Raw genomic sequence first — 115,343 nt, 5'->3', positions numbered from 1 at the left:
CCCGCTGTTTAGGAAGATCGGCATTACCGAGGGCAGCGTGCAAGAACGCGGAACGGTGCTGCTGGAGCAGATACCCGCGAAACACTTCGGTAAGCCACGGAAGATAGCGGCGCGTGAGCTTCCTCGCTTTGGGCGACGCATCCTACATCACCGGCATCGACGTGGCTGTCGATGGCAGACGCCCACAGCCCTGAGTCCAACAAGCCCCGATGGGCTCGAAGAGCCCCCGTGAGAGTCATCCGTCGTCCTCTACACCAGTTGCAGTGCAACGCTCGGATACTCACAATGAGCAGAAGAAGAGAATGAGAAAAATCGTCAAGGCAGCCGCCGTACAGATCAGCCCCGTGTTGTACAGCCGAGAGGGGACAGTCGAGAAGATCACCAAAAAGATTCGCGAATTGGGCAAGAAGGGGGTGCGTTTCGCCACGTTTCCCGAGACCATCATTCCCTACTACCCGTATTTCTCGTTCGTCCAGCCGCCCTTCACGCTTGCCAAGGAGCATCAGAGGCTGCTTGAGCAATCCCTTACGGTACCCTCTGCGGAGACGCATGCGATCGGCGATGCCGCCAAGGACGCCCAAATGGTCGTTTCCGTCGGCGCCAACGAGCGGGACGGAGGATCGATCTATAACACTCAGCTCCTGTTCGATGCGGACGGCACGCTGATCCAGCGTCGCCGCAAGATCACCCCCACCTATCATGAGCGGATGGTCTGGGGCCAGGGCGACGGTGCCGGCCTTCGCGCCGTAGACAGCGCCGTCGGCCGGATCGGCCAGCTTGCGTGCTGGGAACATTATCTCCCGCTGGCAAGATACGCCTTGATTGCCGATGGCGAGCAGATCCACTCCGCGATGTACCCCGGCTCGATCTTCGGCCCTCTTTTCTCCCAGCAAACGGAGGTGAGCACCCGACAGCATGCCCTTGAATCGGCCTGCTTCGTCGTCAGCGCAACCGCATGGCTCAACGCCGACCAACAAGCCCAAATTGCCAACGACACGGGCGCTGCTATCGCTCCGATTTCGGGCGGTTGCTTCACCGCTATCGTTGCCCCCGATGGTCAATTGATAGGCGAGCCCCTGAAGGAAGGTGAAGGAGAGGTGATTGCCGATCTCGACTTTATCGAAATCGACGGGCGCAAGAGAGTGATGGATGCAAGCGGTCACTACAGTCGCCCTGAACTGATCAGCCTCCTGATCGACCGGACACCTTCTTCGCACGTCCATGAACGGATTGTTCCTCCCAGGAGCGTGGCGGCTACCGGCCTTCACCGCGAGGACCGTGCTGCGGACGCCTCTTGAGAGGTTTTGGTCCTCCCCGCCCGAGCCGGAGATGGCGCATCCCCGCTTCGACCCGAACGGCCGAAGGTAATCGCCCGAGAGTCACGTGCGCAAAGAGAAAGAGCTAGTTTGCAGCAGGGCCATGCGGGCCGCTCGGCATGATCCAGACCGATTCTCTATTGGAGAAATGACCAGCTGCGGAGCCTCGCCAATGACCTTCAGCCTACAGCGCACCTGGTCACTGCAGCGGCAAGTTCGCTTCAGGTGTTCGAACAGTTACGCTGACCGCCGCATCGCCCATCCTTGCAGCGCCCCGCCTCGAGATCTGGATGTTGCCTCGATGAGGATCCGCTCATATCGGGAGACCACATCGTCAGCTCGAGACGGCTCGTCATGGCAGGTCTTTCCGAGTGGCGCCCAACGGCGGTTGGATCAGATCCAGGCGATCCTCGCCGGGGAAGCTGGCGGCTGAAGGTGAACGCGCACTCAAGCTACGGTGATCTCCATGCAAGGGCATCCAGCATCCTGCGCAACACGAGCGCCCATTCGGGTTAGGAATTTCATGGAGGACGATAAAACCAGATTGCTCGCCAAGAAGGTGCCCACGCTTGCGGCTCAACGATCCGGACCCAGCCTCCAGACGCGATGAAGATTCATAACTGCCGCCGCACGGTGCTCCGGAAGGCGCCGGTACGCTCTCAGTAAACAACCGCAGTTTCAGGGCGCAGTATCCAGGCCTATGCTGGCCGGATGGAGCAATCAGTACTTTTCAGGTGCCCGCGCACAGGCATGAACGTGCAGCAACTGCTGACGGGACTGGAGCAGATCGGTCCCGATACTCATCTGCTGGTCCTTTGTCCGGCATGCTCCTCGGTCCATTTCGTGAATGCCTCCACCGGCAAGCTGCTCGGCGCCGCAGTGCGGTGAGGGCGGTCGACGGGTGACATCCGGCATGCTCACTCCGGTTTGGGTGCGCATCCTTTTCCCGGTGTAGTTCGCGTATCGTCCCTGGAAAATCCAGCGCCTTGGAGGGGTGATGCTTGCTGCCGCTGCAGCGTCGCAGTCGACCTGCTGCCGGCGCTCCTCGTCAAGCTTCGCCAGCATCGGAGATGACGCTCACGGCTGGCACGGTGCGGGGCAGCCGCAGCGTGCGTTGAAGATTGCGGCTGGCCGGCGAATGTTTGCCCAGCTTAGCATCGTATTTCTCGGCCACCACCAGAAGCCGCTTTCGCGTGAACGGGTCGGCCTTATCGGCCAGATCGCGGGCCCGCTGTGCAAAGCTCCTGGAGAACGCGACATCCATGATGTGCCCTCACCCAACGCTACCAGGATTGCGCTTAAGTACATCGACGGCTGCGACGTCGAGGCGGGCGAGCAGAGTGGGCCTATCGCAGAATATTCTGCGACGAGCCTATAGCAGCCGATCTGGCGCAAGTAAGCTCGCCGTCGGCAGGGGCAATTCACATGTCAGTCCTCCATCGGATCCGGAAGCGATGCCCGGAGTGCGGGGGGACCGATGAATCTCCTGGCTGGCGAGGACGGGCACAACGAGCGCTACGTCTGCAGCCGTACAGTTCCCCTGAGCCCTCCTGACAAGTGAGTGGTCGCACCGGGCCAGCAGAAACGTTTCAACGGCGTGGGCTGGACTCGACGCGCGGCACGCGAACGGTTGTAAGTCAAATCGCACGCTGGTGATGCATGCCGGAAATCGGTGAGGCGCAGGTGTATTTGGTCGCGCGCATGAGCTGGTGCGCTTCATATGAGGCGCATCACCCCCACAGGGAATAACGCCGGTGCGTCCGCGGGGGTCGTTCGCGACGTCGGGGGCACAAGGGCGCCATCTAGATTGCGCCTGCGCCTCTTTTTGGATCGGTAATTTTGTCGATTTCAAGTAAGGGTGCACGCACCGTCCGCGAAATCGCTCGTCTGTCGGCGACCTGGCTGTCCAGAGGGACCAGAGGCTACAAGAGGTCTGGCGCTGGTCTTTAGGAATCCGCCGCTTCTTTCTTTCGATACGCCAGACTGCGACCAGAATGTCCCCGCGGTTGAAGCGGCATGCGGTCTCAGCCCTTTTGTGGTGCGTCATCGCAGGGCGATTCATCCGTTTCGACCGAACATCCAGATCACGCGCGTGCAAGCGCGGGCGGTGTGCAGTCGCAGAGAGAAGGAAGCTGGAGTATGCAGATTAGCGGCGAGCGCTGGGGAGAACCGAGCTCAAGTCGGAATGAAGCTGAGGTGGACGCGCAGCCGAGTCCAAGCGAACCTCAGCAGACCAGAAGGATAACAATTCAACTTTCTGAGTGCATTCTCCAGCGACTCCAAGCCGCGACTGACCGCCCTGGTATGGGCAAGAGCGTAGTCGTCGAGGCGGCTCTTGAGCGCTTCCTGGATCCGGCGCCGCCTACAGAGGGTCTTGTTTACGAGGCGATCGAGCGAACGAATGAGCAGGTGCTCAGTCTGCGGACGGACATCGCGATGATCGCGGAAATAGTGGCTCTCCATGCGCGATACCACCTCACGCTGACGCCGCCGATGCCGCCATCCAAGCAAGACGAGGCGTGCGTACTCGGGCTCGAGCGCTTCAAGGCGTTTGCCGAGCAGGTCGATCGTCGCGTACGGTTTGGCCGACCCCTGCTGCAGGAGGCAATTGATCGCTCGGGAAATTCCAGCCGATCCGGGTCTGAAATGGGCATTGGAGCGTCACGCGCCCTTCCACGAGCGCCAGTTGAAGAAGAACCCCACTGTGTGGCCGTGGTAGGTGAAAACTCAGAAGCGTGTGCTGTCGCCGAGGAGGGCGGCAGCAATATCAACTTTCGACAGCTGCCAAACGCCTTGTGTTAAAGCCAGTGGCCGCGTTCCGAGCAACACGCGAAGCGATGCCGCGGGGCTGATATCAGGCGAGAGGCCGGTTAGCCGGCGTTGGAGCTGGCGGATCATCTCTTGCGTGTTCCTTCCCTTTGCCGCGGGATATTATCTTTCCTACCTGTTTCGGATGATCAACACGCTCATTTGTGGCCGCCTCGCCTCGGAATTTGAGCTTGGTACGGCCGATTTGGGGCTGTTGGGCTCGATCTACTTTCTGGTCGTTACCGGCAGCCAGATTCCGATGGGCATGCTCTTGGATCGCTTCGGTCCGCGCCGAGTCCAGGGTGCGCTCTTGCTGCTAGCTGCCGCGGGCGCTGCGCTTTTCGGATTATCGAGTGGATTTCTGTCGCTTCTGATTGCTCGGGCGATGATAGCATTCGGCACCGCAGCTTCCCTCATGTCTGGCCTGAAAACAGTCGTGCTCTGGTTTCCGAGAGAGCGCGTGGCGCTCATCAACGGCTGTATGATCATGCTGGGTGCACTGGGCGCGGTAACGGCAACCGCACCAGCCGAGGCATTGCTTAACTGGATAGGCTGGCGCAGTCTATTTGAGCTGCTTGCCGCATCCAGTGCCTCCGCGGCCGCTTCGATCTATTTTTTGGTTCCAGAGCATGAGGCAACTGCGAAGATCCCTCCAGGGACAGTCAGCCTGAAGACCGTCTATACGGATGGGCGGTTCTGGAGAATTGCGCCGATTTCTTCAACATGTATCGGGTCCGCGTGGGCCCTGCAGTCCTTGTGGGCAGCGTCCTGGCTGAGCGATGTGGAAGGGTTGGATCGAACAAGCCTTGTCACACAATTGCTCGTTATGACGATAGCCCTAAGCATTGGCGCATTGCTGCTCGGCGTGGTCGCCGATTCGCTGCGCCGGCATGGCAAGAACATTGAAACGTTGCTCGCAATTATAGCTGCTGTGTTCATTGCAGCCGAACTCGCGCTGATATTGCATCCGCCATTCCCGTCGATACCGTCGTGGATCATTGTGGCGGTGGTCGGATCAGCAATCGTCCTCAGCTACGCGATCATCGGAGATTACTTCCCGGCCCAACTGATCGCGCGCGCAAACGGCGTGCTCAACGTTCTGCATTTCGGGTGGGCTTTCCTCGTTCAGTACGGGACGGGGCTAATTCTCGAGCAATGGCCGGTAAAGAACGGACACTACCCCTCAATCGCGTATCAGACGGCGTTCAGTATCAATGTTGTGCTGCAGCTGGTCGCCCTGGTCTGGTTCATCGCCCCTTGGCTCAAAGAGTTGAATTGGAAGTCTGAAATCGTCGTCAAGCGCAAGTCGACGGGCCAAAGCAGGTCAGTTCACGTCATGATCCCAAGCGCCGAAATGGTTATCCTGGAAACCGATCAAGATGTGGAGTGGTGAACTCGGCCTTCTGCCTGACTTCCCGCCTCGTCGGTCTACAGGCGCGTCAATAACGCCCGGCCGGCTGATTGCCTGAGAAGCTCCAAACAGCTGGTCGGATATGCGACATGCGTCGCAAGGTCGACAGGAATGATACGAAAAATGCGTAATATCAATGAGTGCTGGCTGGCATGCGACTTGCTGTTGTTGTCTCCGCAGAGCCAGGTAAAGCGAATTTGAGCAATGACCAGTGTGACTGAGAGCGCAAGTCAAGTCGGTGCGGAGAAGGTGCTGAGAGTCGGTTCGCCGGCTCCCTCCATCAAAGTTGAGGACTGGCTACGTGGCCAGCCCGTTACAAAGTTCGAACCTGGGAAAGTATACATCATCGAGTTTTGCGCGACGTGGTGCGGACCATGTATCGCCTCGATGCTGAATTTGGTGATCCTGCAAAGCAAATACAGGAGCAACGGAGTTGAGGTGGTGGGCATCGCGGCTCACGAACAAGCTTCGACGGCAGATGAAGCGCGAGCCAGCTTGGACGCTTGGTTGACGAAGAGCTTGCCAACTCTGAACTTCGCGATCGCATTCGACTACTCCGGCGAAATGAACAAGCTTTGGATGGATCCCAGCTTTTCTGTCGGGATTCCCTCGTCATTCGTGGTCGATCGTGACGGCCGCTTCGCCTTTATCGGCCATCCGACGCAACTCGATAACGCGTTGCCCAAAATTCTGAACGGCTCCTGGGCATTGAGCGACGAAGCCAAAGCCCTGGATGCGGAGAGGATAACCACGGGTCGACGCAGAAAGCGCGAACTATCGCAGAAGCGAGCGCTGGTGGAGCCGATCTTTGCCAGACTTGAAGCCGCCATGAATAGTAAGGATTGGGCGGCAGCCCTTTCAGGGGTTGAGGAGGCGCTCGCTGCGATGCCGGACGATGTCACCTTCCGTGGGCTTCATGCGGAATTGTTGCTTCACAAGATACGCGACATGCGGACCGGCCTGGCGGTATTGCGCCAATTGGTTCGCGATGCGATCGACAAGAAATCCGTGGTTTGGATGAGCGTGGCCATCCGCCAACTTTTCGATCCCGCGAAAGACTACTCCGGTTTCCCACATGCCGAGCGTTTTGCCATGGGCAGGGACCTCTCCGAACACATCCTGGCGGCGAATCCGCCCCAAGGAAGCGAGGGCGCGAAGTTTCTCTCGTACGGGGCGGTCGCTCAGTACTATTACGAGACCGGTAACAGGGATCGCGCGATCGAATTGGTCGAGGTGGCGCTGAAATGGCTGGATGCAGCGCCTGCCTCGGATGTAGCGAAACGGGATCTCGTGCAGTGCTCCCTCCAGGCCTTGGCGAGCTACAGGAGTGAGAAGCTCTGTAATGAGGAGTGTTGTTCGACACCGCAAAACACATCTCCCGAAAAGCCGCAACCGGGATCGCCAAGGGAGGCAGCGTGAGCAATGCTGCTGGCCATGTCTTCTCGGCCCTTGTGGTTTTGCGATCGAAGTTGATGCCATTGGGAATGTCGGGGCATTCACCTGAAGTGAGGGTAGGACGAGTGAGGGGTGAACGCAGGCGAGCCGCACCGCCACAAGTTCTTTACGGTGAATGTTTCTTCAACGTACGTCCCGATCCGGCGCGATAGCGGCGCGAATGCCCGTCCAGGTGAAGAGTGGTCGCCGCCTGCTAAAGGTGGCGTCTTATAAGATGCTGGTGGCATCTTCGAACAACCAAAAAAGATTGAAATGGGTGGTGACGCTGATGCATTCCAACTCTCAAGGAAGCTTTCTCAAGTTTTTACCGCTGGTTTCAGAAGGAATTCAGCACTTCGTTTCGCGTTGGCTGCAAACCCATTCGGGAGAGGCGGCAAACCGTGGCAACGGACGGGGTTGTTTAAAACGGTCAGTGCCCTGTCGCCGCGCTAAGGGAACACTGAGCGAAGCCGGGCCTTCATTGTCACCCCTCTTTGGTACCACGGCGGCGGGTCGAGCGTGATGCACAATCACCGCCAGCGCCGCTCTGTCAAAGCCGCCGCCCTGTTCCAGCCATCTGGCCCCTGGTACAAGGTTCTTTATATCCAGGTACTCATCGCGATCCTGATTGGCGTTCTCGTTGGCTGGTTGTGGCCTGCTGTGGGGACGAACAGCTGGGTCAAAGCGCTTGGTGACGGATTCATCAAGCTGATCAAAATGGTGATCGCGCCGATCATCTTCTGCACTGTTGTGTCCGGAATTGCGCATGTTCAGGATGCCCGAAAGGTCGGCCGAGTCGGCGTCAAGGCGCTGCTTTACTTCGAGATCGTGTCGACCTTCGCGCTGATCCTGGGTCTCGTGATGGGCAATCTCGTTCAGGCCGGCCATGGGCTCGCTCCCAGGGCTGATGCCGCGGCGGTAGCCAACTACGTCAAAAGAGCGGAGGGGCAGAACGCGGTCGATTTCCTCCTCAATATTATTCCGGATAGCGTAGTTGGCGCTCTGGCCCGAGGCGACGTGCTACAGGTGCTGCTGTTTGCCATCCTATTCGGGTTCTCGCTGATGGCGCTTGGCGAGCGGGGTGAGCGGATGCGCAGTCTGGTCGACGATGCTGCACACGCGGTGTTTGGTGTCATTAGGATCGTAATGAAGGCAGCGCCAATCGGGGCGTTCGGCGCCATGGCCTACACTATCGGCGAATTCGGACCATCCGCGCTCGGTAAACTCATCGGCTTGGTTGCGCTGTTCTACGTGACAGCCGGGCTCTTCGTGATCATTGTGCTTGGCCTGGTCGCGCGCTTGGTCGGTTTTTCTATTCTAAAGTTCATCGTCTACATCAAGGATGAACTACTGATCGTGCTCGGAACGTCGTCGTCCGAAAGCGCGCTGCCGCAGTTGATGGAAAAACTCGAACGGCTGGGCTGTTCCAAGCCGGTCGTCGGTCTGGTGGTGCCGACAGGATACTCTTTCAATTTGGATGGGACCAACATTTACATGACGCTGGCGACCTTGTTCATCGCGCAGGCGCTCGGGGTCGATCTCGACTTCGGCCAGCAGCTCACGATACTCGTTGTGGCGATGCTCACCTCGAAGGGCGCAAGTGGTGTTACCGGTGCCGGGTTCGTCACCCTGGCCGCAACGTTGACCGTGGTCAGTCCTGACCTCGTCCCGGGCATCGCGATCGTATTCTCGATCGACAAGTTCATGAGCGAGGTGCGCGCACTTACCAACATCATCGGGAACGGTATTGCCGCGGTGTTTGTGTCGTGGTGGGAAGGTGAACTCGACCATGTCTCGCTACACGCGCAGCTCAAGTAGATCTGCGATCTCAGCTCGCCCATTGCGGACTAGAAATCACTCTTGAATGCCTGCATTCTGCGTTGGCAAGCCTCGTGCAGTACTGGGCCAGCCGGATTCCAGGGGGAATGGTGCAGGGTCATTACGATCACGGTGGTGCACCAGACCAGCGTCGGCATTAGTGCCTGCGGCAGCCCGCCGGCTGATGTGGTTCATTATCCCGGGTTTGAGCTTCCTCAAAAAGCGGGAGCTCAATCGTGCCCACGCGAGGGAGCGACAGTGGTTCAGGAGAAGCAACGGGGCCTGAGCAAACACGGCGACCGGGAGAGGCGTAAAAATAGTAAGCTCCGGATCATTGGTCATTGCTGATTTCTCGCCTCGCCGTCGAGGGGTCGGCGCGTCAAGCCGGCGCTCGTTTCAAATGTTCCTTTCTCTACGCTAGACTACGAACGGCATATTCCCTTTGTTGCGGTAACACACGATCTATCTTTTATTTGCCTTCAGATGAGGGCGCCGAAGCGGCCTCAGCAGCTTGGGGCAAATCGTGGCGATCCATTCTTTTGATTCAGAAGCGAACTTGCGCGGAGCGCGTATGCTGCGTACCGCGTTGGGGCCCGCCATCGCAGGGTTTTTGGAAGATCCGGCAATCGTCGAGGTGATGCTCAATCCCGATGGCCGACTGTGGATCGACCGACTGTCGAGCGGCCTTACGGATACTGGCAAGAACATATCCCTCCCTGACGGAGAGCGAATCATCCGCGTGGTGGCTCACTACGTAGGTGCCGAGGTTCATCCCGGGAGCCCACGGATTTCTGCCGAGCTGCCCGAGACGGGGGAGCGCTTTGAGGGCCTGCTGCCGCCGGTTGTTGCTGCGCCAACATTTGCGATCCGAAAGCCGGCGGTCGCCGTGTTCAGCCTCGAGGATTACGTCGCAGTGGGTGTCATGACGCCGGATCAGGCCGGTGGATTGAGGGATGCAGTTTGCGCACGCAAGAACATTCTGGTCGCCGGCGGCACCTCGACCGGCAAGACGACGCTGACCAATGCCCTTCTCGCCGAGGTGGCTAAAACGACTGACCGTGTCGTTCTCATCGAAGATACGCGCGAGCTTCAGTGCTTGGCGCCAAATCTCGTGGCGCTCCGCACGAAGGACGGCTTGATCTCGCTGTCCGACCTGGTCCGTTCGTCGCTTCGTCTGCGCCCCGATCGAATTCCCATTGGTGAGGTGCGCGGAGCCGAGGCGCTCGATTTGCTCAAGGCCTGGAGCACAGGACATCCGGGCGGAATCGGCACGATCCATGCCGGAACGGCGCTCGGGGCGCTACGCCGACTCGAGCAGCTGGTCCAGGAAGCTGTCGTCACAGTCCCCCGGCCGCTTATCGCCGAAACAATCAACGTGATCGCGGTGCTCAGCGGCCGCGGCGCCGAACGCCGCTTGAGCGAGCTCGCCCGCGTCACGGGCTTAGGAGCATCAGGTCATTACAGCCTTTCTGCAATTGGAGACCGGTCATGACGATGCCTTCATCTCTCCGCCGTGCCAGCATTGCTCCCACGGCAATTGTGACCCTTTGGCTGAGCAGTATCCCGGCTTGCGCCGCTGGCTCAAATATGCCGTGGGAGCAACCGCTCAACCAGATTTTGCAATCGGTCGAGGGTCCCGTCGCCAAGATTATCGCGGTCATCATCATCATCGTGACCGGGCTCTCGCTCGCATTTGGCGACACGTCTGGTGGCTTTCGTCGCCTGGTTCAGATCGTGTTCGGTCTGTCCATCGCCTTTGCGGCGTCAAGCTTCTTTCTGTCTTTCTTTTCCTTCGGCGGCGGCGTGGTGATCTAATGGAGGAGCCTGTCGCAGGCTTTATCGCGCCCGTGCATCGTGCGCTCACCGAGCCTATCCTGATGGGCGGTGCGCCGCGCGCCGTGGCGATCGCCAACGGAACGTTAGCGGCGGCGCTCGGTCTTGGGCTGCGCCTGTGGGTGGCCGGCCTTCTCCTCTGGTTCGTCGGCCACATGGCCGCCATCTGGGCCGCAAAACGCGATCCCGATTTCGTGGAAGTCGTGCGCCGGCACGTCCGTATTCCAAGCCACCTCAGGTCCTAGAGTTGCCTATGATGAACCTTGCCGAATATCGCGGTTCAAACACGCGCCTTGCCGACTTCCTTCCTTGGGCGGCCCTGGTCGATGAGGGCATCATTCTCAACAAGGATGGATCCTTTCAGCGAACGGCCCGGTTCAGAGGGCCGGATCTCGACAGCTCAGTGCCTGCCGAGCTTGTTGCTGTCGCAGGCCGCCTCAACAATGCGCTCCGTCGCCTCGGATCGGGGTGGGCCGTCTTTGTCGAGGCGCAGCGGCATTCGGCAGGACGTTATCCGCCGGATACATTCCCGGACGTCGCCTCGGCGCTGGTGGATGCGGAGCGGAAAGCGCAATTCGAGGAGGCCGGCAGCCACTATGAATCGAGCTACTATCTGACTTTCCTCTATCTGCCTCCGGCAGAGAGTGCGGCCGTGGCGGAGCGCCTACTGTACGAGGGCAGCCATCGCGCTGCGGGAGCGGATGCGCGCGAGGTGCTTGCCGGCTTTGTCGACCGGACCGGCCGCGTCCTGCAGCTCGTCGAGGGTTTCATGCCGGAATGTGGCTGGCTCGATGACGAGCAAACGCTGACCTACCTGCATTCGACGGTCTCGACCAGACGGCATCGCGTGCGCGTGCCAGAAATTCCGATGTATCTGGACGCGTTGCTTGCCGATCAACCCCTGACAGGAGGTATCGAGCCCATGCTAGGCGAGGCGCATCTGCGCGTTCTGACGCTCGTGGGCTTTCCGACCGCGACCACGCCCGGAATTCTCGACGAGCTGAACCGGCTGGCATTCCCGTATCGCTGGTCGACGCGGGCGATCATGCTCGACAAGACAGATGCCACAAAGCTCCTCACCAGGATCAGGCGGCAATGGTTTGCCAAGCGCAAGTCGATCGCGGCGATCCTGAAGGAGGTGATGACGAACGAGGCCTCCGCGCTTCTGGATACCGATGCGCACAACAAGGCGATGGACGCCGATAGTGCGCTCCAGGAATTGGGCTCGGATCAGATCGCAGAGGTCTTCGTCACGGCAACGATCACGGTCTGGGACGGGGATCCTCGCGCAGCCGACGAAAAGCTCCGCCTCGCCGAAAAGGTCGTCCAGGGCCGCGACTTCACCTGCATGGCCGAGACGGTCAATGCCGTCGAAGCCTGGCTCGGCAGCCTGCCGGGACAAACTTACGCAAACGTCCGCCAGCCGCCGGTCTCGACCCTGAATCTCGCCCATATGATTCCGCTGTCCGCGGTATGGGCCGGAGAGGTAAGGGATCATCACCTTAAGGCGCCCCCATTGTTCTTCGCTAAGACTGAAGGTTCCACGCCATTTCGGTTTTCTCTGCACGTCGGCGATGTCGGCCACACCCTGGTCATCGGACCGACGGGCGCCGGTAAGTCGGTGCTGCTGGCGCTCATGGCGCTGCAGTTCCGTCGCTATGGCGAGGCGCAGATCTTTGCATTCGACTTCGGCGGCTCGATCCGCGCATCGGCCATCGCCACGGGGGGCGACTGGCATGATCTCGGCGGCGCGCTGGAATCGTCAGAATTCGTCGCGCTCCAGCCGCTTGCACGCATCGACGATGTCGGCGAGCGAGGCTGGGCATCCGACTGGATCGCATCGATCCTGACGCGCGAGCGGATCGAAGTCACCCCTGAGACCAAGGATCATGTCTGGTCGGCGTTGACCTCACTCGCCTCGGCGCCAGTTACGGAGCGGACGCTGACTGGGTTCTCCGTTCTTCTGCAGTCCAACGCTCTCAAGCGCGCGCTGCAGCCCTACTGCCTCGGCGGGCCATACGCCCTGTTGCTGGACGGCGAATATGAACGGCTGGGTGAAGCCTCCGTCCAGGTGTTCGAGACCGACGGATTGATCGGGACCTCTGTCGCGCCCGCAGTTCTGGCCTATCTGTTTCACCGGATCGAGGACCGCTTTGACGGCCGTCCGACACTGCTCATCATCGACGAAGGCTGGCTTGCGCTCGATGACGCCGATTTTGCCGGCAAGCTCCGCGAATGGCTCAAAACCCTTCGCAAAAAGAACGCCTCGGTCGTGTTTGCGACCCAATCGCTTGCCGATATCGATGGCTCCAAAATCGCGCCTGCCATTATCGAGAGCTGCCCGACCCGCATCCTGTTGCCAAACGATCGCGCCATCGAGCCGCAGATCATGGCGATTTACCGTCGCTTTGGGCTGAACGACCGGCAGATCGAGATCCTCGCCCGCGCCACTCCGAAGCGGGACTACTACTGCCAGTCGCGCCGCGGCAACCGCGTGTTCGAGCTCGGACTTGGCGAAATCGCGCTCGCCTTCGCGGCCGCCTCGTCCAAAGCCGACCAGGCTTTGATTGATCGGGTGCTTGCCGAGCACGGAAGGGACGAGTTCGTCACCGGCTGGCTCAAGGCGCGCGACCTCGGCTGGGCCTGCAATCTCATTCCGCAGCTCGCCAAACAAGGAGCGCTCTGATGAGCTGTATCCGCCCGCTTCTGGCAGCAAGTATCATCGCCATGACCATGATCCAAGCGCCCCGCGAAGCGAAGGCGCAGTGGATCGTGTTCGATCCCAACAACTACGTTCAGAATGTGCTCACGGCCGCGCGTGAGCTGCAGCAGATCAACAACCAGATCACTTCGCTCCAGAACGAAGCGCAGATGCTGATCAACCAGGCGAAGAACCTGGCGAGCCTGCCTTATTCATCGTTGCAACAGCTTGAGCAATCGATTCAGCGCACCCAGCAGCTACTCTCGCAGGCGCAGCGGATTGCCTACGACGTCCAGCAGATCGATCGCGCGTTTTCCACCACCTATGCGCCGGCATCCGCGAGCATGTCCGATGGGCTCCTGGTCGCAAATGCCCAAACACGCTGGCAGAACTCAGTTGCCGGGCTGCAGGACGCCATGAGGGTCCAAGCGAGCGTTGTCGGCAATCTCGACGCCAACCGCACTCAGATGTCCGCCCTCGTGACGGCGAGCCAGGGCGCAGCGGGTGCGCTCCAGGCAAGTCAGGCCGGCAACCAGCTCCTTGCGCTCGAGGCCCAGCAGCTTGCGGACCTCACGGCGACTGTTGCCGCGCAAGGTCGTGCGCAGACGCTCGAATCTGCCCAGCGGGCTGCAGCGCAGGAGCAGGGTAGGGAGCAGCTGCGACGCTTTCTCAGCCCGGGCCAAAACTATCAATCGACAAATGTGCAGATGTTCCACTGATCATGAAAATACGATTTGAACGACTACCTGTCGCGGCAGCAGCTGGTCTTGCTGTCCTGTTGGTTGCCACCTGCGCCATTCGCCTGCGCACCGACGAGAGCGCGACCCAGTCTTCCGTCTCTCTGGCCTCAAAACCGGATGTGACCGCAGCTAAGCTCGAGCAATGCCGTACCGTCACCTACGAGCAGAAGGACGCTCTGCTCGAATGCCAGAAGATCTGGGCTGAGCAGCGCAGTCAGTTCTTAGGCGGAAGCAGGTCAATTGATGGTTCGGATAGCCGGACCGGCGCGGCGCCATTCTCCTCTCCAGTCCCGCGTAAGGACGAAAGTCGCCTCCCGTCCGGCTTTTTCTCCCTTCCAAGCCAAAGCGAGTGAGCCATGGGTGGTACGGGCGTTATCGACCAGTTTCTGGAAACCTTTACCCGCTACATCGATTCGGGATTCGGTCTCGTCGGCGGCGAAGTTGGATATGTCGCCACAACGCTGGCTGCAATCGACATCACCCTGGCTGGCCTGTTCTGGTCGTTCGGAATAGACGAGGACATCATCGCCCGGCTGGTCAAGAAAACCTTGTTTGTCGGCGTCTTTGCTTACCTGATTGGCAATTGGAATAACCTCGCCCGGATGGTCTTCGAAAGTTTTGCGGGGCTAGGCCTGAAAGCCTCAGGGACAAGCCTTTCGTCAGCAGATTTCCTTAGGCCGGGCCGCATTGCGCAGGTTGGCCTTGATGCAGGCCGGCCGATCCTGGACTCCATCTCTGGGCTGATGGGCTATGTCAGCTTCTTTGAGAATTTCGTGCAAATCGTGGTCCTGCTGTTTGCTTGGATCGTGGTGCTGCTCGCGTTCTTTATCCTGGCGATCCAGCTGTTCGTCACCCTCATCGAATTCAAGCTGACGACACTTGCCGGGTTCGTCCTGATCCCCTTCGGCCTGTTCGGCAAGACCGCTTTTGCGGCCGAACGGGTGCTGGGCAATGTCATCTCATCGGGGGTCAAGATTCTGGTCCTTGCCGTCATCGTGGGCATCGGATCGACCTTGTTCTCGCAGTTCACGGGCGGCTTTGGCGGCAACCGGCCGACCATCGAGAATGCGATGGCACTTGTCCTGGGCGCGCTCGCCCTCTTGGGCCTTGGCATCTTCGGCCCCGGTATCGCCAATGGCATCGTCTCCGGAGGTCCGCAGCTTGGCGCAGGCACCGCCGTCGGCACAGGCCTCGCTGCCGGTGGGGTGATCGCGGCAGGAGCTGGCGTCGCCGCCGGCGCTGCAGGTCTTGCCGCCGGCGCGATTGCGGGCTCGCTGCGCGGTGGAAGCGCGATTGCAAGTGGCGCGATGAACATGTTGCGGACGCGAAGCTCCGGCGTCGAGGCGAGCGCGCCAGGCGCGGCAAGTCCCTTGCGTTCGCTCGCAGCCGGACTTGGGCGAGGGACCGGTCCTGTCGGTCAGGAGGAGGGGGGCTCCTCGGCCGCGCCCGACAGTCCGCCAGCCTGGGTTCGGCGTATGAAGCGGGCGCAGACCATCCAGCATGGAGCATCAGCGGCCACGCACGCGGTTCGGTCAGGCGATCACGGCGGGAGTGGCGCATCGGTCGACCTCTCACAAGACAATCGCTGAGTTCGCTGTCTCTCCAAAATCCATTTCCAACCATGCCTTGAGGTCAGACAAATGTTCAAACGATCGGCCGTTCACTATGGCCGCACGCCGGAGCCGGTCACGCCCTATCAACGCGCAGCTCAAGTCTGGGATGACCGCATTGGTGCAGCACGAGTCCAGGCCAAGAACTGGCGGCTCATGGCATTCGGCTGCCTGTTCCTCTCCGCCGGTTTTGCCGGAGCTCTGGTCTGGCAATCAGCCCATGGCACGATCACGCCCTGGGTGGTTGAGGTCGATCAATTGGGTGAAGCGAAAGCAGTTGCCCCTGCAAATGCTGCCTATCAGCCGACGGACCCTCAAATAGCGTTTCACCTGGCGCGCTTCATCGAGCACGTCCGCGGCCTGCCGATGGACGCGATTGTCCTCCGCGAGAGCTGGCTGCGTGCCTACGACTTCACGACCGATCGCGGCGCCGCCGCACTCAACGACTATGCCCGCAACAACGACCCCTTCGCCAAGCTCGGAAAGACGCAAATCGCGATCGAGGTCTCGAGCGTCATCCGAGCCTCGCCTGAGAGCTTTCGCCTCGCCTGGATCGAGCGCCGCTACGACAACGGCCAACTTGCCGCAACGGAACGGTGGACTGCGATCCTTACCATCGTCGTGGAGATGCCTCGCGACCTGGATCGCCTACGCAAAAATCCCCTTGGCATCTACGTCACCGCGATCAACTGGTCAAAGGAGCTCGGCTAACATGCCGTCAGGTCTCGTTGTTGTGTCACGAAAAGTGCGGCCGTGCTTGCCTCTGGCTCTTCTGGTCTGTGTCTCGACGCTCGGCGGCTGCACGACCTTCCGGCCGCCCCAAATCAGCTACGACAACGAGCTCCCGCCGGCACCGGACTTGCCGGCGCCTGCCGATGATCGCCCGCGATCGCTGCATGTGCCGCCGGCCTGGAAGGCTGCACGAGGCGGCAAGAGCGCGGAGGCCAAGGAGCCTGTCGAGCGCATCGAAACCGCAAATGACGCTGCACGCGTGCAGCCTCGCAAAGCCGGCTACTACAATGCGGTGCAAGTGTTTTCCTATAGTCCGGGCGCGCTCTACCAGATCTATGCCGCGCCGGGGCAAATTACGGACATTGCCCTCGAGCCCGGTGAGCAGCTGATCGGCTCAGGACCGGTCGCCGCAGGCGATACGGTCCGCTGGGTGGTGGGCGACACCGAGAGTGGCAACGGCGATGCCCGCCGCGTTCACATCATGGTCAAGCCAACCCGTCCCTCGATCGAGACCAACCTCGTCGTCAATACTGATCGCCGTACTTACCTGATCGAACTTCGCGCTAAAGAAAAGCCCTATATGCCCTCGGTCGCCTGGTTCTATCCGGCGGATCGTGCTGGGCGAAATCGAGCTTTGCCGCCGGCACCCTTTATTCCGGACCTGCCGGCGCGCCGGTATCGCTACGCCATCGAGGGCGACAGCCCGCCTTGGCGTCCCGTCAACGCTTATGATGACGGCCGAAAAACCTACATTGAATTCTCCCCCGGCGTCAGTCAGGGCGAGATGCCGCCGCTCTTCGTGATCGGGCTCGACGGCAAAACCGAGATCGTCAACTACCGCGCTTACGGAAATGTGCTGATTGTTGACCGGCTGTTCGCGGCCGCGGAACTGAGGCTGGGCGAGGAGCACCAGCAGAAGGTCAGGATCGTGCGAACCGACGGGAGGTCGCTTTGAACGATACTGACCAGGCCATCGATACACCAAAGGAAGCGCCTCGAGGCAAGCCGCCGGAAGAGATCGCCGAAACCCTGCGGCTCCGGCCGGATCGGCCAAAAGTCGCGCGCCTCTCGCGGAAAGTCCTTATGGGCGGCAGCGCCTTTGTGCTCGCGCTGATCACTGGCGCGGTGCTCTGGGCGCTGCACGAGAAACGGTCACGTACTTCGGCGCCCGAGGAGCTTTACGCGACCGACCACCACAATGTCGCCGATCAGCTCGCGACCTTACCAAAGGATTACACCGAGATCCCGAAGGACGTGCCGCGCTTGGGGCCGCCTTTGCCCGGCGATCTCGGCCGGCCGATCGTCGCAGCACAGGGATCTTCGACGTCCAGCTCGCTCGGTATCGATGCCGAACAGCAGCGTGTCAACCAGGAGAGCGAGGCGGCACGGACCAGCAAGGTATTTGCCAGCACCAATTTCCGGCCACAAGCCCCTGCCACTTCATCGAGCGAAACCCGTTCAAGCGCCGCGCCATCATCCGACGAAGCATTTGCTCAGAATGGCCAAGACCGAAAGCTTGCGTTCGTCAGTGCAACGGTCGATCGTCGGACGACAAGCTCCGATCGCCTTGTGAGGCCGGCTTCGCCTTTTGTCGTTCAGGCCGGAACGGTCATTCCGGCCGCTCTCATCACAGGAATCCGCTCCGACCTGCCTGGCCAGATCACGGCGCAAGTCACAGAATCGGTGTACGATTCTCCTACCGGGCGAGCTCGCCTTATCCCCCAGGGAGCAAGGCTGATCGGGAGCTACGATAGCCAGGTCGCATTTGGGCAGTCGCGCGTGCTCCTGGTCTGGACGCGCCTTATCATGCCGAATGGGAGGTCGATTGTTTTGGAACGGCAGCCCGGTGCAGATGCGGCAGGGTACTCTGGTCTTGAGGACGAGGTCGACAATCATTGGAAGGAGCTGTTGGGGGCGGCCGCTCTTTCGACGCTGCTTTCCGTCGGCACGGAGGTGAATTCCGGGGCGGATAACGGCAATACCAACAACGATCTCCTTGCCGCCCTCCGCCGTGGAGCTGGGGATTCGATCAATCAAACAGGCCAGCAGGTGGTCCGCCGCAATCTCAACATACAGCCGACTTTGACGATCCGTCCGGGATTTCCGGTACGGGTGATCGTCAACCGTGACCTGGTGCTCGAACCGTATAGAGGGTAAGGACGATGGCAAAGCTTAAGCTCGGAGCTATCGAAGACGACAAGCCGGTCAAGATTGCGCATGAACTGCCCGCGAGCGTGCATAGGGATCTCGTGGCATATGCCGAGATTCTTGCACAGGAGACCGCTCAGCCGATCGGAGAACCGGCCAAGCTTATCGCGCCCATGCTGGCCCGGTTCATGGCGGCCGATAGGAGCTTTCGGAAAGCGCGCCGCGCGCGTCAGCGACCGATCGAAGGCGAGGAATAGCCCTCGGAGAGTAACTTCAGGAATTCCTGCAGGGCCGGGTTCGCATTGTCGGCGCGCCAATAGGCAGGAAACTCGAATCGGCTCGCACCCGCGCCATCGCGCAGCTCTCGGTAGACAAGGTCCGCCAAATTTGCACCTATGTCGGACTCGAGCACGAGGCTTATTCCTGTGTTCATGCTGATCAGGCTTTTGATGATGCCGCGACTGACGTCGTGGCACTCGATTTTTGGGCGGGCCTCAGGCGAAACGAGCTTGGAAACCAGAATATATTCGAGCTCCTTTCCGGGGTCGTAGTGGCTGAGCAGCACCATCTCTGCCGCGCAGGTCGGTCCAGTAGACAGTCTCGTCCGAACTGAGAGGATGGTCATGAGGCAAGGCAACGAGAACACGCTCGCTCCACAGAGACATGGCTTTAGTGCCCAAAAAGGGCAAGCGCCCCGTGACGATCAGGAGATCAAGCGCTCCGTTGCGGAGTGCCGCTGCTAAACGTGTTCTTGCTCGTTCAACCGTCGCAAGCGCGATCTGCGGGAACCGCTCTTTGAACTCAAGTAAGGAGGCTTGCAGATTGCCGGCCGAAACCGATGTGCAGAAACCGACGCTCAGACGGCCGGTTTCGCTGTTGTGAACGGATCGCGCGGTTGCGATGAGTGCGTCGAATTCCTCCAGGATGGTCCTGGCCAACCGAAGGACGTCGCAGCTGGGCCGCGTTGGGCGCACACCTTCGCTGAAGCGCTCGAAAATTGGAAGGCCCAAGTGGTGCTCAAACTCGCCATTGTCCGGCTGAGGCTCAATTGTTGGGACCTCAGCAACTCGGCGGACGAACGCTCTCGCAATCGGCCGCAGCCACGGCCGATCTCAGGTGTTTCAGTTCGAGCGCTTTACTGACTCGAAGTGACCGTCGTGTTCGCGTGGCTTGTGCATCGCAAGTCTTGAGAGAGAAGAGCGGCCTTCCACACCAATCTGCAGCGATGCTGCGATTCGGTTTGCTTCCAGAACCTAGGCAGCCGCTTGAAGCGCCGGTCCCGAGATGTGCCCCGCCTTGCGGATGCGGTCCAACGCATCGGGCGAGACCTCCAGGTACCCGGCAACCGCCGTGGTGTTTCCGAGAGGGCGAGCTTTTCCCACTCTGCGAAGGGGCCATCCGGCCCGGCGAAGAATGCGCTCCATGCGGGCGTCGGTCACAGTGACGATTTCGATCAATTCAATGGAAAGACCGAATTCAATGATGCCCGCAAACAGCTCGTAACTGGCAGCAGCAAGTCCGCCGCTCGCTTTCGGCGCATCCGCGGGAACATCCGGCGCGAATCGGCTGCTCTCCCAGATCCGATCGCTTCGTGGCGCCGGCTGCCCGTCCAGCCGGATCGGGAAGGTGTCCCTCAGCATGTTTGGACGGGTCGAAGGCAAAAGCCGGACGCAACCTTGAATACGTCCGGCTCCGAGCGGTTCAGTAGATGCACGGGTCGAAGGACGTCAAACTCGTCGACTTCCATGTCGCCGCTGACCTACACGCCAATCCAGGCGCTGCTTGAAAACGCGGTAGCGCAGCCGGTGCATCTCGGCGAGATCGTGGACGAATTCCCCGTAGGACTCCGGCGTGGTGAGCTGCATCGCTTTTACGAAACGAGCTGACACCGAGCTTCGCACGGGCGTTGTCCAGGTGAAATCCCGCGGTTCGCTCTGCGATGCCGAGAATGATCCCGATCTCCCCAGCCGATTTACCGCGCGCGGACCATTCGAGACACTGGTACTCGCGAGGAGACAGCACCACGCCGCCGACCATGCGATCAATCGTCCAGAAGCGTTTTGCATGCTCATGGGAAAACGTTGCGATTAATCGCAGACTCTGGGCGTGCGCGACAAGCGCGCGCTCGAAACCACTTCGACGCTCGTCACTTGCAAAGCTCTGCGCGGCGACTGCGCCCTTGTCATCGTGGATAGGAAATGTACACCCGCAGCGAATCCCAAAGTTTCGGCTTCTTCGAACAAAGCGCGTTCGGACTCCGACCGATTTCGCGCTTCAAATCCAAGCCCCATCTCAAGGCTTAGGCTGGCGCATTGCCCGACGTACCACCGGATCGACGGATTCGTAGCCGCGCTGCAGATAGATGGCGGTCCAGGAGGGGATATGTCGAGATCAGGTTGGGAGCACTGCCCGGCTCACGGGGAAGAGCGAAATATGCGAAGCGCGACAGTTTGAGCGCAGCGGCGACCTCAGCCATACTCTGCTGAGCTGCGTCTCGATGCGTGCTTTCGGTCAATCGTTCAGCAAAGCTTTGAAAAACCCGTTCCATCTTCGATGAACCCGCGGGCCTCCCTCGCAAGCGCTACTCGTGTTAGCGAATCGAGCATCGTTGCGAATGAGGCAAAACAACGAAGAAGTCGATCCAGTCCCGCGTAGATCAATCCTGATCACGAGTGCCTGGTGTGGCTGCCAGGGCCGCATCAGGTCTTGCCACCCTGTGGTAACATCCCAGCCAACTCGGCGCTCTTCGATCGTCTGTTCGAAATCCTGCAAGCAGGCGGGGAAGATCGCCGGATTATTGCGCTATTTGGCTTCTCGCCTCGCAGGTTTGTACCGCTCTTCCGATTACAACGAGCTGCTCGCCAAGGAGATTGCAAATGAAGGTCGGTGTTCCCAAGGAAATCAAGACGCACGAATACCGCGTCGGCCTAACGCCTGGGGCCGTCCGCGAATACGTTGCAGCTGGCCACAGCGCATTGGTCGAGAACAACTCCGGCGCCGGGATTGGCGCGACAGATGATGACTACCGCAAAGCTGGCGCGACGATTGCGACCTCTGCTCGCGAGGTATTCGCGTCGAGCGAAATGATCGTGAAAGTCAAGGAGCCACAGCGCTCCGAATGGACGCAGCTTCGAGAAAACCAGATCCTCTTCACCTATCTGCATTTGGCTCCGGATCCGGAGCAGGCGAAGGGCCTCATGAAATCTGGCTGCACCGCAATTGCCTATGAAACTGTGACCGACGCGCACGGTGGCCTTCCACTACTTGCCCCTATGAGCGAGGTTGCGGGAAGACTTGCGATTGAAGCCGCGGGTGCGGCGCTGAAGCGGTACGCGGGCGGACGGGGACTGCTGATTGGCGGGGTACCGGGCGTGCCACCCGCTCGCATTGTGGTGATCGGCGGGGGCGTTGTCGGCACTCACGCTGCACGGATGGCGGCAGGCTTGGGCGCTGAGGTCACGATCCTCGACCGTTCGATTCCCAGGCTTCGCGAACTGGATGAGCTGTTCGAAGGGCGAGTACGTACCAGATTCTCGACGATCGACGCCGTTGAAGAAGAGGTATTTGCGGCGGATGTTGTCATTGGTGCCGTCCTCGTTCCTGGCGCGAGCGCGCCGAAACTGGTCAGCCGCGGTATGTTGAGTTCGATGCGCAAAGGCTCCGTGATCGTGGACGTAGCGATCGATCAGGGCGGATGTTTCGAGACATCGCGGGCAACGACACATGCCGATCCAACCTATGAGGTGGATGGCGTTATCCACTATTGTGTCGCAAACATGCCGGGAGCTGTGCCGCTCACCTCAAGCCAGGCACTCAACAACGCTACGCTGCCTTTTGGTTTGGCTCTCGCCAGTAAAGGATTTGCAGCTGTGCTCGAAAATCCGCATCTCCGCGCAGGCCTGAACGTCTACCGGGGCCGGTTAACCTATAAGGCTGTCGCCGAGAGCCTTGGTCTTCCCTTCTCGCCGATCGAACAGGCTGCGGCCTGATCCTAGAGGTCCCCTACGGGACATTTCGTCGCAGACTTGGGCCGCTCATCAGAGTGGCCCTTTTTGTGTGCCGAGTATGAGCGACAGCTTGGAGGTGGAAGTCCTTTACCCAACTTGATTGACGGCGAAGGCTTAGCCAAGCGCAAGCGCGTCAACGTGCCCGGGGTCCTTGAATGCGGGTGTGATGGAAGGGACGACAGCTAGTGCTTGCGCCGCGCTCCCGACCAACAACTAGAGCTCACTCGCGGCGCGGTCGGGAACATCATCCTTCCAGCGTACCGATCCAAACGGACGCTCCAGCATACGACGGATACGCACGGGCTCAGGCCCGATATGGAAAGCCATGGCCTTCTCATCTAATGCACGTTCCGACTGGGTCCAGCGGTTGCGTTGGCGCAAATAATCGAGCCATGTCGGGCAGTGATAGCGCTCGGTCCACAGCTCGGGGTCGGCGATATCACGCGCAATTGACCAACCATAGGCCCCGTTGCGTTGCCGGTAGAGCTGCACATCCTGCATGACGTTATGGAAGGCTCGGGCATTCTCCAGGGCCACCCGATATTCGAGCTCAACCACCAGTGGGCCGCTCCGGTAGGAGCGGGAGCCGCACCTTAGGATCGGCAAGCATCTCGGCGCCCTCCCCGCGCTCGGTGATGGCCGGCATGCGCAGCCAGCACCCAAGCAGCGGCAAGAGCAGCATCAGTCCGGCAGAGACGAGCAGCGTGATGTCGACACCGACGGCATCGGCTAGGCGACCCCAGCCCCAACTGCCAACTGCGAGGCCGCCAGAGAACGCAGCCTGCCAAGCCGCAACGGAGCGGCCCGCAACCCAGCGCGGGGCGGAGAGCTGCACGCCAATGTTGAACAGCGTCCACACGATGGTCCATACGGCACCCGCTAAAACCAGAGCTGCGGCTGTCAAGACCGAATTGTGACTGAGCGCGACCGCCGCAATTGCGCCGCTCATCGACAGTGTGCAGGCACGAACCGCAGCCTCGCGGATCTTTATCGCCGCGACCTTCGTCGAGAGCTTCTGCACGAATTCCTCATAGATGCCTGCCTGTGCGTAGAGGCGGTTGGGACGCAGGTCTGGCCCATGTTGCGGTATTTGGAGACGATGGCGCCTTCGATGGCGACATCGATATCGGATCGTCGAACACCACGAAAGGCGCCTTACCGCCGAGCTCGAGGCCGAGCTTCTTCAGGCCGACGGAGGCCGACGGTAGAGGATCTTGCCGACCTCGGTCGAGCCGGTGAAGCCGACAAAGCGCACGCGCGCTCGCACAAATCCTCGCCGATCGGTCGCGAATCTCCGGTGATGACGTTGAAGACGCCCTTGGGCACGCCGGCCTTCTCAGCGAGGGCTGCGAGCGCGAGCGCCGAGTGCGGCGTCTCGCTGGTTGGCTTCAGCACCATGGTGCAGCCTGCGGCGAGCGCCGGCCATACTTTGCGGGTGATCATCGAGTTGCGGAAGTTCCACGGCGTGATGGCGCCGCAGACGCCAATCGGTGGCTTGATCGCAAGCAGCCTTGCATCCGGGCGCGGCGAGGGAATCGTTTCGCCATAGATGCGGCGCGCCTCTTCGGTTAGAACTCGACATAGGCGCCATCGATATCGACTTCGCCTAGCGCCTCGGAGAGCGGCTTGCCCTGCTCGGAAGTCAAGATTAGCGCGAGATCCTCGCGATTGGCGACGATCAATTCGTACCATTGCACAGGATGTTGGAACGTTGCTTGGCTGTGAGCTTAGCCCATGCAGGCAGCGCTCGTTCAGCAGCCTCCACGGCTCTCGTGCAGCCGTCGGCCGAGAGCTGCGGCTTGGCGAGCTCAATGGCGAGGTGAGCCGACTCAGGCGCCATCAATATAGCAGGCCTCCCGCAGAAGTGACGGATCCTTCAGACGATAGCGCAGGTTAGACGAGTCTTGTGTGGCTTGCGCGGCGGTCGGCGTCATAGCGTTGCTCCTGCGGCTTCCAAATCCGGGCAATCAGCTGTTCACCGATTGAGAAAAAAGGCCGCGCGAGATACCGCGCGGCCAAGTCAGGGAGGAAACGCCCCGAAGGGCACTGAATAGGAGCTCAGCAAGTAAATGAACTCACTGGCAACTCCAAGCTCGCACGAAACGTCGTCAAATCGTGCAAGCGGACATCGGATACTCATTTACCCGAGAGGATTGGCGGCGTTCGTTGCAATATCTTGCAGTTTTTGTGCGAAAATTTCGCTAGGTTCGGAGCAACTGCTATCTTGAAGCGTTTCTCGCGAGAATATTCGAAGTTGCGTACTGTTCATTGAGGCCCTCGAACACTCGCTCGGTGTACGCGTCCGTACCTCGATAGCTCGGTTTCAGGATTTAGGAAATCAATCTAAATGAGTCAGCGCTCGTCAACGAGCGGCAGAGAAACATTGAGCTCGGCGATTTAGCGGGACAGCTGCGGGTCGCGACAGTGCGAACCAGCATCGGGGGCGTCCGAACAAGTCATTTGAGGGGCAAAATGCGCAAAGTCGCGATCGGAATTCGTTGGACACGCGTCGCGGATTCCGCGTTGGGCGACGCGAACAGCTGGCACTGCCGGGGGATTTAGGGGTCATTGTCACAGGCGCAATCTGCACTGTCCCCATGCTCTACGGGAGCGTGGCGCAACGTGAGTCGACTGCCAGCAACGAATTCAAAGATCATGTCGTATTGTTGTCACAAACCTTCTTGGAATCCGGGCAAATTGCAACCGAATTCGAGCAAGCGCAGTGAAGAATAGATCAAGAAGCATACCGATAATTGAGAGCGCCAGCTCGCAGCATCCAGTCGTGGTGAGGGATTCGGGACCGATTTGCGCGACGATGATCCCATGAAGGAGGCGACCTTCCTGCGGGTCTGTCATCAATCTCTATGCAACACGCTTCCAGAACGTGGTCTCGGCCCAACGAAACCTTGGCTTCAACGAGAATTAAGGATTCCAAGGCAAGTTACGAATGGCCGTGCGCGCAGTTGAGCATCGGGTGAGCGAGCTCAATCAGCCTCAGCGCGCGATATTGATGCTGAAGATGCGCCGCCATGAGAATGAGTTCATGTTGAGCGGTGAGGACAGCCATCGCGATGAAAATCGTCAAAAAGAGTCTCTCCGGGGCTGAAATTCCATCACGGAGGTGGTTCCTCGGCACTGGCGTGGCGGAGCAAGAGCATCATAACTATCCTCAGTGAGGAGGACACGGCCGCGACGTCTCAGGCAATCAACGAACAACGGAAACTGTGGTGAAGTTCATAGTCCTGGCATCAGCTAGTAGTTCATTTGAAAGTTTCAGCGTGCTTCCTTGTGCTACCATTCTTTGCGCCTTGCGGAGTCGCCAATGCAACGACCATTGCGCTTTTGCGTGCTGTTCTTGAGGAGGTTTGCGAGGGTCTGCCTCGCAGCGAAACCGGCACTCGGGCCCATGTCGCTTCCAAGATCTTGGACGCCGCCAAAAGAGGTGAGATCACCGCGGACCGCCTTAGGCAGGTCGGCATGGAAGCTCTTCGCTCTGCGCCAACAATGTGGCGGTAGGTGCGGACAACACTGTAGTGCTCATGTGAATTTCCAGGTCACGGTGTTGAAGATCCTTAGGAGCTACCCGGACGGGTTCGCATCAATGCCGGACCTCAAGCGAGACATGGCCATCTTGGCCACGAGCGGTCCCGATTGGGCGGCGCGCGCCAAGAGAATGGGCGCCCGCGTGCCCGAGCTCGACCTTTTTTCGCAACGACTCGTCGAGCGTGTGAATGGAGGGTGGCGCATCACGGACAAGGGACGTGCGATGCTCGAACTGATGGAGTCGCGCCCTCGCACGCCCCAAGTCCAGCCAGAAGACACGAGAGCTAGCTTCGCCAGTGCCGGCGCGATCCCATTCTAATCGAACTACGTCGGCGCGAGCCTGAACGACTGGGGCGGCGCCGGTCCTCTAAGAGCCGAACGTGCGCGCCGCACTCTTAGACCGGACTATCTAGGTGATCAAGGCCGCGCCCGACGATCGGTTGCCGAAGGAGAATTTTCGATGCCGTTGTGGGCTTCGAACTTTTATTGGAGAGCTGGAACGAGAAGTGCTGATATCTCAGCATATATCAGGGAAAGGTGCTGTTGCTTCGATCAAGTCCAAGATCCCGCGATGCGCAGTGCGCCATTCATGTATGGACCTCGATTTTCGGCGCCTGAGCCGTTGGCTGGGGCCACGGCGCAGGCGCGGCCAAGTGGGACGGAGTGCCTGCGAGTCTCGCCGCCTCGCAACGGCAACAGATGCCGCTCGGCATAAAGCGATCGATGGCCGACACGCTTGGTTCGCATTGACTCACGTCAATTCGCTCCCGCCTCGTTCTTGAAACATCTCTCTTAGGGGATCGTCCGTGAACAACGCCTAAGGTGCTGATCAGGAATCGGTTTTACGGACGTTGGCCCGTTTCGGATTGCAGGCTTTGATAGGTTTGAGCATCGGAAGCCTGCAATTTGCAGTTTGAGATTCCGTCGAATCGCAAAGCCTGATTCGATGGCCGTAGCGGAGGAGCCTATGCGACCAAAAAGGCGATCTGATTCGTGCCAGGCTCGATCAGATCATCAACATGAAGCACGAGCTGGCGCAGCTCGCCGGCAAGGTCGACTGGGATTGGATCGATGCGCAGATTGCACCGCTGTACAGCGACAAGGGCCGCCCTGAGATCGAGACCCGCTTCGTGGTTGGGCTGCTGCTGCTCAAGCACATTTATGGCCTCTCCAACGAAGGCGTGTGCGATCGCTGGGTGGCGCAAGCGCTTTGGTGACAAGTTCGAGCCTCTGGTGGCCGACAGCCTGAGGGTGGCGCACGACGCCGGGTCACTGCGCAGGCGCGATCTCAAGCGGGTCACCGTGGATACCACGGTGCAGCCAAAGCCGTCACCTTCCCGACCGACGGCAAGCTGCTGCATGCAGCCATCGAAGGGCTCAACCGGCTGGTCCGCAGAGTAACTGCTGGCTAACGAGGCCGGCGCAACCAACCTGGACTGTCACGATCTCCGCCGGTGGATGGTCCGTCGGATCTGATTGACCAGATAAGTGCCCCAAATGATCATCATGTCGCCGACACGTTCCGTGCGCTTGCTCTCAAGGAACGTTGACCGGCGGCATGGCCGCAGTCGGGCGCAACACGAAGCGTTCTTGCTGCTGCCCGCGCGCCGCCAAGATGATTGCAAAAACCACGAGGAAAATCAGAGACCCACGCATGACCAAAAACTACTTCAGAGCCCATATCGCAATTATGAACCCCTCACATCCGGACAAACGGCACGCCTCGCGGGCAGGATATCGCGCCGCTCTTCAGGTGCCGTTTGCTGAGCCGAAAGCAATAGCGATCATTCGTGCCGCAACGCGGCCGAGTGCGGTGCTCAAAAAATGCATTTTCGAGGGCGGACGGCACTCGGTACGCGCGACGGACGGGGTGAGGTGCAAGGTATCGCGCGCTCCGGCATCCACGTCGATTGCTGGTATCCAATTTACGATGCGGCGGGCCATGAGGTTGATCATGCCTCGGCGGCCCATTGGCCTACTGTGCTGCGCAAGCCGCACAGCAGCGTGCTGCCGGTCAAGAGCTTTCTGATTACTGACGCTGATTATGTTAGGTTCTGACTGAAATCGGCATCAAGATACCAGTTCCCGACCTCATCAAGGAAAGGTGGAACGGGCGGAGCTTCCTCTTCTTCGGCTGTCGCTTCAATGATCGGCTCTTGCTATTTATGCGCGGCGCACCAAACGCTCGGCTGACGTCCATTACGCGATCGTCGATCCGCAAGCACTCTCGCGCAACGAACTCTGCTTTCTGGTCGAGCAACACCTGAGACTGATCGCGATATGGCTCCCGCAAGCATAGAGATGTTGAGCGCCAAGTAGCGGCGCAAAGTGGGCTGCTCGCCGCGGTCCGCTAGTAGGAAGAGGTCGCATCGCAAACGACCGGTGCGGGTTTGGGATTTCACGCGAGCTCGATCAGAACCCAACGGCCGTCTCCGTCACGATTGCGACGCCTGTCGCATTTGCGACGTGTGAACTGTCGCTGACGCGTGCACAACTGTGCGGATCACGTCTAGCTAACTCATTCACAGGGCGGGAATGCCATCGCCATCCGAGATGGCACGCGAGTTGCTAATTCTCGTTCTGTGGCCGCTCAGGCTGGTCGCCATGGGCACACTTGGTAGAGAATTGAATATGAACGCTGTTGCCGGACGCGGAAAACATGTCAAAGATGCTGAGCATAGCGGCGGGATGCGGGTCATCGCCGATTATAAGGGTTCCCGGAGCTCTTCGAAGAATGGCAAAGGGAGCTATGGGTCACAGGCTGCCCCAGGGCGATCTGTCGTTCGAAATCTGGGACAAAGTTAGGACTCATCCCTGCAATAGCGAAGAAGCTCATCATCATTACGCTCGCATCCATGTCGCGGTCGCGCCGGCTTGCAATATTCAAGGCAACTACTGCAATCGCAAGTACGACTGCGCCAATGAATCGCGTCCGGATGTTGGTAGTGACAAGCTCACTCCTGAGCAGGCGGCGGGAAAGCTGCTCGCGGTAGCCACCAGAATTCCACAGCTGACTGTGCTCGGTATCGCCGGCCCCGGCCATGCCTTGGCCAATCCGAAAACGACCTATCATGCCACAGATCTCCGCGCCCGAGCACGGCACAGCATTTGGGCTCAAAGGCCAGCGAGGCCCGACAGCGCAGGCACCTCTGCTCGCGTCTCCGTGCGCCCTGCAGGTTCGCCAGGGGGCGGTGCATGAACATGATCGTTTGCGACAGTGATGTGGTCCAGCTAAGCGGGCCGCCTGCGTTCAGCTTCGGCGAAAAGGTGCGGGCCAGCAGCACCATCCGCAATGACGGCACCTTTCGCGGCAAGGCGATCGGCGACATTCTGGCCAAGAAGGACGACGTGGGTTATTTCGTTTCCATCGGCACGTTCCTGCAGAAATTCTATATCTACGGTGTCGAATTTCTTGAAAGTGGCTACCGCGTCGGCATGGGGCGCAAAGAGGTCGAACCGATCGACGAGGGCGTAGATGATCTGCCATTGCCGGAAGTGGCTGTGTCATGACAGAGCCGCGCGTTCCAAAATATCGATCGGGCCAGCGCGTGAAAACCGCAGTCAATCTCATCAATGACGAGTCAGTTGCCACCGCGCCGCCTGATGGGATCCTAGTCGGCGCCGGTGCTATCGGCGAGATCGTCCGGGTCGCGATGCATACCGAAGCGAGCGTGCCGATTTATCTTGTAGATTTTGGTGAGCGGCTGGTCGTTGGTTGCCTTGAAGAAGAGATCACAGTCCTTTGAGGGGATGTTCTCGCAGTGAGAGTGTCGAGAGAGGTACCGGTCGGGCTGATCCCGCATCCGAACGAGCTAGATCGCAAGCGGATCGAACGTGCTTTGATCTCGCGCAAGCACTACCGCTATGTCTCGCCGAGTGTGACGCCGGTAAAGGCTGGCTATCTCATTGGGAGTCCCTGCTGCTCGCGCAATATCGACAACGCTGGCGGTCAGATCGATGTCGCGCTATTTCATTACGATGCCGTGAGCGGGATCTGGAAACTGTTCTTCAAGAATCATGCGCGAGGAAGCTGGAAATTTTACAGCATTTTCCACCGGCTTGCGTCGGCGATCGACGAATTGAACACGGATCCCGAGCGGCTGTTCTGGCAGTGATGCCTCATTGGCAACAGTCATAAGGAGTCAAAATGGCGCTCGCCACAGAACAATTGATCGAAATCGAACGCCTGCTTGCGACAGCTAACACAGACATTAGCGCCGTTGCTGACCTAAGGCGCCGCTTTCCGCAGCTCACCTTGGTTCGATGTGATGCGTCGGATGTGACGCAGCAGCCATTCCGGCGTCTTGCGCAGTTTGACCTGCATCTCATCGATGGATCGGACCACTGCATGCAGATTACGGCCGATCGGGCGCGAGCGACTGGATTGGTGCTGGCTAGAAGGCATGTTGGGCGGTGATCGGCACTGGACCCGCAGAGAATCGCCTGGATGACGCGGAGGCGGTGAATGCAATTCCGCTCTCGGATCCTGATATCATTGTTGCCGACTCTCTGCCGTCGAAGCACTATTTTATTCGCAGCGAATTTCTAGTCGGTCGACGACTGAGACGCTCGAACCAGCTTTCGCGGTCTATGTTGGCCGCAAGTATAGCGTTGCGGTTCCAAGCGCACGATTGGGCTCCTGCTTGGCCTGAAGGCGCTCGGTATCGAGCGGAGCAAGAGGTAATCGCCTCCTCGTATTCGTTTCTCAAGCCGTCCATGCCATCAATCTCGCGGACGCACGGGCGGAGTTTGCCGACATCGACTGTTGGTCCGAAACGAGCTCACGGCAATGCCGAAGAACGTATGAGGCCTAACACACGGGCGATTATCGCCGCCGACCCGAACGGGCCACCCGGCACCAATGCAGGTGCGAAGTTCAAGTCGCGGCGCGGGTCCACCCAAAGGGGACTAAACTGAACACGTCACAATCGAGCAGCCCACCGGTCTCTAAACCTGGCAAAAAAACGGGAACGGTATGAATCCGCAGATCATCATTCACGTCCGCTTCGCCCCGAATGGCAGGGTGATCCAGATCAGCGAGCGCCCGGCGAGGCTCACGCCCGACCAATGGTTCGATGTTCTCAAGGCCCGAGCCGACTCTGCCTATCACTCACTGTCCGGTGGTCGTGGCGTTTTTCGGCTGACCCGGGCCGCAGTTGATACCTTCAAGCAAGAAGCTGTGACGCTGGCATGAGCGAAGAGATCACCGATCTCGTGGCTAGCCACGAGATTGAGGTGTTCGCAGGCTGTCCAGCCGATGCGATCGAGCGGGTGGCGCCAGGGCGTACAGTCTGTCGCAGATCGAAGACATCGGCGAGGGCCTGCCGGTTACAATTCATGTGATCCTTTCGGCAATGACTATTTCGATTATGTCAATCGTTGCTGGCACGACGGAGTCTGGCTTAAGATCGGTTACTGCGCGTTGTTCTCCCCGGATCGGTCATGATTCAGATACAACGGCACGGTACGACCTTGGAGGTCGACAGTGGGTTTTACATCGGGGCCCCCGTAATGGACGCGCGCTTAGATCGGTTGCACTTCACGCTGTAGTTGACAATTGGGTTCGAGTGTCCGGGGGTCCGTATAGTCGCGATCCGTCGGCTTTGCGAAACACCCACGTGCCGGCGGTCTCGTTCCTCCGATAACCGATCGACAGGCCTCGTCCGATTGATACCAAGACGGGCGTTTTGCTCACCGGCTTGTCCAGCCGCGCACTGCGGCTTTCGAGCGTCTTGTCCCTGATGCGCCTGACCATCGCCGATGCCTCAGCTTCATTCCGAAAGTGTCCAGCCGGAGTCCAGTGGACAAGGATGTATACGGGACTGATACTGACGGACGCCAGCGCACTCGAATCCTTGAGACCGCCGGCAATTTGAAGATCTCTATAATAGGGCGTCGTGTCCTTCTCTCAGCTGAACAAGAACAAGCTTCGCTCAGAAGCATGCCTTGGCCGCGGGAGGAGCCGATGGGAGGGAAACAAAAGCTCGCTAGCGTTTCTTTCCTGCGGAGCCTTTAGCGCCGTCTGCTTTTCGAAAGCTGTACAAGAAGACGCCGCTGTTAGGTGAATCATCCCTTTCACGTCGTGATACGCGAGAAACCGACAAGTCTGAGTTGGCAGCTGAATTAGACGGTTGCGTCTTACAAGGGATATTTTCCCAAAATTACCCAGATGCTGAGTTCGGGCGCCGCGACCAATGCGACCTCATCTGGAATAATCACGATCGAGGCAGGGCCGCGCCTCATAAGGTCCGAAGCAGGACAGTTCCAGTCATCTCCAAAATGCTGAGCGAAAAACACCGCGTATCCACGGACGACCGCTGGGATAAAGTTCTATCGCTCCGATCTAATCGGCAAAGGCTGCCGCAGAGCCGGAATGATCTCGTGGGATTGCTCATGCCCTGCATCGGAAGAGAAAAGTGAAGCGGGTTATGGCATGAGCTACACCGACGCAGCCTTTTTCTGGTGGACCCTCTGGAAGAATAACTACGAATTCTTCGCAGCAGATGGCTGGACGCCCGATGATCAGTTCGGCCTTTCGGTTGCAGACGGCGAACACCGCGAGGACCATTCTCGGATCCTATTATCTGTTCGAGGCATCGAATGTTCTTGATGACCTGAGCGAGCCCAAAGACATCTGTCCGTCAAGAACATCTGCTTGTTGGAAGCCTGCTCATGCCAATGCAAGCAAATACGCCTATAGCCGCCTCTTCCCAGTCGCGCCGGCTTTCACGGAAACCGGAGTGCTTGCCCTTGAGGGGCAGCGCCGCGATGCATGATCGACGAGCGCGTCGATGGACCTGCATTCTGGCTCATTGTTCCGAGCAATTCCTGTTATCGGAGCAGGAGTGCGATTGGTTGATTTGTCCCTGGCTCATGTGGGTAGTCGCAAGGCGGTCATGATCACGTGCAAACATTTCAGCACGCAATTTGCAATCGAGCGCGCCCGCTATGCGGCCGCGCGTGGCGCAAGCCTTCTGATGCTGATGCCGCCCTACCACGGCGTGAGCCTCAACGCAGACGCGCCCTCGATGCTCGATCGTTTCGGCCGTATCGCAGATGCGGCCAAGATTTCGATCCTGGTCCTGAATGCGCTGCTCAGTGGCGTGACGTTAACAATGTCGTTTCTGGTGCGCCTTGCCCGGGAGATGCCGCGCTTTAGCTATTTCAATATCGAGGTGCCGTTTGCCGCGGCGAAGCCGCGGACGTTGAGTGACGCCGGAGGAGAGACAATCCTAGGCACCTTCGACGGAGAGGAAGCCATTACAATGATGCCATATCTCGATGCTGGTGCGAGCGGGACGATACCGGGCGCGCTGCTTCCTGATCTATTGCGTCCAGTGATCGATCATCGCACGACGGGACGCAGGCGGGAAGCCGCCCTGCCTGTCGTTAATCGGTTTCGAGAACCGCCAGTGTGGCCTGCGCGCCGCCACGGGCGCGACGTGAAATAGCTGAAGGAAACTCGCCCCGCACTAGCTCGCCCGCGAGGTCAATCCAATGGCGCTCCATTGGTGACGCTAAGCCGCCCACATGTCCGCTCCCGAAAGAACTACGTTCAATCAGCTGCCAGGGATCAAGAGAGGTGCGGTACCGACAAATTTACCTCCACAAACAGTGCCGTGAGGAAAAGAGCTTTAGCGGCTTATTGGAATTAGGGGAGGCGACACAAGCCGACCGGGCGCGCACAAGGCTGGAACCGGTGGTTGGCTGTCCCCGATAAGGTTTGAGCCTTTCAACTCGTCAGTGCGCGCATTGTCGGCTGAAGACGTACATTCGTAGAGGTGCTAGGGAGGAGGTTTTAGAGATGACCGGGACGCTCAATGGGACTACTTCGCATGCTTTGAGGAGGCGGTCGCGCTCGAGAGTCCGCAATGCAGCCATGGAAATCGACAAAATCGATGCTCGTCTTCTTGATCTCGTTCAACGCAACAATCGCCTAAGCAGTGAAGAACTCGGCGCGAAGTTGCCCTATCTGCATCCGGAGTTCAGCGCCGACTAAAGCGCCTACGAAAAGAGGGCGTGATAGAATCAGACGTCTCAATCATTTCGCCAAGGGCGATCGGCCGAAACGTGACTATGCTGGTCCTCATTTTCTTTGAGCGCGATCGCGCCGACATCATTGATCGCTTTAAGCGGGGGATCCGCACTATGACGGAGGTGATGAGCGGATTTTACGTCACGGGCCAAGCTGATTTCATCCTGTTGGTGACTGCAAATAATATGGAAGAGTACGAGCATTTCACCCGACGCTTGATAAATGAAAATCCAGATATAAAGCGCCTCGAGACTGTAGTTGTTCTGGACCGAGTCAAAGCCGGTTTCATTTTACCAATGGGATCGTTGGCATCCTGGTGACCAATCTCGCCGTGACCCTTAACGCCCTCATCTTGGATCAAGCATAATCGCTTTCCGCGCGGTGAGAGCCGTAACGACGATCTCGCACTCTCGGCCAGCGTCCATGCGGTCCGATTAAAATGAGGCCGCGTTCCAGCAATTCCATCTGGATCGGCGCATGCTCCTGAACAGCAATGACCGAGGCTAACACTATGAGGTCGGCGCTTGTTGTGCGGTTTTGGACTGCCGAACAAGTCAGGTCAGGTTCAAGACGCCTTGCGCGATTTTTCCGGGTATAAGCAGAAGCTTTATTCAGCAAGGCGCTGATACGGGGATTGCTGCAAGCACTCGTTAAGGGCGAGCGTCCACGCTGGCCCGCAAGAGCGAACTCTCCTTTTGAACCCGAACGGGCTCGAATGGCGCGCTACTCATCGGTTGATAGGAAGATTGATACAAATCGCGCTCCCAAAGGCGGCATTGGCAGTTCGATCACGTCCCAGAATACGCCGGCAGCGACACGGGCAAAGCTCTAACTGACGCGGGCGTCGGCGGCGTCGAGGAGCCAAAAACGGGGATGGGATAGACGATCGGAATATCGGCTGAGTGAGGACGGGTACCCCAACTGTCGACGTCGCTCCGGCTCAGCACCTCTATTAACTTCCTGGAAGAGTGCGGCACCTGTGAAGATATGGACGACTCGTGCGAACCGTCGACTGCAATGGCATTTGCGATCTGATTCGCAAGTTCAAAGCCGCAGGAGATGTAAATCGCGATATTCGGTGAGGGGATGGTAATGTATGCCGCAAGCAGCATTTCAAGAGACACTCCGAACCATGCCAACTCTGGCGTCGTGCAGCTCGGCGATCTGCTCTGCAGACGAGAAGGAGGCGCATGGGCCGAGAAGCGCTTGTGAGTGCCGCTCTGTTGAGCTCTCTTTCCTTCTCGTCCATGCATCGTTTTCTCCGTTTCTGAGGTTCAAATGACGCGTTCTAATGATTCTCTCAAACTGCGCGAGCATCCAGAGATATCAGTCGGCGAGTCCTTGACTTACCAAAACCGGAGTCGGGCCCCCTGTCTCCCTCCTGTGCAAACCATACGGAGACCAAGCCGACTTGGAGGCAAGCGAAAGTTGGGTTGTCGCCAGATCAGAGCCCGACATTTGTGCGGTACCGGCATTCATAATGAGGATCCGCGGCATCAGCGACCTCGGGGCAAGGTTATTAGACGGAAAGGCGCCGACAATGATCAACTCGCAGCTGCCGTATTCGCATAGACGCGGTGAGCCCTGGGGCTTTTCGCGGCTCTCAGCGGCCACGCCTGCGGAGTAAAGGAAATGCCAAACCCGATCGAAATCTTCAGTCGCCGTCGTTGTGCTGGCTTGATCGTGTAAGCCCCTTCAGCGCGAAATGCTGGATCTTGCCCAACGCCGTTCGTGGCAATTCTTCCGTGAAAATAATTTCGCGCGGTACCTTAAAGCGGGCGAGCTGCGAGCCTGCATGCGCCGTTAGTGCTTCCGCGTCAAGGCGAACCCCCGGCCGCCTGATCACATAAGCGATCGGCACCTCATCCCAGCGCGGATCGGGTCGACCGACAACGGCGCAGTCTGCGACATCGGGATGCTCCATGAGCGCGCGCTCTACTTCCGCCGGGTAGATATTTTCTCCACCGGAAATGATCAGGTTCCTTTTGCGATCCTGAACCCAAAAGTATCCATCGGCATCGCGGCGGCCGATGTCTCCGGTGAGATACCAGCCGTTGTGCAAAGGCTCGCGCGTTGCTTGTTGAGCGCCCCAATACCCGCTGAAGACATTGGGGCCCCGTACGGCGATCTCGCCCGGGCTGCCTGCCTGCAACCCGTTGCCGGTATCATCGAGAATAGCCGCTTCGCAGCATAGGCCGGGCAAGCCGCTCGAGCCCTTACGCGTAAGATCGCCGCCGAGCCTCGTATACACAGCAATAGGGCAGGTCTCGGTCGAACCGTAAACCTGCAGCACTGGCACCCCACGCGCGACAAAGCGTTCGATAAGGTGCTGCGGGACCATGGTTGAACCGGTGCAAACTGCCTTCAGTGAGGAGAGGTCCGTCGTCCGCCACTGAGGATGGTCGGTTAGGAATTGCATCGTGGTAGGCACCAACGCTGCCAGCGTAGGTCTGTCGCGTTCGATCGCAGCAAGCGTCGCCTCGGGCGTAAATCGCGTGTGAATGGTGACGGTCGCGCCGTGATGCAACGCCGGCGTGGTCTGGATATTCAGGCCGCCAACGTGAAACAGCGGCAAGACTGTCAGGACATGATCGGTCGAGCCGAGGTTATGCATGTGCTGACTCATAATTCCATTCCACAGCAACGCTTCTTGACGCAGCACAGCGCCTTTCGGCCGCCCTGTGGTACCCGAAGTATAGACAATCAGAAGCGGGCAAGACAGGTCCGTGTGCTGATTGCGATCGTCGCCTCGGCTCTGGTCTACCAGGCAGTCCCACTTACTTCCGCCGAGAGGCGAAAAGTCCAACCCGGCAACAAAGGTATCGGGCAATTGCCCCGCCAGAGCTGCTAGCAGCGCATCAAAGGCCTGTTCTAGAACTAGCACTTTTGGACGGGCGTCGGAGAGGATGAACAACTGTTCCGCGACCGTAAGCCGCCAATTTAATGGAACGAGCATTGCGCCGAGTCGCGCGCAGGCATAGAGCAGGGCCAGGTAGTCGGGCCGGTTGAGGCCAAGGATCGCGACGCGGTCGCCTCTCTCGATGCCGAGCTGGTGTTTTAGAGCACGAGCGATCTGCTCGATCCTTTGAATGAAGGCGGCGTAGCTTAGAGTGCCCCCGTCGAAGTGGATCGCGGGTTTGTCGGGAGTAAACGAGGCGTTACGCTCAATCAGTGTGCAAAGATCCACCTTTGTCCCCTTTTCGCTCAGGTTCGCTACGTACTTGCAAAACTGTTTGAACCCCTGACCTCCTGAGTCGTTCGGAAGCTCTCGATCGCGATCAGATCGCATCGGATGGCCTTCAGGCACGCGAGCGGTCAAGCGATCTCAGTCCGAAGCATACGGTCTTGACGACGTCATCAGCCCGGGCCCGATGTAAACCTCTTAAAGCGTAAAGGCGGAGGCGCTTCGTCACGGGCTCCGTTTTGTCCGACAGCGCTGGCGTGCATCTGCGCGTAGTGATAAGCGCACCATGACGTTATCTTCTTCAGGTTTCCGACTTACAGGCTCACCGCACATATAGGGAGATCTGGAATCTTCATCTTTGAATGGCTCGGCATTGACCTTCAGTGTGGTCGACCAACACAACGTTCTTGGCACCGTCGGGTTTTTTCATCGTGCTGCCCCGAATGCAAAGCAATCTTCGAGATTGTCGCGCCGGTATAGTGAGGACACGGCGCGGTTGCCATGTTTGGCCACAGGAACGCCGGCCCCGGCGACGATGAAAGAGGCGCATGTCGACACGTTGACTGAGCCCGAAGCGTCACCGCCCGTACCAACGATGTCGACAGGATCGGGGGGCGCACTGACCCGGAGCATTTTGCTCCTCATGGCCGAGGCTGCGCCGGTGACTTCTTCTACGGTTTCGCCACGTACCCGCATCCCAATTAATAATCCCCCGATCTGGGAGGATGTCGCCTGGCCCGACATCGTGATTTCAAAAGCTGTTGCGGTCTCCTCGCGAGTCAGCGTGGCACCTGTAGCAACTTTGCTGATGATCGATTTGAGGGCGTTCATTGCTCTACACGTGCTTAGTTGTTCCAATTGGCCAGTCGCGCGTGCGAGCGCGACCTCAATCCGCTAGTCGAGGCATGCGGTGTCAGCTTGAACGTCAGTTCGCTCTGCAATGCTACAACCTGACGCTGCGTAAGAATCAAGTTATCCATGACGTTCACCTGCAAAGGAGTTAGTGTTCTTTGCTCGAGATCAGATCAGACGATTGGACGGCAAGACGGGTGGGTAGTTCCATAGCCTAGCATGGCGGGCGACTTCTTCTGCAACCAGCCCGTCGTAGAATCATTGACCGCGATCGGTATGATGGCTTGCATGTCTCCTCCTAAAGATTGTTATCATTGGCGATGAATGGACCAACAATCCATCGGTAGGGAGCACCTTAGATCTAGTGTGACGGACGCGTCCGTTGGTGGATCAGAGTAAGTAGGGCAGCCCGCGCTTGCATGAATCGCGAACTCCAGATGTCGATGGCTTCGACCCGCAGGAGCCTCGCAATTAGCTACGCAATGCTAGAAGTAACGAGCAGATCATCTCGAGTGTTACGCACTTTGCGTAGTCCCCACGCGAGGTTCGATGCGCGGCCAATCAGGCCTATGCGACCCAGCTCCACCTGCTTCGACGCAACGCCGTTGTCCCAATCGACAACGTGGTCACCGAATTCAACGCACCACCCGGGTTGATCTATTTGACCAATGTCGCGAATTCGAGTTCTGCCGCGGAATGCGGGCGACACGAATCTGGCTCATGCCGGGGACAGGATGATCCGTCGATTTGGACTCCAGTTAGAGAGTAGAATCCACTGACACGGACGTTCGAATCCTGCCGGCTACATTCGGAATACGCCATAATGGGGCGCTTCGATGGGAGCATTCAGCGAAGCGCTCATGGCGATCGCGAGTGCACTTCGGGTATCGACTGGATCAAGAATTCCGTCGTCCCAGATTTCGGAGGTTGCATAGTAGGCGCTGGATCGTTCCCGATACTCGTCGAGAAGGGGACCTCGAATGGCTGCCAGCTCCTGCTCTGCGAGTCGCCCACCATCACGGGCCAGTTGTCTGGTCTTAACATGGGTCAGCACACCTGCCGCTTGCTCGGCGCCCATCGCAGAGATCTGAGACTGCGGCCAGGTGAAGACGAACCGAGGATCGAAAGCACGTCCCGCCATAGCGTAGCTACCTGCTCCGTGCGAGCTGTTGCAAACGACCGTGAATTTTGGGACCGACGCTCCCGAGACGGCCATGATCAGCTTGGCGCCATCCTTGGTTATGCCACGGCGCTCGTATTCGCGGCCGACCATGAAACCCGTTGTATTCTGCAGGAAGAGCAGGGGCGTCCGGTTCTTGTCGCATAGTTGGATGAAGTGAGCGCCCTTCAGCGCACTTTCGCTGAGCAGCACGCCATTATTTGCAAGAATCCCTATTTGATATCCATGAAGCCGCGCGAAACCGCACAGCAGGGACGTGCCGAAACGCGGCTGGTATTCGTGAAATCGGCTGCCATCGATCATGCGGGCGATGATCTCCCGCATGTCGAACTGCACTCGAGGGTCCTTTGGAATAATGCCGTATAGTTCCGATGCGTCGTAGGCAGGTGGCTCCGGGGCGGCTTGATCAATCGGAGTCTTCGCGGACCGATGGAATCGGGCAACGATATCACGTGCGATCGCAATAGCGTGCATCTCGGAGCTCGCGGAATAATCGCTCGTGCCCGACACGCTCGTATGCATGTGGGCGCCCCCAAGCTCCTGTGCCGATACGTCTTCACCGGTAGCAGCTTTCACGACTGGAGGGCCACCGAGAAATATAGCTCCCGTATCCTCGACCATAATGTTGAATTCGCTAAGCGCCGGGACGTAGGCCGCTCCCGCCGTGCAATGACCCATTGCGATCGCGACCTGCGGTACTCCCATCTTGGAGAGAATGGATTGGTTACGGAGGATCCGACCCGCGAAGTAGCGATCGGCGAAGAACTCTGCCTGAAAAGGTAGGAATCCTCCGGCGCCGTCGCACAAATGAATCACTGACAGACGATTCTCGATTGCGATGTCCAAGGCTCGCACTATCTTCTTGACAGACAATGGATACCATGCGCCGCCCTTTACGCTTGCGTCGTCTGCATGAACCATCATCTCGCGACCCGCGACGATCCCGATGCCGACGACCTGCGCCGCGCCGGGCACTTCGCCGTTATAGGCCTTGTTAGCGGCCAGCGTTGAAAGCTCGAGGAACGGAGTTTTTGGATCGAGCAAGGCGTCGATCCGATCTCGTACAAACAGCTTATTTTGACGTCGAAGGCGCTCAAGCTCCCGCTCGGGCCGCTGGAAGCGGACAGCACGTTGCCGCTCCTTCAACTCGTCAGCAAGCCGCCTGTTGTGGAGCTCGTTTTGACGAAAGTCTTGCGAATTGACATTCACCCCAGAAGCGATTCGTAGCATTTCAGCGCCCTTCTTTCGACAGCGTAATCAGCACAGCATTTCGCTCGAAGCTCTCCCCTTCTTTGAAATGGATTCGATCGACTATGCCATCCTGTGAAGAGCGAATAATAGTTTCCAGCTTCATGCTCTCAATCATCATCAGCGCCGCGCCTGCGGATACCGGTTGACCAGGCGAAACCGCGATCGTAACGACTACTCCCGGCATCGGTGCGCGGGTCATGAGCGAACTTTCCTCTTGGTTCACGCAAGCGAGCGTTCGCAACGGGTCGCTGTAGCGCAAAACGCGAGTCATGCCACGGATGTGGACGTGAATCAGGTCGCCTTCGATGACGAAGCGGACCCGTTCGGTCTCGCCGGCAATGGTCAGCACACCTGAATTCTCACTGTATTGGGCGAACGCGACCGGGGAAATGACTTGGTCGCGCAAGTGAAGATGATAGGAGCCGGATTGGCAGGGTGAAAGCCATAACTGATGGTCGACGCCATCAACCTCGACGGAGTGATACACGTCAATTTCTCCAATGGCCCAGCGAAGCGTGAAGTGCGGGTACGGCGTCGGCCGATTCGCGGACTTGTCGGGTCAGGAGAGCAGCTGATGCCAGGAATGCCGGTAGGTCGGTAGCAGAGTTACCGGCGGCGATGTGCGGGTTTTCCTCCAAATATCCTGTATGAAACTGTCCGCGGACAAACGACTCGTCTGAAAGGATGCGGGCGAGGAAGCCAGCGTTTGTCTCGCAGCCGAGAAGAATAACCCCCTGAATCGCGTGATTGGCCGTCGCGGTGGCCAATGTGCGCGTCGGCGAATGCGCGATGATCTTTGCGAGCATGGGATCAAACGCAGTGGTGATTGGCTGACCCTGCGTGATGCCGCTGTCAATCCGTACCCCGCTCGGATACTCGAGAAGAAGTACTTTGCCGGACGTCGGAACATAGCCTCGTTCGGGGGCTTCAGCGTACAGCCTTACTTCGATAGCGTGGCCGTTCGAAACGATATCTGACTGAGCAAAACCAAGTTCTCGGCCCGCGGTGGCATAGACCTGTTCGGCGACAAGATCGATGCCGGTGATCATCTCAGTCACGGGATGTTCGACCTGTAGGCGCGTATTCATCTCGAGAAAGTAGAATTCTCCTGCATCGAAAATGAATTCAACGGTTCCTGCGTTCTGATAATTCGCGGCGCGTGCGATACCGACCGCGGTCTCGCAGACGCGTTTCCGTAGTTCTGGCGACAGCGCTGGCGAGGGCGCTTCCTCGATGATCTTCTGGAAGCGTCGTTGCACCGAGCATTCCCGCTCAAACAGATGTACAATGTTCCCAAAGGAGTCGCCGAGTACCTGCACTTCGATATGCCGCGGGTTCTCAATGTATCTTTCGACGTAAAGCCGGCGATCCCCAAAATACCGTTGCCCCTCAGAGCGAGCTTGCTCAATCGCGCCTTCCAGAGCATCGACGTCACGTACAATCCGCATGCCCTTGCCGCCCGCGCCCCCTGACGGTTTTACCAGCAAAGGGGTTCCAATTGCACGCGCCCTGGAGACGAACGTCGCTGGATCGTCCTCCTCAATTGCAGATGGGGCCACTGGAAAGCCGTTCGACTGGACGAAGTTGTGGGCCCTAATCTTATCGCCCATCAGTTCAATAGTTTCGGGTGCGGGGCCGATGAACGCAATGCCGGCCTTTACCACGGCCGTAGCGAATTGAGCCTGTTCGGAAAGAAATCCATAACCTGGATGAACAGCGCCGGCGCCCGCCTTGTGAGCGGCGGCGATAATTTGTGCGATGTCCAGATAGGCCGCGATCGGCGTGTGACCGCTGATAAGAATCGCTGTGTCGGCCATGGAGACTGCCGGGCTTCGCGCATCGACCTCGTGGTAGACAACTGCAGAACGAAGGCCCAGCTTTCGCAACGTCTTGATGATGCGGGCGGCGATCTCGCCTCTGTTGGCAATAAGGACTGTATCGAAAGGCATTGTGTCTCCAAACAAACAACTCAAACGAGACTTCCGTCACTTGCGAGCGGTTGGTCCGCTTTCGATAGCTTCGCTCGCTTTTGTTGACAGTGAGTCGGCGATCCACCGCGCAATTATTACCTTGCGGCTCGGTTTGGGGAGCGCCGCGCGGGGGCGATCGAGGGTGCAGGATGGTTGGTAGTACCTCACTTCGAGTCTCGGTTTTCTTTGGCGGTATCGCCAACGGAAATCACGTCGCGATGTCTCAAGCTCGCCTGCTTGGCTTTGAGACACGCCAGTGATGGCGGTGCGATCCGGGATGTGGGTGCTACACAGGCGAAACACGTCCTGCATGCAAGCGTCTTTCTTCGCGTCGGTCGGCGGCTGATCTCGCGCACCCGCCGACTCGAGGCACAGAGATGCTGTTGCACAATAAGAACTACTGCACAGCAGTTGGCTTCGGGACGCAAAAACCAATGCGTTCGTTGTGTACGCGTCACGATATCCTCTTCAGGTCGGTACCTTGCGGTATTGGTGTTCCTGCGCAAGGAACATATGGCCTATCTACAGGAAAAACGGGCCGGAACCGTTCAAGTCGTTGATGGCTGCGGAAGCGTTGCTTTGTATGATAGAACCGAAGGCTGCGATGTGTTGACGAATTACAATCAGCATGCCGATGTCGTCGTAACGCGTGTTGTCTTGCCGGACTCGACCTCGCAAGTGTGCCTGGTTCCGGACGAGATGATCGAGCAGTTGCGCGTCGATAAGGCGCTAACGTCCGTCCCGACGGAAAAAAAGGCCCGGCCTCGTTTTGGAAGCCGGGCGAAGTCAGTCTGGGAGGAGCGACGCTGCTACACATCGCACCGACCGTCGGCAAGGGAGAGTTGCCGCCGGCTCATTTACGGCGAGCGTTCGCCGCAAATTCGAAATACGACAAGATCGTTATGCCATCACCCCACACGCTAGGAGTAGCTTACGTTCGTTTGTCAGAGGTCGCGATCTCATTTCAAGATCGTACAATGTGACGTTACGTGCGATTCAAGGCCTTTCAACGAAATGACCGCATAAATTTGTCCAAGCTCCTGGCTTCCCGGAAGTAGCCAGGTCCGTACGTAACGTACTATCCATTCGTCCACGGGTGGGGCTTGCCCCGTGAAGGCGCTGCCCCGGCGCGCTGCGTAAGATCTGTCCCTCCGATCACCAGGATCTGGTCGACTCGGCGGCAGAAACCTTTCAACCTTGTCGCTTCAAACGGCACTGCTCCGAAATAGCGCTCTGATGACGGTCAGCTCACCAATTCGACTCGGCCGGTATCGAGCCGATAAAGACCCCCGACGACTTTCAGCCTATTCTGCTCGATTGCTATATTTAAAATCGGAGCCGCCGATTTGAGCTTATTGACGTTGTCGATTACATTTCGCCGGATCGCATTTGCGAGTGCATCTCCGCTTTCCTGGGAAGACGCTTTTACTGCGGGCGCAAGTGCGGCGGCGAGAGATGGAATGTGCCCAGGCAAAGACTTGCCCTCTCTTAAGGACTCGATCGTAGCACCGACAGCGCCGCAGCGATCGTGGCCAAGTACCAGGACCACCGGGGTATTTAGCACGGCCACCGCATATTCAAGGCTGGCTAGCATTTCATCGTTGGCGAAATTACCAGCAACACGGCAGACGAACAGATCGCCAAGTCCGCTATTGAAAACATGTTCGGGTGCGATACGTGAATCGGCGCAGGTTAGGACCGCCGCATATGGATTTTGCCCGCCGATTAAAGCTTCGCGCTCCTGCCTGAAATCGTCGAGTCGTGATGGGCCCTGAACGAAGCGCGCATTGCTTTCCATTAGGCGCTTCAGCGAAGCGTCCGGCGTGAGAAGGTTGTCCGGTTTTGGCGGCGCTGTTGCCTCCATGGCGCCCGCAATCCTACCGCCCAGCAGCATGCCCGCCGCCGAAGCCGTGAACAGCATTAGCGAACGGCGAGACGGCGTCATTGGATGAGGCAGGATCGGGAGGCCGTCTTCACACATGTTTTCCCTCTTCGTGTGCTGCTCTACGCGGTCCCGTGGCTTCGGGGCTCCGCCTCGCTGCGGAACCAGCGCTAACCCAGCGCCTTCTATGGAGTTGCACCAACTCAGTTGCACAGATGTGTTCGCCCTAGCGCCTCTCGCTGCGCTTGATGACACCGCGATGAGCGTTATCCAAAATGGCTCCGAGAAGGAGTTCTAAAGTGTCGTTACGGCGACCTGATCAGGATTTCGAGACAACGTCACAGCCTCTCAAAAAGCCGTTCTTCAGGCGGCATGCGCTCCACTAGATTTGGATGAGTGGAGCGAACGCGGAGCCGCGCGAACGGCCTTAGCGCCGGAATCCATCGATGTGCGCAGGCAGCGGTGAGCACGAAGGAACTGGGCATCCTGGTCGCTAGCTCCTCAGGTAATGTAGCCCGATCGAAGTTGTCATCGGCGCGTGCCGAATGGGATGCCTATCACATTGCGACGCGGCTAAGAACGGCTCAAGCCTCATTCCAATTTGTAGACGAACTGCGCGCCGTTCCGCAGTTCGCAGACGAATTCGCCCTCGTTCATGACCTTGGCCGGCCCGGCCACCAGCTTTGAGGCCCGCACCGTGAGCTTGCCTTCGCGGCTGAGGCTGTGGCGGATGTAGTCCGTCACCGGGTACCCGAAACTGTCCACGGTTTGATGAGCATTGCAGAAGCTGATGCCGTTCTGGGCAGTCACCCTGAAGGCATTGATAATCAACCCACCCTGTGGCCGGGCCGGGGTCGACAGTGGTGCAGCGGTTTAGGTCCAGTATGACCTTCAGAGTATTGCCAGTCTGCAAGGCACTGAGCACCTCAGCGTACTTCGGTGAGGGCTCCTCGGCCTTGACGATCGTGCTGACGTTGACGGCCAACAGTAAGGACAAGAGGATGGGTGGGCATCCGCCATTGCACAGCATATTCTCTGCTTCCTCAACGGAGCAGGCGCGAAGAAGTCAAGTTGCTCGATGCCATGCAAGCATGTGCCCTAACCGTTCTCAAGTGCTTCGAAGGTAATCTAACGTCACAAACTCGTATGTAAGACTGTGCAAGCTTGGCGGTCCGCCGGATAATTCAGGTGCCGAACACCCGGCCTTCGGCTGTAGCCGGCGCAAACGAAATCCTTCCAGCGCCAACGCAGCGATGCCGAGATCAAGCGCGCGTCGAAAGGCGAATCGCGCATGCTCGAGACGTTTGATTATGGACGCTTGTCGACCTTGGCACCCTGTCAGCGTCGGACCACCAGAGACTCGGGAGATCACGACCGCCGTTGCCCGCCGGTAAGACCAATCTCTCCCTCGCACGCCGCCTCGATCTCGCAGGTCGGTGAGTAGCGAACCACCATCGGTGGCCGCTTTTAATGAACAATCAAGAGACGTTGCCCTGACGGTTTTGACGAAAGCCGACAGCCTGTGCTTGATTCCGTGGAGCCAGTTCTTGTTCTCACCCGAGGGGACGGTCGCGGATAAGAAAAACTGGGTCTTTAAAGGTGCTAGCTGCCTGCCGTCCGAAGAGCGCCTGTGCCTCGTCCAGTTTTCTGATGGCGGTAAGGACGCGGTACGCGTCCGAGAGTTCGACCTGGACACCAACGCCTTCGTCACGACCGGTTTTGCTCTTCCGGAGGGAAAGCAGGCCGTCAGCTGGATCGACCGCCACACGGTCCTTATCGCACGAGATTGGGGAGAAGGGACCCTGACGCAGGTTGGCTACCCTTTCGTCTTGAAGGAGCTGAAGCGCGCTCAGCCGCTCGTTCGAGCGCGCGAGGTCTTCCGTGGAGAGCCGACCGATGCCGTGGCGGCCCTTCGTGCTGCGGGATAATGAAGGCAAAGTTCATGCGGCCAGCGCCATGCGCGCGATAAGCTTCTTCGAGCAGGAGTATGTGCTCTTTGGGCCTAACGGACCGATCAAGCTAAACCTGCCAAAGAAAGCAAACAGCAGCGGCATCGTCAGTGGCCGCCTGCTCGTGACGCTCGATGAAGACTGGATACAGTCCGGCAGCACCCGCTTTGCGGCCGACTCGATGATCTCGTATGGCTTGGGCAAATGGAAGCAACATCCGCTGCGCGGGATGCCATCGCTCGTCTTCCAGCCCGAGCCTCGGCGAGCGCTCAGCGGGTTCGCGGTCACCAAGAACTTGTTGATGGCGATCCCTGACAATGTTCAGAGCATGGCTTTCATCTATAGGTACGACCAGGGCACTTGGCGGGACACGCCGATCCCGCTCCCTACGAACGAGAACGTCAGCCTGTCAGCCGCTAGCGAAGAAACGGACGTGGTGCTGTTCACCGTCTCCAACTATCTGGGGCCGACGTCTCTCTGGTACTTCGACGCGGCGAGCGAAGGGCTTGAAATACTGAGGACGGCACCTCCGAAATTCAACCCGTCCAGGCATGTCGCGGAGCAGTTCGAGGCCACTTCGCTCGACGGGACCCGGATTCCCCACTTTCTGGTGCGTCCCAAGAACGCGAGGTTCGGAGCGGAGATCCCAACTCTTCTCAATGGTTATGGCGGATTCCTCGCCTCGCTCCTGCCATCCTGTGCGGGAGCGATGGGGCGGCTCTTGCCCGACCAGGGCAGTGCATATGTCGTCGCGAACCTGCGGGGCGGCGGCGAGTTTGGGCCGCGATGGCACGAGGCGGCCCAAACGGCAACGAAGCAGCGGACATGGGATGATTTCATCGCCTTTACGGAGGACCTAATCCGCCGGAAGGTCACCTCTCCGCGCCGATTGGGCGTGGTCGGCGGCAGCCAGGGAGGTCTGCTGGTGGGCACCGCGATTACTCAGCGCCGGGGCCGCTTCAACGCAGCGATCGTGCAGGTGGCGCTGTTCGACATGTTTCGGTTCACCAAGTTGGGTGCAGCCTCCTCCTACATCGGCGAATATGGCGATCCCGCCATCCCGAGCAGCGCGGGTGGATCGAGGCCTACTCACCCTATCAGAAGCTTGTCCCGGGCAAGACCTACCCAGTCCCCTTCATTCTCACTTCCACCAAGGACGACCGCGTGCATCCGGCCCACGGCCGCAAGGCAGCCGCCAGGCTTGCTGCGCTCGGCCAGCCCTATTACTGCTATGAGAATATCGACGGCGGACATAGCGCGGCCGCCAATCTCACGGGATGCGCGCGCCGGCTGGCATTCGAATACACCTATGCATCCAGGCGGCTTGTGGATTGAGTGCGGTTGACGAGTGAGTTCGTTAAGGTCGCCAGTGCAAATGGCGGCCTGTCAACATCAGCGCGTTTGGTCGGAGAGATCAGTGACCAGGCCGCATCCGTGTATGTCATGCCTCGCTACTGCGGGATGTCATTGTGCTCTATGGCTTCACTCCAGCCATCCCCACGTCCGGCGGGATGGCTTCGGCTTCGCAAACCTGAATATCTAGAACTCTCACAGCCACAAGAGCTCTCCTTCGTTGCGCTCGAGCATTCGCAATGGTGCGTTAACTCCATCTCGGAGCAGTGGGCGACATGGAGCGGAGAATGCACAAGCCTTCGATCGTCAAGGCGGCTTGCGGCATGAAGTTGTGGACACTTTCCAGCTGCACAGCGCTCACTGAACGCGATCTGTTCCCGGTTACATCAACGTAGCGAGTCGGCTTACGCTGATCACTTGAGCCATGATTGGCCTCGTCAGCCGCAGGAAATTTGCGTGCGGGCTTGCGCTCCGACGGAGAGGTGAATCACCAAAGGCAAAGGAATCCATTCATGAGCGACATGGCAACTCAGATTCATTCGCGCGCGGTCGTGTGGATCGACCACCTCTTTGCTAAGATATTCTCCATAGGTTTAACGGGCGTCAGCGCGACGGCCGTACGCGCATTTGGCGCCCCAGCGTCTTGATTGCAAAACGCATACTGGCTCTGCCGACGTGAATGACGATCCGCCGTTTGTCGTCAGGGTAGGTCGGGCCCTGAGTAGCTGCACTGATCTGCTGATCATCGGACCGGGAACCGAGAAAACCGAACTGATGAACTTCCTGAGAGTGAACAGGCCAGATCTCACCCTGCACGTCGAGACGAGTAATACTCCGACCGACCGGGAAATTGTAGCGGTTGGGCGAAAGATCTTCCGTCTCGATTGAGTAGGCGATGTTCTTCTTCTGATTGTGGACGGTGCAACAGATCGGCCCAAATTAGGAGAGATGAGGATCGCTCTTCCCGGGGACCACCACGTACCTCGCGCATCTGTTTACAGCGAAGGATTGGCGCGGGAGCCGATGCTATTTAAGTCAGTAGCGCCAATGGGTGGCTACCGCGACCGGGCGTTCTCAGGTGTTCGCCTTGACCAGCCGCCGACGTTGATGCCGCAGGGAAAGACTGTGCAGAAGGGCGATCACCCGTTCGTCCTCCCGGTGACATGCCTACCAGCAGACTCGCAAAACCCAAGCGGAACGTCTAGCAACTGCTGATCGTCATTTCCGCAGCGCATAGCGCGAGATCAGAACAACGAACTGAAAAAGTCGCGAGCAAAAAATGACCCAAAAAATGACCCCCGGCATTTTTCTGCCGGGGATCGCATTTTAGAGATAGTTGGATCAGAAGTCCATGCCGCCCATGCCGCCCATGCCGCCGCCCGGAGGCATCGCGGGCGCGCCGGTGTTCTTCTTCGGCAGCTCGGCGACCATGGCCTCGGTAGTGATCAGCAGGGCCGCCACGGAGGCAGCGTTCTGAATCGCGGTGCGGACCACTTTGGTCGGGTCGATGATGCCCTTGCTGACCAGGTTGCCATACTCGCCGGTCTGCGAGTCGAAGCCGTAGGCGTATTGCTCCTTCTCCAGGATCTTGCCGACGATCACCGAGCCGTCTTCACCGGCGTTGATCGCGATCTGGCGAGCGGGCGCGGAGAGCGCCTTGCGCACGATCTCGACGCCGGTCTTCTGGTCGTCGTTCTTGGTGCGCAAACCCTTGAGCTGCTCGGAGGCACGGAGCAGGGCGACGCCGCCGCCCGGGACGATGCCTTCCTCGACAGCCGCGCGGGTCGCATGCATCGCGTCATCAACGCGATCCTTGCGCTCCTTCACCTCGACCTCGGTCGCGCCGCCGACGCGGATCACCGCGACGCCGCCAGCGAGCTTGGCAAGACGCTCCTGGAGCTTCTCACGGTCGTAGTCCGAGGTGGTTTCCTCGATCTGCGCCTTGATCTGCGACACGCGCGCCTCGATGTCGGCCTTCTTGCCGGCGCCGTTGACGATCGTGGTGTTCTCCTTGTCGATCATCACCTTCTTGGCGCGACCGAGCATGTTGAGCGTGACGTTCTCGAGCTTGATGCCGAGATCTTCCGAGATCGCCTGGCCGCCGGTCAGGATCGCGATATCCTGAAGCATGGCCTTGCGGCGATCGCCGAAGCCCGGAGCCTTGACGGCCGCGACCTTCAGACCACCGCGCAGACGGTTGACGACGAGGGTCGCGAGGGCTTCGCCTTCGACGTCCTCGGCGACGATGATCAGCGGCTTGCCGGTCTGCACCACCGCCTCGAGCAGCGGGAGCAGCTCGTTCAGCGAGGAGAGCTTCTTCTCGTTGATGAGGATGTAGGCGTCGTCCATCTCAACGCGCATCTTGTCGGCGTTGGTGACGAAGTAGGGCGAGATGTAGCCGCGGTCGAACTGCATGCCCTCGACGACGTCGAGCTCGGTCTCGAGCGACTTGGCTTCCTCGACGGTGATGACACCCTCGTTGCCGACCTTCTTCATGGCGTCGGAGAGGAACTTGCCAATCTCGGCGTCGCCGTTGGCCGAGATGGTGCCGACCTGGGCGATCTCGTCGTTCGAGGTGACCTTCTTGGAGTTCTTGACGAGGTCGGCGACCACGGCTTCCACGGCCAGGTCGATACCACGCTTCAGATCCATCGGGTTCATGCCGGCGGCAACCGACTTGGCGCCTTCACGAACGATCGCGGCCGCGAGCACGGTTGCGGTGGTGGTGCCGTCGCCGGCCGCATCGGCGGACTTGGAGGCGACTTCGCGCACCATCTGCGCACCCATGTTCTCGAACTTGTCGTCGAGCTCGATCTCCTTGGCGACGGTGACGCCGTCCTTGGTGATGCGGGGAGCGCCGAACGATTTGTCGAGGACAACGTTGCGGCCCTTGGGGCCGAGGGTGACCTTTACCGCGTTGTTGAGAATTTCGACGCCGCGCAACATGCGGTCGCGGGCGTCTACGCCGAACTTGACTTCTTTGGCTGACATGTGGGTTTTCCTGAATGTTTTACTTGGTCTCACCCTTGGCGACGCCCAGCAGGCGCTCCTCAGGATGAGCGGTGCGAGCGATGGTTTAGGCGGCCTTGTTCTTGGCGGACACGTCCGTGAGAACGCCCAGGATGTCGCTCTCTTTCATGATCAACAGCTCCTGGCCGTCGAGCTTGACCTCGGTGCCTGACCATTTGCCGAACAGGACGCGGTCGCCGACCAGGACGTCGATCGGGATCAGCTTGCCGCTCTCGTCGCGGCCGCCGGGGCCGACGGCGGTGACTTCGCCCTGAGAGGGCTTTTCCTTGGCAGTGTCCGGAATGATGATGCCGCCAGCGGTCTTTCCTTCTGCGTCAATGCGCTTGACCACGACGCGGTCGTGAAGCGGACGGAATTCCATGCAGATCTCCTAATCATTTACACCAGTTGAAGATTTCCCGATTGCTAGCAATCGCGGGCTGCGAGTGCCAACACAGGCGCAGCTGAAATAGGGCCAATTTTTTGGGGAACAAGTGTTTGTAGCAGGAAAATCGGCTGGGCGCGCGGGATCTCTGTGGGGGCTGCCCCAGATCACTTTCTCCGCTTGCCGCCGAGCACCCTTCTTCTGAGTGAATCGTACGGCTCTGTCTCTCGACCTAATGTCGCCTAACAGTTCAATTCCTCTGGCCTAAATTCGAGCTGGTAAAGGCCCGCCGATCTGGTGCCGGTTCAAATGCGAATCGTCGGCTGACTTCGTTCTAAGATTGGGATGCGTTTAGAACCTGACGCAGAGGTCGCGAATTGGGGTATCGCTCCGCTTGATCGATGATCCGATACTCAGTAACTCGAGGAGAGGCAACGCTGGCTGCGAGAGCTAGCGCAGGAACGTGCTCAGATCGTTGGGCACCTCATCCAGTTTCAGATCACCTTTGCGCGCCGAAGTCGCTGCTGGACGGATCGCCGGTGCTCCAGACAGCGAGCGCGCCGATGTCCCGGTTCGCGCGAGAGGGCCTCTGCCCGCATCGCGACAGGTCTATGTGCGCGAACAGCTCGCCAAACTGTCCCGCGGCCATGACCTGGCCAAGGCGTTCAACTAAATCCTGACGCGATGGACGAGCTGTGAAGACACCGGTGGCGGCGTGCTGATCGATACCGCCGGCGTAGGTGTGATCTCGACAGGAACAAGAGCTGGCACGGAATCTCCGCCCAGTCGCCCCTGGCGCGCTTGTCGACGTCAGGCGAACAGCAGGCTGTGAGCCACCCCGTGCCGGCGCGCGATGCCGCAGCTCGCCAGCCTGCAAGGTCTCTCCGAGATACGAACCTTCTCGCCGCAACTCCATCGCCACCGACGTTCGGCGCCCTTTCGCCACGTGACCTTAATGTTAGACTTAAGATCAAATCCTCGGCCGCCTCTCAAACTAAAGACGGCCGCCGTCGGGCGCCGCTGCGGACTTGGTCGGCGTGAAGTGGACAGGATAATGCAGCCCTAACGACGCAATCGGGCGGGCTCTTATACCTGCGGTCACGACAAGCGCTCTCCTTCAAGAACCCATAGCGGTCATTTGCCTGCGTTGTGCTTTGGTGGCGTTTTGAAGCTTGATGGGATTCATCTTGGACATCGTACACATACTGTGACGCCTCGGATTACATGCGACACAGCCGCGTTGTCCGAAAAGTTTCACACGATAAGCTATCTGAGGGGCTTGAATCGCACCTTACGTCAAGATGTAAGGTATCGAAATAAGCGGTGACGGGCTTCGGCACCCGAAGCCGTCCGAACGAGTGACATAGAGTGCGAATGTCCCAAATCCTAGGCTCGCATAAGACGAGCCCGGTCATCAGCGACTGTCGTGAAGATCGCTGTGTCTGCGTCATTGCAACGCGCCTCCGACAGATGTGCTTGGCTCACCGTCGGATCGTAGCACGCCGCTCACACGTAAGCAGAGTGGCTGACTTGCCTCCTTAGCGAGACGAGATGGTGGCCTCAAACCTGCAGCTCAATGCCAGAAGGAAGCTGATGCTTCGCGGCAAGTGAGATCGGCAACGCGGTGCGGCCCGATTGCGGGGAGAGCTGCGGGCTTTACGCAGATCGTTCTGAATTTGTCGACTAGGGTCAAAGGTGTCGTTCATTGGGGTTTCGGTCGTCGTCACGCGAAACACATCGTGTGATTCTGTCGAACTGCGATGGGCACTACATAAGGAGATCGTGTGACGAGACAACTAAACGGGGGTGAAGTGACAAGACAACGTGCTTTGCTGACGCCTGGGCCAATGTCGTTATCGTCGGCAGTGAAGGCCCAGATGCAGCTCGACCTCGCGTCGCGCGATTGCGAGTTCAAGGAAGTGACCGCTCGCATGAGGCGGCTGATGCTCAATGTGTCGGGCAACGCGGAAGGCTATTCGGTCGTTCCTATCCAGGGTGGCGGCTCCTTTGGAATGGAAGCTGCTCTCTCTTCATTTGTCACCCAAACCGACCGGCCGCTTGTTTGCATAAACGGCATCTATGGCGAGCGCATTCTCAAAATTCTGCGGCTGTGGGGCGTCCAAGCGGTGACTCTTATCAAGCGAGCCACCGAACCGTTGGACCCTGAGGAAGTCATCGAGCGTTTGAACCGAGATCCAGGTATCACGCACGTCTGCTTGGTCCACTGCGAGACTACGACCGGGATTGTGAATCCGCTCGAACCGATCATAGAAGGAGCAAGGCAGCGTGGTGTAAAGACTATCGTCGACGCAATGAGTTCTTTCGGCGGCGTCGACATCGACCTAGGCCGAGGCGGGCCAGACGTCTTGGTTACGTCGAGCAACAAGTGCGTCGAAGGTCCGCCAGGGCTGGCTTTCGTTATTGCCTCTCGCGAGCTTCTTGAGAATGCAGTTCAAGAGCCAAGATCGTTTGTGCTCGACGTGAGAGATCAATGGCGCTCGCTTGAGCGCACTGGTGAATGGCGATCGACCCCACCAACGCATATCGTTCAGGCAGTCACAAAGGCATTGGAGGTCCTGAGCATCGAAGGCATTGATGCCAGGCGCCGCAGGTATGAGAAGATAAGAGGCAGCGTCATAAAAGAGCTGGAAGGAGTGGCGTCCCCACTGCTTCCAGCGAACCTCCAGTCGCCGGTTTGCGTGGCGTTCACCGCGCCAGCTGGCATCTCCGACCAGGTAGCGTTTGACTGCCTATATCGGCACCTGATAGCCCATAACCTCTACGTCTACTCTAAACTGCATCTTCCTACGCGCAGTTTTCGGATCGGCTGTATTGGCGAGATTCAATCCAATTGGATTGAGCAGTTGGGCTGCGCCTTTCGCGCATACTTCCGCTCCGGTGAGACTCTGACCGTGGGACGAGTGTCAGCCCAGGAAACACGCGAGAGCCCTACAGAGATATCGCGCCCGATGGCGAGCATCGCGCGGCATTCATATTCGATCGAAACTGCTGTTCTGCACGCAGGATACCGTCGTGATCCGGTGACGAAAGCTGTGGCAGTGCCGATCTATCAGAATACGGCCTATGAGCTCGACGGTAATTTGAGCCACATTGCTGACGTCTATAACGTGAAGGCTGATGGTTTCACATACACTCGCATCATCAATCCGACGACCCGGGCGCTGGAAAAAAGGTACGCCGCCGTCGACATGGGAAGCGACTCGCTGGCCGTTGCATCAGGTCAAGCGGCGACGTTTCTTGCGATCGTAAACTTATCAAGCGGTGAGGTGGGAGATAACGTCGTCGCTTCTCCGTATCTATACGGCAATACCTGGAATCTGCTCCACAGCACGTTGAAGCGTCTTGGTATCAACGTAAGGACGGCAGACCCTCGAAACCCCGAGACGTTCGAACGCGCCATTGATGATCGCACGATATGTCTGTTCGGGGAGGTCATCTCCAATCCCTGTCTGATTCCGCTTCCTGTCCAGCAGCTGGCGGAGATCGGCAGAAGGCACGGCGTCCCCTTGGTTGTGGACAATACGACAACCCCCCTGGTTTGCCAGCCGTCAGCTCTCGGCGCCGCGATTACGACGTACTCTGCCACGAAATACATTTGCGGTCATGGGACGACGCTCGGAGGACTGATCGTCGACAACTGTGGGTTCGACTACCGGGGAAGATCTCGCTTCCCACTGTTCAATAGTCCGGATGATGCGCACGGCGGGATCATCTGGCGCAAAGCGTTGCCGGAGCTCGACGACCTCGGAAAGAGCGAATTTCTTCTCAAGGCGCGTATGACGTGGTTGCGCGATACTGGCGCGGCCATCGCGCCTTTTGCGAGCTTTCAACTCATTCAGGGACTTGAAACGCTACCTCTTCGCATGAAGCAGCACTGCGAAAATGCCAGGATTGTAGCCAACGTTCTGAAGGAACATCCGAAAGTGTGCCGTGTCTTCTACCCGAGCCTTTTTGAGGGAGCTGACCGAGAAATCATCGATCAGACACTTAATACCGGGTATGGGCACGGGGCGATGATCATGTTTGAGGTGGAGAACGAGCAAGCCGGCCGCAAGTTCATCCAGAACGTCGAGCTGATGTATCACGTGTCGAATGTGGGGGACGCCCGCACGCTGGTAACCCATCCTGTCTCTACGACCCACACCACCGTCCCACGGGAAAAGCGCGAAGCCGCCGGCATATTTGGTGGCTCCATCCGGCTTTGCGTCGGCATCGAAGATGTTAACGACATCATCAAGGACTTGGAAAAAGCGCTTTCCGCAATCTGACAACCGATTATGAAAGGGGTTCTCATGAAACAGGCAGATGCTTGGAAATTGAGGTCGTCACGTTTTGAGGCGGTTCAATTTGGCCGCGAGATCAACCAGCAGCTATCCGCGCTGAGGCCTGACAACGTGACGGGAGCTGCGTACATCGCGAAAGACTACGCTGTGATCGCAGCTTGCGTGCTGGCGACGGTTCATGTGTCATGGTGGTTATATCCCCTCGCAGTTCTGTTGATTGGCGCCTACCAGCGTGGATTGACGACAATCGCTCACGATGCGGCTCACCGCACCCTCGCGAGCAACACGACCTGGAATTACATCCTGGGCATTTTGTTCGCGTCCTATCCTTTGTTCCAGCGCCACTGGGCATACCGGATTTCACACGTCTACCTGCATCACCCGAATCTCGGCGATCCGGAGAAGGATCCCGACTTGAAGTTCTTCTTGGCCAGCGGCGTTTACGAAGTTGTGCCTCCTAAGCAGTACGCCTTCAACATCATCTGGAAGCCGATACTGGGTGGCGCGACAGTCGCGTATCTGAAGTACCTTTGGACTAATCGGTTTTCGATCACAGATGTCGAGGACCAGAGCCGGTCGGGAATCCTCATCGACAAGTATGGCTTTTATCTCTTTTGGACGCTCATATTCGGTGGGTCATACCTTCTTGGACTGCTCCACGTCCTCGTCCTGTTTTGGATCGTGCCCTATCTCACCACGTTTCAAGCTCTCGGCTGGTTTATCGAGCTCGCCGAGCACTCACCTATGTGCGAGACCGAGACAACGAACGTCTACCTGACTCGGAATAGAAAGGGGAATTTTATCGAGCGAGCCATTGTCGGTCAGAATCTGGATGAATACCACCTTGAGCACCATCTGTCGCCCGGCATTCCTTTCTGGCTCTTGCGCAAAGCTCAGAAAATTCGAATGCAGGATCCTCATTACGCAAGTGTTGCCGCAACCTGGGGAGGGCTCTTCGTCAAGGGCCCTCAAGGTCAACCCAGCGTAATTGCCCAGTTGAAGGAGCGAAATCGATGCTTGTATGAGCAGTCTCTGGCCAGTCCCGAGAAGGAGCAGTTGGCTTGATATCGCGGCGAACAGAGTCGGTCCGAGCCGTGGTGGGCGTGACCTCAAACCGCCTTTTGGCCGATGGCGTGCACCGTGACTGGTTGCGGCGCAAATATGTTCAAGCCCTCGTTCACTATGCGGGCGTGGCTTGCGTGATATTGCCAACGATCGATGCTGACGATGCGAAAGGCGACAGTGATCTGTCGATCATGGGCAGGCTCGACGGTCTGATTTTGACAGGCGATGAATCGAATATCGATCCTGCCATCTTCAGCTGGTCCGCTTCGCGCACACTGAAACTGACAGGCCAGGCGGACGTTCAAGCTGGCGTGAGGGATCGCCCTCGTGACAGGCTGTCCGCGGGCGCCATCGAGAAGGCTTTTGCCCTTGGGATGCCGATACTCGGCATCTGCCGTGGGCTTCAGGAGCTTAACGTCTATTTTGGCGGCACGCTTCACCCGTCGTTGTCCGAATGGAGGCTGGAAAGCGGACAGATGCACGCTGAGAAGGCCGGACTGCCGAGGGATCGCCAGTACGATACAGCGCACAGCGTGAAATTTTGTCCTGACGGCGTTCTCGTTCCTATCGCGGGCGCGATCGAGGCGCACGTTAACTCCTTGCACAATCAAGGCATAGAACGGCTTGCGGCTGCGCTGAAACCGGAAGCCTGGGCGTCCGACGGTCTGATCGAAGCGGCTTCTGTAATAGGCGCGCCGACGCTGCAGATCGGCGTGCAGTGGCACCCCGAATGGCACGTCGAAACTGATCCTCTGAGCAAGCAGCTTTTCAATGCATTTGGAGAGGCGTGTATCACGTATCGCCGGACTGATAGGGGTGTAGCGTGAAGTTTCGATCGAAATGCGGCCCTTTGGGATTGAAAGAAGGAGAGCCTCTCGACAGGCCGAGCAGACAATTCGCCGCAGGAGTGCTCTTTATTGCCCTCTACGTTGTCGTTAGCGCGGCAGGTGAAGTCTTTGCGGCGTCATATTTTCAGCAAGCGAACGTGTGGGTCACTCTCCTGTTCTGCTTTGGTATCGTAAGTATCACGTTCAACATTTTGGCTCGCCGCGAAGGCATTGGAGCGAAGGTCACGAAGTCGTCGATTCTAGCTTTTGCGTCGCTCAATTGCGTTACAGCGATAAGCTGGGTCGGTTTGTTTATCGGACTGAAGTACGCCGAGCCAGCTATCGTCGTCACGTTCATGGTCGCATTGGGACCTACAGCGACAGCATGGTTGAACGCACTGATCAGGAGACAGGGGCGTCCTCCGAAGTCAGATATCGCCGCGAGCATTCTGATTGCGGCTGTTGGTGTTTACATGGTCTGGATCGCGGCAAGCGGCAACGCTGGGATCGAATGGGGATCTCGCTCGTCCTTTGGTATCTTCCTGGCAATCGCAGCTGGGCTGTCGCTTTCGCTTACCAATATCCTTGTGAAACTGCTGTTCGACCGTGGATTATCTGGTCGACAAGTGCTGGCCCATCGCTTCTATGGAGCAATCCTCTTGCTGCTAGCACTGAGCGATCCTTCCTCCATCTTACGCGAGATCTCACAGCATTGGCTTGCGATCATAATGATTGCACTCTCGACGATCATTGTTCCCTTGCTCCTTGTGCAGGAGGGCATTCGCCGCGTAGAGCCATTTACGGCAAACATGGTCTTGTCCACGGCACCTGTGATTACGTTTCTTTTGCAGTATTTCGATTCTCGTATCGTGCCTTCTTTATATACGTTTGTTGGAAACGTTCTCATTACGGCTGTCGCCGTGGCTAACGTCTACTTGCAGTATCGGAGATCGGCATGAAGGAACGGAATTGTGTAATTGTGGACGCATACTCGACAGGCCGATACCTGCCGGAAGAGTTCAAGCGCTACGGAATTAGGAACGTGCATGCGATGTCGAATGCACGAATCCCACCAATCTTCCAATCGCACTTTAACCTCGACATCTATGATGAAATCATTCGGCCGGACGAGCGCATGGCTAAGGAGGAGATCGTTGAATTTCATTTGGAGGCTCTCCGAGGTAGGGAGTTGGAATTCATCATAGCGGGTTGTGAGTCAGGAGTTGAAGTGGCCGATTCCTTGTCCGAGCGGCTCGGACTACCTTCAAATGGAACCGCGTTGTCCGCTGCAAGACGTGACAAATCGCGCTTGGCTGACACTTTGAGCTCCGCAGGAGTGCGATCGATCAGGCAAGTTGTGTCCGACGATGCGGAGGACGTCATAAGTTGGATGCGTCAACAGCGCTACGACGAAATCGTGATCAAGCCATTGAACAGCGCAGGTACGGAGGACGTGTTCTTTTGCGCGACCGAGGCTGATGTTCGCAAAGCTGTGCATGTTATTGTAGGCAAGGCGAATTGCCTCGGAGCTATGAATCGTTTTGTTCTTGGCCAGGAGAAGATAAACGGCAAACAATACACCGTAAACACTGTCTCGATCGACGGAGAAACCTTCGTCACGGAGGTGTGGACTTATGACACCGTTGCCATCAAGGGCGCGGCATCGGTCTGCGCGCTCGAGCAGTTGCTGGGAGGTGAGGAACCAGTTGTTCAAGAGCTGTCCGACTACTTAGTGCCGGCGCTAAGGGCGCTTGAGATCGTCAACGGACCTGCTCATGCCGAAATTATCATCGATGATAAGGGGCCAGTTCTGGTGGATCTTGGAGCGAGGCTTCAGGGGACAATGTCGGCAAAAGCCCGGACCATGGCTTTGGGTCACAATCATATAACGCTGACGGCGTGGCGCTACGCAGATCCTATCGGTTTTACTGATCATATGAGGCGACGCGGGCCTTACACGCGGCGGGCGCATGCATTGTGCGTCTCACTCATCTCCAATATGGACGGTGTTGTTGGCGGTTATCCCGGACTGGACGCAATCCGCAAGCTGCCCAGCTTCGCAGATTCGATAGCGTTTGTTCCGATAGGTCAAAACCTGGTCCCGACGACCGACTTAGCTTCGACGCCGGGTATTGTGTATCTCGTGAGCAACAACTTAACTGAGCTTGATGAGGATTATCGCAAGCTGCGAGCAATGCGTATGGACGAGGTATTCGGATTGACGGCGCAGGGTTAGAAGTGATGGCAAGCGAAATACAGGTGGCTGGCGCGGACGAGGCGCGTAAGGCATTGATTGGAGTATGCGACTTTGACGGCATTCTTCGCGGCAAGCACGTATTAGCTGACGATGTCTCGGACGAAGGCTGGACAATCAAGTTCTCCGAAGCCGTGCTCGGCTGGGATTGTTCGGACCGAGTGATACCTGCCGATTTCGGGCAAGAGCTGCCATCGATATTCGGAGACGCCAACCTGCGTGTTCTGTCAGGCACAGCGCGTCCGGTGTCTAACAGTCATGATCGGTATCTTTACCTCGCAGAGTTTGCAGGTGGACATGAGAGCATCTGCCCGCGTGGTGTTTTGCGGAAGGTCTTACGAAGAGCTGCTGACCATGGATACAGTTGCGCTGCTGGATTTGAGTTCGAGTTTATGCTGTTTAATGAGAGCGCCGAGACAATTGAGAAAAAGCCTTATAATCAATGGGTCCCCCTGACGAGGGGCCCTTTTGGCTATTCAGTAGCGCGCACACTTGCCAGTAATGAGCTATTCGAAGAGATTCTGGCGCTTTGTGAGAATGCTAGATTGCCGCTCAGCGGGCTCCACTTTGAAACCGGCCCTGGGGCGATCGAGGCATCGCTTCGTCATTGTGATGCCCTGGAGGCTTCGGATCGAGCAGTCGTATTCAAGTCGATGTTGAAATCCTGGGCTCAGAAGCGGGGTATGATGGCAACGTTTATGGCAAAGGTTTCGGAGAATGGGCCGGGACAGTCGGGACATATTCACATTTCAATGTCGTCAAATGGTCAAAATGCATTTTACGAAGGCGAGGCAAGCCGCAACATCTCAAGAACTATGAGCCAATTCCTCGGCGGACAGCTGAAATATATGAACGACTTTTGTGTACTCGCTGCGCCCAACGTGAACAGTTATAAGAGGCTGCGGCCAGGCTACTGGGCTCCAACCTGTCCTAGCTGGGGAGTTGACAATCGTTCGTGTGCGGTGCGGGTCATTCCGGGAGACAAGTCTGCACACCGCCTCGAGTACAGATTGAGTGGCGCAGATGTGAACCCCTATCTCGCTCTCGCATGTGCTATCGGCTCCGGTATTCTGGGGATTGAAGAGAATGCTGTGTTGGCAGCTCCAATCGTTGGTGATGCAAGCGAGGAAAGACATCCTCCGTTCGAACGGCTTCCCCAAAACTTGTCTGAGGCCACATCCCGGTTTGAACAATCTCCAAAGGCGATGGACGTTTTTGGCGAAAGGTTTGTTGAAGCGTTCTCCCGTTCCCGGCGATGGGAGTGGGAAGCCGTTCAACATCGAGTCTCCGACTGTGAACGCCAGCGGTACTTCGAAGCTATTTAGCAGGTATGCCGGTCGTCCGTCCGAACCGCGGTTCATGTTGGGGCTATCATGTGAGACGCGAGTGAGGCTGGCATTGTGGTTGAATACTATCGCGAGCTACCGAGGGTTCGTAGCATTCGAGCGTCGCCATCACTATGACGGCGCATGACCCACTTTGGCCGGATGCCCGGGTCGAATGCTTTGAAAGAGGCACGCGTCGCGCGACGGATCCACAACGGTGCTGGTCACAAAACAGAACCGATTTGGCCGAGCGCGGTATTGCCTGCCCAGGTCATTTTTATCTATCCAACGGTGCGAGAACAGAAGTATATCGCCGCACCGTAGTGATTGGAAGAAAGCGACGAGAGAAGATCTCGCGTGAGCACGAGGCCGCTTGTCAATCGGCGTTGGATTGGGACCCCTCATCGGCTCCCATGCCGAAACACACACAGCACAAGCGGTTCGCTGCGGTTCTGCGTGGGCATTATGGCTACTACGGCAGGCCGCACAGTTATCCAGTGCTCATCGGCGTTTACCGCGAAGCACGTCGGACCTGGCTGCGTTGTTTGAGACGGCGGAGCCAGAAAAGTCGGCGCATGGGCTGGTCCGAGTTCGAGACCCTGACGGCACGCTTCCGTCAGCCCGTTCCACGCATCACTCGCACTTGGGCACAGGCGCGGATATGACGCGGATTACTCCCGGGAAGAGCCGGGTGCGGGAAAGCCGGCTGCCCGGATCTGTGAGGGCAAAGCCAAATGGCTGAGCTACTCGACCGCGATCATAAGACTAGGGTACGTTGACTGGCGGCATGGACGCGGTCAGCCGCGGCACAAAGCCATCTTGGTGCCCGCGGCGTGCTGCCCACACTATTGTAAGCGCTATAAAAACGATCAGAAGTCCACGCATTCCGAAGAATTCCCCACCAATTCCATCGCAATTATGAAACGGCTGACGCCTGATGGGCTTGCTCTAAGCTCGCCGCGAAAATGCCGCCACGTTCAATGCAGGCTGTTAGGCTTGCAAAGTCGAAAAGATAGGCCCACTCAGTCGCCAAAATCAATATTCCTTGTATTTCCGAGTAAGTCTGCGACCCGGGTGGTCACGCTTGAAAAATGCACCGCGTGCGTATGATGTCCTTGTGGCGGTAAGACGTGGCCCGCTACGATGCCGATCTCGCGATGCCAGCCCATGCACCGGTAAATTCCGGCAATAGGGAGCCTGGCTCTTGGCTCGTGATCCTGGTCAAATGGCTCGCTGTTAGACTCGCGCAGATAATGCCCGTTGTTATAGATAGCGATTCGTCATCTCTCAATCGGCTAGCGTAACTTTGCCTAAAGCCATCCGTTCGGGCGCAGAGTTGATCTGAGAAGCTAGCTGAGCCCGCCTTCTGCGAGCGTGCTTGTTTATCTTTCGACAGCGCGCCCGGCAGATTGCCGCCAGTGCGGAAGAGCCCGCGCCATCGCGAGTGTACTTAGAGCTATGGACGCGATCGCATCGTGCGTTTTATCGTTGCCTGTGCAGCGTTAATGCGCCGAGTGCCTGTAGGCGCCGGAAAACATCGATTCGTTGTCACGAGTAGAGTCGTGTTGGACGCTGAAGCGGCATGATCTTTGCCGATATCTTTGTGCGCATGACCAATTAGTTTCGCATGGACGCTCTTGACCGTCATCTACTACCGCGGCAACGAGAGTCATTATAGAGCGAGAGAGAGAATGATGGATGTGATTGATCAAGCGAACGGTTCGGAGTTGCCGCCCGTCTTGCAGAAGTCATCAAGACGCCTTCCGTGGGTTTTTGGATTTGTCGCCATCTTCGGGCTATGCGTTGGGGGTCCATTTTACTGGCCCCATATCGACCGAATGATCGAGGCGTCAGTGGCACGTGAAGTCGTCCCAATGCCGGCGTTGTCACCTGAGGACAAAGCGGCCCTTTCGGAGATTCGGTCGGGGCAACAGGAGGTGAGCGAGGAGATTTCAGCGCTCAACCGCAACATCGATGCGCAGCAAGCCGATTTGAAGCGTATGTTAGATCAAATCGCAGCCCTGGCCTCTAGAATTGAGTCTCTGCAGAACATTGCTGCGCCTCTTCCTGCAGATATTCGTCCGCCAGCAGCCCAGGCCGCTTCAAAGTCGACTCCAAGAGCCACTCGCCCGCCTAAAGCAGAAGGGCCGGTTTCCATCGGGGGCGCGCCGCTGATTCCCGAGCCGGAGACGGACCGCCGATGATCCAATCATGAAACGTCGAGCCTGCCAGACATGGCGTCACTGAGAGGATGCAAGTCGAACTAGGAGCGAAGATTGCGGTGCTCACGTTCGGTCCTCCCAGGCGCGTTCGGTGAGGAGGACGAGAATGCGGCTCGACCGGTCGAGTCCTAGATCGGTTGTATGGCTCGGATCTGCGAGGGCAGCCATGGCACCCGCCAGGCCCGCTGCACCGGACGGCGTGGTGGCGAGGCCATCATCGACGGAGAGTACGCGGACAGCATCCACCAATTCCGGCTCGGGCACGGTGATGGCCCGAGCGCCGTGACGCCTGAGCACCGCAACTGCGGCCGCACTCGCCTGGCCGCAGGAGAGCATCTCCGCGGATGTTCGGAGATCGCCCATCACCCGAATCGGGCGACCGGCCGCGAGCGCGGGCGCAAGACACGCGGCGGTTTCCGGCTCGACCGTCACGATGCATCCCGGAGGTGCCAGCCAGCCCGAGAGGCCCTCGGCGATGGCAGCGGCGAGTCCGCCGACACCAGCTTGTATAAAGACGTGTGTCGGACGCCCAAGGCCGGCGAAATCCACCTGATCGCGGATTTCCGCCGCCGTGACGCCGTATCCCGCCATGACGTCGCAAACGATGGGGTCGTTCGGATCGTCGGTCGTGTCGGCGACAAGAATGCCGGCGCCTTGGCAGGCCGCGGCTGCGGCCGCATCAACTGCATTGTCGTAGGTGCCCGGCACCCACACGATCTCGGCACCCTGATTCTCGATGCGGCGCGCGCGCGCGTTCGGCACGCCCTCGTGCAGGAACACGCGGGCGGGCGCCCCGGCAAAGCGCGCGGCGGCAGCTACCGCGAGCCCGTGATTACCGTCACTGGCGCAGACCAGGGTCGGCTGCCCCTTAGGTCGGGCCGCGAGAAGGTCGGCCAGCTGCATGCGCGAGGCCCGGGCGAGCGCGCGCAACCCGGCATAGGTGCCACCAAGCGACTTGAAGCTGCCGAGCATGCGGCGGCCCTCGTCTTTCGCTAGCACCTGCGCCACTCCGAGCCGCTCCGCAAGCGCCGGAAGGTTCAGGAGTGGCGTCGGCGCGTATGCGGGATCGAGGCCGCCAAGCTCGGCTGCGATCGCATTGACTGGTGAAGAAGAGGTGCTGTTCATGCGTTGATCTTGTCCGCTACAGGTGACGGCTGCTGCCGGAGCGTTGCACAGCAACTGTTTCCGCCGATCATAACCAGCTGTACCTGCGAGCACCACCCTCGACGACTTCGATCGCGCGCTTTTCGCGGAGGCCTTTTTCGCGCTCGCGTCCGCCTACGCAAGTTTAAATTGCGGTTGGACCGATCCCAGCGAACTCGACTGAAGGATTGCGGTGATGGCCCTCGCGGGTCCATCTCTGCGACGCAGCCCATTTACACCGACGCGAGCGCGATCGTGCGGGATGCTGCGGATCTTCGCGGATAGCACGTCGCAGAACCAGCCGACGTTTCGAGCGAATAGTACTTAGGCTCTTGGATAGTATTCGCCTGCGTGATCAAGGCGATCGTTTCGGTCATCAAAGTCTGGTCCTCCCTGCATGTGCACTCCGGTATTCGGCAAATGTGTGTTGTGTTCGATTCCGGACGCGGTCGTGTTTCAATGCACGCTCGTGTGTCGCGAAAATGACATTCCCGAAGCGAGGCAGTGGCGGCGGCGGTTTACAGATCGAAGGAAGTTCTGTCTTATTTTATATGCGATAAGTTTGGCCTCGGCGTGGGTGGCCGCTATTGGGTCACGCGGACGCCATGACATAGTGAACGAATCTCCATCATGTCAGCGAAAAGCGTATCGCCAACCGTGCTACTGTGACGTCAGAAAGCCCGACCTTCCAGTTCAAATTAATCAATTCGCGCTTCGCGGGCTCCCCCCGTGCGACTACCACCTTTCACATCCGTAACAGCCATGACAGGAGTTCTGCACCGTCAGCACGGCGAGACGAGTTAGGATCGTTGGGTTGCTCTCACCCCGCGCGGCCAGAGTTAGAACCTTCTCGGCGAGGCAAGCCTTCAATGAAGACGTCCGCCTTGCTTCAGGCACCATCCGGATAGCATCCTCCAGAGCACCTTTCAGCACAGCATGCAGCTTGGTTTGAGGGAGTGGATATGACATGGCGCAAAATCCTGAAAACTTAGAATCTAACGATGAGAGCCCAGCATGTCCCAGCCTCCTGATGGTCCATCAAGACGTTTGATAACGATGTTTCGTTTTAAGGTCGCAGTCAGTGGCTCAGCTGTGCCGAAAACGAATACAATGACTAGGACCCGTTCAATGTGACAGTGGAGCTTCACAGACAGCTAAATTTTTGTTGTGATCATTGCTGGGCGATCTCGACAGGAACGCGACCGGAAAGTCGTGCGGCTTAGGCATTGCCGAAGGCATTCTGCCGTGGTGACGTCCAGATCAAGCTGAAGTGACGCCCGTGCTACGCGGCTTCGTCTTCGAGCCGGACGTGCAGTTGGTGTGTCCCGCGATCGAAGAGGAGTTCGGAACAGCCGACGCCCGAACGGTCTCTACAGGCAAGCATTGATGGGGCAAGCCACGTCTCTGCATAGTATACTCTGGGCTAAGCCGCGGCGTATGTGCCGGCCAGAGGCGCGTTGAGGGTACGGTAGATACTGCCCGGTGGCGACATAGATGCGTCGGTTCGCGGGGACCTTGCCGATAAAGCGGCTGCCGCAGATCACAAGATCTAGGGGCCGCGTTCCAATGTTCTCTTGAGCCTAAGGTGCCGCCCCTTTTGCCTGTTTATTCCTTAGCGCCGCTCGAAAAGCGGCTCGCCGCCTTTCGTGTGTAGAGTATAGCCGCCGCGCTCTATTCGCTCACTGAGGCGTCGGGGCAGGGCTTGCGGACCGCAGCACGGGCGTGGCGTGCGAACCGCAAACGAGTCGCGCCGGCGGCCGCCGCTGCTTGGAATTCATCCAGGTGGTCGATGAGCCATTCCAACGTCTTGTCCAGTGTCTATTCGGAGTCGCCACCTTTGCGCTGTTGGAATTCAGCGGCGAAAACTGCACACATCGGGTCGATAGGCCAGCCCGGTCACGTGGCTCCCTTGAAGATGATCTGTCGCGTCAAAAAGCAAGTCGAAGATTGGTTGTCTTTCCAACATCGCGCGGTACGCGCCAGATGTACCGAGGCAGATCGCGCCGGAGCAAGTCGCTTCGCATTTCACTGTGGAGAGAGACATCCGCAAAGCTTGCCGGCATTCCCGTCGGACTTCCGACCGACATGCCCAAGACCTGGTTCGTGGCGCTCGCGGCCCTGTCGAAGTCGGCGACGCCGCGGCGGGTGCTGCTGAATGCGACCGCGGACCACGTGGTCGTGCTGCCCGGCCGCCCGACGGCGAAGCGCACGCCATGACGCGCATCACGATCGGTCCGCTCAACGCGTCGAGGGCGATCTCGAAGTTGGCCTCAATGTCGAGAGTGGGCGGGTCATGCGCGCGGAGGTCACGGCGCCGCTGTATCGCGGCTTCGAGCAGATCCTGGAGGGGGGCGTCCGCCCCTCGAGGCACTGGCGCTGGCGCCGCGGATCTGCGGCATCTGCTCGGTCTCGCAGTCGGTCGCCGCCGCTGCCGCTCTTCGCGATGCGATGGCGGCCGAGGTCGCGCCGAACGGGATTCTCGCCACCAATCTCGCGCATGCGGCGGAGAATGCCGCCGATCATCTCACGCACTTCTACATCTTCTTCATGCCTGACTTCGCTCGCGAGGCCTGTGCCGCGCGCGCCTGGCATGAGGAGACACGGGACCGTTTCGCAGCGAAGCGCGGCACTGCGGCACGCGATGTCCTACCGGCGCGGGCGCGGCTGCTCGAACCCATGGGTATCTTCGCCGGGAAGTGGCCGCATAGTCTGGCCTTCCAGCCGGCCGATGTCGGCGGCCCGCTGGAGCAGGCGCTGGCACCGATATCAGCGACGCCGGCACACGCTCGGTCGCCATCCAGCACGTCGTGCGCTCGTTCGATCCCTGGATGGTGTGCACCGCGCATTGAGTGGTCTCTCGCGCGGGGGCGGAAACTTCGTTGTCGCTTGAAATCGAATTGTTTCCGCTTTTCGGTGGGGGCATGCGCGCGCACCGCAATTCGAGCAATTCAAATCTGCAACAATTTGGTATCACTCTACTTTCCTTACGCTCCCAGTGCTTGGCCTGCTTCTTGCTGTCCTTGGCGTCGTAGACAAGTCAAAGCCCGAGGCGGGAGGATTCATGGGCGCGGCGACGGAAACGTTTTACAGCGTGATCAGGCGACAAGGTATCACGCGTCGGAGCTTTCACAAATTTTGCAGCCTGACTGCGACGAGTCTCGGCCTCGGGCCGCTGGCGGCGAGCCGCATCGCGAACGCACTCGAGACCAAGCCGCGCGTGCCGGTGATCTGGATGCACGGCCTCGAATGCACCTGCTGTTCCGAGAGCTTCATTCGTTCCGCGCACCCGCTGGTGAAGGATGCCGTGCTCTCGATGATCTCGCTCGACTATGACGACACCATCATGGCCGCCGCAGGCCACCAGGCGGAGGCGATCCTCGAAGAGACCCGCGCCAAGCACAAAGGGCAATACATTCTCGCGGTGGAAGGCAATCCGCCGCTGAACGAAGGTGGCATGTTCTGCATCGACGGCGGCAAGCCGTTCGTCGAGAAGCTGAAAATGATGGCGGAGGATGCGATGGCGATCATCGCCTGGGGCGCTTGCGCCTCGTGGGGCTGCGTGCAGGCGGCCAAGCCCAATCCGACGCAGGCGACGCCCATCGACAAGGTCATCGCCAACAAGCCGATCATCAAGGTGCCGGGATGCCCCCCGATCGCCGAAGTGATGACCGGCGTCGTCACCTTCATCACCACTTTCGGCAAATTGCCCGAGCTCGACCGTCAGGGCCGGCCGAAGATGTTTTACTCGCAGCGCGTCCACGACAAGTGCTATCGGCGGCCGCATTTCGACGCCGGCCAGTTCATCGAGGGGTGGGACGACGAGGCGGCGCGCAAGGGCTATTGTCTCTACAAGATGGGCTGCAAAGGCCCGACCACCTACAACGCCTGCTCGACCGTGCGATGGAATGGCGGCGTTTCCTTCCCGATCCAGTCGGGCCATGGCTGCATCGGCTGCTCGGAAGACGGATTCTGGGACAAGAGTTCGTTCTACGACCGTCTCACCAATATCAAGCAGTTCGGCATCGAGAAGAACGCCGACCAGATCGGCATGGTGGCGGCCGGAGCCGTCGGTGCGGCAGTCGCCGCGCATGCAGCGGTGACCGCGGTGAGGCGGCTCGCCGGCAAGCGCGAAGACGCGCACCACACCAGCTAAGCGCCAAAGAGATCCAAGGCTAAGAAAATCATGGGTAAGACTCCCAACGGCTTCAATCTCGACAATTCCGGCAAACGCATCGTCGTCGATCCGGTGACCCGCATCGAAGGTCATATGCGGGTCGAGGTCAATGTCGACGCCGACAACGTCATCCGAAACGCAGTCTCCACCGGCACGATGTGGCGCGGGATCGAGGTGATCCTGAAGAACCGCGATCCCCGCGACGCCTGGGCGTTCACGGAACGGATCTGCGGCGTCTGCACCGGCACGCACGCGCTGACGTCGGTGCGCGCGGTCGAGAACGCGCTCGGGATCACCATTCCGAAGAACGCCAATTCGATCCGCAATCTGATGCAGCTTGCCTTGCAGGTGCACGACCACGTCGTTCACTTCTATCACCTGCACGCGCTGGATTGGGTCGATTTGGTCTCCGCGCTTTCGGCCGACCCGCGCGCAACCTCGACGCTCGCGCAGTCGATCTCGAGCTGGCCGCTGTCGTCGCCAGGTTACTTCAAGGACCTGCAAACCCGTCTCAAGAAGTTCTTCGAGTCGGGGCAGTTGGGGCCCTTCAAGAACGGCTATTGGGGCAGCAAGGCCTACAAGCTGCCACCTGAGGCCAATCTGATGGCGGTCGCGCACTATCTGGAGGCGCTCGATTTCCAGAAGGAGATCGTCAAGATACACACCATCTTCGGCGGCAAGAATCCGCATCCGAACTGGCTCGTGGGCGGCGTGCCCTGTCCGATCAACGTCGACGGCGCGGGCGCGGTCGGTGCCATCAACATCGAGCGCCTGAACCTGATCTCGTCGATCATCGATCGCCTGATCGAGTTCAACGAGCAGGTCTACCTGGCCGACGTGGCGGCGATCGGTTCGTTCTACAAGGACTGGCTCTACGGCGGCGGTCTTTCCGGCAAGAGCGTACTCTCTTATGGCGACGTGCCGGAACACGCCAACGACTACTCCTCCAAGAGCCTGAAGCTGCCGCGGGGCGCCATCATAAACGGCAATCTCTCGGAGGTGCTTCCCGTCGATCATGCCAACCCCGATGAGATCCAGGAGTTCGTGGTTCACTCCTGGTACAAATATCCCGACGAAACCAAGGGACTGCATCCCTGGGACGGCGTGACCGAGCCGAACTACGTGCTGGGGCCCAATGCGAAAGGCACCAAGACCGCGATCGAGCAGCTCGATGAGGGCGGAAAATATTCATGGATCAAGGCGCCGCGCTGGTGGGGTCACGCCATGGAGGTCGGCCCGCTGGCGCGTTGGGTGGTGGGCTATGCGCAGAACAAGGCCGAGTTCAAGGATCCTGTCGACAAGTTCCTGAAGGATATGGACCTTCCGCTGTCGGCGCTATTCTCGACGCTCGGTCGCACGGCGGCGCGCGCGCTGGAGTCGGTCTGGGCCGGACGACAAATGCGCTACTTCCAGGACAAGCTCGTCGCCAACATCAAGGCCGGCGACAGCTCGACCGCGAACGTCGACAAGTGGAAGCCGGAGAGCTGGCCGAAGGAGGCCAAGGGTTTTGGCTTCACCGAGGCGCCGCGCGGCGCGCTCGCGCACTGGATCAAGATCAAGGAAACCAAGATCGACAACTACCAGTGCGTGGTGCCGACCACCTGGAACGGCTCACCGCGCGATCCGCAAGGGAACATCGGTGCATTCGAGGCCTCGTTGATGAACACTCCGATGGTCAATCCCGAGCAGCCTTTGGAGATCCTGCGCACGATCCATTCCTTCGATCCGTGCCTGGCCTGCTCCACGCATGTCATGAGTCCGGACGGCCAGGAAATGGCCAGCGTCAAGGTCAGGTGAAGCAGGGGGAAACGCCATGATGGATGTAGCTGCACGTCCGGCGGAGGCCGAGCCGGACCTCTCCGCGATAGCGGCCGATGCGGCCGGCGAACATGGGGTCGGCCGTCCCGCCGTCTACGTCTACGAAGCGCCGGTGCGGATCTGCCATTGGGTGAACGCGTTCTCGACCATCGTGCTGATGGTGACCGGTTATCTGATCGGAACGCCATTGCCGTCGGTCGAGGGCGAGGCCTCGGCGAACTTCGTAATGGGCTATATCCGCTTTGCCCATTTCGCGGCGGGGCAGGTGCTGGCGGTGTTCTTCCTTGCCCGCATTCTGTGGGCCTTCGTCGGAAATCACCATTCCCGGCAGATTTTCTATCTGCCGGTGCATCGCAAGCACTTCTGGAAAGAAGTGCTGCATGAAATCCGCTGGTATGCGTTCCTGGAGCGCGAGCCGAAGATGTATGTCGGCCACAACCCGCTGGCGCGGACCGCGATGTTCACGGGCTTCACGCTGTTCGTGGCATTCATGATCGTTACCGGCTTTGCGCTCTATTCGGAAGGTGCGGGCATCGACAGTTGGCAGCACAAGCTGTTCGGCTGGGTGTTCGCGATCTGGCCGAACAGCCAGGACGTTCACACTTGGCATCATCTCGGCATGTGGGCGCTGGTCGTGTTCGTGATGGTGCACATCTACGCCGCTGTCCGTGAGGACATCATGTCGCGCCAGAGCATTATCTCCTCGATGATCTCCGGCGAGCGGCAATTCCGCGACTGATAAGCTGGAATGATACCGATGCCGACATCTTCGCAAGCAAACAGCATCCTGGTGCTCGGCATCGGCAACATCCTGTGGGCCGACGAAGGCTTTGGCGTGCGCGCGGTGGAGGAATTCCACCGCCGCTACGCCGTGCCCGACAACGTCACCATTCTCGACGGCGGCACGCAGGGGCTCTACCTCGTGAACTACCTGGAGGATGCGGATCGTTTGATCGTGTTCGACGCGATCGACTATGGGAGCGAGCCCGGGCAGTTGAAGGTCGTTCGTGACGACGAGGTGCCGCGTTTCTCCGGCGCCAAGAAGATGAGCTTGCACCAGACCGGCTTCCAGGAGGTCATCAGCGCGGCCGACCTGCTTGGCCGTTGTCCGCGACATCTCGTATTGATCGGCTGCCAGCCGCTCGACCTCGAGGGTTGGGGTGGGCCGCTGACGGAGCCGGTGCGCGATCAGATCGCGCCGGCGCTCGAGCTTGGTTGCGAGATCCTGGCCGAATGGGGCGTCGAGGTGATGCCGCGCACCGCGCCGTTGGCAGAATCGGAGCGGCTGCTCGCCAACGACATCGATCATCAGCATTACGAGATGAGGGGACGGCCGGCCTGACCGGCTACACCGTCGGAGATCCGCCATGTGCCTCGGCTTGCCGATGACGATCGTTGAGACTGACGGGATATCGGCGCTGTGCGAGTTCCGAGGCGAGCAGCGGCGCGTTTCGATGCTGCTGCTCTCGAACCCGCCGGCCGGTGCCAGGGTGCTGGTCTTTATCGACACCGCGGTTCGGCTTCTGCATGAGGCCGAGGCGCGCCTGATCGGCGCCGCGATCGACGGTCTGGGCGCAGCGATCAATCGCGAGGATTGCGATCGCTTCTTCGCCGACCTCATTGACCGCGAGCCGCAACTGCCCGAGCATCTCCGGTTTGATTAGGGCGGCAGCCCGCTCCGCGAGAGCCCGCGTCCTCGCCGGAAGATAAACTTCTATCTGCTAAGTTCATTTTCATCCGATATGGAAATTAGCTTTCCGTCTTGGGATTGATGCATCTCCTGTCGTGGAAATATATGATTCAAATCAACTAGATAAATTAGGAAAGGTGATAACCGTCCTTGGCACGTACCTTGCTGATCCTCTTCCCAGCAGAATCATAAGCTTGTCAGGGGAGGTCTGATGAAATTACAGCAGGGAAGGCAGGATCTGGCGCGGCGTGGCTTGCCCGAGGTGGATGCTACGACGGTCGATCGTTTTCTGAATACGACCGACGAGGCCCGCGCCATCGCCGTGTTGCTGTCGGCGGGAGACCCCGCGCGTTTTCCGGAGGCGATCGACGTCGCGGTCGTGCTGCCGGAGCTGATCGAGGCATTCAAGGGTCGGTTGCGTGCCGCGGTGATCGCCCGCGGTGCCGAGAGCGAACTCGGCCAGCGTTTTGGCGTGCGCGTGCAGCCGACGCTGATCTTCGTCGCCAAGGGCGAGACACTCGGGCTGATCGCGAAGATCCAGGACTGGTCGATCTATGTCGACCGCATCACCAAGCTGGTCGACCGTCCGCGCGGCACGAGCGCCGTTGTCGTGACAACCATCGTTCCCCAGCACCGCCAAGGTGCCGAACTATGAACGCGGGTTTCTGGACTGCGCCCGAGGGCGCGGAGCAGCCGATCAACGTGTTTCCGATCGGCGATGAGAGCCTGAACGCGACGAGCGGCAGCCTGACCGCGGCCGGTGCCTTGGCCAAGCTTGCCACGCTCGACAGTGCGGAACTCGCCAGGATCTGCCCGAACGCCATCGAGCTGTTGTCGAAGGTGGCCGCAGCGATCGCGAGCCAGAAAGCCGACATGCCGACGCAACTGTTCCGGCTTGGCAATCTCAACGATCTCGAGCGCAAGCTGATTGCCGATGTGATGGGCGAGGGCGAAGTGGCCGCCGTCGTTGCGCTGCCCGATGGATCGTTGGCGAAGATCCAGGAATCTGTGCTGGCCGGGATCTGGCGCGTGCGGCTCGAGAGCGACGCCAATCACGAATATCTCGAGGTCGGGCCGATCCCGGAGATCGTGAAGCGCGCCGCTGCCGATCTCACGGCTGCGGATTTCGAGATCGGGCAGGCCCCCGAAGGTGCCATGAACGTGCTGCCGGTGCTTGCGGAAATCCGCGAGCGGGCGCTCGCATGGCGGCCGGGCATCCGCTCGCAGATCATCAATTTCACGCTGCTGCCGATGAGCTCGGTCGACATGAGTTTTCTCCAGGACACGATCAAGAACGGGCCGATCCAACTGGTTTCTCGCGGCTATGGTACCTGCCGGGTGCTCTCCACGGGCATCCGCAATGTCTGGTCGGTGCAGTTCTTCAACGCCATGGACACCATCATCCTCGATACGCTGGAGGTCGGCGGCGTGCCGACGGTGGCGATTGCGGCTGACGAGGACTTCGAGGACTCGGCTGAGCGGCTTCAGGAGATCATCGAGGCCTATTTCAAATGAGCAGGTTCGAGAATTTTGGCGTGCGCCAGGACGTCGCCGATGTCACGCGGCTGGAATGCGGCATCTGCTGGACGGTCTATGATCCCACCGATGGCGATGGGGTGGCACAGATCGCGCACGGCACTCCGTTCGCGGCGTTGCCGGAAGACTGGCGCTGCCCGAACTGCGACTCTCCAAAATCCAAGTTCATGGCGATCGAGTCATGACGGCTGACACGCAAATTCCTGCCAGCGACGCCGACGCCGAAGCGTGGGGCGAGCTCTTGGCAAGAAGCTATCGGGAGATCGGCGAGCGCGCGATGCGCGATCTGCCGATCTACAACGACGCGCTCGGCGTCGAAGCGGTCGGTTTCCGCTGGTTCAACGGCACGACCATCGGCATCATGGTCACGCCCTGGTTCATGAACGTGGTGATGCCGGCGAGCGCGATCGCGCGGGATACGTCGGGCCCGAGCCTGCGAATCCGCTTCCCTGCGGGCGATATCGAATTCACTCTCAGCGAGGTCGGACAAACGGGCCTGATCGCGAGCTGCTCGCTGTTCTCGCCGATGTTCCAGTTCGCGGACATGGTCGCCGCGCGGGCGACGGCCGAAGCGACCCTCGCCGAGCTGATGCTGCCGGCCGACAGCGAGGAGGCGGTCCGTCGTCGCGAGCCCGCAACAAGCCCGATCGATCGGCGTAACCTCCTGCGCAGTGTTCTGACGGAGCGGTGCGGATGAGCCTGGCCTTCCGCAACGAGATCGACATCACGGTGTGGCTCGCCGGCGGCACGATCGCCGACGTCGCGATCCGGCCGCGCAGCCGGCCGCCGTTGACGCGCTTGTTCGCGGGAAAGCCGGCCTCGTCACTGCCGTCGGTGCTGCCGCGTCTGTTCTCCCTGTGCTCGATGGCGCATCAGGTAGCTTTCCTGTCCGCGGTCGAGGCGGCGCGGGGCGAGGATGCCAGTCTCGAGATCGAGCACGGTCGCGTCGTCGCTGTCGTCGCCGAACGCCTGACGGAATTGTTACGCGGCCTGTTCGTTGGCCGTCTCACGCTTGACGGCGCCGGCGCCGCAGCCGTTCGTGCCATGATGGAGGCCACGGCCGTTCTGGGTGGCAGCATCGCCGAGCGCGGGGAGGCGGTCTCGCGCCGCGAGGCGGTGGCGAAGATCAGGGCATCGCTCGCCGCGCTCGGGATCGCGAGCGAGGAGCAAACGCCCGGGGCCGGCAGCGCGCTGGCGGTACATCTTGCGAATTTCGATGGCGATGCCTTGCTGCCCCCGGTGGTCGAACAGTCATTCCTGTCGGCAGCCGACGATCTCGAAATCGTCATGCGGCTGCTTGCCGATGGCGCGATATTCTCCGATGCGCCTGATCTCCATGGCCGGATTCCGGAGACCGGCGTCTGGGCGCGGCGGGTTGGGCGTGAGCCGATCCTGCCGCCGGGCGCGGGGCCCGCCGAGCGTCTGAAGGCGCGGATCGCGGAAGTGGCGCGGCTCTGCGCCTTCCTCGAGGCGGACGATGGGACAGTCGAGGACGGTGTCATCCAGAGCCACCGGCTGGGGACCGGCAGAGGCGCGGGTGCCGTCGAATGCGCGCGGGGCCGGCTCTATCATGCCGTCGAGCTCGACGATGAAGACCGCATCGTCCGCTTCGAATTCTTGGCGCCGACGGAGTGGAATTTCCATGCCCGCGGGCCGTTGGTTCGCAGCCTCGAGGGCTCCGTTCTCGCCGGGGGCCGGCAGGGGCTGGATGCGGTCCGCACGCTCGTCGGCTCGTTCGATCCGTGCGTCGGCTTCAGCCTCAGCTTCCGCGAGATCGGCCATGCATGAGATGGCGCTGTGCGAGGGAATCATCGAGATTATCCAGGAGGAGTCGCGCAAGCGCGCCTTCGCTAGGGTGAACGTCGTGTGCCTGGAGATCGGTGCGCTCAGCCATGTTGCGCCTGAGGCGATGAAGTTCTGCTTCGAGGCCGTCGCCGCGCGCACCATTGCACAAGGAGCAAGGCTCGAGATCGTCGAGACGCCGGGAGCGGCCTGGTGCATGGCCTGCTCCAAAGGCGTCGAGATCAAGCAGCGCTGTGAGCCGTGTCCGTCCTGCGGCAGCTATCAATTGCAGGTGACCGGCGGCGAAGAGATGCGCGTGAGGGAACTGGAGGTCGACTGATGTGCACGGTATGCGGTTGCAGCGATGCCAAAGCGTCCATCGAACACACCCATGATCATTCCCATGATCATTCCCATGGGCACGATCATTCGCATCATCATGGGCACAGCCACGATCATCACCATCATCATGATCACGCGCCCGGCGATGGCGGGCTGGTCGATTGCAGCGCCAACCCGGCAGGCCAGCAGATCGCCGGCATGAGCAGCGACCGCATCATCCAGGTCGAGCGCGACATTCTCGGCAAGAACAATCGGCTTGCCGCCGACAATCGCGCGCGCTTCCGCACCGATGACGTGCTCGTCTTCAATCTGGTCTCGAGCCCCGGCGCCGGAAAAACCTCGCTTCTGGTTCGCGCCGTGTCCGAGCTGAAGGACAGCTTTCCGATTGGCGTGATCGAAGGCGATCAACAGACCTCCAACGATGCCGAACGGATCCGCTCGACCGGCGTGCCGGCGATCCAGGTCAATACCGGCAAGGGCTGCCATCTCGATGCCGCCATGGTCGGCGAAGCCTATGACCGCTTGCCCTGGCTTAACGGCGGCATCCTCTTCATCGAGAACGTCGGTAATCTCGTCTGTCCCGCGGCGTTCGATCTCGGCGAGGCCTGCAAGATCGTGGTGTTCTCGACCACGGAAGGCGAGGACAAGCCGCTGAAATATCCGGACATGTTCGCAGCCTCCTCTCTGATGCTGATCAACAAGATCGATCTTGCGCCCGTACTCGACTTCGATCTTGCAAGGACGATCGAATATGCGCGCCGGGTCAGTCCGAAGATCGAGGTTTTGACGGTGTCGGCGTGCACCGGTGAGGGTTTTGCGGCATTCTATGCCTGGATTCGCAAGCGGGTTGCACACATGAAGCCGACCGAGATGGCCGTGTCGGGATGAGCATGAGCGGCGAGGCCATGGCGCGAGACCGAAGACGGCTGCGCCTGCATGTGCGCGGCGCCGTGCAGGGCGTGGGCTTTCGTCCGTACGTCTACGGCCTCGCCGCGCGCTATCGGCTCGGCGGCTTCGTTGCCAATGATCCCGATGGCGTGGTGATCGAGGTCGAGGGCGACCGCGCCGCCGATTTTGTCGATGCGCTGGCGCTGGAAAAACCGCCACTGGCTCGGATAGACGAGATTTCCGTGCAACCGGTCGGCATCACCGAAAGCGACGAGTTCCACATCCGCGCCAGTGAGCAGGGCAAGGTCTCGACCCGGATCGCCGCCGATGCTGCGACCTGTCCGCAGTGTCTGACCGAGCTGTTTGATCCGGCGAGCCGCTTCCATCTCTATCCTTTCGTCAACTGCACCCATTGCGGCCCGCGCTACACCATCGCCGAGCGGCTGCCCTATGACCGCCGTACCACCGCGATGAGGCGCTTCGCGATGTGCACGGCCTGCGCAGCAGACTATGCCGATCCGGCAAGCCGTCGCTTCCACGCCGAAGCAATTGCCTGCCCGCGATGTGGGCCAAGGATCAGTCATGGTACCAAGCAGATCGCCACTGCGATCGCCGACGGAAGGATCGTCGCGATCAAGGGGCTCGGCGGATATCAATTGCTGTGCAATGCCCGTGAAGATGCGGCCGTGTGGCGTCTGCGGCATCGGAAGCATCGCAACCAGAAGCCGTTCGCCGTGATGGTCGGCTCGACGGATGTGGTCGGCGAGATCGCTGAAATCGATGCGGTCGGGCTCGCGCTGCTGGAATCCTCGCCGCGGCCCATCGTGCTGATGAGATCCCGCGATATGCTCGCGCCCGCGATTGCGCCGGAGCTGTCGCGGATCGGCGTCATGCTGCCCGTCACGCCGCTGCATCATCTGGTGCTGAAGGCGCTCAATTCGGCGCATCCGCGAGCGGACGGCGCAAGTTGGGCGATCGTGGCAACCAGCGCCAATCCTGGCGGCGAGCCGCTGGTGATCGTCAATGACGAGGCCAAACGGCGGCTTGCCGGCATCGCCGACCTGATCGTCACGCATGACCGCGATATCGTCACCCGCGCGGACGACTCTGTCGTGTCGGTGGTCGCGGGGCGGGCGCAGTTCATCCGCCGCGCCCGCGGCTATATTCCCGAGCCGATTAGGCTCGCGAAGTCGGTCCCGTCGGTGCTTGCGGTCGGCGGCGCGCTGAAGTCGACGGTCACCGTCATCCGCGGCAACGAAGCCTTCGTCTCCCAGCACATCGGCGATCTCGACACCGCGGAAGGCATTCGCTTTTTCGAGGAGACGGTGGATCACCTGCTCTCGACGCTGGAAATCGAGCCGGTCGTCATCGCCCACGACCTGCATCCGAACATGGCCTCGACCCGTTTCGCCGAAGCCAGCGGGAGGCGGCTGATCGCGGTCCAGCATCACCATGCCCATGCGGCATCCGTGATGGCGGAACATGGCGTCGCAGGGCCAGCGTTGGCGCTGGTACTCGACGGCTTCGGCTATGGCAGCGACGGTGGCAATTGGGGCGGCGAGTTGCTCTCGTGCGATGGTGCACGCTTCCGGCGGCTCGGACATCTGGCGCCGATGAAGATGCCGGGTGGCGATCGCGCGACGCGCGAGCCGTGGCGCATGGCCGCGAGCGTGCTGCACGCCTTGCGGCGCGGCGACGCGATTGCGAAGCGCTTTGCGATGCAGCCGCAGGCTGCGCGTCTCTGCGCTATGCTCGACCAGCCCGGCGTGGCGACGACGACCAGCGCCGGCCGGCTGTTTGACGCGGCGGCGGGGCTGCTTGGTCTCTGTCCGGTGCAGAGTTACGAGGGCGAAGCCGCAATGAAGCTGGAAGCGCGTGTCCGCACACCGCGCCTCGCCGAGGACGGCTGGACGATCGAGAATGGCGTGCTGTCTCTTTTCCCCTTGCTCGAGCGCCTTGCGGTCGATCCGATCGATGGGGCCGAGCTCTTCCATGGCACCTTCGCCGCCGCCTGCATCGACTGGATCGCGCGCGTGGCACTGGAGACCAGCGTCACTACCGTCATCCTGAGCGGTGGCTGCTTCCTCAACGCGATCCTCGCAGACGAGATCGGGCGCGGCTGCGTCGCCGCCGGGCTCTCGCCGTTGCTGCCTCGCCAGGTGCCGTCCAATGACGGCGGCCTCAGCCTCGGGCAGGCCTGGGTCGCCGCGCTCCAACTCCTCGAACAGCAAGGCCCGGAAGGAAACGCCTGATGTGTCTCGCGATACCTGCCGAGGTCACAAAGCTCCTGCCCGACGACATGGCCGTCGTCTCGATCGATGGCGTCCGCAAGGAGATCTCGGTGGCGCTGATCGAAAACCTCGCCGTCGGCGACTACGTGATCATCCATGTGGGCTACGCCCTGACCAAGATCGATGCGGAGGAGGCGCAGCGGACGCTGGAGCTGTTGCGTGAAATCGGCGCCGAAAGCCGGGAGGCCGCGCAATGAAATATGCCGACGAGTTTCGCGACAAGGAGATCGCGCTGGGATTGGCGAAGGCGATTCGCTCGGAGGCAGATCCGGAAAAATCCTATCGTTTCATGGAATTTTGCGGCGGCCACACGCATGCAATCTCCCGCTACGGGCTGGAGGACATGCTGCCGAAGAACGTGCGGATGATCCACGGCCCCGGCTGCCCTGTCTGCGTCTTGCCAGCGGGACGCATCGACATGGCGATCCGGCTCGCCGAGCGGCCGGACGTGATCCTTTGCGTCTACGGCGACCTGATGCGGGTGCCGGGCTCGCAGGGTGCTTCGCTGCTGAAGGCGAAGGCGCGCGGCGCCGACGTCCGTATGGTTTATTCCACGATTGATGCAATCCGTGTTGCGGAAGAAATTCCCGGCCGCGCGGTCGTGTTCTTCGCCATCGGCTTCGAGACCACGACGCCGCCGACCGCCGTGATGATCCGGCTCGCCGAGAAGAAGCAGCTCAAGAACTTCAGCGTGTTCTGCAATCATGTGCTGACGCCGCCGGCGATGCAGAACATCCTGGAAAGCCCCGATATCCGCAATATCGGCCGCGTCGAGATCGACGGCTTCGTCGGGCCGGCCCATGTCTCGATCATCATCGGCACCGAGCCTTACGAGTTCTTTGCCGAAGAATTCGGCAAGCCGGTGGTGATCGCGGGCTTCGAGCCGCTCGACATGATGCAGGCGATCCTGATGCTGGTGCGGCAGGTCAACGAGCACCGACATGAGGTGGAGAACCAGTATAGCCGCGCAGTAACCCGTGACGGCAATCTGCGTGCCAAGGAGGAGGTCTCCGACGTTTTCGAGCTGCGCGACCAGTTCGAGTGGCGCGGTCTCGGCCTAGTGCCTTATAGCGGGCTCAAGCTGAAGCGGGCCTACGCCAAATACGACGCCGAGGTCCGCTTCGACATGAACGAGCTTCGCGTTGCCGACAATCCGGCCTGCGAATGCGGCGCCATCCTGCGCGGCGTGAAGAAGCCGGTTGACTGCAAGCTGTTCGGCACGATGTGCACGCCGGAGACGCCGATGGGGTCCTGCATGGTCTCGTCCGAGGGTGCATGTGCGGCACACTGGACCTACGGCCGCTTCCGCGATCATCAGCAACGGCGGGCGTCATGAAAGCCCATCAGCGCAAGCTCGACATAAGGAACGGCTGCGTCGACCTGTCCCACGGATCCGGTGGCCGCGCGATGTCGCAACTGATCTCGGGCCTGTTCCACGAGGCCTTCGGCAATGAATGGCTGGCGTGCGGCAACGACCAGTCTGCGTTCGATGTCGGCGCCGGGCGCATGGTGATGACGACCGACGGCTATGTGGTCTCGCCGCTGTTCTTTCCAGGCGGCAATATCGGCTCGCTCGCCGTGCATGGCACTGTCAACGACATCGCCATGGCCGGCGCGCGGCCCCTCTATCTCTCGGCGAGCTTCATCATCGAGGAAGGTTTTCGTTTCTCCGACCTGAAGATGATTGCGGATTCCATGGGCGAGGCCGCGCGAGCCGCGGGCGTCTACATCATCACCGGTGACACGAAGGTCGTCGAACGCGGCAAGGCGGACGGCCTGTTCATCTCGACAGCCGGGATCGGTGTCGTGCCTGCCGGGCTCGACCTCTCTGCCGGGAATGCCCGCGTCGGCGATCGTGTCCTGATTTCTGGAACGCTCGGGGACCATGGCGTCGCCATCATGTCCAAACGCCAGAACCTCGCTTTTGAGACCGAGATCGTCTCGGATTCCGCGTCGTTGCATGAGTTCGTGGCGAGCATGCTGGCGGCCGGCGGCAAGGGCATCCGTCTGATGCGCGATCCCACCCGCGGTGGGCTCGCCGCGACGCTGAACGAGATCGCCCAGCAGTCCGGCCTCGGCTTCCGACTTCAGGAGGCGTCGATCCCCGTGAAGCCCGGTGTTGCTGCGGCCTGCGAACTGCTCGGGCTCGATCCGCTCTACGTCGCCAACGAGGGCAAGCTAGCAGCGATCGTGGCGCCCGAGGTTGCAGCAGCCGTGCTTGCGGCGATGCGGGTGCATCCGCTCGGCCGTGATGCCGCCGAGATCGGCGAGGCCGTGGCAGACGACCACCATTTCGTGCAGATGGCGACGAGCTTTGGCGGCGGAAGGATCGTCGACTGGCTGTCGGGCGAACAATTACCTCGGATCTGTTGAGGCTCAGGATGCGCATTCTGCTTTTGTCGCATTCCTTTAACAACCTGACGCAGCGGCTGCATGTCGAACTCTGCGAGCGTAGCCATGAGGTCTCGGTCGAGCTCGATATCCATCCCGACGTGACCCGCGAAAGTGTTGCGCTGTATCGGCCCGACCTCATTATCGCGCCGTTCTTGAAACGGGCGATCCCGGACGATGTCTGGCGTGGCGTGCGTTGCCTCCTCGTGCACCCCGGCCCGCCCGGTGACCGCGGTCCTGCGGCTCTCGACTGGGCCATTCTCGAGGGCGTCGCGGAGTGGGGTGTCACGGTGCTGCAGGCGGATGGCGAGTTCGACGCCGGTCCGATCTGGGTCCATCGCACGTTCCCGATGCGGCGTGCCGCGAAGTCCAGCATCTACCGCAACGAGGTCACCTCCTACGCGGTGGAGGCGGTGCTCGAGGCCATTGCCGCGATCGAGGCCGGGCACGAGGCGCCCGCGCCAATGGCGAGCGACGATCCGCGCATTCGCGTGCGAGGGCCCTGCCGGCAAGCGGATCGCGCGATCGACTGGCAGCACGACACAACCGTCGAGGTGCTTCGCAAGATCGACAGCGCCGACGGCATGCCCGGCCTGACCGACAGTCTGTTCTGGCAGGACGTCCGGCTGTTCGATGCGCATGAGGCCCATGGCATCTCCGGCGTACCCGGCACCGTGGTGGCGCAGTGCGACGGTGCGCTGGCCCGGGCCACCGTCGACGGCGCGGTCTGGATCGGCCACGTCCGGAGTGTCGCGCCGAAGAGCTTGAAGCTTCCGGCGACGAAGATCTTCGCGTCGGAAGCCGCGCATCTGCCGCACAGGCCAGGATGCGGCTACGGTCCGATCGAATATCGCGAGCATTGCGAGGTTGGCGAACTGCAATTCAACTTCTACAACGGCGCCATGAGCTCCGACGACTGCAAGGCACTGCTCAGCGCCTATCGAACCGCGCTTGCGCGCGCAACCAAGGTGCTGCTGCTGACCGGCGGCCGTGATTATTGGTCGAACGGCATTCATCTTGCCGAGATCGAGGCCGCCGACAGCGCGGCGGATGAATCCTGGCGCAACATCAACGCGATCGACGATCTCGCGCGGGCCATCATCGAGACCATCGATCGGCTGGTGGTTTCCGTCGTTCGCGGCAATGCCGGCGCAGGCGGCGTGTTCCTCAGCCTCGCTGCCGACGAGGTCTGGGCCAGCGATCGGATCGTGCTCAATCCGCATTACAAAGGACATGGGCAATCTCTAGGTTCGGAACACTGGACCTATCTTCTGCCGTGGCGCGCGGGTGCCGCGAATGCGGCCATGATCACTCAATGCCGGCTGCCGATCGGCGTGGCTGAGGCCGGACGCCTCGGCATCGTCGATCGCGTGCTGACGGCCAGGGGCGCGGCAACGGACGATCTCGTGAAGCTCGCCGCCGCGCTTGCATCGGATCCCGACTATGCCGCGCGCCTTGTCGACAAGCAAAGGCGCCGCGCCGCCGCCGAAGCCGAGAAGCCGCTCGACGCGTACCGCAACGAGGAGCTGCGCCGCATGCGGCTCAACTTCTACGGCTTCGATCCAAGCTACCACGTGGCGCGTTACAATTTCATTCACAAGGTCCCGAAGTCGCGTACGCCGTTGACAATCGCTAATCACCGGTCGCGGCGTGAGCGCGCACGACCTACCTGCATGGCGGTGCGATCATGAGTATGCCAGGAAACGTCCAAGGAACCATTCTCCTCGTCGTCGACGAGATTCTCTCGCAGGAGGCTCTGCGGCGCGTCCTCGACCAGGATTCGAGGTATTGTGCGCCGGCAATGCGGCCGATGCGGAGAAGCTCCTGGAAGGCGAAATCGTCCACGCCATTGTCTGCAACCAGCGGATGCCGCACGAATCGGGCGTCAGCTTCCTGAAGCGCGTCCGCGACATATGGCCGGATCCGGTGCGGATGATCATCTCCGGCTATTCTGACTGCGAAGACATCATCGCCGGCCTCAACGAGGCCGGCATCTATCAATACATCACGAAGCCATGCAGCCGGACGGGTTGGTCGACATCGTCAAGAAAGCAGTTCAGCTCTACCGGCTTCAGAAGGAAACGGAAACGGCGGGGTCGACGTCAAGGCGAGGCCCGGGTACGTCAAGAAGGTCGTGTCGGTCCAGCGCGGCGCCGCAAAGCAGCTTTAATGGCGATCGGCTTGCCATCGGTGCCGCCCCGTAACCAGCGCCACCATTGACGGCCAGACGCCGCCCGAAGGATGCTTCAATCCGGTATGAAAGCGGATGGTCGATGGCTTGTGAATGATCCCACGCGACCGCAAACAGGTTTCAACGGGCGTTTTTTCCGCCGGTTGCGATGCCTGCCAGATGCCAAACGCGGCTTCAGTGCGTTTCAAGTTGTCAGGACCGGGTTCAGCAGGAGCCCGGCGATGAAACTTGCGCGAGTACCGACCTTCGTACGAGTACCGACCTTCATATCGGCTGTTGGTTTCCCATGCGCCATGTGCGCGAAGGGCGGCGATCACGTCGCGCTGATCGCATCCGGCGTGGCAGCGGACGAGCACCTTGCCGCTTGCAGTCGCAGATCGAGAGGCTCGGCTCGCGATCTTCGTGCGCCGGGCAACAGGCCATCCAAGCCCCGCCCGCTTTGCGCCCGCCGAGGATCTTAGCATGGTCTCAGCGGTCATAGCCCACCTCGCCCTCATTCGGCGTGTTAGGCGCGTTGTCGACATTCGAAGCGGCGAGCTTCTCGGCCTGCTACCATTCGGTGAGGACGCCGAAGAAGCCAATTGCATGATTTGCCGGGCGTCCTCGTCGGTTAGGCCGCGCCTGAGGCGCGATTGCCAAACTTGCCGGGTTCGGACGATCTGTTGCCCAATCTGATTATCGTTTGCAGCGTCGAGGCGTTTCATCGATGACCTCACGGTCGGCTTCTCGCCGTTCCGTGCTCCTGGCCTCCGGTCTCGGATTCCCACCGATGACGCTGGACCCAAAAGGAATTTGCATCTTGGGCGTCCCCATCGCAGGGATCGCCGATCATCGCGTTTCAACGCGATACTTCGTCCTCGAGAATCGTGAACTTATGGCTCTTGCCAGCGCGGATCACGAGCTGGCGCTTGACCGCCGTTGCCGATTCGCCGGCGATCGAATAGTGGAAGAAACCGTGCCTCAGCCCATCGACGAAGAGCCCTTCGAGGCGGTCGAGAGCTTCCCGAAGCTGCCCGCTCTTGGCGCGCTGGAACGGCGGTGCGGTATGGGGTTCAGCCATTGTGAAGCAATCCCTTCATGTCCTTGATAGTCGCTGCGAAGGCCAAGGGCCGAACGCTGGTCGTGTCGCTATAAAATGCCATCACGTTGTCACGCCGCGTGGCGCGATCCTGAAAGACGAAGACCTTGCGCCGCCCTTCGGCGCGAAGGTCGAGCAGTTCGTAGCCAGTGCAGCGCAGGAAGCAGGCAAGATGGAAGTCGCGTGTTTCGAACGAGTTTTCCCCCGTTCGGCTTTCCGACATCGCTTGTCCAGTTGACACTTGACGATCTCCTCAAAAAAAGGGCTTCACGAGCCATCGGAGAGCAGCCGCTGGATCGGGACCACGCGGTACAGAAGCCCGAGTTTTTCCAGCCGGATGCGCATGGCGATTGGCGAGACGAGGAATTTTTCGGCGAACGGTTTGGCGAAGCTTTCGAGGGCTTGATCGTCGCTTTCGGTGAATTCGGCGCCGCGGATGGGGCACTCGAACCGGGCGATCTCGGCGAAAGGGTGATCGATCGGCGTGGCGGGTTGCAACACACGTTGCTTGCGGTCGGGGAACATCTCGTCCCACGCGGCAAAAACTAGTTTGCGCGGCATCAGCAGGCAAGATGCTTAGAAATCTGCCTGCCACTCGACTCGCTCTTTGGGTTGGCTTGACTGGCAAATGACCGACGGTGCCGCTGGCCCGCCGAATAAGGCAGACTGCGCCGGGTCCTTGGCGAACAGATGACGATGCAGGCGCCAATGCCCGCCGCCCTCGTTGGCCAAAGTGAAACGATAGCGACCTTCCCTCGCCGGATACTCCTCCGGATCAAGGCTCTCGTCGATCACTATTCGCGCTTCCTCAAAGAACATCGCGCCGAGGATGTCGGGGTCGTCACCGGTACGCGGAACTCCGAAGAGGCCATGCGTGTCGTCGAACTCGATGGTGAGCTTCAGGTGCTTCTGGACGATGTCCTCGATCGGGATTGGCGACTGGATAATGACCCCGCGAGCTTGCGCATAGTCGGCAATCGATGCCGCAACATTGCGCTCGATCGCCTCATCGGCAAGGTAGGGTACGAACTTGGTCATGAAACCGAATCCTCATCTGCATCGTTGAACGCCGGTTTAAGCCTTCATTTCTCCTTGGCCCTCTGTGCTTGTCGGGCAAGTTTCGTCACCTCATCTGCGGTTAGGCCCTTGGTGGTCCGAAGCAGCGCCGCTAGTTCGACCGGATGCCGTTTTATAATGTCCGACAAGTCGGACGACACCCGGTCCGCTCGCGCCATCAGTTCGTCGGTATCGCGGTCAATGAATTTGGCAATAGCCTTCACCTTGTCCTCGGCCGGCGGTGGGAACTCGTCGCGCTCGACCTTCGAAAGGTAGGTGGGACTCACACCGATCATCTTCGCCATTTCCCGCAATCCTATTTCCTTCGCCTCACGTTCTCGGCGGACGAACTCACCGAACTTTTCTCCTGACATGCAATATCTCCTGTCGTCCTCTGTTTACATAACGCCTGACAAGCGATTCGTATGCCCATCAACGGATACCTAAACACTACTGCCGATCCTTAGCGCAGAGGACCCGAACTTTTGCACGGATGCGAAGTGCCGCAATGTTCGCTACGCCGCCGCTCCGGGGCCTGACGGCCTCTAAGGTCGGGTCGCGGGATCAACTTGCCAGATAGCGCAAACCGCTATCGCCGAACAGGCAAGCATAGTCAGATAGAGCCCAGTATCGCTGACTGGTGCGCAGGATCCGAAGCTCAACGGTGTGCGGTCCAACAGTTCGTAAAACACGAAACCCAAGAGCGCGATCGCGGCGAAGATCCAGAGGTTTGGCTCGAGGAACCAATTGCAACACGTTCTCCAAATATTTCTTGGCCTGATGAGAACGAGGTCGACGACAACTCCCTTCACTAGTCCTCCTCCGCAGCCGGACAACATGCAGGAAGGAATGGCGAACGCCGCGACAAGCGCAAGGAAAGCGAAGTGGTTCCCTGGCGAGGCGTTTCCAATCGCAAGTGGGAGAGCGCTGGTAAATTTCAGCGCCGCCTCGATCCCGTAGGCAGCAAAGAATGCTGTTGCGATATAATCGATAAAGCGCGTTGCTTCATTTAGCTGAGTCTGGCGCGCCGCCAAATCGCCGATGCGAATTTTCAAGGTTGCCACAGCCGACAGGATCGCGCCGATACCGATCCCGGTCGTCACAGCGCCGTAACCGCCATATTGGCCCGGCCAGAGGATGGTAAGTGCCGGTTTATAGCAGCTTCTGAGGGGCGTTCCGTAGGACGCAAAGACGTAGCCCACGAAGATCTCAAGGCCCCGCCTGAGCGAGCCACCGCCTGCCGCTAGACCGACGTTGACGCCCTTCCATCCAACACCTCCTGGCTCCCTGACCCTACTGTAGGTGTCCATCTGACATGGCGCCCCGCTGGCCCAGTGAAAGCCAGCCGTGCTGGCGAGTTTCGGTCATGTCCAAGCCCCGACTTCCTCCAGAACATGCCGAAAATCAGGCTGCGGCGCGAGACACATGGTTCTATAGGGGTTCAAGAACGGCAGCCAACCTAAGATTCCCCAGCGGGATCAAGCCACTTTCCGTCGATCGCAGAATCTAGCCTAGCTCAATCCGCACCTTTGGACCACTTCGACAGAGGGGGCTTTGACCTTTGCGCAGGAAGACCCGAGCGTACCGGCCGAGATAGTCCCCGACAAGCGCCACTGCAAGTTCAATATACATTGGTGCTCGAAGGGTGGGCACGACAGAATTCTAGCTCGCAGCGTCGGCCTGGTCGATCCGAAGGAGTGCTTAATCGGGTACATCGTGGGTCAGTACCGGCACATGTGGAGCGCCGGCAGCAGCGAAGGCTGGGATCGCGACGGCTAATTTCCACGATAGTTTGGCGATCGCTTCTCAAAGAACGCGTTCATTCCTTCCTGCTGGTCAGCAGTGTTGAATGCGCATCGAATTGCCTGGCGCTCGAATTCGAGCCCGGCGTCCAGGGTGGTCTGAAAGGCGGCGAGAACGGCCACCTTGGCGAGCTCAGTCGAACGCGGCGGCTTTTGGGCGATCAGTTCGGCGATCTCGAGCGCTCGCGCCTGTGCCTGGCCGCTTTCGACGACTTCAGCGACAAGGCCGGCCTGCATCGCCGCACGGGCAGAAATGGATTGGCCAGTCAGTATCATCAGCATGGCCAGAGATTTGCCTGCCACGCGCGTCAGACGCTGGGTTGCGCCATCGCCTGGCAAGATCCCGATGTTGATTTCAGGCTGTGCAAACCGCGCTCCTTCGCCTGCTATGGCGATGTCGGCGAGCAAGGCCAATTCGTGACCGCCACCGAAGCAAATTCCCTCAACCGCGGCGATAAGAGGCTTTGGAAAATTGGCGATGTCCCGCCACGCAGAACGTCGCGCGGGATTGTCGATTGCGTCAAACCCGCGCTGCTGCATCTCTTTAATATCGGCTCCGGCAGAGAAGAAGGCTTCGTGCCCGCAAAGGACGACGCAACGAACATCCTCATTGAGCGCAGCATGCCGCAAGCTCGCGCCAAGCTGTGCGATCAGGTCGTTGCTTAAGGCGTTTCGTTTCGACGTCCTGTTCAGCGTCACAACGTGCACATGGGCCCTGGGAGAGCTCGAGAGGATGAGATCGGGCTTGTCGGTCATTGAGGGTGTCTCCTGAATGAAGTCAGAAAGGCAGCCAATATACTGAAATCGTTTTCTACGCAAAACATGCTTTTTTATAATCAATCCGACTGACCAGGCTTCGAGCAGCTTCTGCCCGTTCAAGAAAAAAATTGCTGGTCAGCACTGAGAGAAGGTTTAGCGGCAGCATTTTCAGCGCTTGACTCCGGAATCCAGAGCGTCTACGTTCATGAAATCGATTTCAACGGCCGAAAATGATGTTTCTTAGCCCGATGACGGCGTTGTAGCGCGGCGCCGTCCAACAAGAACGACAGCTTCTTCACGAGTGCGCTTTGGCAACAGGAGGGATGGAAACCATGGGAACGGGACACGGACTCGCGCGCGTTTTGTACGCAGCGCGTTCGGTGGCGTCTGCTCTTGGGCGGCTGCACAGATCGGAATCGCCGCTCGCGATCTCTTGTGTGACCAAGGCCATGCAAGAGCCGGTCGTGCGGCCGCACGACTTGCGAAATCGCGAACCAAGACGGCCTTATCGGCGGCATGCCGCGTACCCCTTGGCGCCTGCGCCTTCACCGCTACGAGCCGGCCCGCTGAAGTCGCATGTATCTTAGATAGCGCCGCACTCCGCGCGTAGAGCCAGCGAGCGGCTGCTCGTCCTTGCTTGACCGCAGCATCATTAACGCCATTGACTGAGCCTGAGGACACATGAACATTATTGCTCAACCCAGTGCCGTATCTGTTCAGCTTGATAATCAAATTGCGAACAGACGGATGACCGTCGGCCTCGGAGGGGGCGTAGCGCTGGAGTGGTACGACTGGAACGTCTACGGCGTGATGGCGGCGTTTCTCTCGCCGCACTTCTTCCCTTCCGATGATCCCACGACCTCGCTGCTTGCGGGGCTAGCCGTGTACGGGGCAGGCTTCTGCGCGCGGCCACTGGGAGCGGCTTTGCTTGGCCCAGTCGCAGATCGCATCAGCCACAAGCGAGTGATGATGATCTCGGTGACGGCGATGGCGGTTTGCTCGCTGCTGATCTCGCTATTGCCGACCTACCGGGACATTGGTGTCACGGCGGCTGTGGCGCTGCTTATCATGCGCCTTATTCAGGGGCTTGCTACCGGAGCCGAGGCGGGTGTCGCCAATGCAATCGCGATTGAACTGGCGCCGCCCGGAAAGGAGGGGCGTTATCTGGGGCTGATCGGTGGCACTTTCATCCAGCTAGGCAACCTCGGATCCAGCCTGGTTGCGTTTCTGGTGAGCGCGTCGGTTGCGCCCGAAGCGATGCGCGAGTGGGCCTGGCGCGTACCCTTTGCGGTCGGCGGGGGGCTGGGCCTACTGATCATTTATCTGCGCACGTCGGTACCGGAGACCTTGATCCATCGGGTTATGCATCGCCAGGATGAGTCGTCGCGGATTCAGGAAACCACCGGCGGTGTGTGGAAGACGCTCTGGAGCTTGCGGCTATCCCTGCTTGCGGTCATCCTGGTGATCGGATCGGTGCAGATCGCCAACTATGCCTGGAACACCGGTCTGCCCAATATGGCGAACACGGTGTTCAAGGAGAATAGCACCTCTGTATACGGAATTATGACGCTGATGGTCTTGATCTGGATGTTGGCCGCCCCCCTTGTTGGCGCCTTCGCTGACAAGGTGCGCCCCTCGCGTGCGTTCACGCTGCTGCGCCTACTGCTCATCCCATGCTTTTTCCTGACGCTGCTTTATTCGGAGAAGGGCATCTCCACGTTCTTCCTTGTCACGGTGTTCGGCGGAGCCATCGTGGGGTTCAACATGGCGCTCTATAACTTCATCGCCACCACCCTGATGCCGCGCGCCGTGCGCACCACGGGCGTAGCTCTCGGTTACGCGCTCGGCGTCTCATTGTTTGGCGGGACCTCACCGTATCTTCTTGTGTGGTTGCAACGCGAGCACATGGCCTGGATGTTTCCTGTCTACGGATCGTTGATCGCGCTCTTGAGCGTGGTGGTCTACCACTTCGCCAAGAGGCGTGGCCGCGTCTACATCGGTGACTGAACGCCTTCTGCCTGCCGCTTGCGTCACCTAGCAGAGGCAAAGCCTTCCTTATCAGACGCAAAGCATGTCGACCGGCGAGTATCTCTTGATGCTGGGCAAGAGCATGGGATTGGGACGAGCGCCTTCGCCAGCAGCGGGACACGTGAGCAGCCCTTCATCGCTTCCAGGGCCGCTTATGGACGACGACGTCCATGAACGGGAGTCCATCGAATGAAAACGCCATCATCGCCGCACTTCGCGCCCGTCGACTTGCAGCGGTATTTCAACGCCAGTCACCTGGAACTCGATGAGGGGTTCGGCAGCCGCCCAGGCGACACCGGCTGGATCGATTCGCTTCGAGGGCCGCAGACGTATCGAGGCATCCCGTTTCTATTCGGCGCCAAAGCCGGAGCGGATGTGCTGGCCTTGCGCCCCGGGGGGCTTCCTGCGGTGATCGCGCTGCCGCCCACATTGGCCAGCTACGTGCTCTTTGTGCAAGTGGTCGCGGACCGCCCACCCGTAAGCCCTCAAGGCTTCGGGGAGATCGGGCCGGCGACGCTGCCTGTGGAAGGCAATTCGCTCGGCGATCGGGTGTCGACATACGTGCTCCGATACGTCGACAGCAGCGAGGCCGACGTGCCGGTGCTACGGCGATTCGCGGTCCAGCAGAACCATATCTCCTGGAGCGCGAGCCCGTTCGCGGCGCTGCCGTTACGGGGACCCATCGTGCACGCAAGCACGGGCGAAAACTTCGCACTGGGCAGAACGGCGGGCGCGAGCTTCTTCCATGGCGAGACCCGCACCGAATCGGGGCGCATGGATCGACAAGGGGAGAACGTGTGGCTTTATGCGCTCCAAAATCCATATCCGGAGAAGGAGCTCACCGCGCTAAGCCTGCGAGCGGAGCAAGAAGTTTTTCTTGTCTTTGCGGTGACCACGACAAGGCTCACCCAGCATCCCCTGCGCCTCCAGGCTCGTCGCAAGCTGAAGATGCGGCTACCGCCCGGAGTGCATCTGAATAAGCTTGGCGAGCTCGACGTCGATCATCGGGGCGAACAGATCGGCATGGATCTCGGCACGGTGATCTCCGCCCGCGCGGTGCTTGACTACGCGAAATCGGACTGGCTCGGTGACAAGTACGACGTGCAGCCCGCGCGTTCCGAGGACGAGGTCATCGTCGAGTACTCCGCCCATCCCGACGCAAGGCTGTACCTACGCTCCGACGACGGCCGCTTGCACCTTGCCGATCTTCGGTCGCTGGAAGCTGCCGGGAACGCAGGAGACACCTCGCTGGAGGCGGTGCCCATCGCGCCGGCCACAAGGCTCGTCAAAATCCGCATCGTAGAGAAGGGCAACGGCGTGCGTGTCGCCGCGCGCCTGCATGTGCATGGCGCCGATGGGGAGTATCTGCCGCCCAAGGGGCACCACCGCAAGGTCAATACCGGAAGATTCGAAGACTTCGCCGGGGAGTTTACGAACGGGCTGAACCAGTACGCCTATGTGGATGGCAGCTGCGAGGCGGACTTGCCGATCGGGCCCGTGTTCGTGGAGATCAGCAGGGGCTTCGAGGTGCGGCCCCTGCGCCGTATCGTCCAAGTCACCGCGACCACGGAGGAACTCACCTTCGAGCTGGACAGGGTGCTGCGCTGGCGCGAACAGGGCTGGGTCAGCTCCGATACTCATGTCCATTTCCTGAGCCCGCACACAGCCCTGCTGGAGGGCAAGGCGGAGGGGGTCAACGTCGTCAACCTGCTCGCGGCACAATGGGGCGAGTTGTTCACCAACGTGGCCGATTTCGACGGGCGCACGACGCTCGGGGCAAAGGACTTCGGCGGGGACGGAGAGTTCCTTGTTCGCGTCGGCACAGAGAACCGTATGCAAGTCCTAGGGCACATATCGCTTCTCGGCTACGAAGGGGAGATTATCAACCCCCTGTCTTGCGGCGGACCCAACGAAGCTGCGATCGGCGATCCTCTGGAAGCGACCATGGCCGATTGGGCGGAGCGCTGCCGTCAGCAAGGGGGGCTTGTCGTGATGCCGCATGCTCCCAACCCGCAAGCCGAGCGGGCGGCGGACATCGTGCTCGGCCTGGTCGATGCCATTGAAATGATGTCGTTCAACCCGCGGACTGCGCAGATCAGCGCATTTGGTCTGGCTGACTGGTACCGTTACCTCAACATCGGCTACCATCTGCCACTGGTCGCCGGCTCCGACAAGATGGACGCTGCCGCGCTCCTCGGAGGCTCGCGGACCTATGTGCAGCTAGGTGCGCGCGATTTCACGTATCGCAACTGGATGGATGCCGTACGCAGCGGAGATACGTTCATCACAGTCGGGCCGCTCGTTGACGTGACAGTGGAGGGACGTCGCCCCGGGAGCGCGATCGCGCTTCCCCCTTCAGGTGGCACCATCACAATCGACTGGCGGATCGAATCGGTCAGCGTCGCGCCGACACGGGTGGAGGTTATCCGCAATGGCATCGTCATGGATGAAGTTCGATGTGGCGAGTTGTCGTGCAACGGCCAGCTCGCGTTGCGCATCACCGAGTCATGTTGGATCGCAATACGCGTTCGAGGCAGTGTGGCGGGGCGCGAGGCCGACATCGCGGCCCACACCAGTGCGGTGTATGTCAAAGTCGGCGACAAACCGGTCTTTGCCACTGCGGACGCAGTGTCGATCCTTGCACAAATCGAGGGATCGATCGCCTATATGGATACGCTCGCTCCCAGGACTGACGAAGCGCGGCACTCGCGGCTGCGAGCTGCCTTGGAGCTTGCACATCATCGTCTGCATCATAAGCTGCACGAACTCGGCGCCATTCACCACCATGCGCCTGTTCACTCCGTTCACACCGAGCGCGAGCATTGAGAAGGGGAAAACGTCGTGTGAGTTGCTCTCCTTTTTCTCGCTCCAGCGCTTCTCGGGCAGCACGGCCGCGGCATGTTCAGCCACGTCCACTTGTGCCGCCACCAGTGATATGTTCGCGCAGCGTGGCAGCCGCCCGAATTTTGGAGGAATGCAAAAACGAGGGAGAAATCGATTTCAGTGACAGCGCGTCGACCGGCAGCTTCAGCCCGGACTGCGCCTGCGACGCGGTGGGCGTTCGCTAGATCTCGGCGGCCCGGTCGATGACCGCATGACCAGTCGATACGGCAGCAGGACACTCCTTGGAAGTGGGCTTCCGGCGATCGCATTGATCAGATAATCGGCGGCTCCTCGGCCAATTTCAGCTGCCGGAACACTGACTGTTGTGAGCGGCGGGTCCATCTGCGCTGCCAGCTCCACATCGTCAAATCCTGTGATGGAAAGCGTAGCCGGCACGGCGACCCCAATTTTGCGGGCCTCTGCCATTGCCCCGATGGCAAGGGTGTCCGTGGTGCAGATCACCGCCGTCGTGTCGGGGTGGTCGGTGAGGAGCTGACGAAGAGCGCTGCGACCCTGGGCAAGCGAATAGTCGGCCTTAATGACCTGGGTGGGCCTGAGCGGGAGGCCGGCGTCCGAAAGCGCGCGCTGAATGCCCTCGAGCCTCGCGCGGGACCGGTCGTTGGACGCAGCAACAACATTGGCGATCGCGCCGAAACGGACGTGTCCAAGCCGCAACAGATACTCGGTCATCTCGCGCGTGGCGCTTTCGTTATCGATTCCGATCGCGGGAATGCCGCCAGCTGCCTTCGAAACATAGGTCGTGATCACAGGCACACGGGCTTGTTCAATCAGAGCCCTCAGCTCACGTCCATGGGAGCCTCCGACCAGTACAATTCCATCGATGCCGCGCTCGATCAGGCTCTGCAGCTCCTGAAGCTCGCGGCGCTGATCATATTGGGAATTCGCGATGAAGAGCGTATAGCCGCTTTCGCTGAGGCGGTTCTGCAGCGCCTCAACTCCTTCGGCAAAGATGCCGAGCGCCAGCGTCGGAACGATGATTCCAACGGTGCGCATGCGTCCCGACTTCAAGGCTCTCGCCGCGCTGTCTCGCGTGTAGGAGAGGTCGGTGATGTGCCGCATCACCTTGTCCCGGAGTTCCGGCCTTACGATTTCGGGATGATTGAGGACGCGCGACACGGTCGCAGGGGACACATTGGCCTTTCGCGCGACATCTTCGATCTTCACGCGCGGTTGCTGGCGTCCTTTGGGCGCGATTGTTGGTTTTTTATCCATCGGGTCTGGTCGCTCAGTCAGTGGCATGAGTCCGATCCACGTTAGAACATTGGACAGCCAGCATTCTCAAGCTCTGTATACGCCCGATCCGTCTTATCCAGTGGAACTCTGGTGCATGGGCGGGCGCCGAGTTGGCATGCCGCCCATTTTGCTTGACTCTGCAGATCATAATGCATATTTCTGAAATCGATTTCAGAGGCCGAGCCGTCTGATCCAAGAAAACTGAAAGCGAGACCATGGTCGATCTTTTGAAGGGCGTTCGCGTCCTGAGCTTCAATCACTTCCTGATGGGCCCCGTGGCTGCGCAGTTTCTCGCCGATCTCGGGGCGGACGTCATTGCCGTCGAGCCACCAGATGGCGCCTTTCAGAGGAAGTGGGGCGGAGCAGACAAGCGGGTCGATGGGCAGTCCATGCTGCTGCTCACCGGGAACCGCAATAAGCGAAGTCTCACGCTCGACCTGAAGAAGCCAGAAGCCATTGAGATTGCCAGGAAGTTGATCGCGACCTCGGATGTCATGACTGAAAACTTCCGCCCCGGCGTTCTCGACAAACTTGGCCTCGGCTACGAGGACGCCAAGACGATCAATCCGCAAATTATCTATGCCGCGGCCTCAGGCTACGGTCCCGATGGGCCCTACGTCTACCGTCCCGGTCAGGATCTACTGGTGCAGGCATTATCGGGGCTGGCCACGATCACTGGAAGCCGCGAGCAGGGTCCAAGGGCCGTAGGCGTTTCAGCGGTCGACCACCATGGTGCTGCGCTGTTTGCGGCTGGCATTCTGGCCGCGCTTGTGAGGAAAACGCGCACCGGACAGGGGTGTCGGGTTGATGTCAGCCTGTTGTCCGCTGCACTCGATCTGCAGATGGAATCCTTTACCTGTTACCTCAACGGCGAGCGGCCTGACGATGTCCGTCAGCCGGGACCGATCTCCGGTTGGTACTACGGGGCGCCTTACGGCATTTATCCGACGCGTGACGGTCATATGGCGATTTCTCTTGGATCTCTCAGCACAGTGTCGGAGGCGCTCGATGTTCCGGCCGATCAGCGCGTTCCAGACAAGGAGGCGTATCGCCGACGCGACGAGGCATCGGCTGCGATCGCCGCAAATGTCGCAAAGCGCACGACGGCCGAATGCATCGCATTGTTCGAGGCCCACGGAATTTGGCACGCCGCGGTCAATGACTATGCAGATGTCGTGACCGATCCGCAGGTCGTGCACAACAAGAACTTCCAGGTCGTCCGCGGGGCGACGGGCGCGCCGATCACGCTCGTCAGCCATCCCGTGCGCTATGATGGCAAGCTGCCCGAAGTCCGACTGCCGCCTCAGAAACTTGGGGCTCAGACCGAGGAAATCCTCAAAGAGCTCGGCTACGACGACCACCAACTTGAAGAACTTTTCAGGAAGGGGGCGGTCGGCGCCTTGACGTCCTCGCGCGCCGCTTGATGACGCGCCCAACGCGCATCACGGCAGGCATTGCTAGAGCGCATGTACACACTTGGTTCATGCGCGTGACGATCGGGCTGATGCGGATAGCCCTTGAGCGTTTGCTCGTGGTCAGGAGCGATAGCTGGAGAAGGCAGCTGCGTGCTCCTGACCCGCTAAAGTCATCGGCTCGGCCGAAGCGAAATCGGTCGCACATTGGACGGTTAGCACCGGGAACGATGCCCTGAGATTTCGGCAAGTGGCAAAGGAGTATCGGATATGAGCAAGTCGCGCTGGGCACACGCAATAGACCTGATGCAAGCACGAGTCGATCAGACGCTTTCCGCGATGAAAATAGAGTTTCCGCATTGGGCAGACAGCTCGACCGGCAAATGGACGACCACGCCGGACGGCGATTGGACCGGTGGCGCATGGCCGGGTATGTTGTGGCTGCTCGCGCGGCGATCTGGCGAGGCGAAATACTTCGATGCAGCTCGGTTCTGGAGCAGCCGCTTGAAGCCGCGTGCGCAGCTGCAAACCGCATTCAAGGGCTTTGGGTTCTACTATGGGGTCGCTCTTGGCGACGTCCTGTGTAAAGACAAGGACGCAGCTCTCCTGGCACTGGATGCCGCCACCTCGCTCAAGGCGCAATTCGATTGCCGGCTTGGCCTCATTCCGCTAGGCCGCGATGCGGAGGAATCAGAAGATGTTGGCAATTCGTTCAGCAGCATCGACTCTCTGCAGGCGGTCCCGCTTCTGTATTGGGCCGCCGCAAGGACAGGCGATTCCTCATACGCTGGCATTGCGGCGCGCCATACCACGCGCGTGCTCGACGTTCATATGCGCTCCGATGGCTCAATCGTTCAGTCGAGTGAGCTAAATCCGTCCACCGGCAAGATTGTCCGCCATTTCACCCACAAGGGATTCAGCGACACCAGTGTCTGGGGCAGGGCGCAAGCTTGGGGGCTCGTCTATGCGGCGATGGCGCTTGCTCACCATCCTCATGAGACGCGCTGGATGGAGCAGTTGATGGCGGGAGCGGACTGGTGGCTTTCGCACGTGCCAACCAGCATGGTCGCGTTCTGGGACTTTGATGATCCTGTCATTCCAGACACGGAGACGGACACGGCGGCAACTGCAATCACGTGCTCGGCGCTGCTAAAGCTGGCGCGGCTCGCGCCGACGCCGGCACTGCGCGTCAGATATCGTGAGGCAGGCGAACGGACGGCAAAGGCCCTGATCGAGACCTATCTGACGCCGACAAATCCGGACGATCCCCGCCCGCCCGGAATGTTGGTCGGCGCCTGTTTCAATAAGCGTCGCGATGCACGCGCTCAGGACTCGGCCAGCAAAGCAGAGACGATCTTTGGATCCTACTATCTGTTCGAATCATTGAACGTTCTTGATGGACTCATCGAGGCTGAGAAGATTTGACTAGAAGCAGCCCCTATTCCGATTATGGTCCGGGACGCACCGCTCACCGGCGTGACGCTGACGGTGCCTATTCTTGTTCGTCTTGCACGAGAGGTGCCGCTCGTCAGCTATTTCAAGATCGAGGTACCGTATGCTGCGCGGCGAAGCTGCGTGCGTTGATCGAGGAGGGTGGTGAGGCCCTCGCAGGCCCGCACTCCGGCAACACGAGGCGGTTGGGCCTGACAGGTCAAGGCACCGCGAGAGCGCAGACGTAGACGTGGCGCGACGATCAAGGACGCGATGACGGCGCTATGGGAGGCGTTGGACCGGGTATGCGGCAAGCGGCTCAACGTGATGATTCCGATCTTGCTGCCGGCCCTTGAGCAACATGGGCGATTGAAGCCTGGCCTGGCAGATCGTGATCGTGTTTTCGCGATCACCCCTGCAACCATCGACCGCCTGCTCGTCGACGTAAGGGGCGCGGCGAGCGGCGGTAGGCGGCGGCGCCGTGCCGGATTCTATTCGACCATCCGACGGAAAGTTCCGATCCGGACGATCAATGACTGGAATAGCCCGCCGCGGGGCTTCTGCGAGGTCGATATGGTCGCCCATGCTGGCACGTCGGTGGCGGGATCGTTCATCCAGACTCTGACGATGGTCGACATCGCGACGGGCTGGACGGAGTGGCTGGCCTTGGTCAGGCGGGATGGTTCGCTGGTCGTCGAGGTGATGAAACGCGCACAGAGCTTGTTCCCATGGCTTCTACGTGGTGTGGACTTCGATAACGACAGCGCGCTTATGAACGACGTTGTCGTGCCATGATGCCGCCAGCAGAAGCTCCAGGTGACACCCTCGCGTGCCTACAAGAATAACGATCAGGCGCTCGTCGTTAGAAGAATGGTGCCGTGTGCGTCGCTAATGGGCTACGGCCGCTTCGACGGCCTCGAAACGGCGCGCGTGTCAACTTCTTTCAGCCGTCGTTCAAGCTCAAGGAGGCGCCGCGAAGGGGCTAGAGCAAATTCTGATCAGACACGATCATAACCTGCTGCGGCGAAGAAGTTCAGGCACTCTTGGGCGTTGAAGGCGGTCAGGGCGAGGGCGATAGCGCTGTCCAAAGCCTCGATTGATCTGGCGGCGCCCTTTCGAAGGGCAGCTTTGAGCTTGGCGAAGGCCATTTCGATCGGATTGAGGTCGGGTGAATAAGGCGGCAGATAGAGGAGCTGTGCGCCCACGGCGTCGATTGGATGCCGATCTCGGCCCCGCTTGTGTGCTGGAGATTGTCCATCACCACGATGTCGCGGGCCTGAGCGTCGACGCGAGGACTTGCGTCACGTAGGCCTCGAACTCCGGACTATCCATGGGGCCGTCAAGGCCCATCGGCGCAGTCATGCCGGTCGCTCTGAGCGCACTGACGAAGGTCGTCGTCTTCCAATGACCATGCGGAAGCGCTGCGACACAGCGCTGGCCATATGGGGAACGGCCATAGCGCCGTGCAATCTTGGTCGAGGCTCCCGTCTCGTGGATGAACACCAACCGATGGATGCCGATCTAAGGCTGAGATGCCCTTCACGCCGCGCGTTTAGCGGCCACGTCCGGCCGATCCTGCTCGCTGGCGTGCGATGTTTTTGACCGTGATGTTACGGCGATAAAGAATCGCCAGACCACGCTTGACGCGAAACGCTCGCCGTGGACTTTGAAGATATGGTCAGCGATCTCGGCCAGTCATGTCAGGCGTAGCCTTGATCAGGGAGAGGATCTCCGAGGCATGACCCTGGATCCGAGCTGAACGCCGGTCGCCGCCCTGCGCTCCCGCCTCGCAGGCGCCGGTGCTTCGCCACTCGCTGACCAGTTCGATCGCCGTCGATGGCGCCACTCCGAACCGGCCGGCGGCGCCCCGACAGCTCATGCCTTCATCTTCCACAGCCGAATTATGCGAAAGCGAAGGTCCGGCGAGAGCGGTTTAGCGATGGGGCTGGCCTCCATCACCAGCCCTCAGAGTGAATCACGATTTGCCGCAAGCGAATCACTTCCGATTCCGTCAGGTCGGAAAATGCTTTAAAGTAATCAAGCGCTATCATGCTGCGTTGACGCCCTATCAGCGCATGCCAAGGTGACCGCGGCAGTAAAGCGGCGGCTACGTGGATCAGTATCGCTCGCTCTATCCGGTTGGGCTCATGGCCGAGTTTCGCACAAACCACGAGGAACTTGGCAGTTGCGTCGATCGTCGTGCCGGACAGGTGCGCGGCTTGCAACCCGCTTGCACGAGCTCAGCGCCGGCAACCGCAGCGACGTTCGCCAAGACCTCCCCAAGACGGTGACGGCCGGCGAGGCGCGTGCCACGCACCGACGCCGCCGTCGGCCTTATAAGACCAGGGTTCGCATGGCCGTCCAAGCTCGACCCGCACATTAGTACGATTGAGGGCTGGCTCGTCGAGGAGCCGCAATTGACTGCGCTCGCAATAACTCACGTTCGACCGCCCCGTTCCGGAGTTGACAGCGCGCGCATTGCCCAGCTCCTTCTTCAAGGTTTTCTCCCGACAGGAGAGTGGGGTGATACTTCCGAGCCATGGGGTTGGGAGCGCAAGGCCAGGGGCATTCCCAGCGCCGACACAAGAACCGCGACAGCCCCCAGCCACTGTGTTGCGGTCAGAGTTTCCCGAAGGAAGATAGATGCGAAAATGGATGTAAACACGGGAACGAGCGGCAGCAACAGAGCGGCGGCTGTCGCGCTCATTCGCTGCAGCGCGATCCCGTAGAGGAGGAAGGGGATCGAAAAGAGCAGCAATCCGGATCCGGCCACCGGAACAATATCGCCGATGACCACAGAGAGCGTCGGCAATGGGCGAACGCAAATCCACGCAAATACGACCACTGCAAACGCGACGATCTGGCTCGCTGTCGTAAGGCGCAACGCATCCACGCTTTGCGACATCACACGGACCGCTATGCTGTAGAGTGAGGCGAATAGCACGCCGGCGAGTACGAGAGCGACCCCCAGTCCCGGCGTTGCGGAAGGAGCAGATTCAGAGGTCCATTGCAAAAAGCCGACCCCGGCAAAAGCTAACAAACAGAGAAAGACGATAGCACGGTTAGGGATCTCGCCAAGGATCAACCACGCAAGAAGTATGACCATCGGCAGTTCAACTGCGAACAGCATCGCCTCCACCGACGCCGGCAGCATCGATAGTCCGAAGACCGACAGACCAGACGCAAGCGCCGGCTGCAGGACGCCGGCAAGGCCAGCACGCCAATCGCTCAACCGAGGCGGCGCACCTGAGAAGATCGATAGTACGGTCAGGCTTGCGGCACTCACAGCCAACTGCCCTGTCAGAAGCGAGAGCGGTTCGATGCAGCAGAGTGCGGCCTTGGACAGAACGTTGCCGATGCTCCAGCTGACCGTAGCGAGTGTTCCGCATAGAAGCGGTAGGAAAAGAGGTGGGCTCTCACTCAAGCTTATGACTCCCTTCGTCGCGGCGATCGGAGTGGGTTCACGGCAATGCACGTTTCTCGGTTCATGATCTGCCGCTGCCGGATCGCATATCGAAACCTGGGCTCTAGTTGCCCTACCCAAGGGCGAAGCCACGAGTATCGCATGCGTTGTTTCTATTAGCCTCGAAGCTTCGTCGTTCCGCACCACTGGCGAATGGCCTGGTCGGAGCTAACCGGCGACGCCCTTGCGATGATCGTACATGCGTTGTCGATCGCATGAAAACAAGTGAAAGAGCGATAAATCCATACCAAGATTTACGTCATCTCCACCTCCGGGGCAGGCTGCTGCATCCTATGGGGTTGAAGACGGATCGGATCGAGTTGCCGTTCCGCCTTCGAAGGACCTGGATCCGGAGGTTCGTGAGGCGCTCCGGGACTTTCTAGTCGCATCTCTCGACGGGTACGGCGATGCCCTCATTTGGGTTGATTTCGCAACCCGAGGACGCGCGCAGATGATGATTTATGCCACAACGCATGGGTCGGCGCTGAGGGCAGGCCTTGCCAAGGATCGTTCAAGGCCTCGGGGCCGCACGCTTCCGCAGTTTTCGGAAGCTCGAAAACTGATTCGGTAATCGTAGTCCCTGCTTCTGTCCGAAACCACACGTGCCGAATGTAAGTAAATTGCCAGGGTGTCTGCACACGAGACATTCGGCCGAGAAATTGCGACCAGATTCCTCTGGTTTGCACTGGCCCAAATCATGCTGTGGCTACGGACGAGAACGCAGAATGGGAGGCGCCTTAGTTGCAACCAGCCATCGAGATGACGTCGTGCCACTGAGAATGTGGGCAAAATATAGTCGTGATCCGAAATCCGACCTCGATCGGGAGGGGGCGACCTGATGGTCTTGGAAGTCCCGTCTTAGGTCATGACCTGGCTGAGATGCGCCATCCGCAACCTAGATGCGCACGCTCACGCCAGGCGGGCATCTGGTACTCGGATCTGCGTGTGATACCGCTCGAACGCTTGGCGTCATGCCGCTGATGCAGAGATGGTCCAGGAAGCGCTGACGAAGCGTTGATCGTTCGAGTGCGTCTGCTTGCTCGCTGCTTTCGGCAGCGAAGACGGTCTTCAAACTAATCGAATTGTCTGGGGCTAACATGGAGGCACTATGCGCATCTGCGGTATCAAGCTGACGCATGACGGATCAATCGCTCTTATCGAGGACGGACGACTTGCTTTTTGTGTCGAGCAGGAGAAGCGGAACAACAATCCGCGATATCAAAGTATTGACAATCTCGATGCAGTTGTCGCCGCCTTGGCGGAGCAGGGGCTGGATGCGTCGGATGTTGATCAGTTCGTCCTCGACGGCTGGTGGGGAGAGGGGGAGTCGGAATTCCAGGTCCTCAGTGGGGCTACGCCAATTACTCTCAAAGGTGCGCCGTATATTGAAAGTCATGCCGATGGCCTGCTAACGTCGCGCGACGGCACTGGCCTGCTACTGGGCGGCAAATCCTTTCCTTACAGGAGCTATCCGCACGTCACGGGCCATGTGGCCGCCGCATACTGCACGAGTCCCTTTGCGAAAGCAGGGCAACCCGCGTTCTGTCTGGTGTGGGACGGCGGCACCTTTCCACGTCTTTATTATGTAGAACTCCGCGGAGCCCAGTTCATCGAATGCCTGTTCCCAATGATTGGGCACGCCTATGCGGCCGCAGGTTATCACTTCGGACCGTATAAGCAGGCGACCCGCACCAATTGGGACCTCGGTGTTGCCGGCAAGTTGATGGCTTACATCGCACTAGGCTCTGTTGATGAAAACATCGTCACGGTCTTTCAGGAGCTTTACGAGGAGCACTTTGGGACCAATGCAGAGCTCGCCCGTCCTGACAGTCCGGAGTCTGCGCTTGAAGCTGTGCATGATTACGTCGATGCCAGCGCGCAGCGGTTGAAGTCCAAGGCTTCCGAAGATGTGCTTGCATCGTTTCATTGTTTCCACGAGCGTCTGCTCGTTCGCGAAATGGCGCGTGCTTTGCAGCGCCATTCGCGTTTTCCAGCGCGCAACTTGTGTATAACAGGCGGTTGCGCTCTCAACATAAAATGGAACAGTGCACTACGTGCCAGCGGCCTTTTCGATGCTGTCTGGGTGCCGCCCTTTCCGAATGACAGCGGATCGGCAATCGGTGCCGCTTGCTCGGCAGTGGCGGCGGACAAAGGCTTCGTGCCGCTACAATGGTCAGTCTATAGCGGTCCAGCCCTGCAGCCGAGCGATGTGCCGACCGAATGGGACGCTGCGCCGTGTAGCATGAGTGAACTTGCGACCATTCTCACCAGCAACAAGCCGGTGATTTTCTTTGCCGACCGGGCCGAGCTTGGGCCTCGGGCACTGGGTAGTAGAAGCATTCTCGCAGCCGCGACGACGGCGCGAATGAAGGATCATCTCAACGATATCAAACTTCGCGAACACTTCCGGCCGGTGGCTCCGATATGTTTGGAGGATCGTGCACCGGACATTTTCAGTCCTGGAACGCCGGACCCTTACATGCTTTTTGATCATCAGACACGAGCAGAATGGCGGGACAAAGTCGCCGCCGTTGTACATCTGGACGGAACTGCGCGATTGCAAACCATTCCCAGAACGTCTCAGCACAAAGTCGCCAAGCTTCTCGTCGAATATGAAAAACTTACGGGTATTCCACTGCTTTGCAACACGAGTGCTAACCACCATGGACGCGGTTTCTTCCCGAATGTCGCAGCGGCCTGCCAGTGGGGAGGCGTTGAGCATGTATGGTGCCATGGCATGCTGTGGACGAAAACACAGAAGTGAGCGATCCCCGGTCCAACGGTACCTTTCCCGCTAAGAATGAGCGAGATATGACAGCGGGTCGCTGTCTACCGGATGTCGCCTAACGTTGCGCCGGGAGGTGCTTCGGGCTGCGAATGGTGCGGCAGGAGGACGATTTTATGTATGGTCCTCGGCACGGCTACCGCCTGATACAGGCATATCACGGTGCTCGGCGAGCCAGTGCCGGCATGCCGCAGAGCCGAGTGAGGCTGTGCATTCAGACGTGTCAGACAGACGCTCTCTAACGCCGTGTATCCATTTCCGAGAGAATAGGCGCGGGAGCAGCCGCGCTATCGTTGGGACTTACCAGTGGGCTCATCAGGATCGCCGGTTGCGATCGGCCACCCATGATAAGGGCGGTAAGAAGGGCCGAAGGTCCGGGAAAAGCATCTTTCCGCTCAAGAGCGGTCTGGGATCGCCAGAGCGGCAGCAGCGGCCTGGGAAAAGGGCTGATCCCTCAATGTCAACTGAGACACGGTGTTATCGCTCAACACCGTCCAGCGTCCCTGGTGATGGGTGCCGCGAAATGGCGCTGGCGCGACACGGGCATAGTCATCGCACAAGGAAGCCGCTATTGGCGGCCGACTACCGCATCAGCACCGGACATTGTGCCACAACGTAGCAGTCGGCGCTGAGGATAGGCATAAGCGAGAATCGGGTTCAATGCCAAGAGCCGCATGCGCTGGGTAGCTTTCGGTAGCCCGAAAACTGATCAGGTGAGCGCAGTCCGTGCTTCTGTCGGAAACCAAACGTGACAAATGTCAGTAGATCGCCAGCGTGTCTGCAAACGCGACGTTCGGCCGAAAAGTCGCGACCGATTCCTCTAGCTCGCACTGGCGCAAAGTGGTGCGGCAAGAGGACGATTTCATGTATGGTCCTCGGCACGGCTACCGCCTGATACAGGCATATCACGGTGCTCGGCGAGCGAGTGCCGGCATGCCGCAGAGCCTAATTATAGGCGCTTGCTGCGCTTAGCGTTCCTGGCACGGCCGTTGCTATTGAGGGGCAGCAACACCGAGTGAAGCTGTGCATTCAGACGTGTAGACAGATGTTCTCTAAAGCCGTGTGCCCATTTCCGAGAGAGCAGGCGCGGGAACAGCCGCGCTATCGTTGGCAGTCGGTTGATGGAGAGCGATATGAGGCCGGCTATCCGGCTTCCCAGCTCACCGCTTGCCGGACGCTGAAGCAGTTCGTCCAAACCGGCCTGCTGGCCGCCGGCGCCTCGCGATGTTGTTTTCACCACAAGATGGAGAGTTAGATGAATGCCCCGCTAGGCGTATCTGTAAGGCGCCAAACGACTGACGTAGATGCAATGCTAGCCGAACTGCGATTATCCGAGCGCCCACATGACGTGGAAGTAAGCGGCCTGCCCCTGCACGTCCTGCCTGGTGTTTTGTCACCACGCCTAAGTCACGGTCCCGACGCATTGATGTCGAAGTGGCACATCGAACCTGGCGCGACAGTACTCGATCTGGGATGCGGATCAGGCGTACTAGGGCTTGCAGCGCTCCGTGCCGGCGCAGGCTGTCTAGTGGCACTCGACATAAATCCGCAAGCCGTCCTCACGACGAAGATAAACATCGAGAGGTTAGGTTACTCGGACAACGCCGAGGCGCGCTATAGCGACACCTATTCTGGGCTGCATTCCGGAGAAAAATTTGACATCATTCTCTTTGCCGCCCCCTATTGGAATCGTAAAGCGAAAGACGACCTGGAGCGCTCTTGCTTCGATGAAGATCACAATGTCATGGCCTCGGCTCTCAAAGGTGCGCGGCGCCGCCTAAATGACAAGGGCGTGATGTATGTGCTCTTCTCTGATCAGGGAGATGTCGGGCGCGTCCTGAATTTGATTAATAGGAGTAAGCTGCGCGTCAGGAATATGCATATTTTCCGCCCCTCGATTCCAGAGGGGCACGTCCGGATTATTTGGGAACTCACGGTGCGATGAAAGCTCTTGGCTCTCGAACGGCGTTCTGGCCGAGCATGGGCCCCTAAAGAAGGCCGAGGCACTGCACCGCTCGCTTTTCAAAAATTATAATGCTCGCGGCAGTTTCCCGGCCGACGAGGCGCGCTCAACGTTTCTCTCGCCGTGACCCACCGCGATGATCACCGAACCCGTGAAAAGTCCGTTCTGGCGCACCTTCACGTAGGAGGCTATCGATCCACGGTTGTCACCGGCGCAGCATCGCGGAGCTCGCACTCGCCCTCACCGACGTTTCGATAAAGACGCGCCAAGTAATCCGGGAAGGCTGGGCTCGTCCGTTGCCGCGTACTCAGCATTCAGGAGGACTGGGTCTCTGGTCCTTACGGATCGCAGCCCTACGTAATGATACGGAGGTCAGCCGTCGCACTTCCTTGATCTTGGCAATGTATCCTCATCTACATGACGCCATACAGACCAATCTACGATCCACAACTCTCGCGAGCTCGTGCGCAAGCAAACGCGAATCAAAGCGGATTCGCTCGGCCCCGGCCAACCCAGGGACAGGCTCCTGAAAGTCGCCGATGAATACGACCAACACGCAGAAAGGGGTGGCGCGCCCAGAACCGACCAAGAGCCAGGTTCGTGTCACGATTTCTGATCGTTATCCGTTTTCTTGACTAAATGCTCGAGCGGCTCGCTCCGAGCCACCGGCGCCAATTCCACGGAACGCATACACTTTGGCCGATAACTAATTTCAAAAGGTGAGCCAACATCAGAAGAGGCAATCAATATTGATTCAAGCGGAAGAAAGGCGCGAACAGATTCACACAGTGGGATTGCGTCGACACTCCAACCCGCTGAAGTATTGTTGCCGAAGGCCTATACGAATCTCTCCTGCGTGAAGCCTTTGCGCTTCCGCAGCTTTCGAAATTCCTGTCCAGCAAATTACAATGTTTTAGCGAACTCACGCGAGCAGAGCGCTATTTCTTCTTGTGACGTGGACGAGCCGGCTTGCGACCTTTGCGCAATGTCTTATGGGACGTTGCTCCTTTGGGCGGTTGGATAAAGAACTCAGATAAATGGACGCCAAGCGATTTAGCGATCCGATCAAGCAGATCGATTGTTGGATTCGCATCTTGCCTCTCAACAGCGCCCATGTATGAGCGGTCAATGTCCGCATCGTAAGCCAATTGCTCCTGCGGAATACCGAGATCAACGCGGATCCGCCGCACATTCCAGGCCAAAAGCGCACGAGCTTTCATGCGCTAAAGCAGCCATTCGGTGGGCCATCAAACCACTGGCTAGTTTCGCAAAAGATAGCGAACTCGCCGCGTGAGCTTACATGAAAGAGCCGGCCTTAGACCCAGATGCCGGGCACGCCGCGCCGAATGAGTTGGTGCTGACTTTCTATGACGACCAGCATCTGGACGTATTTGGCGACTCCTCGATGCGCAGGCCGATGGCACCGACTGAGAAGAAGTTGCCCGGATTGTATTGCTTCTCGCCGGCCTTGCAGCCCCGGTCACCTTCCGCGGCAGCAACGTCGTGGCGATCCCGGAAACCGCCTGGAAGGAAGTGGGATTCTTGGCGACGATCCGCGTCCGGGGCAGCGAGGTCGTGTCGCGCGATTTTGACTTGACCTGTGGGGCCTAGCAGCGCGGCGTCACGCTGGGTTTTCATGGGTGATCAGCGCACTGGGCTGTGGGCGTCACGCGCTCTCTGGCCTGCGCGGAGCATGTCGCCACCTCTGGGCGGGCAAAAACGTGGCCACGTCAGACACCGCGGTGCGCAGGACCGAATAAAGATACGGAACGCATTGCGAGCTACGAGGGTCCGATAGTGCTGCCAGTTCTCACGCAATACATCGCAAAAAGAAGCGCATTCATTCGCATTATTTGATGTTGCCGTCGGATCCATACTGCCCACGCTTGCAACTATTCGCCAGCGTCAAAGTTCTGCTCCACACTGTCGACTCAAATGCACGTCTCCCATCAGAAGTTTGTGCATCGATCCTGCCCTTACGCTTCGAAGCAAGGTCCGACAAAACGAAGGTCACAGCATCAGCGGAGTTCGCGCAACTTGACCATGTGGCCAATGCATTCAAATGAATCGAACAAGAGCTCGTCTTAAGAAAAGGATACCAAGTGGCGGCAGTAGATTGAAATACTCAACTATTGCGTTCAGATGCTCGTCACAGCTACACGTGTCCTATAACGAGCTACGCTTTCGTTGGCTGCGGCATCCAAGGACACTGTTTGATGCAATTTGCGATGCAATTGGGAAGCACGGCCTTGCGCACGCAATTCGTCATCGTCTCTCGCGCATGTGCGTCCCGCAGACTGTTGCTGCGAGCCCTTGAGTGGAAACCCGAACGGAGCGCGCCGCTGCGGAGCCAGATCAACACCACAATCAGGATCATTCTGGCTTCACCTGATGCCGTCCGCCGTGCCAAGCGGCCGAGTATTGGCCAGCGCAATGCCCAAGTCTTGCCTACGAGGTTGCTGTCTCGAAGCGTGGTCGCTCGCGGCCCTTTCGGGCGCACTCTGGCCAAGCCTCCGCCAGGGGGGCGAGGTCAGTAGCCGAACAGCGTGACCAACATCAATTTGTCATTGAAGGCGTTGCCGGCAGGTTCGAGGTCGCCGCATTTGGGAGTGCCTATGTCTTCCGTCATCCGCACGCTTCATCTTGGCCTCAATCTTCACGGCGCGGGCGGTCACTCCGCAGCGTGGCGTTGGCCGGGCACCAACCCAAGCGCCTTCTTCGACATCGGGCATTACGTTCGTGCTGCGAAGATTGCCGAGCGTGGCCTGTTGGATGCGGTGTTTCTAGCGGATACCCCCGCGGTGCCCTTCGACATCACTCGGCAGCCGCCACTCAATGGGCTTGAGCCTACGCTTGTGCTTTCCGTAATCGCGCGCGAGACAACGCGCATCGGGCTGATCGCAACGGCGTCGACGACCTACAATGAACCATACAATCTGGCGCGCCGTTTCCAGTCGCTCGATGTCATTACGTGGCGGCCGAGCCGCCTGGAATGCGGTTACGACATCCAGCCCAGCGACGGTAGCAAACTTTGGTGGTCGCCAGATCGGACGCGAAGAGCGCTACAAGCGCGCCGAGGAGTTCGTTGAAACCGTCCGTGCTCTTTGGCTGAGCTGGGGGGATGAGACCATTATCGCTGATCAGGCATCTGGAGTTTACGCATGCGTTCGCAATCCGAGGCCCGCTCACCCATCCCGGCTCGCGCCAGGGCTATCCCATCATCGTCCAGGCTGGAGGCTCGGATCCTGGCGTGCGCCTTGCGGCGCGCAGCGCCGATGTCGTTTTTACCGCAGCCGCGGACTTGAAAACGGCAATCGGGGAGTCCGAGCGCCTGCGCGCGCTCTCGCGTCAATTTGGCCGCCGTGCAACTCCAGTCATCCTCCCTGGCCTCGTCACCTTCATCGGCGGCACGGAAGAGGAGGCACAACGCCGAAAGAAGGAAATCGACGCGCTGCTTGATCTGACGCGCGCGATGGACGCCCTCGCACGGAGCATGGACGTGCCGGTCGAAAAACTCAGCCTCGACCGGCCCATTCCCGAGGAGCTCTTGCCCAACCCTCACAATGTTGCGTTCTCGGTCGGTCATCACCGGACGTTCGAAGCATTGGCGAGGGAAGGCCGCACGGTTCGCGAGATCATTGGCAGCGTTCAAGCGTTCGGTCATCGCTTGCTCGTCGGTGCACCCGAGCAGATCGCCGATTCGATCGAATCATGGTTTCGCACAGGCGCGGTCGACGGCTTCAACATCATTCCAGACGTGCTGGAAGACGGCGCGACGGCGTTTGTCGATCTTGTCGTGCCGATCCTACAGAGCCGCGGACTGTTTCGCACGGAATACCAGGGGGAGACACTGCGCGAGCACCTGGGAATCCCTCACCACGACGTTGCTGCCGAGACGTTGGCGAGGCCGTCGTCTCTGTGACGCAATGTTTGTCCACATTCACCGGAGTTTGGAGATGTCTGTTATCGAACGCACGAGCCTTTGGCGTCTCGGCATCCAGCCGAACACTCGAAGAAAGCAAAAGGCGACGGCTGTCCTGTTGGCGGTCTCAACGCTCCTGCAGATCTCGATCATGGCGTGCTGCTCTGCCCAAGAGGCGTCAGCCGGCGGACCGAAACGAGGAGGCATCATTCGCTATGGGCATTTTCAAGAGCCGCCCTGCCTATTCGGGGGATGGGTGCAGCAGTGGTATCTTCAGCGGCAGTATAGCGACAATCTGGTTGCTCGGAGGGAAGATGGAAAGATTGTGCCTTGGCTCGCAACGTCTTGGACAATCTCCGACGACAGGAAGGTATACATCTTTGAGATCAAGCCAAACGTCAAGTTTACCGACGGGACGCCTCTCGATGCACAAGCTGTTGCCGAGAACATCAACGGATGGCTCGGCAATGATCCGGATCGTCGCAATCCGACCGCCGCTCCTTACCTCGAAGACAGCTTCGAATCGGCGACAGCAATTGCCCCTCTCACGCTGCAGATAACGCTGAAGACGCCATTTCAGCCGTTGCTCAACGTTCTCGCGCAGTCCTCCCAAGGCATCTTGTCACCAACTGCGCTCAAGCGCGGACTTGCCGTGAACTGCAACAGCCCGGTCGGGTCAGGCCCGTTCATCGTGGAGAAATGGAATCACGGGCAGAACGTCGTGTTTCGCCGCAACCCGGATTACAATTCGGCACCAAGTCACGCCAAGCACCAGGGGCCGGCTTACGTTGATGGCATCAACTGGAGGTTCCTTGCGGATCAGACCGTCCGCTATGGCTCACTGCTGACGGGCGAATCTGATGTCGTCTATGATATTCCGGCAGTTGCCTGGAAGGACGCCAATTCCCGCTTCGCCGTCTTGCGGCATATAACAGGCGGCACCCCTTTACGCCTGGCGTTGTATACGGCACGGCCCCCCTTTGACGATGTGCGCGTCCGCCAGGCTTTTGCATACGCTGCTGACCGAAGAGCCGCCGTCGAATTGTCCTTCCTCGGCGCTTTGCCATTCGAGGCTAATGGAGCGCTCAGCCAGAGTTCGCCGGAATATATCAGCGGGCTCGGGCGGTCCTATGGGTATGACGTTGGAAAGGCCAATCAGCTCCTCGATCAAGCGGGTTGGACTGAACACAACAAGGACGGCATTCGCCTCAAGAATGGCAAGCCCCTCGTCGTTCGAATCTCCTATTCGAGCGCTTTTCTAAAGCCAGACGGCGAGCAGGCATTGCAGGTCATCCAGCAGCAGGCGAAAGCTGCCGGATTCGAGGTGCGCCTTCAGCCGACCAACCAGGCGGATTTCTTTGCCGGGAAGAATCTCGGTCCGGACGACTACGAGGTCGTGCTCCTCTATTGGGTTGCACCCGGCGCAGAAATCTTCCGCATTTCATGGAAGCCTGATCGGAACGGCCAGCGGAACCGCTATAATCCGTCGCGCTACCAGGATGAAGCACTGTGGAATGTCGTTCAGACAGCGGAACAGGAGTTCAACGATGGCGGACGGACTGCGCTTTATCAGCAGGCTGAACGCAATATCGTGGAGAAAGCGGCCGTCCTAGGCTTCACGGTGCTCGATGTCACATTGGCGACCAGCCCAAGGCTGAAGGATGTCTGGCTGGACCGCGGGTCGGTCGGTGAACCCGTCTTTTATGACGCTCATTTCGTCGACGTGAAGTGATGCGTGTGAATAGCGCAGCTCATGTTCGGATAGGCCGGCTTGCGGGCAGGTTCGTGTCCGCAGCGACTGTGGTGTGGCTAGCTGCGACCTTCACATTCCTTGTTCAATGCCTGATGCCCGGCGACCGCGCCCAGATCATCATCAACATGGCGAGTGGCAACGTTGGAGAGGCCTCTCCAGCAGAGCTCGCGGCGGTCAACGCAAAGTACGGCTTTGATCAGCCACTCGTTCTGCAATACGGCAAATACATATGGGGCATCCTGCATGGGGACCTTGGCTTGTCATACCAGCAGCATCGGCCGGTCCTTGACATCATCGCAGAACAGATTGGGCCAACCATCATTCTGGCGGTTGCGGCGCTCATTGCGGCATGGGTCATCGCGGTTCTGACGACCGTCCTCGTCGCCGGCCAAGACAACATGTGGTCAACCTTGCTCAGCGGAATACAGGTGTTCCTGGCGACCGTGCCGCCCTACTGGCTGGCTACAATCCTCCTCGTTGTGTTTGCGGTGCAGCTTCGGATTGTCCCAGTCATCGGGGGCAATTCCCCGATCGGTCTCGTTCTTCCAACGAGTGCGTTGGCTTTGGAGTTGTCAGGATTCCTCGGGCAAATCGTTCGCAGCGAATTCACGCGTGTCCTCGAGCAGCCATTTGTCATCTCGGCGCGGGCACGAGGTATGGGTGAGCTTGGCGTCAGGTTTCGCCATGTCCTGCGTCATGCAGCGTTGCCCGGCATCACTTTATCAGGCTGGGCGATCGGAAAGCTTCTTTCCGGTGCGATTCTGATTGAGGCGGTATTTGCGCGTCAAGGCCTTGGTGGCGTCCTTGTCGCTGCGACGTCCTCTCGAGACGTTCCAGTCGTTTCGGGGGCTATTCTGATCTCCGCCGGCCTGTTCGCCGTCACCAATATGCTCGTCGATCTCACCTACCGAATCGTCGATCCCAGGATCAAGATGACATGAGCAGGGTAGGTCACTGGAGCGCGTGTTTGCAGCTGATAGAGGCGTCGGCGATCCTCCGTCGTATTCCTCTTCGGGTTCACGTAGCTCTGATCGTTATCGGTTTCTTTATTGTCGCGGCAATCGCGCCGAGTCTGCTGCAGACGCACGATCCGCTCGCGATCGATTTGACGGCACCATTGCAAGCTCCCTCATTCGCGCACTGGTTCGGAACGGACCAATCAGGCCGGGATATTTACTCCCGAATTGTCGAAGGAGCAGGCCAGTCACTCACCATCGGGCTTGGCGCAACTGCGCTGAGCATCGGCGTTGGGCTGGTTTTTGGCATCATTGCCGGCCTTGTGGGTGGCGCGCTCGACAATGTTCTCAGCCGGCTTTTGGACGTGCTGTTCGCACTTCCCACGCTGTTCCTCGCGCTTCTGTTCGTGAGCTTGTTCGGTCCATCGGTGCTGACCCTCGTTATAGCGGTCGGAGTTGGCACAGCTCCGGGCTATGCTCGGATGATCAGAGGACAGGTTCTGTCTGTAAAAGGGGCGCCTTATGTGGAGGCTGCCAAGGCCCTCGGCCATCCTTATCCACGTATCCTATGGCGGCATATCATTCCGAACGCGATGAGCCCGCTCACGGCGATGATGACGCTTGGCGTTGGGCAAGCGATCGTCTGGGCGGCGGGTGTTGCGCTTCTCGGTCTCGGCGTCGCTCCCCCGGCGCCTGAATGGGGCGCGCTGCTAAATGCTGGGCGAAACTATGTGATCTTCGCATGGTGGCTTGAGATCATGCCGGGCATTGCCGTGGTGTCGTTTGCTCTCGGCCTGACTGTCGTCGGACGCTATTTGCAGGATCGGCTGGAAGGAAAGATCTAAGTAATGCTCCACGTTCCTAATCGACAAGTGCCCCCGCAGGCGAACCTTCTGACAGTCGATTCACTCTGTGTCTCATTCGGGCGGGATCTTCCTGAGGGAACAGCCGTGCGCGGCGTCTCATTCTCTCTCCAGGCTGGGCGCTGCCTGGCCATTGTCGGAGGGGCCGGCTCCGGCAAGAGTGTGACTTCGCGCGCCATTGTCGGTCTTGCCGGCCGCCGGGCTCATGTCCATGCGCGTCAACTGACCTTCGCCGGCACCGATCTCACAGCTCTCGATGATCGCAGCTGGCGGCGCGTCCGCGGCAAGGAGATCGGCTTCGTTCTGCAGGATGCACTCGTCGCGCTAAGCGGTCAGCTGCGAAGGCAGGCTCTCTGCGAGGAGGATGGTGCGTTCGATGCCAAGTCATCCTCCTCAACGGAGACCGGGGCTAAGAAGATTCGCAAGATGCAGCGCATTCCCCGTGCGAAGACAGGGACGACTTCCACAGCGCCATCGATCACATGATGGTCGCTGTCGGTGAAGACAGCCATCCCGGAACCCAAACCCGCACCGATCACCGCCGCGCATCGAGGGCCTCGCTAATACGCGTCTCATGGGGCGCTGGTACGCAGCGGCGGTCGGAAAGACGCGCTCCCCCGTGTCCCACGCGGCTGCCGGTTGACGTTATCGGCAACGGGCGATCGGTCCCCGCTAGGCAATTCGCGCATACTGTGCGAACTGCCAGAGGACGGCAGCGATGGCGGCTTCTTTTGGGACACTGCAAGTTCAGGTGGGCGCGATCGAGGGCGCCTTGGTCGATGTCCGGGAAATCAGACTCTTTACGCCGCCTCGCGTGGCTGCTCGAGGCGATCAGAGCTATTGAACGCGGCCGAAGTCGCGGCAATCGCGGATTGGACCCGTAATCCAAATAGCTCCCACGTCAGCTCGACGTGGCGAAGCGATGCACTGGAGGCCAAGCACCGCGCCCCATGTGGCAAAGCCAACAGCGTGCGATAAGGCGCCCGCTCCATAGCGAACGAACAGCAGCGCAAGTCCGGCACTGGGGCGATCGAAGCCGAGATCGATTTGCTATCGTTTCGGTGATCATCGAAGCGGTCGACGCGCGCGCTGGCCTGAGCGGAGCAAGACTGCGAGGTCTGAAGAGAACATGCGCCGCTGGGTTTTAGCCCCGGGTTCGCGGCTTCCGCTCGAGTGGACGCCGGCCTGCGGGTGGATTTTGCAAACGAGAGCTTGATGGCGACAATGACGTGCCGGATCGTCCAATCAATGCGAAGGGCTCAACCGCCTGGCGACCAAGGCACAGCGTTAGGTTGCGGCAATCCTATTGTCGCATCGTCAAGGCCGCCGCGACAATGGCGGCCCGCTACGCCCATGCCAAACTGTTCAAGCGGCATCGGCGCAGTTGCGCATTCTGCGGATCATCCGCAACATCCGCCGCAAGGTCGAGGGCCAGCCAACACTCGAAGAGACGTTCACCCTCCCACTTGGCCGGGCCGCGGCCTCGCAGCAGCAGCGCGGCTTCAAGCTTTATTCCCTCCAGGCCCGGAGGTGGAGCGCATCGGCAAGGCGGTCGTGATTCGTGCGACGATCGTCAGCTCTTCGCGCAAAGAGATGCTGGACGTGCGAAGCCGCCTTAGCGAATCCTTCGAATCCTCACTTATTGTTTCGCGCTAGCTCCTATTGGCGGAGACGGCGTGAACCAAGGTTGCTCCCAACGCGTAACATACAGCCTTAACACGGGTGAAATGTTCTGACGATTGCCAACTCTTCGGGCCTGCGTTCCAGGAGGGCGATCGCAGCCTGGGTGCCGAAAACTGTCCCCGGCCCACTGCCGCGTCCCGAATAACCGAAGCATGCATAGGCGTTAGGGCCAAATGCGACGATCTTCGGTAAGTGATCTGCGGTGACTGCTATTGTCCCGCTCCATGCATGTTCGAACTCTAAATCGCCAATAGCCGGGAAGAGCTTGCGCAGCTTTCGTCGCGCCCAGGTGCGGTGAATACTTGCTCCAGGAGCCTCGCAACTGCCTATGCCACCAACGATCAATCGACCGAGACTATCGATCCGGAATGAGGACATCACGCCGTGTCCCAGCAGCCTGCGCCGTCGGCATGAATGGCTTTGCGTGCGGCCTCCGGCATGGGTTCTGTGGCGAACTGGTAATAGCTCACAGGTGTGAACTGGGCCTTGCATGGGATATCGATGCCAAGCTGATAGGCATTCGTTGTTACGAGCAGGGATTTTGCTCGAACTTCGTGATGATTCGCCTCTGCCACCCAAATCCCGTTTCGGCATCTAATCGATAATATCGTGATTTACTGTGCACCGCCGCGCCCCTTGCCTTGGCCGCGCGCGCAAGGCCTCTGCAATATGAGAGCGGTTGAATTGTTCCTGGCCGAGCATCAAATAGCGAGCCATGATATGCCGTACTCCCTATACGATGGGCTGTTTCCGACCGATCTAGTGTTCTGTCACTGACATTTGAATCCCAGCTTGTCGCGAACATGATTCACTCGCGGCATGGGAAACGACTTGATTGTACTTGATCGCAAGGCTCGC

At 59.5% G+C, this 115,343-nt stretch carries 90 protein-coding genes and 17 pseudogenes (1 of these 107 running past the window's edge); 77 read left to right on the top strand and 30 right to left on the bottom strand.

The genetic code is table 11. The features are described 5' to 3' along the window. The 3 genes from IVA80_RS32110 to IVA80_RS32100 form a co-directional block, all read left to right on the top strand. Window positions 1-232, top strand: partial view of an SDR family oxidoreductase gene (locus tag IVA80_RS32110; protein WP_247438929.1) — the 3' portion only. 413 nt of this gene lie to the left of the window's left edge; the window shows 232 of its 645 coding nt (coding positions 414-645); its start codon lies off the left edge, out of view; the stop codon is at window positions 230-232. Between the two features lie 70 nt (window positions 233-302). Beyond that, window positions 303-1,298, top strand: coding sequence for a nitrilase-related carbon-nitrogen hydrolase (locus IVA80_RS32105; RefSeq protein WP_247438928.1), 996 nt, complete (start codon window positions 303-305; stop codon window positions 1,296-1,298). A gap of 768 nt (window positions 1,299-2,066) precedes the next feature. Beyond that, window positions 2,067-2,204, top strand: a complete 138-nt coding sequence (locus tag IVA80_RS32100) for a hypothetical protein (protein WP_247438927.1) — start codon at window positions 2,067-2,069, stop codon at window positions 2,202-2,204. A 160-nt stretch (window positions 2,205-2,364) separates the two neighbouring features. On the opposite strand, the gene IVA80_RS32095 is transcribed toward IVA80_RS32100, so the two are convergent. Beyond that, window positions 2,365-2,580, bottom strand: coding sequence for a hypothetical protein (locus tag IVA80_RS32095; RefSeq protein WP_247438926.1), 216 nt, complete (start codon window positions 2,578-2,580; stop codon window positions 2,365-2,367). 1,040 nt (window positions 2,581-3,620) lie between these two features. Here IVA80_RS32095 and IVA80_RS32090 point away from each other — a divergent pair. The 15 genes from IVA80_RS32090 to IVA80_RS32020 all read left to right on the top strand — a co-directional run bounded on the left by IVA80_RS32090 (window position 3,621) and on the right by IVA80_RS32020 (window position 18,808). Next, a complete protein-coding gene (locus IVA80_RS32090; RefSeq protein WP_247438924.1) occupies window positions 3,621-4,118 on the top strand; it encodes a hypothetical protein in 498 nt (165 codons plus the stop codon). A 103-nt stretch (window positions 4,119-4,221) separates the two neighbouring features. Next, window positions 4,222-5,517 carry an MFS transporter gene (locus IVA80_RS32085; RefSeq protein ID WP_346348045.1) on the top strand — a complete coding sequence of 432 codons (1,296 nt, stop codon included), beginning with the start codon at window positions 4,222-4,224 and terminating at the stop codon, window positions 5,515-5,517. Window positions 5,518-5,739: 222 nt separating this feature from the next. Next, window positions 5,740-6,954, top strand: coding sequence for a TlpA disulfide reductase family protein (locus IVA80_RS32080; RefSeq protein ID WP_247438922.1), 1,215 nt, complete (start codon window positions 5,740-5,742; stop codon window positions 6,952-6,954). Between the two features lie 537 nt (window positions 6,955-7,491). Continuing rightward, window positions 7,492-8,787, top strand: a complete 1,296-nt coding sequence (dctA, locus tag IVA80_RS32075) for a C4-dicarboxylate transporter DctA (protein WP_247438977.1) — start codon at window positions 7,492-7,494, stop codon at window positions 8,785-8,787. Window positions 8,788-9,358: 571 nt separating this feature from the next. After that, window positions 9,359-10,279: a P-type conjugative transfer ATPase TrbB gene (gene trbB, locus IVA80_RS32070; RefSeq protein WP_247438920.1), complete on the top strand. Its 921-nt coding sequence runs from the start codon at window positions 9,359-9,361 to the stop codon at window positions 10,277-10,279. Window positions 10,280-10,281: 2 nt separating this feature from the next. Continuing rightward, complete coding sequence (locus IVA80_RS32065; protein WP_247438974.1) at window positions 10,282-10,602, top strand: TrbC/VirB2 family protein; 321 nt, start codon at window positions 10,282-10,284, stop codon at window positions 10,600-10,602. After that, the gene (locus tag IVA80_RS32060; RefSeq protein WP_247278017.1) at window positions 10,602-10,865 is read left to right on the top strand and encodes a VirB3 family type IV secretion system protein; all 264 of its coding nucleotides are present in this window, start codon (window positions 10,602-10,604) and stop codon (window positions 10,863-10,865) included. The genes IVA80_RS32065 and IVA80_RS32060 overlap by 1 nt, the downstream gene beginning before the upstream one ends. A gap of 8 nt (window positions 10,866-10,873) precedes the next feature. Continuing rightward, entirely contained in the window at window positions 10,874-13,306 is a 2,433-nt protein-coding gene (trbE, locus tag IVA80_RS32055; protein ID WP_247438918.1) for a conjugal transfer protein TrbE, read from the top strand. Continuing rightward, window positions 13,306-14,040 (top strand): P-type conjugative transfer protein TrbJ, encoded by a 735-nt coding sequence (gene trbJ, locus IVA80_RS32050; RefSeq protein WP_247438917.1) that lies wholly within the window; start codon window positions 13,306-13,308, stop codon window positions 14,038-14,040. The genes trbE and trbJ overlap by 1 nt, the downstream gene beginning before the upstream one ends. A gap of 2 nt (window positions 14,041-14,042) precedes the next feature. Continuing rightward, window positions 14,043-14,414, top strand: coding sequence for a putative entry exclusion protein TrbK-alt (trbK-alt, locus tag IVA80_RS32045; protein WP_247438915.1), 372 nt, complete (start codon window positions 14,043-14,045; stop codon window positions 14,412-14,414). A gap of 3 nt (window positions 14,415-14,417) precedes the next feature. Next, complete coding sequence (gene trbL / locus IVA80_RS32040) at window positions 14,418-15,650, top strand: P-type conjugative transfer protein TrbL (RefSeq protein WP_247438913.1); 1,233 nt, start codon at window positions 14,418-14,420, stop codon at window positions 15,648-15,650. A 51-nt stretch (window positions 15,651-15,701) separates the two neighbouring features. Then, window positions 15,702-16,382: a conjugal transfer protein TrbF gene (trbF, locus tag IVA80_RS32035; RefSeq protein ID WP_247438911.1), complete on the top strand. Its 681-nt coding sequence runs from the start codon at window positions 15,702-15,704 to the stop codon at window positions 16,380-16,382. 1 nt (window position 16,383) lies between these two features. Beyond that, the gene (gene trbG, locus IVA80_RS32030; RefSeq protein ID WP_247438909.1) at window positions 16,384-17,358 is read left to right on the top strand and encodes a P-type conjugative transfer protein TrbG; all 975 of its coding nucleotides are present in this window, start codon (window positions 16,384-16,386) and stop codon (window positions 17,356-17,358) included. Continuing rightward, the gene (locus IVA80_RS32025) at window positions 17,355-18,560 is read left to right on the top strand and encodes a TrbI/VirB10 family protein (RefSeq protein WP_247438907.1); all 1,206 of its coding nucleotides are present in this window, start codon (window positions 17,355-17,357) and stop codon (window positions 18,558-18,560) included. Before trbG ends, IVA80_RS32025 begins: the two co-directional genes overlap by 4 nt. Window positions 18,561-18,565: 5 nt before the next feature. Next, the gene (locus tag IVA80_RS32020; protein WP_247438905.1) at window positions 18,566-18,808 is read left to right on the top strand and encodes a DUF2274 domain-containing protein; all 243 of its coding nucleotides are present in this window, start codon (window positions 18,566-18,568) and stop codon (window positions 18,806-18,808) included. On the opposite strand, the gene IVA80_RS32015 is transcribed toward IVA80_RS32020, so the two are convergent. The 4 genes and pseudogenes from IVA80_RS32015 to IVA80_RS32000 form a co-directional block, all read right to left on the bottom strand. Continuing rightward, window positions 18,781-19,119, bottom strand: coding sequence for a hypothetical protein (locus IVA80_RS32015; RefSeq protein WP_247438986.1), 339 nt, complete (start codon window positions 19,117-19,119; stop codon window positions 18,781-18,783). The two genes, IVA80_RS32020 and IVA80_RS32015, sit on opposite strands and share 28 nt — an antisense overlap. Further along, the gene (locus IVA80_RS32010; protein WP_247438973.1) at window positions 19,046-19,525 is read right to left on the bottom strand and encodes a LysR substrate-binding domain-containing protein; all 480 of its coding nucleotides are present in this window, start codon (window positions 19,523-19,525) and stop codon (window positions 19,046-19,048) included. The genes IVA80_RS32015 and IVA80_RS32010 overlap by 74 nt, the downstream gene beginning before the upstream one ends. 279 nt (window positions 19,526-19,804) lie before the next feature. Beyond that, window positions 19,805-20,416, bottom strand: a pseudogene (locus tag IVA80_RS32005) (acyl-homoserine-lactone synthase). A 73-nt stretch (window positions 20,417-20,489) separates the two neighbouring features. Then, window positions 20,490-20,588 (bottom strand): annotated as a pseudogene (locus IVA80_RS32000) (LuxR C-terminal-related transcriptional regulator); the annotation flags it as partial. An 839-nt stretch (window positions 20,589-21,427) separates the two neighbouring features. On the opposite strand from IVA80_RS32000, the gene ald reads away from it, so the two are divergent. Beyond that, window positions 21,428-22,540: an alanine dehydrogenase gene (gene ald / locus IVA80_RS31995; protein ID WP_247438903.1), complete on the top strand. Its 1,113-nt coding sequence runs from the start codon at window positions 21,428-21,430 to the stop codon at window positions 22,538-22,540. A gap of 231 nt (window positions 22,541-22,771) precedes the next feature. On the opposite strand, the pseudogene IVA80_RS31990 reads toward ald, so the two are convergent. Further along, window positions 22,772-24,492, bottom strand: a pseudogene (locus IVA80_RS31990) (aldehyde dehydrogenase family protein). Between the two features lie 1,007 nt (window positions 24,493-25,499). Continuing rightward, complete coding sequence (locus tag IVA80_RS31985) at window positions 25,500-25,643, bottom strand: hypothetical protein (RefSeq protein WP_247438901.1); 144 nt, start codon at window positions 25,641-25,643, stop codon at window positions 25,500-25,502. Between the two features lie 203 nt (window positions 25,644-25,846). Here IVA80_RS31985 and IVA80_RS38770 point away from each other — a divergent pair, with 203 nt between their 5' ends. The 3 genes and pseudogenes from IVA80_RS38770 to IVA80_RS31970 form a co-directional block, all read left to right on the top strand. After that, on the top strand, window positions 25,847-26,074 hold the full coding sequence (locus IVA80_RS38770; protein WP_247438971.1) for a hypothetical protein: 228 nt from the start codon (window positions 25,847-25,849) through the stop codon (window positions 26,072-26,074). A gap of 25 nt (window positions 26,075-26,099) precedes the next feature. Further along, window positions 26,100-26,351, top strand: a pseudogene (locus IVA80_RS31975) (hypothetical protein); the annotation flags it as partial. Between the two features lie 736 nt (window positions 26,352-27,087). Next, window positions 27,088-27,510: pseudogene (locus IVA80_RS31970) on the top strand (IS5/IS1182 family transposase); the annotation flags it as partial. 340 nt (window positions 27,511-27,850) lie between these two features. On the opposite strand, the gene IVA80_RS31965 reads toward IVA80_RS31970, so the two are convergent. Beyond that, window positions 27,851-28,057: a hypothetical protein gene (locus IVA80_RS31965; protein ID WP_247438900.1), complete on the bottom strand. Its 207-nt coding sequence runs from the start codon at window positions 28,055-28,057 to the stop codon at window positions 27,851-27,853. Window positions 28,058-28,789: 732 nt separating this feature from the next. Here IVA80_RS31965 and IVA80_RS31960 point away from each other — a divergent pair. From IVA80_RS31960 to IVA80_RS31920, 9 genes and pseudogenes are all read left to right on the top strand, one after another. Beyond that, window positions 28,790-29,195, top strand: a pseudogene (locus tag IVA80_RS31960) (nitrogenase cofactor biosynthesis protein NifB); the annotation flags it as partial. 101 nt (window positions 29,196-29,296) lie between these two features. Continuing rightward, window positions 29,297-29,611, top strand: a complete 315-nt coding sequence (locus IVA80_RS31955; protein ID WP_247438898.1) for a nitrogen fixation protein NifZ — start codon at window positions 29,297-29,299, stop codon at window positions 29,609-29,611. Beyond that, window positions 29,608-29,847, top strand: a complete 240-nt coding sequence (locus tag IVA80_RS31950) for a nitrogen fixation protein NifZ (RefSeq protein WP_247438896.1) — start codon at window positions 29,608-29,610, stop codon at window positions 29,845-29,847. The genes IVA80_RS31955 and IVA80_RS31950 overlap by 4 nt, the downstream gene beginning before the upstream one ends. A gap of 15 nt (window positions 29,848-29,862) precedes the next feature. Continuing rightward, a complete protein-coding gene (locus tag IVA80_RS31945; RefSeq protein WP_247438894.1) occupies window positions 29,863-30,216 on the top strand; it encodes a DUF3024 domain-containing protein in 354 nt (117 codons plus the stop codon). A 32-nt stretch (window positions 30,217-30,248) separates the two neighbouring features. After that, window positions 30,249-30,518, top strand: a complete 270-nt coding sequence (locus IVA80_RS31940; protein WP_247438892.1) for a DUF6129 family protein — start codon at window positions 30,249-30,251, stop codon at window positions 30,516-30,518. 558 nt (window positions 30,519-31,076) lie between these two features. Beyond that, on the top strand, window positions 31,077-31,295 hold the full coding sequence (locus IVA80_RS31935) for a hypothetical protein (RefSeq protein ID WP_247438890.1): 219 nt from the start codon (window positions 31,077-31,079) through the stop codon (window positions 31,293-31,295). Between the two features lie 1,239 nt (window positions 31,296-32,534). Continuing rightward, window positions 32,535-32,711, top strand: a complete 177-nt coding sequence (locus IVA80_RS31930; protein ID WP_247438888.1) for a hypothetical protein — start codon at window positions 32,535-32,537, stop codon at window positions 32,709-32,711. Window positions 32,712-32,952: 241 nt separating this feature from the next. After that, window positions 32,953-33,552, top strand: a complete 600-nt coding sequence (locus IVA80_RS31925; protein ID WP_247438886.1) for a hypothetical protein — start codon at window positions 32,953-32,955, stop codon at window positions 33,550-33,552. A gap of 428 nt (window positions 33,553-33,980) precedes the next feature. Beyond that, window positions 33,981-34,456 (top strand): annotated as a pseudogene (locus tag IVA80_RS31920) (Lrp/AsnC family transcriptional regulator). Between the two features lie 1,334 nt (window positions 34,457-35,790). Here the strand turns inward: IVA80_RS31920 and IVA80_RS31915 are convergent. The 7 genes and pseudogenes from IVA80_RS31915 to IVA80_RS31885 form a co-directional block, all read right to left on the bottom strand. Further along, the gene (locus IVA80_RS31915; protein WP_247438970.1) at window positions 35,791-37,323 is read right to left on the bottom strand and encodes a long-chain fatty acid--CoA ligase; all 1,533 of its coding nucleotides are present in this window, start codon (window positions 37,321-37,323) and stop codon (window positions 35,791-35,793) included. A gap of 477 nt (window positions 37,324-37,800) precedes the next feature. Beyond that, window positions 37,801-38,151, bottom strand: a pseudogene (locus IVA80_RS31910) (anthranilate phosphoribosyltransferase); the annotation flags it as partial. An 823-nt stretch (window positions 38,152-38,974) separates the two neighbouring features. Then, the gene (locus tag IVA80_RS31905) at window positions 38,975-40,582 is read right to left on the bottom strand and encodes a carboxyl transferase domain-containing protein (RefSeq protein WP_247438884.1); all 1,608 of its coding nucleotides are present in this window, start codon (window positions 40,580-40,582) and stop codon (window positions 38,975-38,977) included. Window position 40,583: 1 nt separating this feature from the next. Further along, on the bottom strand, window positions 40,584-41,090 hold the full coding sequence (locus IVA80_RS38765) for a biotin/lipoyl-containing protein (protein WP_247438882.1): 507 nt from the start codon (window positions 41,088-41,090) through the stop codon (window positions 40,584-40,586). Between the two features lies 1 nt (window position 41,091). Continuing rightward, window positions 41,092-42,552 carry a biotin carboxylase N-terminal domain-containing protein gene (locus tag IVA80_RS31895; protein ID WP_247438880.1) on the bottom strand — a complete coding sequence of 487 codons (1,461 nt, stop codon included), beginning with the start codon at window positions 42,550-42,552 and terminating at the stop codon, window positions 41,092-41,094. Between the two features lie 1,264 nt (window positions 42,553-43,816). Next, window positions 43,817-44,554, bottom strand: a complete 738-nt coding sequence (locus IVA80_RS31890) for a carbonic anhydrase (protein WP_247438877.1) — start codon at window positions 44,552-44,554, stop codon at window positions 43,817-43,819. Window positions 44,555-45,046: 492 nt separating this feature from the next. Next, the gene (locus tag IVA80_RS31885; protein WP_247438875.1) at window positions 45,047-45,286 is read right to left on the bottom strand and encodes a VirK family protein; all 240 of its coding nucleotides are present in this window, start codon (window positions 45,284-45,286) and stop codon (window positions 45,047-45,049) included. A 626-nt stretch (window positions 45,287-45,912) separates the two neighbouring features. Here IVA80_RS31885 and IVA80_RS31880 point away from each other — a divergent pair. The 3 genes and pseudogenes from IVA80_RS31880 to IVA80_RS38760 all read left to right on the top strand — a co-directional run bounded on the left by IVA80_RS31880 (window position 45,913) and on the right by IVA80_RS38760 (window position 47,739). Further along, complete coding sequence (locus IVA80_RS31880) at window positions 45,913-46,383, top strand: hypothetical protein (RefSeq protein WP_247438874.1); 471 nt, start codon at window positions 45,913-45,915, stop codon at window positions 46,381-46,383. Further along, window positions 46,352-47,359: pseudogene (locus tag IVA80_RS31875) on the top strand (prolyl oligopeptidase family serine peptidase); the annotation flags it as partial. The gene IVA80_RS31880 and the pseudogene IVA80_RS31875, both read left to right, overlap by 32 nt. After that, window positions 47,293-47,739 (top strand): prolyl oligopeptidase family serine peptidase, encoded by a 447-nt coding sequence (locus tag IVA80_RS38760; protein WP_346348047.1) that lies wholly within the window; start codon window positions 47,293-47,295, stop codon window positions 47,737-47,739. The pseudogene IVA80_RS31875 and the gene IVA80_RS38760, both read left to right, overlap by 67 nt. A 1,359-nt stretch (window positions 47,740-49,098) precedes the next feature. On the opposite strand, the gene groL is transcribed toward IVA80_RS38760, so the two are convergent. After that, on the bottom strand, window positions 49,099-50,748 hold the full coding sequence (gene groL, locus IVA80_RS31870; protein ID WP_247438872.1) for a chaperonin GroEL: 1,650 nt from the start codon (window positions 50,746-50,748) through the stop codon (window positions 49,099-49,101). Between the two features lie 85 nt (window positions 50,749-50,833). Then, on the bottom strand, window positions 50,834-51,148 hold the full coding sequence (locus IVA80_RS31865) for a co-chaperone GroES (RefSeq protein WP_247438871.1): 315 nt from the start codon (window positions 51,146-51,148) through the stop codon (window positions 50,834-50,836). A gap of 1,787 nt (window positions 51,149-52,935) precedes the next feature. Here IVA80_RS31865 and IVA80_RS31860 point away from each other — a divergent pair. From IVA80_RS31860 to IVA80_RS31830, 7 genes are all read left to right on the top strand, one after another. Beyond that, window positions 52,936-55,440, top strand: a complete 2,505-nt coding sequence (locus IVA80_RS31860) for a 2-aminoethylphosphonate--pyruvate transaminase (protein WP_346348044.1) — start codon at window positions 52,936-52,938, stop codon at window positions 55,438-55,440. 24 nt (window positions 55,441-55,464) lie between these two features. After that, on the top strand, window positions 55,465-56,520 hold the full coding sequence (gene rtxC, locus IVA80_RS31855) for a dhydrorhizobitoxine desaturase (RefSeq protein ID WP_247438869.1): 1,056 nt from the start codon (window positions 55,465-55,467) through the stop codon (window positions 56,518-56,520). Window positions 56,521-56,558: 38 nt separating this feature from the next. After that, window positions 56,559-57,347: a gamma-glutamyl-gamma-aminobutyrate hydrolase family protein gene (locus IVA80_RS31850; protein WP_247438868.1), complete on the top strand. Its 789-nt coding sequence runs from the start codon at window positions 56,559-56,561 to the stop codon at window positions 57,345-57,347. Next, window positions 57,344-58,306, top strand: a complete 963-nt coding sequence (locus tag IVA80_RS31845; RefSeq protein WP_247438867.1) for a DMT family transporter — start codon at window positions 57,344-57,346, stop codon at window positions 58,304-58,306. Before IVA80_RS31850 ends, IVA80_RS31845 begins: the two co-directional genes overlap by 4 nt. Continuing rightward, window positions 58,303-59,583, top strand: a complete 1,281-nt coding sequence (locus IVA80_RS31840; protein ID WP_247438865.1) for an ATP-grasp domain-containing protein — start codon at window positions 58,303-58,305, stop codon at window positions 59,581-59,583. Before IVA80_RS31845 ends, IVA80_RS31840 begins: the two co-directional genes overlap by 4 nt. Before the next feature lie 5 nt (window positions 59,584-59,588). Further along, complete coding sequence (locus IVA80_RS31835) at window positions 59,589-60,926, top strand: glutamine synthetase (protein WP_247438863.1); 1,338 nt, start codon at window positions 59,589-59,591, stop codon at window positions 60,924-60,926. A 1,691-nt stretch (window positions 60,927-62,617) separates the two neighbouring features. Continuing rightward, window positions 62,618-63,130 (top strand): hypothetical protein, encoded by a 513-nt coding sequence (locus IVA80_RS31830; RefSeq protein ID WP_247438861.1) that lies wholly within the window; start codon window positions 62,618-62,620, stop codon window positions 63,128-63,130. 81 nt (window positions 63,131-63,211) lie between these two features. On the opposite strand, the gene IVA80_RS31825 is transcribed toward IVA80_RS31830, so the two are convergent. Beyond that, entirely contained in the window at window positions 63,212-64,273 is a 1,062-nt protein-coding gene (locus tag IVA80_RS31825) for a pyridoxal-phosphate dependent enzyme (protein ID WP_247438859.1), read from the bottom strand. Between the two features lie 2,061 nt (window positions 64,274-66,334). On the opposite strand from IVA80_RS31825, the pseudogene IVA80_RS31820 reads away from it, so the two are divergent. From IVA80_RS31820 to IVA80_RS31725, 20 genes and pseudogenes are all read left to right on the top strand, one after another. Beyond that, window positions 66,335-66,508 (top strand): annotated as a pseudogene (locus tag IVA80_RS31820) (HupU protein); the annotation flags it as partial. Beyond that, window positions 66,505-67,015, top strand: a pseudogene (locus IVA80_RS31815) (nickel-dependent hydrogenase large subunit); the annotation flags it as partial. The pseudogenes IVA80_RS31820 and IVA80_RS31815, both read left to right, overlap by 4 nt. Before the next feature lie 337 nt (window positions 67,016-67,352). After that, the gene (locus IVA80_RS31810) at window positions 67,353-68,444 is read left to right on the top strand and encodes a hydrogenase small subunit (RefSeq protein ID WP_247438856.1); all 1,092 of its coding nucleotides are present in this window, start codon (window positions 67,353-67,355) and stop codon (window positions 68,442-68,444) included. Window positions 68,445-68,474: 30 nt separating this feature from the next. Continuing rightward, window positions 68,475-70,262 carry a nickel-dependent hydrogenase large subunit gene (locus tag IVA80_RS31805; RefSeq protein WP_247438854.1) on the top strand — a complete coding sequence of 596 codons (1,788 nt, stop codon included), beginning with the start codon at window positions 68,475-68,477 and terminating at the stop codon, window positions 70,260-70,262. A gap of 16 nt (window positions 70,263-70,278) precedes the next feature. After that, complete coding sequence (gene cybH / locus IVA80_RS31800) at window positions 70,279-71,022, top strand: Ni/Fe-hydrogenase, b-type cytochrome subunit (protein WP_247438852.1); 744 nt, start codon at window positions 70,279-70,281, stop codon at window positions 71,020-71,022. An 18-nt stretch (window positions 71,023-71,040) separates the two neighbouring features. Continuing rightward, window positions 71,041-71,625 (top strand): HyaD/HybD family hydrogenase maturation endopeptidase, encoded by a 585-nt coding sequence (locus IVA80_RS31795; protein ID WP_247438850.1) that lies wholly within the window; start codon window positions 71,041-71,043, stop codon window positions 71,623-71,625. 25 nt (window positions 71,626-71,650) lie between these two features. After that, window positions 71,651-71,947, top strand: coding sequence for a HypC/HybG/HupF family hydrogenase formation chaperone (locus tag IVA80_RS31790; RefSeq protein ID WP_247438848.1), 297 nt, complete (start codon window positions 71,651-71,653; stop codon window positions 71,945-71,947). Window positions 71,948-72,184: 237 nt separating this feature from the next. After that, entirely contained in the window at window positions 72,185-72,628 is a 444-nt protein-coding gene (locus tag IVA80_RS31785) for a hydrogenase accessory protein (RefSeq protein WP_247438846.1), read from the top strand. Continuing rightward, entirely contained in the window at window positions 72,625-73,488 is an 864-nt protein-coding gene (locus tag IVA80_RS31780; protein ID WP_247438844.1) for a hydrogenase expression/formation protein, read from the top strand. The genes IVA80_RS31785 and IVA80_RS31780 overlap by 4 nt, the downstream gene beginning before the upstream one ends. Further along, window positions 73,485-73,694 (top strand): rubredoxin, encoded by a 210-nt coding sequence (locus IVA80_RS31775; RefSeq protein WP_247438842.1) that lies wholly within the window; start codon window positions 73,485-73,487, stop codon window positions 73,692-73,694. The genes IVA80_RS31780 and IVA80_RS31775 overlap by 4 nt, the downstream gene beginning before the upstream one ends. Further along, window positions 73,691-74,206: a [NiFe]-hydrogenase assembly chaperone HybE gene (hybE, locus tag IVA80_RS31770; RefSeq protein WP_247438840.1), complete on the top strand. Its 516-nt coding sequence runs from the start codon at window positions 73,691-73,693 to the stop codon at window positions 74,204-74,206. The genes IVA80_RS31775 and hybE overlap by 4 nt, the downstream gene beginning before the upstream one ends. Continuing rightward, window positions 74,203-75,297, top strand: coding sequence for a nickel-dependent hydrogenase large subunit (locus tag IVA80_RS31765; RefSeq protein ID WP_247438838.1), 1,095 nt, complete (start codon window positions 74,203-74,205; stop codon window positions 75,295-75,297). Before hybE ends, IVA80_RS31765 begins: the two co-directional genes overlap by 4 nt. Continuing rightward, window positions 75,290-75,631 (top strand): hydrogenase maturation nickel metallochaperone HypA, encoded by a 342-nt coding sequence (gene hypA, locus IVA80_RS31760; RefSeq protein WP_247438836.1) that lies wholly within the window; start codon window positions 75,290-75,292, stop codon window positions 75,629-75,631. Before IVA80_RS31765 ends, hypA begins: the two co-directional genes overlap by 8 nt. Further along, entirely contained in the window at window positions 75,631-76,521 is an 891-nt protein-coding gene (gene hypB / locus IVA80_RS31755; protein WP_247438834.1) for a hydrogenase nickel incorporation protein HypB, read from the top strand. The genes hypA and hypB overlap by 1 nt, the downstream gene beginning before the upstream one ends. Continuing rightward, window positions 76,518-78,773 carry a carbamoyltransferase HypF gene (hypF, locus tag IVA80_RS31750; protein ID WP_247438832.1) on the top strand — a complete coding sequence of 752 codons (2,256 nt, stop codon included), beginning with the start codon at window positions 76,518-76,520 and terminating at the stop codon, window positions 78,771-78,773. The genes hypB and hypF overlap by 4 nt, the downstream gene beginning before the upstream one ends. Continuing rightward, window positions 78,773-79,009 (top strand): HypC/HybG/HupF family hydrogenase formation chaperone, encoded by a 237-nt coding sequence (locus IVA80_RS31745; protein WP_247438829.1) that lies wholly within the window; start codon window positions 78,773-78,775, stop codon window positions 79,007-79,009. The genes hypF and IVA80_RS31745 overlap by 1 nt, the downstream gene beginning before the upstream one ends. After that, a complete protein-coding gene (hypD, locus tag IVA80_RS31740) occupies window positions 79,006-80,148 on the top strand; it encodes a hydrogenase formation protein HypD (RefSeq protein WP_247438828.1) in 1,143 nt (380 codons plus the stop codon). The genes IVA80_RS31745 and hypD overlap by 4 nt, the downstream gene beginning before the upstream one ends. Then, on the top strand, window positions 80,145-81,185 hold the full coding sequence (gene hypE, locus IVA80_RS31735; protein WP_247438827.1) for a hydrogenase expression/formation protein HypE: 1,041 nt from the start codon (window positions 80,145-80,147) through the stop codon (window positions 81,183-81,185). Before hypD ends, hypE begins: the two co-directional genes overlap by 4 nt. 8 nt (window positions 81,186-81,193) lie before the next feature. Continuing rightward, a complete protein-coding gene (locus IVA80_RS31730; RefSeq protein ID WP_247438826.1) occupies window positions 81,194-82,894 on the top strand; it encodes a hydrogenase maturation protein in 1,701 nt (566 codons plus the stop codon). Window positions 82,895-82,896: 2 nt separating this feature from the next. Continuing rightward, window positions 82,897-83,386 (top strand): annotated as a pseudogene (locus IVA80_RS31725) (response regulator); the annotation flags it as partial. A gap of 846 nt (window positions 83,387-84,232) precedes the next feature. Here the strand turns inward: IVA80_RS31725 and IVA80_RS31720 are convergent. The 7 genes from IVA80_RS31720 to IVA80_RS31690 form a co-directional block, all read right to left on the bottom strand. After that, window positions 84,233-84,454, bottom strand: coding sequence for a hypothetical protein (locus IVA80_RS31720; protein ID WP_247438825.1), 222 nt, complete (start codon window positions 84,452-84,454; stop codon window positions 84,233-84,235). Next, entirely contained in the window at window positions 84,447-84,713 is a 267-nt protein-coding gene (locus tag IVA80_RS31715) for a DUF5659 domain-containing protein (RefSeq protein WP_247438824.1), read from the bottom strand. The genes IVA80_RS31720 and IVA80_RS31715 overlap by 8 nt, the downstream gene beginning before the upstream one ends. A gap of 26 nt (window positions 84,714-84,739) precedes the next feature. After that, on the bottom strand, window positions 84,740-84,997 hold the full coding sequence (locus IVA80_RS31710; RefSeq protein WP_247438823.1) for a hypothetical protein: 258 nt from the start codon (window positions 84,995-84,997) through the stop codon (window positions 84,740-84,742). Window positions 84,998-85,048: 51 nt separating this feature from the next. After that, window positions 85,049-85,510 carry a hypothetical protein gene (locus IVA80_RS31705; RefSeq protein WP_247438822.1) on the bottom strand — a complete coding sequence of 154 codons (462 nt, stop codon included), beginning with the start codon at window positions 85,508-85,510 and terminating at the stop codon, window positions 85,049-85,051. Window positions 85,511-85,554: 44 nt separating this feature from the next. After that, window positions 85,555-85,902 (bottom strand): helix-turn-helix transcriptional regulator, encoded by a 348-nt coding sequence (locus IVA80_RS31700; protein WP_247438821.1) that lies wholly within the window; start codon window positions 85,900-85,902, stop codon window positions 85,555-85,557. Between the two features lie 171 nt (window positions 85,903-86,073). Further along, window positions 86,074-86,730 carry a hypothetical protein gene (locus IVA80_RS31695; RefSeq protein WP_247438819.1) on the bottom strand — a complete coding sequence of 219 codons (657 nt, stop codon included), beginning with the start codon at window positions 86,728-86,730 and terminating at the stop codon, window positions 86,074-86,076. A 573-nt stretch (window positions 86,731-87,303) separates the two neighbouring features. Then, window positions 87,304-88,086: an enoyl-CoA hydratase-related protein gene (locus IVA80_RS31690; RefSeq protein ID WP_247438817.1), complete on the bottom strand. Its 783-nt coding sequence runs from the start codon at window positions 88,084-88,086 to the stop codon at window positions 87,304-87,306. 684 nt (window positions 88,087-88,770) lie between these two features. Between IVA80_RS31690 and IVA80_RS31685 the strand changes: the two genes are divergently transcribed. Next, complete coding sequence (locus tag IVA80_RS31685) at window positions 88,771-90,096, top strand: MFS transporter (protein ID WP_247438815.1); 1,326 nt, start codon at window positions 88,771-88,773, stop codon at window positions 90,094-90,096. 210 nt (window positions 90,097-90,306) lie between these two features. Then, the gene (locus IVA80_RS31680) at window positions 90,307-92,943 is read left to right on the top strand and encodes a CehA/McbA family metallohydrolase (RefSeq protein WP_247438813.1); all 2,637 of its coding nucleotides are present in this window, start codon (window positions 90,307-90,309) and stop codon (window positions 92,941-92,943) included. Window positions 92,944-93,144: 201 nt separating this feature from the next. Here IVA80_RS31680 and IVA80_RS31675 read toward each other — a convergent pair whose 3' ends face one another. Then, window positions 93,145-94,260: a LacI family DNA-binding transcriptional regulator gene (locus IVA80_RS31675; RefSeq protein ID WP_247438811.1), complete on the bottom strand. Its 1,116-nt coding sequence runs from the start codon at window positions 94,258-94,260 to the stop codon at window positions 93,145-93,147. A 209-nt stretch (window positions 94,261-94,469) separates the two neighbouring features. Here IVA80_RS31675 and IVA80_RS31670 point away from each other — a divergent pair, with 209 nt between their 5' ends. From IVA80_RS31670 to IVA80_RS31655, 4 genes and pseudogenes are all read left to right on the top strand, one after another. Beyond that, window positions 94,470-95,678: a CoA transferase gene (locus tag IVA80_RS31670; RefSeq protein ID WP_247438809.1), complete on the top strand. Its 1,209-nt coding sequence runs from the start codon at window positions 94,470-94,472 to the stop codon at window positions 95,676-95,678. Window positions 95,679-95,936: 258 nt separating this feature from the next. Continuing rightward, window positions 95,937-97,091 (top strand): hypothetical protein, encoded by a 1,155-nt coding sequence (locus IVA80_RS31665; RefSeq protein WP_247438807.1) that lies wholly within the window; start codon window positions 95,937-95,939, stop codon window positions 97,089-97,091. A gap of 3 nt (window positions 97,092-97,094) precedes the next feature. Further along, window positions 97,095-97,282, top strand: a pseudogene (locus IVA80_RS31660) (dihydrodipicolinate synthase family protein); the annotation flags it as partial. A gap of 88 nt (window positions 97,283-97,370) precedes the next feature. Continuing rightward, window positions 97,371-97,892 carry a hypothetical protein gene (locus IVA80_RS31655; RefSeq protein WP_247438805.1) on the top strand — a complete coding sequence of 174 codons (522 nt, stop codon included), beginning with the start codon at window positions 97,371-97,373 and terminating at the stop codon, window positions 97,890-97,892. Between the two features lie 203 nt (window positions 97,893-98,095). Here IVA80_RS31655 and IVA80_RS31650 read toward each other — a convergent pair. Both IVA80_RS31650 and IVA80_RS31645 read right to left on the bottom strand, forming a co-directional pair. Then, window positions 98,096-99,038, bottom strand: a pseudogene (locus IVA80_RS31650) (IS630 family transposase). Between the two features lie 553 nt (window positions 99,039-99,591). After that, on the bottom strand, window positions 99,592-100,521 hold the full coding sequence (locus tag IVA80_RS31645) for a DMT family transporter (protein ID WP_247438803.1): 930 nt from the start codon (window positions 100,519-100,521) through the stop codon (window positions 99,592-99,594). A 1,147-nt stretch (window positions 100,522-101,668) separates the two neighbouring features. On the opposite strand from IVA80_RS31645, the gene nodU reads away from it, so the two are divergent. After that, window positions 101,669-103,324, top strand: coding sequence for a nodulation protein NodU (gene nodU / locus IVA80_RS31640; protein WP_247438801.1), 1,656 nt, complete (start codon window positions 101,669-101,671; stop codon window positions 103,322-103,324). Window positions 103,325-104,654: 1,330 nt separating this feature from the next. Then, window positions 104,655-105,290 carry a methyltransferase gene (locus tag IVA80_RS31635; RefSeq protein ID WP_247438799.1) on the top strand — a complete coding sequence of 212 codons (636 nt, stop codon included), beginning with the start codon at window positions 104,655-104,657 and terminating at the stop codon, window positions 105,288-105,290. Between the two features lie 956 nt (window positions 105,291-106,246). Here the strand turns inward: IVA80_RS31635 and IVA80_RS31630 are convergent. Continuing rightward, complete coding sequence (locus IVA80_RS31630; RefSeq protein WP_247438797.1) at window positions 106,247-106,528, bottom strand: helix-turn-helix transcriptional regulator; 282 nt, start codon at window positions 106,526-106,528, stop codon at window positions 106,247-106,249. A gap of 1,395 nt (window positions 106,529-107,923) precedes the next feature. On the opposite strand from IVA80_RS31630, the pseudogene IVA80_RS38755 reads away from it, so the two are divergent. From IVA80_RS38755 to IVA80_RS31600, 8 genes and pseudogenes are all read left to right on the top strand, one after another. Next, window positions 107,924-108,217, top strand: a pseudogene (locus IVA80_RS38755) (LLM class flavin-dependent oxidoreductase); the annotation flags it as partial. A gap of 13 nt (window positions 108,218-108,230) precedes the next feature. Next, window positions 108,231-108,356 (top strand): annotated as a pseudogene (locus tag IVA80_RS38750) (hypothetical protein); the annotation flags it as partial. A gap of 73 nt (window positions 108,357-108,429) precedes the next feature. Continuing rightward, window positions 108,430-109,230: an LLM class flavin-dependent oxidoreductase gene (locus IVA80_RS38745; protein ID WP_346348043.1), complete on the top strand. Its 801-nt coding sequence runs from the start codon at window positions 108,430-108,432 to the stop codon at window positions 109,228-109,230. Window positions 109,231-109,264: 34 nt separating this feature from the next. Next, entirely contained in the window at window positions 109,265-110,962 is a 1,698-nt protein-coding gene (locus tag IVA80_RS31620) for an ABC transporter substrate-binding protein (RefSeq protein ID WP_247438794.1), read from the top strand. A gap of 53 nt (window positions 110,963-111,015) precedes the next feature. After that, window positions 111,016-111,924, top strand: coding sequence for an ABC transporter permease (locus IVA80_RS31615; protein WP_247438792.1), 909 nt, complete (start codon window positions 111,016-111,018; stop codon window positions 111,922-111,924). A 26-nt stretch (window positions 111,925-111,950) separates the two neighbouring features. Continuing rightward, entirely contained in the window at window positions 111,951-112,784 is an 834-nt protein-coding gene (locus IVA80_RS31610) for an ABC transporter permease (protein WP_247438790.1), read from the top strand. 3 nt (window positions 112,785-112,787) lie between these two features. Beyond that, entirely contained in the window at window positions 112,788-113,288 is a 501-nt protein-coding gene (locus IVA80_RS31605; RefSeq protein ID WP_247438788.1) for an ATP-binding cassette domain-containing protein, read from the top strand. Between the two features lie 791 nt (window positions 113,289-114,079). Next, window positions 114,080-114,392: pseudogene (locus tag IVA80_RS31600) on the top strand (IS5/IS1182 family transposase); the annotation flags it as partial. Window positions 114,393-114,862: 470 nt separating this feature from the next. Here IVA80_RS31600 and IVA80_RS31595 read toward each other — a convergent pair. Continuing rightward, on the bottom strand, window positions 114,863-115,060 hold the full coding sequence (locus tag IVA80_RS31595) for a hypothetical protein (protein ID WP_247438786.1): 198 nt from the start codon (window positions 115,058-115,060) through the stop codon (window positions 114,863-114,865). Window positions 115,061-115,343: the final 283 nt, after the last annotated feature.

This window comes from Bradyrhizobium sp. 139 (assembly GCF_023074175.1).
GTDB lineage: Bacteria > Pseudomonadota > Alphaproteobacteria > Rhizobiales > Xanthobacteraceae > Bradyrhizobium.
Note: the sequence above shows the minus strand (reverse complement) of the source record. Positions and strands in the feature narration are given on the sequence as shown.

Bases quoted from the DNA above. Each gene is read 5' to 3' on its own strand.
- IVA80_RS31935 (WP_247438890.1), top strand. From the start codon at position 31,077: ATGAATCCGCAGATCATCATTCACGTCCGCTTCGCCCCGAATGGCAGG.
- IVA80_RS31825 (WP_247438859.1), bottom strand. From the start codon at position 64,273: ATGAACAGCACCTCTTCTTCACCAGTCAATGCGATCGCAGCCGAGCTT.
- cybH (WP_247438852.1), top strand. From the start codon at position 70,279: ATGATGGATGTAGCTGCACGTCCGGCGGAGGCCGAGCCGGACCTCTCC.
- IVA80_RS31720 (WP_247438825.1), bottom strand. From the start codon at position 84,454: ATGGCTGAACCCCATACCGCACCGCCGTTCCAGCGCGCCAAGAGCGGG.
- IVA80_RS31905 (WP_247438884.1), bottom strand. From the start codon at position 40,582: ATGCTACGAATCGCTTCTGGGGTGAATGTCAATTCGCAAGACTTTCGT.
- IVA80_RS31895 (WP_247438880.1), bottom strand. From the start codon at position 42,552: ATGCCTTTCGATACAGTCCTTATTGCCAACAGAGGCGAGATCGCCGCC.
- ald (WP_247438903.1), top strand. From the start codon at position 21,428: ATGAAGGTCGGTGTTCCCAAGGAAATCAAGACGCACGAATACCGCGTC.
- IVA80_RS32100 (WP_247438927.1), top strand. From the start codon at position 2,067: ATGAACGTGCAGCAACTGCTGACGGGACTGGAGCAGATCGGTCCCGAT.
- IVA80_RS31775 (WP_247438842.1), top strand. From the start codon at position 73,485: ATGAGCAGGTTCGAGAATTTTGGCGTGCGCCAGGACGTCGCCGATGTC.
- groL (WP_247438872.1), bottom strand. From the start codon at position 50,748: ATGTCAGCCAAAGAAGTCAAGTTCGGCGTAGACGCCCGCGACCGCATG.
- hybE (WP_247438840.1), top strand. From the start codon at position 73,691: ATGACGGCTGACACGCAAATTCCTGCCAGCGACGCCGACGCCGAAGCG.
- trbG (WP_247438909.1), top strand. From the start codon at position 16,384: ATGCCGTCAGGTCTCGTTGTTGTGTCACGAAAAGTGCGGCCGTGCTTG.
- hypF (WP_247438832.1), top strand. From the start codon at position 76,518: ATGAGCATGAGCGGCGAGGCCATGGCGCGAGACCGAAGACGGCTGCGC.
- IVA80_RS31700 (WP_247438821.1), bottom strand. From the start codon at position 85,902: ATGTCAGGAGAAAAGTTCGGTGAGTTCGTCCGCCGAGAACGTGAGGCG.
- rtxC (WP_247438869.1), top strand. From the start codon at position 55,465: ATGAAACAGGCAGATGCTTGGAAATTGAGGTCGTCACGTTTTGAGGCG.
- trbF (WP_247438911.1), top strand. From the start codon at position 15,702: ATGTTCAAACGATCGGCCGTTCACTATGGCCGCACGCCGGAGCCGGTC.
- IVA80_RS31655 (WP_247438805.1), top strand. From the start codon at position 97,371: ATGACGGCGCTATGGGAGGCGTTGGACCGGGTATGCGGCAAGCGGCTC.
- IVA80_RS32095 (WP_247438926.1), bottom strand. From the start codon at position 2,580: ATGGATGTCGCGTTCTCCAGGAGCTTTGCACAGCGGGCCCGCGATCTG.
- IVA80_RS31705 (WP_247438822.1), bottom strand. From the start codon at position 85,510: ATGACCAAGTTCGTACCCTACCTTGCCGATGAGGCGATCGAGCGCAAT.
- hypB (WP_247438834.1), top strand. From the start codon at position 75,631: ATGTGCACGGTATGCGGTTGCAGCGATGCCAAAGCGTCCATCGAACAC.
- IVA80_RS31830 (WP_247438861.1), top strand. From the start codon at position 62,618: ATGATGGATGTGATTGATCAAGCGAACGGTTCGGAGTTGCCGCCCGTC.
- IVA80_RS31745 (WP_247438829.1), top strand. From the start codon at position 78,773: ATGTGTCTCGCGATACCTGCCGAGGTCACAAAGCTCCTGCCCGACGAC.
- IVA80_RS31940 (WP_247438892.1), top strand. From the start codon at position 30,249: ATGGCGCTCGCCACAGAACAATTGATCGAAATCGAACGCCTGCTTGCG.
- trbB (WP_247438920.1), top strand. From the start codon at position 9,359: ATGCTGCGTACCGCGTTGGGGCCCGCCATCGCAGGGTTTTTGGAAGAT.
- IVA80_RS31765 (WP_247438838.1), top strand. From the start codon at position 74,203: ATGAGCCTGGCCTTCCGCAACGAGATCGACATCACGGTGTGGCTCGCC.
- trbE (WP_247438918.1), top strand. From the start codon at position 10,874: ATGATGAACCTTGCCGAATATCGCGGTTCAAACACGCGCCTTGCCGAC.
- IVA80_RS31675 (WP_247438811.1), bottom strand. From the start codon at position 94,260: ATGCCACTGACTGAGCGACCAGACCCGATGGATAAAAAACCAACAATC.
- IVA80_RS32090 (WP_247438924.1), top strand. From the start codon at position 3,621: ATGGGCAAGAGCGTAGTCGTCGAGGCGGCTCTTGAGCGCTTCCTGGAT.
- IVA80_RS31780 (WP_247438844.1), top strand. From the start codon at position 72,625: ATGAACGCGGGTTTCTGGACTGCGCCCGAGGGCGCGGAGCAGCCGATC.
- IVA80_RS32080 (WP_247438922.1), top strand. From the start codon at position 5,740: ATGACCAGTGTGACTGAGAGCGCAAGTCAAGTCGGTGCGGAGAAGGTG.
- IVA80_RS31865 (WP_247438871.1), bottom strand. From the start codon at position 51,148: ATGGAATTCCGTCCGCTTCACGACCGCGTCGTGGTCAAGCGCATTGAC.
- IVA80_RS31690 (WP_247438817.1), bottom strand. From the start codon at position 88,086: ATGACCGACAAGCCCGATCTCATCCTCTCGAGCTCTCCCAGGGCCCAT.
- hypE (WP_247438827.1), top strand. From the start codon at position 80,145: ATGAAAGCCCATCAGCGCAAGCTCGACATAAGGAACGGCTGCGTCGAC.
- IVA80_RS31835 (WP_247438863.1), top strand. From the start codon at position 59,589: ATGGCAAGCGAAATACAGGTGGCTGGCGCGGACGAGGCGCGTAAGGCA.
- IVA80_RS31795 (WP_247438850.1), top strand. From the start codon at position 71,041: ATGCCGACATCTTCGCAAGCAAACAGCATCCTGGTGCTCGGCATCGGC.
- IVA80_RS31955 (WP_247438898.1), top strand. From the start codon at position 29,297: ATGAACATGATCGTTTGCGACAGTGATGTGGTCCAGCTAAGCGGGCCG.
- trbK-alt (WP_247438915.1), top strand. From the start codon at position 14,043: ATGAAAATACGATTTGAACGACTACCTGTCGCGGCAGCAGCTGGTCTT.
- IVA80_RS32060 (WP_247278017.1), top strand. From the start codon at position 10,602: ATGGAGGAGCCTGTCGCAGGCTTTATCGCGCCCGTGCATCGTGCGCTC.
- IVA80_RS31635 (WP_247438799.1), top strand. From the start codon at position 104,655: ATGCTAGCCGAACTGCGATTATCCGAGCGCCCACATGACGTGGAAGTA.
- IVA80_RS31665 (WP_247438807.1), top strand. From the start codon at position 95,937: ATGAGCAAGTCGCGCTGGGCACACGCAATAGACCTGATGCAAGCACGA.
- IVA80_RS31730 (WP_247438826.1), top strand. From the start codon at position 81,194: ATGCGCATTCTGCTTTTGTCGCATTCCTTTAACAACCTGACGCAGCGG.
- IVA80_RS31785 (WP_247438846.1), top strand. From the start codon at position 72,185: ATGAAATTACAGCAGGGAAGGCAGGATCTGGCGCGGCGTGGCTTGCCC.
- IVA80_RS31605 (WP_247438788.1), top strand. From the start codon at position 112,788: ATGCTCCACGTTCCTAATCGACAAGTGCCCCCGCAGGCGAACCTTCTG.
- IVA80_RS31840 (WP_247438865.1), top strand. From the start codon at position 58,303: ATGAAGGAACGGAATTGTGTAATTGTGGACGCATACTCGACAGGCCGA.
- IVA80_RS31620 (WP_247438794.1), top strand. From the start codon at position 109,265: ATGTCTGTTATCGAACGCACGAGCCTTTGGCGTCTCGGCATCCAGCCG.
- IVA80_RS31930 (WP_247438888.1), top strand. From the start codon at position 32,535: ATGAGCTACACCGACGCAGCCTTTTTCTGGTGGACCCTCTGGAAGAAT.
- trbJ (WP_247438917.1), top strand. From the start codon at position 13,306: ATGAGCTGTATCCGCCCGCTTCTGGCAGCAAGTATCATCGCCATGACC.
- IVA80_RS31685 (WP_247438815.1), top strand. From the start codon at position 88,771: ATGAACATTATTGCTCAACCCAGTGCCGTATCTGTTCAGCTTGATAAT.
- hypD (WP_247438828.1), top strand. From the start codon at position 79,006: ATGAAATATGCCGACGAGTTTCGCGACAAGGAGATCGCGCTGGGATTG.
- IVA80_RS31810 (WP_247438856.1), top strand. From the start codon at position 67,353: ATGGGCGCGGCGACGGAAACGTTTTACAGCGTGATCAGGCGACAAGGT.
- nodU (WP_247438801.1), top strand. From the start codon at position 101,669: ATGCGCATCTGCGGTATCAAGCTGACGCATGACGGATCAATCGCTCTT.
- IVA80_RS32020 (WP_247438905.1), top strand. From the start codon at position 18,566: ATGGCAAAGCTTAAGCTCGGAGCTATCGAAGACGACAAGCCGGTCAAG.
- IVA80_RS31710 (WP_247438823.1), bottom strand. From the start codon at position 84,997: ATGTTCCCCGACCGCAAGCAACGTGTGTTGCAACCCGCCACGCCGATC.
- IVA80_RS32105 (WP_247438928.1), top strand. From the start codon at position 303: ATGAGAAAAATCGTCAAGGCAGCCGCCGTACAGATCAGCCCCGTGTTG.
- IVA80_RS31630 (WP_247438797.1), bottom strand. From the start codon at position 106,528: ATGAAAGCTCGTGCGCTTTTGGCCTGGAATGTGCGGCGGATCCGCGTT.
- trbL (WP_247438913.1), top strand. From the start codon at position 14,418: ATGGGTGGTACGGGCGTTATCGACCAGTTTCTGGAAACCTTTACCCGC.
- IVA80_RS31950 (WP_247438896.1), top strand. From the start codon at position 29,608: ATGACAGAGCCGCGCGTTCCAAAATATCGATCGGGCCAGCGCGTGAAA.
- dctA (WP_247438977.1), top strand. From the start codon at position 7,492: ATGCACAATCACCGCCAGCGCCGCTCTGTCAAAGCCGCCGCCCTGTTC.
- IVA80_RS31890 (WP_247438877.1), bottom strand. From the start codon at position 44,554: ATGTGTGAAGACGGCCTCCCGATCCTGCCTCATCCAATGACGCCGTCT.
- IVA80_RS31670 (WP_247438809.1), top strand. From the start codon at position 94,470: ATGGTCGATCTTTTGAAGGGCGTTCGCGTCCTGAGCTTCAATCACTTC.
- IVA80_RS32065 (WP_247438974.1), top strand. From the start codon at position 10,282: ATGCCTTCATCTCTCCGCCGTGCCAGCATTGCTCCCACGGCAATTGTG.
- IVA80_RS31680 (WP_247438813.1), top strand. From the start codon at position 90,307: ATGAAAACGCCATCATCGCCGCACTTCGCGCCCGTCGACTTGCAGCGG.
- hypA (WP_247438836.1), top strand. From the start codon at position 75,290: ATGCATGAGATGGCGCTGTGCGAGGGAATCATCGAGATTATCCAGGAG.
- IVA80_RS31965 (WP_247438900.1), bottom strand. From the start codon at position 28,057: ATGATCAACCTCATGGCCCGCCGCATCGTAAATTGGATACCAGCAATC.
- IVA80_RS32015 (WP_247438986.1), bottom strand. From the start codon at position 19,119: ATGGTGCTGCTCAGCCACTACGACCCCGGAAAGGAGCTCGAATATATT.
- IVA80_RS31790 (WP_247438848.1), top strand. From the start codon at position 71,651: ATGTGCCTCGGCTTGCCGATGACGATCGTTGAGACTGACGGGATATCG.
- IVA80_RS31805 (WP_247438854.1), top strand. From the start codon at position 68,475: ATGGGTAAGACTCCCAACGGCTTCAATCTCGACAATTCCGGCAAACGC.
- IVA80_RS38745 (WP_346348043.1), top strand. From the start codon at position 108,430: ATGAGACCATTATCGCTGATCAGGCATCTGGAGTTTACGCATGCGTTC.